Here is a 115,343-nt window from a genome sequence, read left to right on the forward strand (position 1 = left end):
CGTCCGCCGCTGACTTCAGAGGTGCAAGCACCTCGTCTGTCCGCTCGACTTGCATGTATTAGGCACGCCGCCAGCGTTCATCCTGAGCCAGGATCAAACTCTCCATAAAAGTGTTTGATAAAGCTCTCTGATTGGTTAAGCCAATCACTCTTTAACATTGTACAAACTCGGCTACGCGAGTTTGCAAATGCGACTAGCGATTAAAATCGCAGTCTTATTTGGAATTAACGTTGACATATTGTCATTCAGTTTTCAATGTTCATTTGGTGTTACAAGATTAAATTATAACAGCTTAGCTTGTGCTTTGCAAGACTTTTATTCAAGAAGTTTTACACTTCGTATCAGTCATTTAAAGTTAAGTTGCTGTCTCTTTCAAGCTTGCATTAAAAATTTTACTCGAATGAATTGCTAGTTTCAAGTATCTTTTTTACACTTTCGAAAATTCATTTTTCAATGTTTTTCTGAGGTGCCTGTCGTTTTCAGCGACTTTTATATCTTAGCAAGCTTCTGCCGGAGCGTCAATACTTTTCTTCATTTTTTTCAAAAATTCTTCTGACAGGTTATGAACGAGTTTTATGCTATACTTTCTTCAGTATTCAAATAAGGAGTGTTGCTATGAAATGGAACAAGAAGCCGACGAGTAAAATCAACCGCATCCGCTCCTGGGCGCTCGGTCTGATCTTCGCTGCAATGATTGTCATGTATTTAGGGGTTGTCCTTCTATATATGGCACACAGTAAAGTACTCTTTGCCATCTTCCTGCTGCTCGGGACACTTGCTTTCCTGCTCAGTTTTATTGTCTACTTCTGGATTGGCATGCTTTCGATGCGTGCCGTGACTGTGCTCTGTCCTAACTGCAATCATTATACGAAGATGCTGGGACGTGCTGATATCTGCGCGAACTGCAATGAGCCTCTTACTTTAGATCCGTCACTTGAAGGTAAGGCTTTTAGTGAGGACTATAACAATAAGCGCAAAAGTGCAGCAATGGAAAAAAAGGAAGAACGCTGAATCAGCGTTCTTCCTTTTTTGCGCATTCCGGACAGATACCGTATATCTCCATACGATGATGGGTGATCTGATGGCCTGATAGATGCTGGGCAATCTGTTCCACTTCATCCAGACGGGGATACTGGAAATCAGTGATCTTACCGCAGCTCGTGCAGATGACATGATAATGATTGGCTGTCTCAAAGTCATAGCGGCTAGCTGCATCACCATAAGTCAGTTCAGTGACCAGTCCACATTCCTTGAAGACTTTAAGGTTATTATAGATGGTAGCTACACTCATGCTGTCAAACTTAGGGCTGAGGGCCTTATAGATCTCATCCGCAGTAGGATGCGTATCCGCTTCTATCAGATAGGCGAGTACGGCTTGTCTTTGCGGTGTAATTCTGACACCCTGACCTCTTAACTGCTGCACCGCTTCCTGAAGCTTGATTTCAACTGAATGTTGTTCGACCGCCATACTCTCACCTTCTTCCCTGTTTTTATTTACTTATCATACAACTTAATCACTAAAACTTCAATATTGCTTACTCGGCGAATAAGACTTCCAGCTGATTTTTCACTTTCACATCGTCTATCCGTTTTTCTATCGTTAAATCAGGACCGATGAGTAAGGTTGTGCGCACGATGCCCATCGATTCTTTGCCGAATACTTTCTTCTGCCGGTAGATACCCAGTTCTTTTGCCAGCTGATAATCTTCATCCACCAGCAAGTCAAAACCGATATGATGCTTATTGATAAAGTTCTGGTGTTTCTTCATGGAATCGCCGTTGACACCTAGAACCTGTATGTTTTTTGCACGCAGTTCCGTCAGATGCCCGGTAAAATCAATGGCCTGTGTCGTGCATGTCGGCGTATTATCACGCGGATAGAAGTAGAGAATCGTTCTCTGACCTCTCAGATTTTGTTCGGTGATGGCCTCACCGTTCTGGTTGACCATATTGAATGCCGGTATTTTCAAATCAATTCCTCCTGCTCATCATTCTTTTATAATTATGATACGATAGGGACGAAAAAAATTTAAATAAAAGAGGTTATAGCTATGAATTTCTCAGAATCTGAACGTATACAACAAGAGGCGAACGAGTATATTTTAGGGGGCGTCAATTCCCCTTCACGCTCTTATAAGGCAGTAGGCGGCGGTGCACCTGTCGTGATGGAACGTGCAGAGGGCGCTTATTTCTATGATGTCGACGGCAACCGTTATATCGATTACCTGGCCGCGTACGGTCCGATCATCGCCGGTCACGCTCATCCTCATATTACGGCAGCCATCAAGCAGGCAGCTGAGACTGGTGTCCTCTACGGTACACCGACGAAGCACGAAGTGACGTTCGCCAAGATGCTGCGCGAGGCGATTCCTTCTTTAGAGAAGATCCGCTTCGTCAATTCTGGTACTGAAGCTGTGATGACCACTATCCGGGTCGCGCGTGCTTTTACGAAACGTGACAAAATCATCAAGTTTGCGGGCTGCTACCACGGCCATTCTGATTTAGTCCTTGTCGCTGCCGGCAGCGGTCCCAGCCAGTTAGGGACACCGGATTCTGCCGGCGTGCCGCAAAGTGTCGCGCAGGAAGTCATCACGGTGCCTTTCAACGATATTGATTCGTTCAAGGAGGCGATTCATCATTTCAGCGATCAGATTGCAGCGGTACTGGTTGAGCCTATCGTCGGCAACTTCGGCATCGTCGAACCCGCTGAAGGTTTCCTGCAGGCCGTCAATGATATCGCCCATGCAAATGGCACGCTGGTCATTTATGATGAAGTCATCACAGCATTCCGTTTCTGTTACGGCGGCGCACAGGATATGCTCGGTGTCAGACCGGATCTGACTGCATTCGGCAAAATTATCGGCGGCGGTCTGCCGATCGGGGCATACGGCGGCCGTCAGGATATCATGGAGCATGTCGCGCCGCTCGGTCCTACTTATCAGGCGGGAACAATGGCAGGTAATCCGCTGAGTATGCAGGCGGGTATCGCCCTATTAGAAGTCATCAAGGAGGAAGGCACCTACGACTATCTCGATGCGCTCGGCAAAAAGCTGGAAGACGGTGTACAGGCGCTGATTGAGAAGTATGAGATACCCGCAACCATCAATCGCCTGAAAGGTGCGATGACGCTCTACTTCACCAAGGAGAAAGTGGTGAACTATGAACAGGCAGAGAACACAGATGGCGAACTCTTCGCTCAGTTCTTCAAGCTCATGCTGAATCAAGGCATCAATCTCGCGCCTTCCAAGTACGAGGCATGGTTCATCACGGTGCGCCATACTGAAGCAGATATCGACGAGACACTCGTCGCTGTGGAGAACAGTTTCAAGGAAATGTCGCTTGTCAAATGATGATTCCTATTGTATAAGTGAGGTACTATGATTTAAAAAGAGGTAACTGAATGAAACTAGGTGCAAGAATCTTCAAGACAGGCATTGCGATTATGCTCGCGCTCTACGTCGCGCAGATGCTCGGGACACCGGGATATGTCGTCGCAGGCATCTCGGCACTCTTCGCCATGCAGCCCAGTGTCTATCAATCCTATAAATCGGTGCTTGAGAACTTGCAAGGTAATCTGATCGGAGCCTTACTCGCCATCATTGTCGTCCAGACATTCGGCAACCATCTCTTCATCATCGGCCTGACGACGATTATCCTGATCTCTCTTCTTGCCAAGCTGCATCTGCAGAACGTGACCGGCCTTGCCGTGGTGACCCAGCTCGTCATCATGGAGGCCACTGGCGACGATTTCCTGACTACTGCCTTCACACGTTTCGCCTTTATCATGATCGGTGTGTTAAGTGCAGCGATTGTCAATCTGCTGTTTCTGCCGCCGCAGTATGAGACGAAGCTCTACTATACGTGTCAGCAGATCGGCAACGATATATTCAAATGGCTGCGCCTCAGCATCAACGGCTCCAGTGAATATCATGTCGTCAAGCATGACATTGAGGATATCAGAGACCGTATCATCGCAGTTGAATCCAAGTTCAATCTCTATAAGAATGAACGGGCGCTGACCAAAAAACAGAACTACCGCAACATCAGAAAGAAGATATTATTCAAGGAACTGATCATGACGACACGACGTGCCTATGACCTGCTCCGGAGAATCAACCGCTATGAGAATGATATTCTGCATCTGCCTGAAACAATACGTATCCAGCTGAAGTTTGAGATGGACGAACTGATGACCCTTCATGAAGGCATCCTGATGCAGTTCAGCAATAAGCTGTCACCGACGCACCTTGCTGAGGAGAACTTCATGACCGGTGACTTCAAAAAAGACGTGCTGGAACTCATACTTGCTGAGATGCGGAAGGTTGAAGACCCGCCTTATAATAAGCAGCATATCATCCTGATCATCAGTGCCCTCTTTGAATACCGCGAGAAACTGGAGCATCTCGATAAACTGACGCACAGTTTCTATCATTACCATAAAGACGACAACAAGATAAAAGTGGCTGATGATATTCAGGACGTCTAAAAAAAGGCTGACTCTTTTGAGTCAGCCTTTTCTATTGCCAGCCGTTATCTACAGCCGGTCGTACTCTGTCCTTTGAGACATACGGATTCCCCGCAACTGTGAAGCGGTAAAGATAGTCGACCGCTTCTTCCTTGTTGTCTATACCGATCCGTTTCGATGCCTGAACAGCTACCGGCACCCTGCCAGCACTTATCGTCAGCGGTCCGTCGTTCAGCCTGGTCCCGTTAAACTGGTCCCGCCTGATGCCCATGCTCTGCGTCAGCTTGCCCGGCCCGTCTGTCAGATGATCCAGCCGTCCGCGCCGTATCTGCATCGTCTCAATTCCTTCTACAGGCTCCAGTCCGCGGATGAGCACCCCTTCAGGCGAATGTTCATCCTTCGTGATGAAGTTCATGCAGTGGTGCCCATGCATGGTGTAGACATAGACGGTGCCGTAGTCGCGATACATCATCTCATTCTTTTTCGTTCTTCTGCCCTGATACGCATGGGCCGCCTTATCCTCCAGACCGAGGTAAGCCTCCACTTCTGTGATATAGCCGGACGTGACAATGCCATCAGTCATCGTTGTGATCTTCTTACCGAGCAGCGCCTGTGCTGCTGTCAGTGTATCTTCTGCCAGAAAACTTAAATCCATTTAACATCCCTCTTTTATGCGTACTGTTAATAAAAAACCCCTCTGTTGTATGATACTTCTATCATACAACAGAGGGAATCTGTTAACTATCCAAATGTTGAATCGTATAAAGATTATAATAGTGAGACTGATTGGCCATCAGTTCATCATGCGTACCGATTTCCTTGATCTCACCATTCTGTACGACGACAATTTTATCCGCATGTGTGATAGTCGATAAGCGGTGTGCCACAATAACCGTCGTGCGGTCCTTGGATAATGTTTCAAGTGCTTCCTGAATCACCGCTTCACTCTCTAAGTCGAGCGCACTTGTCGCTTCATCCAGAATGAGGATAGGCGGGTTCTTCAGGAAGACGCGGGAGATAGCGACACGCTGCTTCTGACCGCCTGACAGCTTGACGCCCCGTTCACCGACCTCTGTATCATAACCTTCCGGCAGACTCATGATGAAGTCATGGGCATTGGCCAGTTTGGCAGCGTAGATCATCTCCTCCTCCGTCGCTTCCGGTTTACCGAGAAGAATGTTCTCGCGGATGGAATCAGAGAACAGGATGTTATCCTGCATGACCATCCCGATCTGATTGCGCAGACTCTCTATTGTGAAGTCATCGATCGGGTGACCATCGATACAGATCTCGCCGCTCGTCACATCATAGAATCGCGGAATCAGGCTGATCATCGTCGACTTACCGCCGCCACTCATACCGACAAAGGCCACCGTTTCACCGCTTCTGATATCGAGATTGATGTCATGCAGGACTTCATTATCGTCCTCATTGTATTTAAAGCCGACCTTCTTAAACTGAATGTCGCCATGCTGAACTTTCAGGTTCCGTGCCCCCTGTTTATCCACGACATCGTAAGGCTCATCGAACAGCTGGAACATACGGTCCATCGATGCCATACTTTGTGTGAGGGTCGTGGAGCTGGATACTAAACGACGCAGCGGTCCGTATAGACGATCCAGGTAAGCGATGAATGCAGCCAGACTGCCGACAGAGAGACCATCACTGATGACAAGATAGGCACCGAAGCCGACGACAATCAGCGGTCCGATATCTGTGACCGTATTGATGACGGCGAAACTTTTGGCATTCCATTTCGTATGGTCAAGCGCCTTCTCGAAAAAATTCATATTCCGTTTATTGAAGCGCTCGCTCTCATTCTCTTCGATAGCAAAGCTTTTGATGACGTTCATCCCCTGCACCCGTTCATGCAGGAATCCCTGCACTTCAGCCAGTGCCTGCGAGCGGCGACGGGTCAATTTACGCAGGTTGCCGAAGAAGTAATAGACGCTGAAAATATAGAACGGAAAGACGACGAGTGAGGCAATGGTCAGTTTGACGTCCATCGTAAACATGATGACGAGCGCAATGATAATCGTGACGAGATCCAGCCAGACATTCATGAGTCCTGTCACAATGAAGTCCTTCGTTGACTCTACATCATTGATGACCCGTGAAATGACTTCCCCGACCTTGTTGTTAGAGTAAAAGCGGACACTCAGAGCCTGCAGGTGACGATACAGCTTTTTGCGGATGTCATAAAGAATCTTGTTACTCGTCCACTGCGCAAGATATTGTCTGTAGTACTCAACAGGCGGACGGATGACGATAAATATAAATGAAAAAATCAGCAGTACATGCCAGAGTGCATCTTTCTTTTCCGCAACCGACATCGTCTGGTTACCGATGACATCGTCAATCACGTATTTGATAAGTAACGGAATCAATAGAGGAATACCGAACTTCAGTATCCCGATGATAATAGTCAGTACAATAAGCCATGAGTAGGGCTTAACGAACTGCAGGTAACGCCTCAACATGAAATCATCTCCTCAAAATTAAGAATCAACCTATACTCGATAGGTTGATTCATTCTTCCATCATACGCTTCTGTAAATGAAAACGCTCCTGCCAGACTTTAATGAAGTCCGGCGCGAATGGTCCTTTTTTTCTTTCAATCCATTGCTGCAAAGTATCAACGTTTCTTCTCAGGATCTGATCAATCTCAGCGGGATAGTTCATCTGCTTCATATGCTGTTGATACTCATCTTCATCCAGGAGATGATATTTACCATTCGGATAGACTTTGATGTCTAGATCATAGTCGATATATTTGATGGCTTCTGTATCATATACAAATGGTGAAGAGAGATTGCAGTAGTAATAGACACCATCTTCTCTGAACATACAGATGACATTGAACCAGTATTCAGCGTGAAAATAGACGATAGCGGGTTCGCGCGTCACCCACGTCCTGCCATCGCTCTCTGTTACAAGTGTCCTGTTATTCCCCCCGATAATGACATGATTGGTCCCTTTTAAAATCGTTGTTTCAGACCAGACGCGGTGAATCTTGCCGTTATGTTTATAACTTTGGATCTGCACATTCTGGCCTTCTTTTGGTATGGATTCTTTGACCATGTTCCACACCACCTAGTATTTAGTATTTGCATAAATATTATAGCACAGATTGTGTATCATGAAACCTATTTGCCTGCCTGGTAGTGGTCAAAGATTTTGGTCATCGACACGGGGAAGGTATACTTCTCTTTCTCTTCCAGCGCGATAAAACGATAGTCACCCGATGCTTCATCTGTTGTTCTGGCGATGTAGACGTCCAGCAGCCAGTCAAGATGCGTAAAGCCGTGCGTCACATGCACAAACTTCTCCTTGTCATCTGCGAGCTTCATGTCCAGTATTTCCTCGATGTCCCCCGTCGCCATATCCTCATCGAACATCGGGAACTGCCACATTCCGCCCAGCAGGCCCGACTTCGGTCGCTGCGTGATGAGAAGCTGCCCTGCGTCATTGACAATCAGCATGACCTTGTAGCGCAGTTCTTTACGTTTCAGTTTTTTGATTTTCACCGGTCGTTCAAGTACAGTACCCGCTTCAAAGGCCTCGCAGTGCTCATTCACCGGACAGAGCATGCAGATCGGGTTGCGCGGTGTACAGACCGTCGCCCCCAGTTCCATCAGGGCCTCGTTGAAATCACCGGCACGCTCAGGCATGACCTGCATCACTTTTTCCTCAAAGTGTTTACGTGCGGCCGGCTTCGCAGTATCTGTCGGATCGTCATCGAGGCGTGAGAACACCCGGAAGACGTTGCCATCAACTGCAGGGTAAGGCAGATTGAAGGCGATGCTCATGACAGCGCCTCTCGTATAAGGTCCGACGCCTTTCAGCGCAAGAAACTTCTCACCGTCAGCCGGGACACTGCCATAGGTCTCCTCCACTTCTCTGACCGCAGTCTGAAAATTGCGGACGCGTGAATAATAGCCGAGCCCCTCCCAATATTTCAGCACGTCATCTTCATCCGCGCCGGCCAGACTTTCAATGGTCGGGAAGCGTTCAATGAACCTCAGGTAGTAGTCTCTCACTGTATTGACCTGTGTCTGCTGGAGCATGACTTCAGAGAGCCAGATTTTATAGGGGTCTTTTGTTTCCCGCCACGGCATCTCGCGTTTATTGATATCAAACCAGTCCAGGAGATGTGCTGCAAATAATTCCGATTTTTTCATTTTTACACCTCTTAGTCGTCAAAGTTTATGTCATTCATTCTGTTTTCATTTATAATAAGGAAAAAGGAGGATCGTCTTATGGATACAGCTACACACTTTGCAATGGGCGCTGCACTTGCAGGCCTCGCGACTGTCGACCCTGCTGTGACTGCTCATTATCCGGCCATTGTGACTGCCTTAGTCGCCGGCTCGCAGATACCGGATATTGATACAGTACTGAAATTAAGAAACAATGCTGTCTATATCACGAATCATCGCGGCATCACGCATTCTATTCCTTTCACATTGATGTGGCCGGTCGTCATTGTGGCCCTTATCTTTCTTGTTATACCCGATATCAATGTGCTGCACTTCTGGCTCTGGACACAGCTTGCAGTCTTCCTGCATGTCTTTGTGGATATCTTTAATTCATATGGCACTCAGGCACTCAGACCTTTTAATTATAAATGGATACAGATCGGTATCATCAACACCTTCGACCCCATTATGTTCGCCCTGTTAGTCACAGGCTCCATACTCTGGGCGTTCGGCGTCAGTCCGGTGCCTGTCTTCCTGTCCATTACGGTGATACTGGTCATTTACTATATCATCAGACGTCTGCTTCAGCAATCCATCCGCAAGCATGCGCTGAGTATTCTGCCGCAGGATGAACGTATCATCAAAACCTTTGTCGCACCGACTATCCGTTTCTTTGAGTGGCGCGTCGCTGTCGAAACCGACCGCTACTATTATATCGGCCGCAGCTATAAACTGAATGTCCATTTCAGTGACCGTTTCAAGCGGACGCCGCTGCCACCGGAAGAGGTCATGCAGCATGCAAGAAAAGACCCGAACTTAAAAGCATTCCTCAGTTTCAGCTCTATCTACCGCTGGACACTTGTCGATAGACCTCACGGCTATGAGCTCAGGTTCATCGACCTCAGATACCTGAAGAACGGCCACTATTCTTTTGTCGCGATTCTTAACCTCGATCCTGCTTACCAGGTCACCCATAGTTATACAGGCTGGGTGGTCTCTGAAGACAAACTCATCAAAATCCTGCACAATCATCCCGTCAAACCATAACAATAGGCTGCTTATTCAGCAGCCTATTTTTCTCTATTGATTTCATCTTTCAGTTTCCTATAGCAATAAAAAGTCCAGATATACATCAGCGCGAGTTCACATATAAAGAGCAGATGCAGCGGTATATTATAAAACGCGACCTGTCCCAGCACGACAGATGACTGAAAGCCGTTGACCAGGAAATAGAACGGGTTCAAACTCAGCAGCTGAACGGCAAGTGCCGGCAGCTGAGTCGGTACCCACAAGATAGGCACTGATAGCATCAGTATAGCGAGGATAATGATGGTCATCCGCTTCATGTTGCGGCTGTAATATTCCAGCAGACTCAGGGTAAGGCCGACAGGCACTAGGAGCAGATAGGTCAGCACCAGGAAATAGAACACACCGAGGATACTTGCCGCCATATGGATATGGTTGGAAAGTGCGATGACCAGCAAGAACACAAAAGACATGAGGAACTGCAGCAGAAAATTAATGATCTGCACATTGATCAGCACATAGAGCGGCAGACTTGTGATATTCAGAATAAAGCCTCGTCGCGATAAGATAGAGCTCGAGAAGTAGAGCGCACCTGCTACCCAGAAGAAAAGAAGATAGCCGCTCAGCTGAAACAGCAGCCGTGACTTGTCTGTTTCTGTCGGAGCGGAGAGATTCATGAGAAAGACGCTCAGGAAAATAACACTTAAATTAAATGCCAGCCACCAGACATACTGTTTCAGGTTATAACGCAGTTCGATAATTGTATTTTTGATCATATAAGGGAAGTATGTGATTAATTCATTCATTGCATCCACCTATCTCCGGAAATAAAGCCACATGTCTGATTCAAAATCAGCCACAGCATAGCCATTATCCACTTTAACAATCCAGCTGTTATCTTTAATTCCAAATTTCTTTTTCAGTTTGTCTGCATTTCTCATCGGAAAGCGGAGGCCGCTCACCTGATTCTGATCATTGAACTGCAGATAGATATCATTTTTAGTCAACTTGATGACGTAGCGCTGACGTTTTTCCGGGTAGAGACCAGCCTCCACTTTTGCACGGCTCGCGCCGAGGAAGCCGTTGAAGAACTGATGGAAGTTGACGTAGTTGCTGTACATATACGGATTCAGTTCGTCAAAAGTACGCTCATCATATAAGGCGGCCGGATTGATATACAGCAGATTCTTCTTCACCATCTTCATCTCTTTATCTTCAAAAGCGATGCGGTAATCATCCGGGCCGACAGCTGTAATCTCAACGAGTGAACCTTCCGGCAGCTGCGCCTCGACCTGACCTTTGTAAGTGATAGGACTGCTTTTCCGGACGACAGCAAGCGCATACTTATCGGTATAGACGACCTGCTGCTGATTGATAGCCGTCGGTTTCTCCTCGACTGCAGGCGTATACTGTACGCCTTTCAGAACCAGGATAAAGAACAGCACGCTCAGACCTACCAGCACGAGGGAAGTCAACAGCCCTTTCTTCAGGTCACTGTCCATATATGTTTTCATATGTCTTGTGACACGTTGATAGTTGGCCGGCTCATCAGATTGTCTTTGCATTTTATGATCCAGGTCGAAGAGTTCTTCATTCTGCGTACCGCGTACCGCCTCGTACCGCTTATAGTAATCCACATAAGCAGCGAGCACTTCAGACCTCTCACCTGACTTTCTGAGCTGCCCATGGCTCAGCCAGCTGACGTAATGGGCTTTGTAAGGAATCAGTTCCGGTTTCTCTTCCATCAGGACAACCGCGCTCTCTGATTCAGTCAGCGCATCGATCACCATCGCGAACTTCTTCTTGAAGGCAACAGAGAGATGTCGCGTCAAGTCATTATAAATCACGACTTCAGGCTCAAGAAAATATGTCAGCGCAATAAGAAGCTGGGCTCTGTCAGCCGCCTCGAGGTCACTTACTTTAGTCTTGTCCTTATCAGTCAGTTCAGCAAATGTCAGAATATCTGTTTTCAGCTCCGCATATTCGATAAGCGGAATATTGTAGCTCAAGAGAACGGTCTCTATCAATTGACTGACTGAATGGGTTGTCGTGCGGTCACTTGCGAGAAAAGTACTGACATTGTTTCTGACTTTACCGCTGCTGGGCTCAACAACTTTGGCGATTAACTGGCCGAGGACAGTCTTACCGGAACCTTTAATGCCTGTGATCCCTAATGTTTCACCTTTATAAAGATGAATGGTCACTTGCTTGATACTTGTGAATTGATCTTGTCCTGTTCCTTGTATACGTTCTAATAGTGATTGCTCCGTCTGATCCTGCCGGAAATATTTAGTTACATCTACCAATCTTGCGAGAATATCACCAGACATGTTCAAACTCCTTTATTTATCTAATTGCAGCAAAGAGAGAGGAATCCCTTCCTCATGCGCGTCGCCGTTCAGTCTGAAGCCCCACGCAAACACACCTTTTATTCGTTCTACTTTGAAGTAAGCAGCTTCAGCCCCTATTAAACGATAGACTTTACCGAGCACAATGTCTGCCGGGTCAACCAGATAGCTCTCCGCTATCAGTGCTTTGCGCTGATAGACTTCGTACTCATTGATGACCCCGAGCATCTCAGCTTTACGGGCTTTCTCACGATAGCCGGCAATAGCCTCGCGTAATTCACCGCGCGACATCTCAACTAACTTTTTTTCTTCACTCATCTTCCATCCCACTTTCCTTTAAGGCAGAATTGATTTCGTCATATTTAAATCCTTTACGCATCAGTGCGGTGACGACTTTTGTCCGGAGTTCAAAGCCAGTTGCTTTCTTTGACCATCTATTGACTTGTTTCTCCAGTTCTTTCTGCAGTGCCTCGGTGTCCTGTATGGACATCTCCTCCATATAAGGCATGATGTTATTCAAATTATACCCTTTTTGTACCAGTGTTTGAATTGTTTTTTGACCGGCCAGATGACTGGACGTTCTACCCTGGTGTCTTTTCAGCTGCTTCTGAATGAGTTTCTGCATGCGCTCAGCTGTCATTTCTTCTGTGTAAAGGGCATAGTAATGATCAATAAGCGGTCGCTCGATGCCTTTTTCAAAGAGTTTCTGCCGGTAGATATCGGGCCCTTTATCTGTCGTGTTCACCATCGTATGCATCAGACTCTTGGCATAATCATCGTGATCGATATAGCGGTTGTCATAACAGTAATGAATGACCTCCTGGATCACCTCTTCTGCTATGTCATTCTTCTTCAGGTAATCGCGGATCTCTTTCTCCGTTCTTTTCTTGTAGGACAAGTAGACCACAGCTGAGTTAATCGCTCGTCTGTAATCATCATATTCTCTGATTGCCTGCAGCTGCTCTTCAGTCAGTCTATCATCCTTGCGCAGATTGAACTTGACGTAAGTTGCGCTGTCAATCCCCATATTGAATTCACCATCAATATAGAGATTGAAACGGTCTTTATTATTTTTCTGGACTTCAATCTTGGTGATCTTCATCTCGTCACTCCTCAAAAAAACTAACGCCTAGGCGTTAGTTGGTAGTGGGTATTCCTGCCATCGCTTCCTGATACTGCGCATCTGTAATCAGTTCCTGGGCATGCATCTTATCCAGTGTCGTGCGTGTCCGTTCCTGCAGCGCTGTATCGCTCTGAAACCGGTCCGGGTGATAAGTGCTCGGCGCATTGATGGTACTTGCAAGTATCGCACTCTGCAGGACGGTAATCTGCGGCATCCCTGTATAGCTCGCATCTGTTGTCGTGCCGAAATAAGTATTGGCCGCCTGCTCAATATTATAGAGATCGTTACCGAAATAGATGGTCGTTAAATAGGCGCTGATGATCTCTGATTTAGAATAATGATCTTCAATGCGCTTCGCAATCATCATTTCACTGATTTTGCGGTTCAGCGTCTTCTCACTGGATAAGTATAGGTTCTTGGCCAGCTGCTGCGTAATCGTGCTGCCACCTTGTGAAGCCGACTGATCTTTCAGTGCGATGCCTATCGAACGGCCTGTGCCCTTCCAGTCGATGCCATCATGCTGATAAAACCTCTTGTCTTCAACAGCAATAAATGCAGCTGGCACATATTCCGGCATGTCCTCAGCCGGCACATAATATCTGTTAGCCTGCAGCGCCTTGATGTCGTTCATGTCAGCACTGCTTATCCTGAAGTAGAAGAAGCCGACGACTACAAGCACGCACACCAGAATGACTGACAGCAGCCCACATCCTAATTTCTTCATATACTGCCTCCTTATCTTACTCAACAGTTTAGCAGATTAAGAAGGGTCATCCTATGATTATACGCCTTTTTGCCCATAAATCAGTCCTCGGACCGAGAAAAAAACACCGCCGAAGCGGTGTTGATTATTTAAGTGCATTCACGATAGCTTCATTAAAGTCTGGCAGATCGTCAGGTGTTCTTGATGTCACTAAGTTGTTGTCCACAACCACTGACTCATCCACTACAGTGGCACCTGCATTCTCAAGATCTTTGCGTACTGATAAATAACTTGTCAGCTTGCGTCCTTTTAATTCATCTGTATCGATCAATAGTTGCGGACCATGACAGATAGCAAAGACCGGCTTATCTGCAGTCACGAATTCTTTAGTGAACTTACCGAAACGGCCTTCTTCATCGCCGCGCAGCTGGTCAGGTGAGAAACCGCCAGGAATCAGTAATGCATCATAGTCCGCGGCATTCACGTCGCCGATTGCTTTATCGATAGTCACTTCTGTCTCTTCTTTTTTGCCTTTGACAGTTGAACCGGCTTCTTTACCAATTACTGTTACTTCGTGGCCTTCGTTTTTAATCGCCTCTACCGGGCTTGTATATTCCACATCTTCGAATAAATTGTCCAATACAACTGCTACTTTTTTAGTCATAATTTCTTATTCCTCCTTATAAGCAGTGATAGTTAAATTTACCCGCCTGAGCATACACTAAACATTTAAAGCGCCATGAATTCCTCCATACTGAGTACGGCTACTACTCTTGCTTTATCACTGCCGTCCGGCTTAAAGATGATGGTCGTGCCGGCTGGCGGATACTCTCTTCCGATATACGCTGCCCGTCATCCTTGACCTTGCCATTCAGCTCAGCCGGGACTTCAGAAGGCGGACCGCCTGAACCGGTATAGCGGAAGACGATCACATAACCGCCATCTTTCAGCTGTTCTGCTAAATCAGATGGTGCTTTGACATTTTCGAAATCAACTGCCGACGTCTGTTTGTCTGTGCTGTCTGCTCTTCAGGGGCCTGCTCAGCCTGACAGGCCGTCAGCATTAGAGTGCTTAAGCTCATAACTGTTAATAGGCGCTTCATATGCTCCACTTCGTTCAGATGTAATGGATAGTACCCTATCTATTATAGCGGCTCGCGGTGTCAGAAACGATTGATTTGCTTAATTTTCTTTTCCGTACTAACGTGATAACTGCTTCAACCTGAACGGTCTGCGGGAACATATCGACAGGCTGGATCGCTTCTACATCAAAGGCTTTCGTCAAATGCGCAAGATCTTTGGCAAGCGCTGATGGATTCCGGCTCACATAGACGAGGCGCTTCGGCTTGATTTCATTGAGGACACTGATTTCTTCAGCTGTCAGGCCGGAGCGGTCCGGATTGATCGTGATAACGTCCGGATAGAAGCCGTCATTGATCCACTCCTCAAGCTTATCAGCCGGTTCTCCTATCTCAAATAGACAGTTGTCAATGCGGTTGGCCGCTGCACTGTACGTGGCATTGATGATCTCCTGCTCCTTCAGATCCGTGCCTCGTACTTCGCGGGCATGAGGTGCAAGTTTCATGGCCAGCCCGCCCGCACCGCAGAAGAGGTCAGCTACATGTTCAGTTCCTCTCAGGTTAGCAGCCTTGACGATTTCATCGTAAAGCACATGGGTCTGACTGACGTTGATCGGGAATGCACTGACTGTAGTCACATCATAATGGGTCTCCCCGATTTTCTCGTGGAGGGTCTGTTCACCGTCCAGGATAATCGTCTCTTCTCCTGTCAGTAAATCACGCTCATGATTGATATTCAGTCCGAAACTGGTGACATGCGGCAGTCGCATGATGCGTTCTGTCAGTAAATCCAGTTTTTTCAGCTCGCTTGTTGTGGAGACGAGAATAACCTGGATGTCACCCGTCTCCTCTGCCACTCTGGTCATGATGTAACGGACGCCATCTTCCTTGTTGACATTCTTCGCGACATCGATGTTCAGTTCACTCATAATGGCCTTGACAGCCTGGGTGGTTGTCATGGTCCGTTTGTCCTGTACGATACATTCATCTAAGTCAATCAAGGTGTTTGATTGCTCTTTATAGAGACCAGCACGGATTTTACGGCCGGACTTCTCAACCGGGAACTGATTCTTACTGCGGTAACGGAAGGGCTTTGCCATGCCGATTGTCGGCTTTACTTTATCAGCCTGCACATGTCCGGCGTACTTCTCCAGCGAGTCGATAATAATCTGCTGCTTAAACTTCAGCTGAGCCGCGTAATCCATATGCTGTAGCTGACAGCCCCCACATAAGAAGAAGACCGGACACGGCGGCGTCACACGTTCCGGTGCACGCTCACGTATCTTCAGGACCTTCCCTTCCAGATAACGGGGATTAACTTTCGTCACCTGCGTCAGTACCACTTCTCCCGGCAGCGCGTCCGGTACGAATGTAATCTTGCGCTTGTAATAGCCGATGCCCTCACCATTGATGCCCAGTCTCTTGATAGTCAGAGGAAATTTCTGTCCTATTTTCACTTCTATATCTTTCATTCCAGTCCTCCTACTTGATCGACTTGACTTTTGCTTCTAACTGCTCCAAAATTTCAAGCCATTCATCGATATCTGCCATATCAGTGGTTTCTGGATTCACACTATCAATCGTTTCGATGAAAGCACTTAACTTTTCCTTGATTTCATTTAATGATTCGTTCGCCATTATTACCCTCCTCATCGCTTTATATCGCCCTTTATTATGAACGAGAAGTCCTGAACTTTCAATCTATAGTCGTTGACAATTATTGTCACAATGAGATAATGGTAAGGATTATTTGCGGAAAGAAGGACCCTTATGTTAGTAACGAAACAACGTATCACCCCTCAGTTCGACCCCTGGGAAGCTTATAATGAAGTGGAGAAATACGGCGAAAACAAGCTCTCAAATATCGAGTTCACGACGACGACCCTCTGCAACATGCGCTGTGCACACTGTGCTGTCGGCTATACCTTGCAGGTGAAGGATCCAGATGTCCTGGATATGGATCTCATTTTAAGAAGACTCGATGAAATCCCTCATCTCTCTACCATCAGTGTGACCGGTGGTGAACCGATGTTCTCCAGAAAATCCATTAGAGAAACGGTTAAACCGCTGCTGACATACGCGCAGAAACGAGGCATCTACACGCAGATGAACTCCAACCTCACCATGCCTTATGACCGTTACGAAGATGTCTTCGATCTGGTCGATGTCATGCATATCTCACACAACTGGGGCACAGTTGATGAATTCGCTGAAGTCGGCTTCCATGTCATGGAGAAGAAGCCACCTCTTGCCGCCCGCTACAGGCTCTACGAACAGATGATTGAGAATGCGCGCAGATTATCAGAAGCAGGGATGTTCGTGTCAGCAGAAACCATGCTCAATAAGAATACTCTGCCTTACCTTGAGAAAATCCACAATGAAGTGGTGCACGACATGAAATGCGCTCGGCACGAGATTCATCCGATGTATCCTTCAGATTTCGCTTCCGATATGAATGTCCTGACGCTCGATGAGATGAAACAGGCCATCCGTCATTTGTTGTCATTGCGCGATAAAGAGACCTGGATGCTGTTCGGCACACTGCCCTTCTTCCCGTGCTCAATGAATGAGGATGATCTGCAGCTGCAGGAAACATTGCACATGGACCCCACCATAACGGTCAGAAATGACCCTGACGGTCGTTCACGGCTGAACGTCAATGTCTTCACCGGTGATGTCATCGTCACGGATTTCGGTGATGAGACGGGTACGATCAATAATATCAAGACACATTCACTGCAGTCTATCTATGATCAATGGCAGCAGAGCGCGCTGAATAAGCAGCTGAACTGTCATTGTGCTCCCGTTAAATGTCTAGGGCCGAACTTACTCGTCAAGAATATGTATTATCCAGGCGTTGACTTCAAGGAACGTGAACAGGCGATGCATGAACAGCTGAATAAACGCCACTAAAAAAACGAAGTGAAATCTTTTCACTTCGTTTTTTGATGTATACGCTGCAGCCATAATGCAGTTGACAATAAGCCGATGAGCATGATCACCAGTCCCCATTTCAAATACGGCGGTGTATATCGGATGATGACCTGCTTATCATGCGGCTTGACGTCTACCCCGGTCATCAAGTAGTTGACCGCTTCGACCGGACGTTCCTTGCCATCCACATAGGCAGTCAATCCTGTCGTGTAAGGCATGGGCAGTACAAGTGTTCCCTTGTCACCTTGCAGGTCGACCGAGAATCCTTTCTTTTCTTTCTTGAAGGTCAACGGCTTCTTCTGATACTTTGCGTAAGCCTGACGTAGCTGCTGATAATCTTCCCCCTGGACGGACCTGAGTTCGACGTGATAGGTGCCTTTCGGGAAAGTGATGCGGATGGTTTCTGCTGCCTTTACATTCATCACCGCATCTTTGGCGCGACGTCTATATTTATACTTTTTCTTTGGTTTCATCACTTTCTTCTCATTGACCTGTACATAGAAATCCCGGTCTTCAGGCACGATGATATCGGCCTTCATGGTCAGATAGAGTTCGGTATACGGCTGAATCTTGCTGCGGTCAAACGCCAGCACAAGACCACCGCCATCTTCTTTGACATCAAGTGTCCGGCCCTTGTAGTCAGCATGGTCGGTCGACAGCTTGGCATAAGGGAGTAAATCCGGCACTTGGAAATGGCCAGCCGCTCCTTCTTCCTTAACCACTCCTGCCAGCATGGCGTGCTCACGTTCAAGCGCATTATGCAGGGAAGACGCGGCATATGTTTTGTCAGCCACTCTGACACTAGGTAATGGATAAGGATTTTTCAGCACAGCGTAGCGCTTTGCAGCCACGAAATCATCCATCTGCTTAAACAGAGGAGAGGCATCCGGTTCCGCTGTGATATAGTGGTCGACATTCAGGAGGCTGGCCAGATTTTCTCGTCCTGATAGACGCGCATAATAACTGTTCTTCTGCTTATCCTGCGCGATCTGTAAATCATCTTCGTAGAATTCAAGAATCTTCTTATCAAAAATACTGGAGTAGAGCATCGTGCCGTTGTAACCGTAATACATCGGTGTATTAACAGATGAATTATCATTCAGACTGATGCGTCTCATATCATCTGGCTGCGCATTCTTTAACTGATCAATTTCCTGCTGCATCTTCCTGTTATAGACATCGGCGTAAAAATAATCTGCCGTCTTAAAATACGGGTGCTGGACACCGTAATGATAATCCTGAATCAGGGTCAGCTGGCAGAGTGCAGTAGCCAGAATGATCAGCGACCGCCATCTACCGGTCGGGTTCTTCAAGTAAAACACCATCATCATGACAATAAGCGGTATATAAAGAATCCAGTAATCGAACTGTTGCAGCAGCAAGGCCGAGATCAGCACAACCAGGATGATCGGGCAGGCAGCGAGCAGCAGTTCACGCACCGTCAGTTCAGCAAGATGCTGGATGAACAATGCGGCCAGTATGGCCGTTGAGAATGCCAGAATATAGACCCATCTGCGCTGCGGCATGGAGAAGCCGTTGAACATACTGCCGACAAACGGTGTCAATGAACCGAGCATCAAGATCCACGTAGCGACAGCAAACAGCTTATAGTAGTAATAACGGTATAATTTAAAGGAAAAGAGCGCAATGACAGCTACGAAAATAACGACGAGATGGAAACCACCGTAGAAGATGTTATTATTTGATGACCATTCAATCAACAGCGGCACATTCAACTTCTCGAGCGTCCGGTCATTGTTGATAAAAGAAGTAACGCCGGCGATAAAACCGATATTCCCGACCATAAAACCGATCACCGCTGCCGCCACTGTCTGCAGCACAGCCTGCGGTCTCGTTAAGCGGTCATCATGATGACGTCGTATCACTCTGAGCAGAAAATAGATGCCTACTGCAATCATTTCGTAGTATGCCAGATAGAAATTGGAGAATACCGTCACGGCGATACTCATAATCAATATAAACGGCCTGCCTTTTCTAAGCAGCCGCTCGAGTCCTAATATAGAGAGCGACAGATAGATCATGACATCACTGAAAAATGACCATGTATAGGTGAAGTAATAAAAGATGGTCGACCAGCTGTAAAGAATGGCCGCCAGTAAAGCCGGCCTGTTTTTAAGCCCTATCTCCTTTGCAGCGTAATACATCGCGACAAATACCAAGCTACATTTCAGAATGGCTGTCACATATTGCATATGAATCATCTGGGTGATGACATCTGCATGATTGAACAGCTGATAGACAGCCAGCAGCAAGAAAGTGATATAAGAGACGAGCGATGTGGCATAGTAATAACTGAGGCTGGTAAAGTAATCGCCCCCCAGACCGAAAGAAACATCATAGAATGTCCTGGATTCCTTGAAATGTTCGTAGAGATAGACCTGAAACGGAATCATCTGCTTCATGCCATCACCTTTACCGATATAGAGCACACCATTTGCCACATAGCGATAAAGGTCCGGCAGATAAAAAATCAGACTCATTAAGAGTGCAATCGCTGAGATTGTCATAAAACGTTTTAACATCATTTGGCCCTCGGGTTCTGTCTATTTTTTCCTTTGTCATTATAACAAGAAATATCCTATAAACAAAACGACACCAGTAAACCATTGTTTACTGGTGTGTCATCAGGTATAAAGCTTGGTGGAAAAAAAGTTCAGCAGCTCCTTGCTGTAGACAGAACGTTCTTTTCGTTTGACGGCTCGTTCAGCGCCGGATTGATTCAGCCATCTCTGATCATCATCTTCCGCATAGACTTCCGGCACCTGAACCGGCTGATTATGCACATCAAGCGCCACAAATGTCAGAAAACTGACCGCAGCCAGTTCCTTTCGGCCCTCCAGAATATTCTCTGCGATGACTTTCGTGAACACTTCCATCGAAGAGTTACCTGTATAAGTCACCAGCGCCACGAGTGAAACGATATCACCCGGCCGGATGGGTTTGACGAAGTCCACTGAGTCAGTTGAAGCAGTCACAACCGAATGTCCGCAATGCCTCGTTGCCGCAATAGAAGCGACATCATCTATCATCGCCATCAGTTTGCCGCCGAACAAAGTATTGTGATGATTGGTATCAGACGGGAAAACCTGCTGTGTTTTCACCGTTCTGGATTCAGACATTGATTTTCTTTCTCTCATCAGTTTTCTCCTCATTTGCTCTACAATAAAGGAGATAGTTTCCTACCTCCCCAGTTGTTTGTTATTTAGTGTAAGTCATCTGCAAAGACTTTCTTCTCAAGTGCTTCTTCTGGTGTATCGATAATGTCGGCCTCTCTAGAATCGAAAGCGTGTCTTAAGAAGAACATTAGCATGCCACCGAAAGCGAAAATCGAGAAAAGAAAGGCAATCACAATAAACCACATCATAGCTACTGACATGTTCAGCCTCCTGCTCTTAACAATATAGAATTATCATATCATTATCTATTCAAAATTAAAACGCCCAATTACCATTTATAAAAATAGGTTCCTCGTGACCTTCTGCTGTAATCCCGCTGATATTCATCTCCGCATTACCGATCATGAAATCTTCATGTGTAATCGACTGATTGAGACCCGCCGCATCAAGCTCAGCGTCCGACATCTCTTTACCGCCTTCTAAACAGAACGGATAAGCAGAACCGAGGGCCAGGTGACAGGAGGCATTCTCATCAAACAATGTATTGTAGAAAAGCGTCTGACTGTTAGAGATAGGAGAGTCATGCGGGACAAGTGCCACTTCACCCAGCTGGACAGCATTCTCATCAGACTCAAGCAGACCCTTTAAAATGTCATGGCCGACTTCAGCATGATAATCGACGACTTTACCATCCTTGAAGGTCAAGCTGAAGTTGTCGATGATATTCCCGCCGTAGCTGAGCGGCAGAGAATTTCTGACCGTGCCGTTGACCTGATCCTGATGGGGTACGGTGAACACTTCTTCAGTCGGCATGTTCGCCATGAATTCAACACCGGCCGCACTGACCGAAGAAGCACCGCACCAGATGTGGCCCTCAGGCAGGCCAATCGTCAGGTCTGTGCCTGGTGCACTATACTTCAATGCTTTGTACGCCTTCTTATTTAAGTAATCTGCTTTCAGATGAAGCGTATGGTTATGGTCTTGCCATGCTTTAACTGGATCCTGCTCGTTGGCACGGACAGTGTAAAGCATTAAATCGAGGAGTTTGTCCACCGCTTCTTCCTCAGATAGGTCAGGAAAGACGAGTTTCGCCCAGGCTTTTGACGGATACGCAGCAACCGTCCATGCAAACTGGTCAGACTGCATCATGCGCATATATTCGCGGAAAGCATTACCGTTTGCACGCATCATAGCGCTCACTTTATCCGGATCAGCATCTTTCAGGTTCTCAGGGCTTGAAGAAATCAGTGCCAGTTGTGCAGCGCCGTCCTTGGCATAATCCATGCGCTCATCGACCACATACTGCGGCACCGACTCAAATGCTTCCTGCGGGCGGTACTGCAGGTTCAGCTGCGCCAGCCGGTCATCGCCGTAGCTGACTTTAACATCCTCAGAACCTGCTTTATAGGCTTCCTCTACAACTAAATGCACAAATTCAGCCGCCTCTACCATCGCACGAATATACACTCGCTGCTTCGGCTGTACATTCATCCCCACATGTACAAGAAGCTGTGCATATAATCTTAGTTTTTCCTCTTGGTTTGCAATCATGTTCTAATCCCCTTTTTTCAGTTATTTTCTCAGTTGGCCCAGCGCATCTGTGATCGCTGCGATTTCACTTGCTGATACATGGTCCCGTTTCATGACCATCTCATGAAGATCCTTTAAATCTTCCATTTTAGCATCATCAATATCTTCCGCATTGATGACTCCTTTGTTGATCAGTTTCAATTTTGACATAATGTCTTCTAACATCGCTTCTTTAGTCATAACTGCCCTCCGCTGTCATTAAGCATAATTTCTGAAAAATCTCATCTGCAACAAGTTTACCACATAATATATTAGGATATATAATAGTATTATCCACACACTAACTTAATGGAGGAATCATCATGAATAACAAATTAATTCCTGGTATGCTGATCGGGGCTGCTGTAGGCGCTGCGGTCGCAATGCTCGACAGAAACACTCGTTCTTCTGTCAAAACTCAAGTGAGCAATCTCAATGAACTACGTAAAAATCCATCTACTGCTAAAGATAAATTCGCAAGCATTAAAGATGAAATCATGTACTGGAAAGATCAGATCGAAGAAATTCGCCGCAACAATCCAGAACTTGAAAAAGCCATTCTTGAGACGAAAGATATGCTGACTAAAAAATAAGAAATATTTCTACTTATATTATGAGGAGTGATTCATATGGCTGAAAAGCAGAAGAGCTCTTCTAAATTTTTGACTCAGGCGGCTGATCCGTCTGAGTCAAAAAATTTAGATGAGAGTTATGTCAAAACACAGAAGTTCCAGTCTAAAGAAGCAAAGAAAGAAGATGAGGAGCTTCACGTATCAAAAATCAACAAACCTGTTAAATACAAAGAGGACGGCAACTTTTTCCAGCGTCTCCTTTACCGTGTCGGAAAAGACGATGCATCCGGCTTAGCGGCTCAGCTGGCTTACTATTTCCTGCTGGCTCTTTTCCCGCTGCTTATCTTCTTATTGACGCTTTTACCGTTGTTTAACTTAAAACCAGAGACAATCACCAACATTATCGCGAGTAACGCGCCTGGCGATACCGCGGACACCATCAATACCATCGTAAGTGATGTCATGGCCAACTCATCAGGCGGCTTACTGTCATTCGGTCTGATCGCTGCGTTATGGTCCGCTTCAAATGGTATGACTGCGTTAATGAATGCCTTCAATGTCTCTTATGAAGTAGAAGATGCTCGTAATCCGATTGTGGCTAAACTGCTTAGCGTCTTATTTACAATCATTATGATCTTAGTAGTAGCTATTACTTTAGCGCTGCCGGTATTCGGGGAACAGATCGGTAATCTGTTATTCGGTAAAATCGGTCTCGGTGAGCAATTTGTCTGGATTTTCAATATCGTCAAAGTCATCCTGCCTCTTCTTCTGACATTTATTGTCTTCACAACCTTATATGCGATTGCACCGAACATCAAACTGGCATGGAAATCAGTATTACCAGGTGCGTTATTCGCCACTGTTGCCTGGTTAGGTGCCAGCTATTTATTCGGACTTTACGTCAATAACTTTGCGAATTACTCTAAAACATATGGTAGTATTGGAGGTGTCATCGTTCTGATGACATGGTTATACCTGACTGGCTTCATCATCATTGTCGGGTCGCAGATCAATGCCCTGCTGCACCAGAAGAAGACAGGTCAGTTACCTACTAAACGATAGGAGACACTCATGACACTATTAGAAGAAATCCTGAACTACAATGCGAAATTCGTTGAAGATAAGACCTATGAGAACTACGAAACTTCTAAAGTACCTGCAATGAAAGCCGTTATGCTGACTTGTATGGATACTCGCCTTGTTGAACTGTCCACTAAAGCTCTTGGATTTAAGAACGGTGATGTTAAGCTTGTCAAAAATGCAGGTGCCACCATCACTCATCCATACGGTTCTACGATGAGAAGCTTACTGGTCGGCATTTATGCACTCGGTGCTGAAGAAATCATCATCATGGGACATAAAGACTGTGGTATGGGCGGTATCAATGTAGAAGAGGTCCTGAATACCATGAAAGACCGCGGCATCAAAGAAGAGACCATCTCAATTCTAAAGCATTCCGGTATAGATCTTGATCACTTCTTAGGCGGATTCTCAGATGTCAGAGAAAATGTACGCGCTAATATTGATCTCGTATATAACCATCCACTATTCGATCAGAGTGTACCTGTCCACGGGCTCGTTATCGATCCGCATACAGGTGAAGTGGAACTGATTCAGAATGGCTACGACAAAGTAGTGGAAAAATAATACACATTAAAACCCGGTGCCTCAGGCACCGGGTTTCTTACTGTTGATCAATCAGATGATGTTTAAAGGCGTAGATAACAGCCTGCGTTCTATCCTGCACTTCCAGTTTGCTGAGGATATTGCTGACATGTGTTTTAACAGTCTTGATGGTGATATGGCTTGCATCCGCGATTTCCTGATTGGACATACCGCTGGCAATCAGCAGCAGAATCTCCATTTCACGTTCTGTCAGCATATCATAGAGTTCTGCCTTCTGCTGCATTCGGTTACGCATCTTGGTCATCACTTCGGCCTCAAAGACCGCTTCACCGTTATAGGTCTTCCTGACGACGTCCGCGATGCGGTCAGCGCTTGACGTTTTAAGGATGTAACTGTCTACACCCGCATCCAGTGCCGCGTAAACTTCTTTGTCATTGATAAAGCTGGTCAACATGATCACTTTCGTCTCTGGCATTGAGCTCTTGATTACAGCAGTGGCCTCGATTCCATTCATCTTGTCCATCACCATATCCATCAGGACTACGTCAGGTTGCAATGCCTTGGCTTTATCGATGCCTTCCTGACCATCACTTGCTTCACCGACCACTTCGATGTCCGGCTGTGTCGACAGAAAACTGGATATGCCTATTCTGACCATCTCATGATCATCTACGAACAACACTTTCATATTATCCCTCCTCATTGATCGGAACTTTTATTTCTATGCGTGTACCGCTGTCCGGCGCAGAAATAATCTGGCATGTTCCGCCTATCTCAAGTGCACGCTCTTTCATCGTATTAATGCCGTATCGCGTCTCATCTCTTGTCTCCAGATCAAACCCTCGACCATCATCCGTGATTCGGAGCATCAGGCTTTCAGGAATAGGAAATAGTTCAATCGTCAGTTTGTGTGCTCTTGCATGACGGAGTGTATTCGATATCGCTTCCTGCGTAATACGGAACAGCTGATCTTCTATGCCTTTGGACAGCTTGACAGGCGTCATATCCAGCTGTATTTCAAGCGGTGTCTTCTGCTTCAGGTCCAGCGTCAAGTCTGTGATCCCATCTACCAGGGATTTATTCTGCAGGGCCAGCGGTCTTAAGTGCAGCAGAAGCGCACGCATCTCCTGCTGGGCCTCATGCAGCATGCGTTCAAGCAGATTCATCTGCCTGGTCATCTCTTCACTGAGTTGTTGTGCTTGCACTGCTGATAGCATCATACTTGCTGCAAAGAGCTGCTGACTGACCGAGTCGTGAAGTTCACGTGCCAGACGCTGCCTTTCTTCTTCCACAATTTTTTTGACGATCTGCTCGTTGACACCACTTGTCACCATCTGGTTCTGGTGCTTGATAGTCCGCATGGTCTCATTTAACTTGATGATGGCGCTGAAGACCTCTGCGGCCTCCGGATGTAATTCTATTTCATTCGATGAGCGGATCTTCTCACCATCATCCACTGCGCGAATCTGATTCTTTAACCAGGCATACTGCTCATTCTGCTTGTAAGCGACAAGTGATCCCATAATAATGCATGATAGGATCACAATGACATTCAGAAAGAGCCAGGCTGGTACACCCATGATATAAGAGGTCAGCATCCCCTGGAAGTAGATGATATTCGTGAATATCCTGTCCAGTATATAGAAGATGAATAACAAGCTATAAATGAGTATCAGCATGACACCTATATGTCGTGTGTAATTATTCATCGATGAATAACCTCCAGATCACCGATAATAGAAGAGACCATCACCTTGATCAGTACACCGTTCGGATATTCAGGTGTCAGATAAGTCAGCCGCTGATTTTTTGAGCGCTTGGTAAAGTCATCGATAGTCAGCTGGCCGTAGAGAGATGAATAATCAATTTTGACCTGATAATGATGCGGGACAATAAGGGTGGTCTTACCTAAAAGCTGATGGACGACCACGACATTCTGCTGACGCAGATTTGCTGCTGTTGTCAGGTCAATCAGGATGTCACCTATCGCATGCTGCAGATGTATATCATCAAATTTGTAGACTTCATCCGGCGTTTTCTTCGTATTGAACCAGTTCTGACTGGAGACTCGTAAGTCATTATTCTCTACGGTGATGATTGACGGCTGGCGTCTCGCTATCAGATATCTGAGCGACAGTATAATCAGGAAGCTGAAGAGCAGAATCAAGGTATAAGGATTTGACAGCATGCCAAAAGCGATCAGTGCTATCCCTATCCAGAGCAGCACTAATCCCCTCAGCTTTTTCTTATAGAACTGGCTGCTGTAGACGAGCAGAAGCCCGACCAGCAGGACCAGTATCATACCTGTTTTCATAAAAAATAAGTAATACAAGTTAGAAATAATGAGCAAAATTATAAATGTAATCAAGATTTCAGTTGAAACTAACTGTTTCACATACTCACTTCTCTTTCATTCATCTTCTGTAGCATCATTATCTCATACTGCACTTCTTCTTTCATACTTTCAATCATCGCAAGTGACACTTCAATTTCATGGAGCTCATGATCCAGCTGATTCAGTTTGCTGATATGCATCACGCGATTTGAGCGGAACTCACGTTGACTGCCGTCTTCTGAGTCTATAACCGTTAATTTGAAGTTATAATGGTCATACTGTTTCAGCAGTGCGGCCTGTTCATTTGCTTTCAGTGCTTTCTGGACATTCAGATCCGTTAACCTGTGCTGGAGTTCAGCTATCTTATTAAACAGACTATGATTAATGGCTTTCTTGACCGTGCGGGTCAATACAGATGTGATTCGGCTCATGCTATCATCTCCTCAATGTCCTCATTATAAAAAAAGTTCCTCAAGACGTAAAACGTCTGAGGAACGATTCATCTCTCATACTTTAGTCTGAGATACGTTCAGTCAACAGGAAAGGTCCTTCCTTGGTCACGACAATCGTATGCTCAATCTGAGCCACATAACTTTTATCTTTCGTTTCAAATGCCCAGTCATCCTTGCCGTCGCCGACGATTGTTGCTTTGGACGAAATAAACGGCTCAACAGCGAGAACCATCCCTTCTTTCAGCAGTACTTTATCATGTGGGTCGTAGTAGTTCAGTATATGCTGCGGCTCTTCGTGCAGACTTGTACCGATACCATGGCCTGTCAGGTTCTTGATCACCGTCACGTCATTCTTACGCGCGGTCGCATTAACTGCGCGGCCAATCTGACTGAGTTTCGTCCCTGGTTTCACTTTTTTCATCGCTTCTTCAAATGCCATCAGAGCGACATCGACGACTTTCTGCTTCAGTGGATCGGCACTTTTGCCGACCACAAAGGAAATACCTGTATCCGCATAATAGCCATCTTTACAGCCGGAGACATCTATATTGACGAGGTCGCCTTCTTCAATCACACGTTTGCCGGGTATGCCATGTGCAACTTCTTCATTGACACTGATACATGTATAACCTGGGAAATCATATTCAGTGATGGGTGCCGATTTCGCACCCAGCTTATCAAACATTTCACCGGCGATATTATCCAGTTCTTTTGTGGTGATACCTGCGACTGTATTTTCCTTCAGTGTATCTCTGATCTCCGCGACAATCTGTCCGATCGCTTTCAGTTTTTCAAGTTCCTCATTTGATTTAATAATCATTCTATCTCTTCTTTCATTTGAGTTGTCTCTATATTATAACAAACATTTAATGGTATACTAAATTTAAAAAATGGAATGAGAAGAATGAACTTAAAACATATACTCGGGCCACGGATCATCAAGACAGGTCTCGCGACATTTCTGACCGCCCTGATCTGTCAGCTCTTAACATTTCCGGCGATATTTGCGGTCATCACTTCTATTGTCTCAATCGAACCGACCGCTAAAGCATCGCTGAAAAAAGCTTATATTCGTTTTCCGGCCTCCATCATCGGTGCTTTTATCGCCGTGATGAGCACGTATTTTCTCGGTGATTCCCCGCTTGCCTACAGCCTCGCAGCCACCGTGACGATTCTTGTCTGTTATCAGCTGAAGCTATTTGACGGTATGCTTGTCGCCAGCCTGACAGCTGTAGCCATGGTGCCTAATATTCACGATGCCTTCGCCTATAACTTTTTCTCACGGCTCGCCACCACGACTATCGGCCTGACGACAGCCGGACTCGTCAACTACTTGGTATTGCCACCGAAATATCAGCAGCAGATTCAGACTATCATCGGCTCGATTGAACGAGACAGTGCTGCCCTCTTTATCAAGCGCAGCAAGGAAGTACTCATCGGAAATTTCGCATCTGAAGAGAGTATGCAGCTGCTGGAAGCCATCAACGCAAAAATCAGCAAAGTCCATCAGCTGATTAAATATGAGCATGAGGAATATCAGTATCATCGTGATATGAACCGAAAGCGCGCCATGACTACAATTGAAAAACGGCTGCAGGTTGACCAGCTGATTGTTCTCCATCTGTCAAATATGATCTATATGCCGGATCAGCAGTACTTTGACTTTTCCTTAGCTGAACGTGAGGCATACGTCCAGATACTTGATGCGATGTCACAAAGCAGACCAGTGCCGGCACCTGCCCTCTCAGTCTTCAAATCCAGCGTCAAACATCTGAATGAGTTCGACGACAATCAGCTCAAAAGCCATTATATCTATGAACTCTTAATGATCCAGAAACTGATGAAAGACCACCTGATATAGTCAGGTGGTCTTTCATGTCAAAATATCTGAATAGAACATCGAGGGATCGGCTTGAGGACGTCTTTTATTGATCCGCCAGTAAGCGGTCGATGATGACTTTCTTCGCACTCTCTTCAACTATGTTGTCATTCAGCGGACTGAACGCAATCTTCTTACGTTCACAGGCTGCTTTGAGGAGATAGTCTGTTATTTCATGGTTCTTCGGCAGAATCGGGCCATGCAGATAAGTGCCGAGGAGATTTTTATAATGAATACCCTCTTTTTTATCGGTATCATTATTGCCGAAACCTGAAACGACACGGCCGAGCGTATCATAGTCATGATAAGTACGACCCCCATGGTTCTCAAACCCGACAATCTGTCCGAATGTCTCTGATTCGATGACGATATTACCGGTCAGACGCTCAGTTTTGGATTCTGTATAGAAGTCCAGGATGTTCAGCCCTTTCAGTTCATGACCGTCCGGTGTCACATATTTCTCACCGAGGAACTGATAGCCGCCGCATATAGTGAGTGCAGGGACGCCGTCTTCTATCGCGGCCTTGAACTCATCCTTGATCTTGAAGAGCTCTGTTGTCGCAATGGCCTGTTCACGGTCGCTGCCGCCACCGATAAAGAGGATATCCGCCTCTGATAATTTCAGCCCGGCTGTCTCTTTGACATCCGTCACTTTGACATCAATGCCGCGCCATTTCGCTCGTTTGGATAAGGCGATGATATTCCCGATATCACCGTACAGATTCAGCTTGTCAGGCATGAAGTGATAAATATTAATCGCTGTCATTATTTATCCTCCTTGAAATAAGTCGTGAGTGTCGTATGCATCGGCTCAAGTGATGTGTAGTTCGGAATGCAGACCGTATAATCATCAAGTGCCATCGCCTGCAGGGTCGCCTGTTCAATCGAACGTTCGACCGTCACCTGCGCCGGAATCTCTGCATATTTAAGACGTACTGCCAGCTCTTCCGCCCGGTCGCCCGTACAGATGATGTGACCGATTGTCTGGCGTGACAGCTTTTCAAAGTCAGCATCCCAGATCCATGAGATATCGCGTCCATCTGCGCCGTTATCGTTCAGGCTGATCAGATAGGATTTAGTACCCTGGATTTTTTCGCCGACTGACAGACTGGCATTCAGACCCGCCGGATTCTTGGCGAGATTGATAATCGCTTCTTTTCTGCCGTTTGAGAAATACTGCATCCGGCCATTATCCGAGGCGTAGCTTTCGAAGCCGCTTCTGATAGAGTCATCATTTAACCCGAGTTCCCGCAGCACACTATAGGCAGCGATAATATTGAACACATTGAAGTCTCCGGCGAGCTTCATATTAAATGTGGCGCCGTTAATGACCGGTACCAGATACGGATTCTCAGAGAGAGCTTCCACTTCATATTTAGGCTCATTCCGTCTGAAACCACATTCACAGCTGTAATGGCCGATCTGGTTGTAATGAATCGCCTCGTAATGGAGCAGACGGCCGCAGTTCGGACAGTACTTACTTTCAATCATGGTGCTTTCTTCGAAGTGATGGATGCCTGCTTTCATACCGTAGTAAACCACATCATCACTTGCAATCTTCAGTCGTGAGACAAACGGGTCATCTGCATTTAATATCAGCTTGATGCCTTTATTCTTAATATGATCGGCGATACGGTCGACCAGAATATCGATCTCACCGAAACGGTCCATCTGATCGCGGAAGAAGTTCGTGAAGACCATCATCGTCGGCGTCATTTCATTCAAGACACGCGGAATCGATCCTTCGTCAATTTCGATGATAGCGAGCTTAGTATTTTTATCTGCCTGGACGATAAAGCTGGACGTGATACCAGCGGCCATATTCGCCCCTTCTGTATTATGAATGATCGGGATACCCATGTTCTTTAATGTATGGCCGATTAAATTAGAAGTCGTTGTCTTGCCGTTTGTACCCGAGATAAAGACGACATCATCTACAGTAGCTGCCATTTTCCTTAAAATCTGTGGATCTATTTTTCTAGCTAACTGTCCCGGTAAATCCGTGCCTCTTTTACCAGCAGCGATACTAGCCTGTCTCGACAGTTTTGCCATTAATTTAGCTGTAAAAGTTCTCATAATGACCTCCTTGATTAACAATTTATTATATCATTTGCTGCCTATAAATCACATGATAAAGAAAATGATTTTCATTGACTGCGTATTTAATGGACCTTGTTAAAACAGACTGACCATGATAATATTTAATTGAAAATGATTATCACAATCAAATAAGAAGGTGTCTAAATGCTACATGCAGCTAATGCCGAAATCGGCAGTACTTATTTTGTTAAATCTTTCAGCTTTGATAATCCGGTCTTACAGCACCGTTTAAATGCGCTTGGTTTGTCAGTCGGCAGCGTGCTGAAAGTCCAGCGTAAAAGTCTGTTTAAAGGACCATGCGTCTTTGATATAGAAGGCCAGCATATCTGCATCCGGAATTGCGATGCGTGCAAAATCATGCTGGAAGCCGCTCATGACTAATACGTTCTGTATTCTCGGCAATCCGAATGTCGGGAAAACGTCACTTTTCAATGCACTGACCGGTTCATACGAATATGTCGGTAACTGGAGCGGTGTGACCGTCGAGAAGAAAATCGGTCAACTCAAAAAGAACTATGGTAATCTCGTGGACTTGCCCGGCACTTATGACCTGCTTCCTATCTCAAAGGACGAGACAGTCGTCACACGCTTTCTGCTGCAGGAGTCTTTCCAAGGCATGATCAATATTGTGGATGCCTCGCAGCTGCGACGTAATCTGCTGCTCACCATTCAGCTGATGGAATACGGCGCACCTATGATGATGGGCCTCAATATGGTCGATGTCTCAGCCAAACGAGGTTACCGTATTGATATCGACTTATTGATGCGTCGCCTGAAGATTCCTGTCATTCCTGTCGTTGCACGTACAGGCAAAGGTACCCATGAAATACTGGAAGCCGTCAATGACCGTCATCTGGCGGCTGCACGCCTGTCTCTTCGCTATGACGACAGAATAGAAGCGCTGATCACCAAAATCTTGCCGACATTCAGCGGTCTTGCACTAAACAGACGACATCACCGTTTTCTCGCTGTCCAGTATTTGATGGACAATCCAGCTGTCATTGACTACATCGGTGACGATGCGGCAAGGGACACATTAAAAGCGCAGATTGACTTTCCCGTCAAGGAGCTGATTCTAAAAGCACGTCAGAATAAAATTTCCGAGATTCTTGACGGCGTAGTCACGCAGCCTGAGGTTTCAAAGACACCCTTGACAGAGACAATCGATCGCATCGTTACTCATAAATATCTGGGTATGCCGATTTTCCTGTTTTTAATGTGGCTGATTTTTCAGACGACCTTCACCTGGATCGGTACACCCCTGTCGGATCAGCTGGACGCCTTTTTCGGCGGACCGTTAACAGACTGGGCGCATCGCATCATGACGCAGCTCGGGGTGGTCGAGTTCCTGCAGAATCTGATCACTGATGGCATCATCGCCGGTGTCGGCGGTGTTCTGGTCTTCGTCCCTCAGATTCTGGTGCTGTTCTTCTTTATCTCACTTCTTGAGGACTCCGGTTACATGGCACGTATAGCGGTGATCATGGACCGTTTAATGGAGTTTTTCGGGCTGAACGGTAAATCATTTATTCCGATGATTATCGGCTTCGGCTGTAATGTGCCCGGTATCATGGCAGCGCGCAGTATCGAAGAGGAAAAGGAGCGTCTAACCACCATCTTGATCGCACCTTTTATGTCCTGTTCCGCCCGGCTGCCAGTCTATGCCCTCTTTGCAGGTGTATTCTTCAAGGAGAATCAGGCTCTGATTGTGCTGAGCCTGTATGTTATCGGGGTTGTCGTCGCATTGTTCATGAGTTTCATATTATCTAAAACGCTCCTGAAGAATGATACTTCAATCTTCGTCATAGAGCTGCCGCCCTATCGTCTGCCTTCCATTAAAACGCTATGGCGCAGTACCTGGGAAAAAGGAAAAGGATTCGTCAAAAAAGCAGGGACCTTCATTTTTGGCGGCTCCGTATTAATCTGGCTGCTCAACTACACGGGTCCTGGCGGTCTTAATGTAGGAATCGGTGACAGCTACCTCGCCATGATCGGCGGAGTGATTGCGCCGCTTCTGGCACCACTCGGCTTCGGCACATGGCAGGCAGGCGCAACACTGATTCCAGGTTTCCTGGCCAAGGAAGTCATCGTCAGTGCCATGGCTATCATCTATGCGGTCAGTGATGACGCCTTGATTCAAGTGATTCACAGCCAGTTCACGCCGCTGACCGCCTATGCGTTCATGCTGTTCATCCTGTTATATATCCCTTGTCTGTCGACAGTTGCAGCTATTCGTAAAGAAACAAGTTCATGGAAATGGACATTCCTTGCGATGCTCTATCCCGTAGCAGTGGCCTATATTTTAACATTTGCTGTCTATCAGCTCGGTCAACTGTTCATTTAAGGAGGCTCTTATGTCATTACTTATTAATATCCTGCTCGCCTTGCTCATCTTTGGATATGCGACGTTCACACTGGTCAGATTCTTCAGAAAATCAAAGGAAGGTAAATGCAACAGCTGCTCGGTCAATCAGGACTGCGGCTGTGAGTTGCCTAGAGACAAACCGTTATAGGTTCTGTCTCTTTTTTTGTATACTGGACAAAAGGGGGAAGTATGATGAATGAGTTTATTGCGCTCGATTTCGAGACAGCGAATGGTCAGCCGGCCAGCGTGTGCAGTGTCGGCATGGTGAAAGTGCAGGGCAATATGATGACGGAGACATTTTACACACTTGTCAATCCGGAGACCTACTTTTCAAAGGGCAATATCGCGGTTCATGGCATCAAGCCGGAAGATGTAGCAGATGCGCCGACATTTCCTGACGTCTTCCCTCATATGATGGATTTCATCGGCGAGCTGCCGGTCGTCGCGCATTTTGCACGCTTTGATATGAAGGTGCTCTACCAGTCCATTGAACGTTATGGCCTTGAAATGCCGGTCATGTCCTACTTCTGCTCCTGTAATATGGCACGGAAAACGGTTAAAAATCACAGCTACAGCCTGAAGAACATGATGAAGTTCTATGATCTTGATTTTCATGGGCATCATCATGCCCTGAATGACGCCAAGGCCAGTGCCATGATTACGCTCCGGCTTCTGAAACACTATGATTCGCTGGAAGACTATCTGAAGCGGCATCGCGCTTATTTGTCCGGCATGAAATACAAGAAGAGCCAGCAGATGAACCGCTATCAGGCAGAACTGAATGCGATCAGACCGACGACCCGGGATTTTGATCTGACGCATCCTTTTCACGCCAAGAAAATCGCCATCTCCGGGACTCTCCATCTGAAACGTAAAGATATCGTTCAGTATATCGTTGATCACGGCGGCCGGTATGCGTCCGATATCGAACAAGCGGACATCTATCTCTTCGGCAGACAGAAGGGCAATAAACCTTCTGCTAAGGACAACGCGGTCACCAATCGCCTGGCACGTGGTGAGGATGTGCAGGTGATCAGCGATGATAAATTAAAGCAGCTGATTGAATTCTATCAATAAAACCATGTCCAGTGGACATGGTTTTATTTACGTTTATATATATTCTGTTTGATACTATCACGTGACACAGGTCTCTCCAGTTTGTGATCCACCCAGAAAAGGAAGACGGCCAGGCCAATGATGCCCAGTAGTTTCCAGAAATCAAAGCCATTGTTCCAAGTATCCATCACAAAGAGAGCGAATAACAGAGCGACAATACCAATAATAGAAAACTTAAATTTCATCTTACTCACTCTTTCCGTTATATAAAATCATATATCGACATATTTTCGAAACGCTTCTCCTTTAAATTCCCCACTGTGACACCAATTAAACGTATCGGACGTTCCGTTGATTTCACTTCGGTATAAAGATGATAGGCGATATTATAGATTTCATCTGCATCAGTGATGGAATCCGGAAGTTTCTGCTGCTTGGTCACCGTAGTGAAATCATATTCCTTGATCTTGACCGTCACAATATCTCCGGCCAGGCTGTACTGATTCAGTCTGTCACTGACCTGTTTGGCAAGTTTCCGGATGACGGACAGAATTTCTTCGTCATCATTTTTATCCGCCTCGAATGTGGTCTCTTTGCCTATCGATTTACGTGTCCGCTCAGCTTTGACCGTATCATCACCGATGCCGCGTGCGTAATGATATAATTTCGGGCATCTTTTGCCGAACCAGTTGATGAGGTCTCGTTCTGTCTGGTTGAACAAGTCCTGTCCTGTCTCTATACCCAGTGCCTTCATCTTCTCCTCAGTCACTTTACCGACACCCGGAAAGTCTCCGATGGGCAGCGGCATGAGAATCTCATGGACATTGCCATGATGAATAATCGTCAGACCATCCGGTTTATTCATACCGGATGCCATTTTGGCGAGAAAACGATTATAGGAGACACCGGCTGAACATGTCAACTGTGTTGCTGCCAGTACATCGCGCTTAATATGACGGGCCACTTGTGAAGCGGGCATATCCCGTCTGACGAGATGGGTGATGTCCAGATAAGCTTCATCTAAGGAGACAGGCTGTACCAACGCTGTATAACTTCTGAAAATCTCCATGATGGTGGCTGAGACATCCCGGTAGACATTGAAATGGGGCGTCACATAATAACCGTCAGGACAGAGCTGATGGGCCCGGCTCATCGGCATCGCTGAATGAACGCCGAACTTTCTTGCTTCGTAACTCGCTGTTGAAACGACACCTCTTGAACTCGATTTCCCCCCGACTATAACGGGTTTGCCTCTAAGTTCCGGCTTATCCCGCTGCTCAATCTGCGCATAGAATGCATCCATATCGACATGAATGATTCTCTTCTCCATCTACCTAATCCTTCAAGGTCATCTTGCAGACTGCTTCAACATGGGTCGTCTGCGGGAACATATCGACTGGCGTGATCTCATCGATATGATATTTTGTCTCCAGCAGCTGAATGTCACGCATCAAGGTTGAAGGATTACAGGATACATAGACGATACGCTGAGGTGTCAGTTCAAGTAATGTCTCAATAAAGACGGCATCGCAGCCTTTACGCGGCGGATCGACCATTACGACATCCGGTCTGATGCCTTCCTCACGCCACTTCAGAATAATATCTTCTGCTTTACCGGCTTCAAAGTGTGTATTGGATAAGTGATTAAGCGCTGCATTCCGCTTGGCGTCCTCTATCGCTTTCTCCACTATTTCCACACCGTAGACCCGTTCAGCATGTGCTGCCATAAACAAGCCGATCGTACCGATGCCGCAGTAAGCATCGATGACGTTCTGACTGTCTGTCAGTTCTGCGTAATCCAGCGCCTGACGGTACAGTTTTTCTGTCTGCTCGTGATTGACCTGATAGAAACTCATATCTGAAATCTCAAATGTCAGCTGATCCAGCTGATCGTGTATATAATCATGGCCGCGGATCGTTCTGGACTGACTGCCGAGGATGACATTCGTCTTCTCACTATTGATATTCTGTCTGATACTTGTCACATACGGAAACTGAGCCATCAGTTCATCCGCAATCTGTTCAAGTTCAGGCAGATGCCGGCTTTTAGTGACAAAAACGACCATCGTTTCATTCACTGTCGTGCCGCTGCGGAGCATGATATGTCTCAGGTTGCCTCTATGGCGCCGTTCATCATAAATACTGACATTGTATTGCGTGAGCAGCTGACGAATCGTATTCATCAGTTCATCATGACTCTCCTTCTGAATCAGACATTCTTCTATCGGCACTATATCATGCGACCGGGGTCTGTAGAATCCCGTTACAATGCCCTCCCGGTACTGGACGGGCAGCTGACTCTTATTGCGATAACGCCAAGGATTCTCCATTCCTATAATCTCGCGCACCGGAATATCGAGCTTCGTCATTTTGCGGACTAAATTCTTCACCTGATTTTCCTTCATGGTGAGCTGCGCCTGATAATTCAGATGCTGTGTATTACAGCCGCCGCACTGCTGATAATAGATGCAGGGCGGCGTTACACGGTCCGGACTTTCTGTGTCAATTGACAGCACTTTGCCGATACCAAACCCTTTATTCTGCTTGATCAGCTTAAAAGTGACCGTTTCGTTCTTCACTGTCTGCGGGATAAAGATAGGATAACCTTCTATTTTGACAACACCGTTACCTTCGTGCGTATAATCGATGACTGTACCTGTTAATATATCGTTTTTCTTCATTCATTTCTCTCTTTCATTTTCAAGTGTTAACTTTAATCAGGCCTTCTTCCTTGATATATTCTATCACAGTTTCGCTGACATCTACATCGAGGACATCAGTTTGCGATTACATAGATTACTTGGAAATGATATGGGTATAGTCTATTAAACTAATCTAAAGGAGACTACACTCATGTATAACGACTTAAAGGATAAAGTGGCACTGATTACAGGCGGCGCATCTGGTATCGGTAAAGCGATTGCTCTGCGTTTTGCTGAAGAAGGCATGAAAGTTGTCATCAACTATCACTCAAGAGCAGACGAAGCAAATGAGCTTGTGGAGGCTATTCAGGCTAAAGGCGGCGAAGCCATTGCCATCAAAGCGGATACAACAGACGAAGAAGAGTTTCTCGGCCTATTCAGCCAAACACTGGCTACATACGGTGCTCTCCATGTCATGGTCAACAATGCGGGCATGCAAAAAGATATCGTCAGCCATGAAATGTCGACAGAGGAATTTGATAAAGTCATGAACGTCAACCTACGCGGTACTTTCATCGGTTCACGTGAAGCCATCAAGCATTATATGGACAAGAAATATAAAGGGGTCGTCATCAATATCTCCAGCGTCCATGAAATCATTCCTTGGCCACATTACGCCCAGTACTGTGCAAGTAAAGGAGGCGTCAAGCTTCTGACCCAGAGCTTAGCTCTTGAATATGCGCGTGTCCAGATCCGCGTCAATAACATCGCACCTGGTTCCATCAACACCCCGATCAATGCTGAGAACTTCTCAACTGAAGAGAAGAAAAAAGAAGCGGACGGCTTTGTGCCGATGGGTTATGTCGCTGAGCCGGAAGAAATCGCCAGCATCGCCGCTTTTCTTGCCAGTAAGGAATCAAAATATATCACAGGTCAGACAATCGTCGCAGATGGCGGCCTTTCTCTCTACCCTTCCCACCGCAACTGGGAGTATGATGAGCTGGCAGCATCATTTACCGACGAAATCAAATAATAGAAAACGCAAAATCCTGATGGATTTTGCGTTTTTTATTCGATATCTGTGAGGGTATACTGGTCATCAATTTTCTTCATCTTCTCAATATTATTTGAACGCGTGATATCGTCGAGCGGACTGAAAATCTCTAAATGACTCGCCAGATTGACGAAATGAGCGGGTAATACACCGCCGTATTCACCGTCCACATTCAAGTCCATCATTTCATACGAGGAGACCTTGATCTCCTTCGCCTTGATATAGTGGACCTTCGGATGGTTAAGGTGTTCGCCGCGCGAAGCAAGCGTCAGCAGATGGCCGAACTCTGCCAGATTCACTTTTTCCAGGAACAGCAGCGTGAAGTAGCCATCATTGATAGAGGCATCAGGCACCAGCTTTTCAAAGCCGCCGACAGAGTTGGTCAGTCCAATCAGGAAGAGCATGACTTCTCCTGAGAAGACCTCGCCATCGTATTCAATGCGGACATCAGTCGGTTTGATCTCCGGCAGCATCTCAAGCCCTTTAATATAGTAGGCTAACGGACCGATGACAGTCTTCAGTTTGCTTGGTGCCTCGTAAGATACCGAAGTGATTTTGCCGCCCCCCGCAATATTGATAAAGTAGCGGCTGTTCATGCGTCCGATATCGACCGGTACCGTTGTCCCTTCTATGATGACATCAACAGCTTCCATGATATCCTTTGGTATCATGAGCGCACGGCCGAAGTCATTGACCGTTCCCATGGGTATCACCCCTATTTGAGGCAGGTCCGGCAGATCGGCTATGCCGTTGACCACTTCATTGAGCGTGCCGTCACCACCAGCTGCGATGATAATATCGAATTGATCCTGGACTGCAGCACGGGCCGCGATAGTGGCGTCACCCGCCGCTGTTGTCGCATGGGCACTGGTTTCGTAGCCTGCCTGCTCCAGTTTGATCAGCACGTCAGGCAGCGTCTTTTTGAAGAGTTCTCGACCAGACGTCGGATTATAGATAATTCTTGCTCTTTTTCTCATAGCTGTTCACCCTTTCGGGAAATTCCCTTGTTTTTACTAGCGTCGGCGTCCACCGAATATATTACGCACAATTTCCCGACCTATCTGTCTGCCGACGGATGTAAGGACAGAAGTCGCCATCTTCTGAAGTTCAGATGGTTTTTCTTTCGTCACCTTCCTGTCAGGCTGCTCAGGTTCTTTGACATCGGTCAGTTTCTGCTGCAGAAGCTCATAAGCACTCTCGCGGTCCAGTTCTTCTTTGTAGGTTGCATAGAAGGGATTCGCTTCAAGTGGAATCGGCTGACTTAAGACACCGATTTTACTTTCAGGCGGTCTGATCCACGCACGTTCTACGATACCCGGCTGACCGTCACTGTTCAGGAAAGAGACCAGTGCCTCACCGGTCTTCAGTTCTCCGATGACGCTTTCTACATCCAGGTCCGGATTCTGTCTGAAGGTCTCTGCTGCACTCTTCACGGCTTTCTGGTCACGAGGCGTGAACGCCCGCAGCGCATGCTGAACACGGTTTCCGAGCTGACCGAGTACCTCGTCCGGCAAATCAATCGGGTTCTGTGTCACGAAATAAACACCGACCCCTTTAGAACGGATGAGACGGACAACTTGTTCAATCTGCGTGACGAAGGCTGGATTGGCGTCTTTGAATAAAAGGTGCGCTTCGTCAAAGAAGAAGACAAGCTTCGGTTGATCAGCGTCGCCTACTTCCGGCAGCATTTCAAACAGTTCAGTCAGCAGCCAGAGGAGGAATGTGGTATAGAGCAGCGGCTGCCTGTAAAGTTCTACTGCATGCAGAATATTGATGACCCCTTTACCCTTCTCCTGTTGCAGGAAATCTTCCAGTCTGAGAGCTGGCTCACTGAAGAAATGACTGGCACCTTGACTATCCAGCTCCAGCAGTTTACGCTGAATGGCACCGATAGACTGCTTCGTCAGATTGCCGTATTTCGTCGTATATTCAGCAGCATGGTCACCCATATGGTTAAGCAGAGCCTGCAGATCTTTCAGGTCAAGCAGCGTCAGTCCTTCGTCATCGCTGATTCTGAATGCCATAGTGAGGATACCTGTCTGCGTCTCATTCAGACCCATCAGACGGGACAGCAGGAGCGGGCCCATCTCCGTGACCGTTGCACGTATCGGCGTCCCCATCTTGTAAGAAGACGGGTATGCCTGCTTTTGAGAACTGTTCTGTCATCACCTTCAGTGTAATCGTCTTACCTGTACCCGTTGCGCCGGCAATCAGACCGTGGCGATTCGCCATTTTTTCTTCTATCCCGATATTCTTGGCAATTGCTAATGTCATCTTTCATCCCCACTTTATCAATAATATCGCTGTCTCTAATTTAGCTTATTCTACGAAATTACACAAAAAAAAGATTCTTGTCAGAATCTTTTCCGCCATGCTTCTGCTTCTTTTTTCAGCTGCAGCATGTATTCGATTCCGTTGACCTGAGATTCGATCTCATCTTCAGCCTGCTGCTTATTTTTCACCAGAAAATGAATATATTGTGCCTTCGCTGATTCGTTCTGCCTTAAATAATCCCGGAACAACAGCAGCGACTCGACCTGCTTGCTATCATGCTGCTCGACCCACCTGATCTGAATAGAGGGCCCCTCCGTCTTTTTCTCGTGCATGATGCAGTCCGGTGCCCATTCAATACATTTAAAGCCGAGCGCTTCGATGGCAGCCATCTGTTTTTCTACATGCTGATAGTGCTTGACGACCGGCATGATATTGATTTCTTCTATAAACGGCAATCCATCAACAGCCGAACTGCCATATTGATGTATTTCAGTAATCGCATTTCCCAGGATTTCAATCAGCTGCTTCGATTCTTCAATAAATAAAAGTCTGTACTCCAGAAAACTGCGGGGCGTATTTTTGATCATAGTATGTCCCTCACTTGTATCTCATGTCATTTGATCTTTCTGTTATAGATACATATTCAAAACATATTACCATTTTTATAAATTATAAACATTTTACTTCTATCTTACTAGCAATTTGATATTTATGTTAAAATAACAGTATTGATAACATGGAGGACTCAGATGAAAAATATACTCTTCTGGCTTTACGTTGTACTTTCAGTCTTATTAATTGGTTTCGGTTATATTTACTGGCAATCCACTGTTTCAGCCCGTCAGACCTCTCAGACAGACATGAAAACCATCACATTCAAAGATAAAGCCCTTCAAGATATTTACCGTCAAAATAAAGAGATGAACATCACTGTCTTATCCACACCTTATCAGGTCTCAGATGATGATCAGAGCTTGGTGCAGATGCTGCGTGATCAGTATCCGGCGCTTAGGATAAAGGAACAGATGATCAAGACAGCGAGTGATAAGATCGATGTCGATAAAATAAAGGATACAGAGCCTGATATCGTTCTACTCGATGCACTGACCCTTAATGATTTTACAGAAAAAATCCCTGCAGAGGCGCACAACAAACAGCTTGCTCAAATAATCGATGATCTAACATCAGACCATATTGAAGTCCGAACGATCGGCACTCGTCCTTCAACGGATCAAGCATTCAAGAGGTATCAGATAGAAGAAGAAGACTATTTTAAAGATTCCAAAACTTATTATGCCCAATCGAAAAAATGGCCAAAGGCTGAGCTGGCAGATAGCTATGACTCTCAGACAGAACTGCTGACTGCCCGTGGTCTCGATAGCTGGTATAGCCATATTACTGATTACCTTTTTAAGAAATAAATTTCTTATTCCGGTCGTAATCTGTTCAATCAAGATTTAAAAAGAAGCTGATATGCTCCAGGCATATCAGCTTTTCATATTATCTTTTTTCAAGTTCTTCCTTCAGAATCTGGTTAACCAGCTGCGGGTTCGCCTGCCCTTTTGAGATCTTCATGATCTGACCGACGAGGAAGCCCATCGCTTTTCCTTTACCGTTCTTGAAGTCCTCAATGGATTGAGGGTTGTTATCAAGTGCTTCAGTCACGAATGCGCGGAGCTGTTCCGGATCAGACACTTGTACAAGCCCTTGTTCCTCCATAATGACTTTCGGTGCTTTGCCTGACTCAACTGTATCAGCAAAGACTTTTTTAGCGATTTTACTCGAGATTGTGCCATCAGCGAGCAATTTCACCATTTCTGCCAGATTAGCAGGTGTTAAAGCGGTGTCGCCTAAGTCCTTCTGGTTTTTGTTCAAGTATTCGTTAACGCCGCCCATCAGCCAGTTAGAAGCTAACTTTGCGTCTGCTCCAAGCTTCAGCGTCTCTTCAAAGAAGTCAGACATCTCTTTTGTCAGCGTCAGAACATGCGCATCATAAGCAGGGAGGCCATATTCATTCACATATTTCTCTTTACGTGCATCCGGCAGCTCAGGAATCGATTCACGGACACGCGCTTTCCATCCTTCATCGATGAAGAGAGGCACTAAATCTGGTTCCGGGAAATAGCGGTAGTCATCCGAGCCTTCTTTGACACGCATGAGAATGGTTTTACCGGTTGCCTCATCAAAACGACGTGTCTCCTGCAGAATCTCTCCGCCCGCAAGCAATACTTCTGCCTGGCGTTTTTCCTCGTGCTCTAAACCACGACGGACGTAGTTGAATGAGTTCAGGTTTTTAAGTTCAGTCTTCGTACCGAATTCTTCACGGCCGACTGGACGTAATGAAATGTTGGCGTCACAGCGGAGTGAGCCTTCTTCCATCTTACAGTCAGATACCCCTGTATACTGAATGATCGCTTTCAGCTTCTCAAGGTAGGCATACGCTTCTTCCGGTGTACGGATATCAGGTTCCGAGACAATTTCAACAAGTGGTGTCCCTTGACGGTTTAAGTCGACCAGTGAGTGACCGTCTTTATGTGTCAGTTTACCGGCATCCTCCTCCATATGAAGACGTGTGATACCGATGCGTTTTGTTTCGCCGCCTACTTCGATATCGATATAGCCGTTTTCACCGATCGGCTCATCAAACTGTGAAATCTGATAAGCTTTCGGATTATCTGGATAGAAATAGTTTTTACGGTCAAATTTGGTTTCTGTTCTGATATCCATGTTCAGTGCCATTGCTGCGCGCATAGCCCAGTCGACTGCTGTCCGGTTGACGACTGGCAGCACCCCAGGATAACCCAGGTCGATGACACTGACATTGGTATTCGGTTCTGCACCGAAATGGGCAGGCGAACTTGAGAACATCTTGGATTCAGTTTTCAGTTCAACATGGACTTCAAGTCCGATTACTGTTTCGAAATGCATTTCATCGTCTCCTTATAATGTTTGATAACGGTCATGTAAGTTGAATTTCTGTTCATACTGATAAGCCACGTTGTAAATTTTCTGCTCATCAAATGGTTTACCGATGATCTGCAGGCCGATCGGGCGACCGTTATGTTCACCACATGGTACAGAGATCGATGGCAGACCTGCTAAGTTCACAGGGATCGTTAAGATATCGTTGGCATACATCGTCAGTGGATCATCAATCTGTTCACCGATATTGAACGCAGGTGTCGGCGCCACTGGTCCGACGATGACATCGTAATCAGCAAAGACTTTCTCGAAGTCCTGCTTGATCAATGTACGGACTTTCTGCGCTTTTTTGTAGTAGGCATCGTAATAACCAGAGCTGAGCGCATATGTACCAAGCATGATACGACGTTTGACTTCGTCACCGAAACCTTCCTGACGAGTCTTTTTGTAGAGCTCTTCTAAGTTCTGGGCCCCTTCTGCCTGATAACCATAACGAATACCATCGAAACGCGCTAAGTTCGCTGAAGCTTCTGATGATGAAATAATATAGTAAGTAGCAACGCCGTATTTTGCATTCGGCAGTGACACTTCCTCAATGGTTGCACCGAGGTCGCTTAATTGTTTAATTGCCGCTTCAATGGATGCTTTAACTTCCGGTGAGACCCCTTCACCTAAATATTCTTTAGGTACCGCAACACGAAGGCCCGTTAAATCTTTATCGATGTTTGAAGTGAAATCAACATTATTGACAGGCGCACTTGTTGAATCCATTTTGTCGTGACCCGCGATCACTTCAAGGACAGTCGCATTATCTTTGACGTTACGTGTTAATGGACCAATCTGGTCAAGTGAAGAAGCGAATGCAACAAGGCCGAAACGAGAGACACGTCCGTAAGTCGGTTTCATCCCGACGACACCACAATATGACGCAGGCTGACGGATAGAGCCACCCGTATCTGAACCTAAGGTGAATGGAACAAGGCTTGCTGCAACAGCTGCTGCACTACCCCCTGAAGAGCCACCCGGCACAGCTAGATGGTCGAACGGATTGACGGTCTTCTTATAGTGAGAGTTCTCTGTAGAGCCGCCCATCGCGAACTCGTCCATATTCAGCTTACCGACAAGAACAGCATTCTCGTGATTCAGTTTATTCATCACCGTCGCATCATAGACAGGATTGAAATTCGTCAATATCTTAGACGCACAAGTCGTCTCGACATTTTTAGTGACAATATTGTCTTTAATCCCCATCGGAATACCGAACAGTTTACCTGCAGGCGCCTGGTTATCCAGCGCTTCTGCTTTTTTCATCGCATTCTCTTTATCAAGCGCGAGGAATGAATTGATGATACCATCTTCTTTTTCGATATTAACGAATGTATCAGCAATCAGTTCTGATGGTTTGATTTCTTTATTGTGAATCATCTTGGATAATGATTCGATCGATTCATATCTTAATGACATTCTTATTCTCCTCCTAAGATTGAAGGCACACGGAACTGACCATCTTCTTTGACCGGTGCATTTTTCAGTACTTCTTCCTGGCTCAAACTTTGTTCGGCTGTATCCGGACGCAGCACATTCTGCAGGTCCAGCACGTGGAACGTCGGTTCAACGTTGTCAGTGTCCACTTCTTCCAGCTGGTTGGCAAAGTTCAGAATCGCTTCAAGCTGTCCGCTGAATTTCACCGCTTCTTCTTCAGTGATGGCAAGACGTGCTAAATGGGCAACGTGTTTAACCTGATCATTTGTAATCGTTGTCATGTTTATCCTCCTAAGCATGTATAGCATCTATAAATTTTATCAAATTTAATGCAAAAAATCTAAAAAAACTAAAAATAGTTGTATGAAAACGCTTTAACGCGATATATAATTAATCATGTAAAAGAATATTCATAAGTTTGGAGGAAAACACATGATTTTAGGACATACTTTTCAAAATGTCAAAATAGAAGCGACATGGATGACTTATGTCATGATTGCTGTCTATTTCTTAATTCTACTGGCAATCGGTTACTATGCCTATAAACAGTCAACTAGTACACTGGATGAATATATGCTCGGAGGGCGTAGTCTAGGACCGCTTGTCACTGCCCTTTCAGCCGGTGCGGCAGATATGAGTGGCTGGATGCTGATGGGATTACCTGGCTCTGTTTATTCAACAGGTCTATCAGCGACCTGGATTGCCATCGGTCTGACTATCGGTGCCTGGTTAAACTATATCTTGGTTGCACCACGTCTTCGCGTTTATACAGAGTTGGCTGACAATGCCATCACTATTCCGGATTTCTTCGAGAAGCGCGTGAGTGACCATACCCGGATCCTTAAGATTATTTCCGGTTTAGTAATCGTCATCTTCTTTACGCTTTATACGCAGGCCGGCATGGTTTCCGGCGGTGTCTTATTCGAAAGTGCATTCGGTCTCAATTATCACTGGGGCTTGATCTTAACAGCGGGAATCGTCATCATCTATACGCTTTTCGGGGGGTACCTCGCAGTCTCCTTGACTGACTTCTTCCAAGGGGTCATCATGCTCATCGCTTTAGTGATGGTGCCGATTGTCGCAATGCTGAAATTAAACGGTCTTGATACGTTAGGCGACGTTGCGACTCTTGAACCAACCAATCTTGACTGGTTCAAAGGGACTACGACCATCGGAATCATCTCACTTGTTGCATGGGGTCTTGGCTACTTCGGTCAGCCTCATATTATCGTTCGTTTTATGTCGATCAAAACACATAAAATGCTGCCGGCTGCCCGCCGTATCGGTATTTCATGGATGGCTGTGTCACTTATCGGTGCTTGTATGACAGGCTTAATCGGTATTTCATTCATCCACGAATCCGGGCAGAAGCTTGATAACCCAGAGACCATCTTTGTTGTGATGAGTCAGATCCTGTTCCATCCACTGATTGCCGGCTTCTTCTTAGCGGCGATCTTAGCAGCGATTATGAGTACAATCTCTTCACAGCTGCTTGTGACATCCAGCTCGTTAACACAGGATTTCTATATGTTGCTTCGCAAGACTAGCATTCAGGACACTTCACGTGAAAAAGAGTTTGTGCTTGTCGGCCGTCTGTCGGTATTACTCGTTGCGATTGTAGCAGGTGCCATTGCCTGGAATCCTAATGACACCATCTTAAACTTAGTCGGTAATGCCTGGGCAGGCTTCGGCGCTGCATTCGGCCCATTAGTCCTCCTTTCGCTTTACTGGAAAGGTCTGACAAAAGAAGGTGCGATCACAGGTATGATTCTCGGCTCACTGACTGTCATCTTCTGGATCATCATGAAAGCACCTGAACAGCATGCCGCTATCTTTGACCTATACGAAATCATTCCAGGCTTCCTGATCAGTCTGATCTCAACCGTCCTTGTCAGCATGATGACAAGAAAACCAGAACAGCGAATTCTTGATGAGTTCGATGAAATGGTCCGTATCGTTAAAAATTAATCATTAAAAAAGGCTCGTTTCCACACTGGAAACAAGCCTTTTTTATTGCTGATAAATATGAATGTACGGCTCACTGCCCTTTTCCTTCGTTATCAGAGCAAGCGGTTTATTATTATCGGTTACAGATATTTCGTAGCTGTCCAAGCCGTCAAAATACTTCTTAGACTGATCAGCAATGTGCTGGGTGACCCCGACCACTTCAGCCCTGCCGAAATAATCAAGCGGGATACTGACGGTCAGTGAGCTGATTTTCTGATCGACAACATGCGCAGAACCAATAGCTTGCGTGAAGTTCGGGAAGTAGCTGCTCAGTGACTCATTGAACTGTTTGAAGTTGTTGTTCAGTCCTTCATCAATCTTTTCGGCTTCAGCAGAAGGCAGGAGCACGTGTTCTTCGTCTATACTTGTCCACTTCTTGATATTATCACCCTTTTCACTTGTGCCGTATGCGACGAAATGGCCCGGTGTGATACTTTCAGCTGATGACTGAATGAATATGGCAAATGTAATCGGCAAATCTTTAAGCTCTGATTTGACACGCAGACGGGATAATATCTCATCTGCCATCTCTTTTCCTTTCGCTGCGCTGATCTTCGGATCCAGCTGCTGACTGTAGACTTCACCGTACTGTTCTTTCTGATAGTAATAGACGCTGTTCATCGCCAGACCGATTGTCATACCGGACAGTTTGTCTTTCTTCGCATCTTCTTCAGTATAGAAATCCTGTTCCAGGATATGGGATAAGTACGCAGGTGAATAACGGGCGATCTTGGCTGGATCGGTTTCACCTTTATGAGAAGGGTTCAAACCGAAGTTCGCATAAGCATTCCGCTCGATTCGTGTGTCTTCATCCATGGCATCTATTTCTTCTTTAGTGAACTGAGGCTCCAGATAGCTTTGTACCGCTTCCTTTGTCAGAAGCTGGCCGTCACGATAGAAATATTCTTCTGGTGAATAGACTTTCTGACTGATATTCAAGAGGCCATCTTCAAACGCTTCACCGTTATAAGCACTTGCCATATTGGTACTTGTCAGACCCCGTGCCTGGCTCTCCTTAAATGGCAGAAGCGTCCGGTAATAATCTTTTGAAATCTGAGCATCTGTTGCAATCTGTTTTTCATCGTTTGTCTGACTGGTCTTACTGTTATTGTCACTGTTACTACCACAACCTGCAAAGAGCAGGGCCGATAGCAACAGTAATGATGCTTTTTTCATACCTTCACCTTAACCTATTTCCTGTAGTTTGTTGATGAGTTGTTCCTCACTCCAGACTTCAATGCCGAGAGACTCTGCCTTCGCGAGCTTACTGCCCGCTTCCTCACCTGCAATAACCAGATCTGTCTTCTTTGTGACACTGCTCGTCACTTTGGCACCGAGCGCTGTCAGCTTGTCAGTGGCTTCTGTTCGGGTCATGATTTCAAGCTTGCCGGTCAGGACAATCGTCTTATTCATGAACGTAGTATTGCTGACCACTTCTACTTTTGTGCCGGTATAAGTCATGTTGACCCCTGCTTCTGTCAGCTTCAGCAGCAGCTCTTTTATATCATCATTGTGCAGATAGGTGACGACTGACTGAGCAATCTTATGACCGATTTCATGGATAGCTGTCAGCTCTTCTTCTGTCGCAGTAACCAGCCTATCCATTGAACCGTATTCCTCTGCCAGAATCCGGCTGGCCTTCGCGCCCAGATGTCTGATGCCAAGACCAAATAACAGACGCTCCAGTGAATTCGTTTTTGAGACTTCGATGGCCTGCAGCAATTTATCGACCTTCTTATCTGCCATACGATCAAGCGGCAGTAAATCCTCACGCTTCAGATAGTAAATATCGGCAACATCACGAATCAGTTCTGCCTCGAATAGCTGTTCAACGATCCGTTCACCGAGTCCATCGATATTCATCGCCTGACGGGACACAAAATGGATCACACCTTCAACGAGTTTCGCCTCGCAGGCTGGATTGATACAGCGCAGTGCCACTTCGCCTTCAATACGCACCAGTTCATGCCCGCAGGCCGGGCAGTGTGCCGGCATATGGTAGGGTAACGTGCCGGCTGGTCGACGGTCAAGCACAGGTCTGACAACCTCCGGAATAATATCACCTGCTTTACGGACCACGACTTCGTCACCGATACGAATGTCTTTGTCCCGGATGAGGTCTTCATTATGAAGGGAGGCACGACCTACTGTTGTCCCCGCTACTTTGACGGGTTCAAGGATGGCGGTCGGCGTCACGGCACCCGTCCGTCCTACTGAAATTTCGATATCTTTCAGCTTGGTGATGACTTCTTCTGCCGGGAACTTATAAGCGATGGCCCAGCGTGGTGATCTTGCAGTGAAACCGAGTTCTTCTTGCTTCGCGAGATCGTTCACTTTAATGACGATACCGTCTATATCGTAAGCCAGATGATTCCGTTCTTCTGTCCAGTAACGAATATAATCCAGTACCTCATCGATATCTTGACATAACCTGCGTTCATGGTTCGTCTTAAAGCCGAGATCATCCAGTCTATCAAGGGCTGCACTCTGTGACGGTACATCCAGTTCACGTAAATCATTCACACTATACAAGAAGATATCCAGCTTGCGTTTAGCAGCAAGCTTGGAGTCAAGCTGTCTGAGTGAACCCGCCGCTGCATTACGCGGATTCGCGGCAAGCGGTTCACCCTTCTTCTCTTTTTCCTTGTTGAGATGAATGAATGACTGGCGGGGCATATAGGCTTCTCCGCGCACTTCAAAGGTCAGTGGTTCATTGATAACGAGCGGTACTGCGTATATCGTCTTGATATTCTCAGTGATATTCTCTCCTGTCGTACCATCCCCTCGGGTCAGTCCTTGAACAAGACGGCCTTCCTGGTATTTCAGAGAAACTGCGAGTCCGTCTATCTTCAGCTCCACCATGTAATCCACTCGGCCGACACCCTCCACCACACGACGGTCAAATGCACGCAAGTCTTCTTCATTAAATGCATTGCCGAGACTGAGCATCGGTGTATCATGTCTGACTTTTTCAAACGATGACAGCGGTGTTCCGCCGACCCGGACAGTGGGTGAGTCCGCTGTCTTCAGATCGGGATATGCCTCTTCAATCGCGATGAGTTCATGGAGCAGTTTATCGTATTCACTATCAGGAACAGACGGCGTGTCCAGCACGTGATATTCATAATTATACTGGTGCAATAAACGGTGTAATTCATCTACTCTTTGCTGCATCATTTACCCCTTCTTTTGAATCGGTGCGAACTGACTTAACAGACGCTTCATACCGACAGATTTGAAAATAATGTCCAGTTCCTGTGAGCCATCTTTATCAGTCACATGACTGACCAGACCCTCACCCCATGTCTTATGGATGACTTTATCTCCGATCTTATATTCGCCCGGAGCAGGTCTGTTGTTCGTTGTCCGTCTTGAGAATCCTCTTTTTGGCATTACTACCTTCTTCCCTTCAAGCAGGTCTTCAGGTATCTCATCCAGGAAGCGGGAGCGGCGGTTAGCCTGACTGCGTCCGAAAAGTGTGCGTGAATCTGCATGGGTCACGTGAAGATGCTCTTCTGCCCGAGTAATGGCAACATACATCAAACGGCGCTCTTCTTCCATCTCTGCTTCTTCCGATAGACTTCTGGCATGCGGGAAGATGGACTCTTCCAGTCCTGCTATAAAGACGACCTTGAACTCCAGCCCTTTCGCAGAGTGAATGGTCATGAGCGTGATACCCGCTTCCAGATCGGCACTATCCACATCACTGACCAGCGACAGATCCGTCAGGAAGTTGACGAGTGACTGTTCTTCAATCGGTGTATCTTTCTCATAGTCTTGCGGCACGCTGAGAAACTCTTCCAGGTTCTCAAGGCGTGACTGCGACTCAAGTGTCCGATCTGCTTTCAGCATCTCCATGTAGCCCGTCTTCTCCATGATCTGCTCTGTCAGCTCGGTGATGGACAGGAATTCCTGCTGTTTCATGAAGCCATCCATCATCTCATAGAACTTGACGAGCGTTTCAGTCGTTTTTTTCGGCAGTCCGATGAAATCCACCTCTGCAAGTGCGTCAAAGTAACTGAGACCATTCATCTCAGCGTATGCTGTAATCTTATCCAGTGCGCCAGGCCCAACGCCGCGTTTCGGTGTATTGATGATACGGGCAAAACTGATATCTTCATTGCTGTTCGCCACAAGTCTCAGGTAACTGAGAATATCCTTGATTTCTTTGCGGTCATAGAACTTTGTCCCGCCGACCATCGTGTAGCTGATATTCGATTTAAGGAGCGTTTCTTCCAGCACACGGGACTGGGCATTCGTCCGGTAAAGAATGGCCATATCATCCAACCGGTAGCCTTCTCGCTGTTTGTTCTGTATTTCAGAGATGATATATTCCGCTTCATGACGTTCGCTCTGCGCTTTGAAGTACTTGATCTTACTGCCTTCCGCACTTTCAGTCCACAATGCTTTCGGCTTGCGCTCTGAATTATGCCGGATGACTTCATTCGCCGCATGCAGAATATTTTTCGTAGAACGGTAATTCCGCTCGAGGAAGATGGTGCGGGCATTCTGATAATCCTCCTCAAAGCTCAGAATATTGTAGATATCCGCACCACGCCAGCCATAGATTGACTGGTCTGAATCCCCGACAACACAGATGTTCTCAAACTTCTCGGCAAGCATCTTGACCAGCAGATACTGCGCTCTGTTCGTATCCTGGTACTCATCGACGTGAATATACTGGAACTTGTTCTGATAATAGCTCAGTGCTTCCGGTGCACGCTCAAAAAGTTCGATCGTCGTCATGATAAGGTCATCGAAGTCCAGCGCCTGATTTTTCAGAAGAATCGACTGATAACGTTTGTAGGCTCTCGCTACTATCTGCGCCATAAAATCCTGTGCTTCTCTTTCAGCATCTGCCGGCGTCTTCAGTTCATTTTTCAGGTTCGAAATCTGGGCGAGCAGCGAGCGTGGCTCATAACGTTTCGGGTCGATGTTCTCCTGTTTCAGCACTTCTTTCATGACTGAACGCTGGTCCGTCGGGTCAATGATGGTGAAGTTCCGCTCAATACCGATTCTGTCGCTATCACGCCGCAGTATGCGCACACACATCGAGTGGAACGTGGAGATCCACACCGCTTCCGCTTCTTCACCGATCAGCTGCTGAACACGTTCCTTCATTTCTTTCGCTGCTTTATTCGTGAAGGTAATCGCGAGTATATTGTAAGGATTGACGTCTTTTTCCTGTATGAGATAGGCGATGCGATGGGTCAGCACCCGGGTTTTACCTGAACCCGCGCCCGCCATAATCAGCAGGGGGCCTTCTGTTGCTTTAACAGCTGCACGCTGTTCTTCGTTCATTCTATTCAGTAATTCTTTCACAGGAATTATCCTTTCTTTCCTTTGATTTTAACGGTCTCAAGGGCCTTCTTCAGATCGCGGTAGATGATGTTGCCGACCACTATAGTATCAGCATGCTGAAACATCTCTTCAGCCTGTGCCAGTGATTCAATACCGCCTCCGTAAACCAGGCGCGTATGCTCAAGTGCAGATTTCAATTCCGCCACCTTCGCGACATCACCATAGGTACCACTATATTCAACGTAACAGACCGGCAGACGATAGAAATGCTCAATCATCTGACCATACGCATAGAGATCATCTCCTTCAAGTGTGGTATCTGCTGCTGTCAGCTTGGCTACCTTACTGTCAGGATTCAGAACGATGTATCCTTCCATCGTAAACTCGTCAAAATTCAGCATATGGCCGTAAGCTTTCAGCGCTTCAATGAGCAGGCCGTTATGAAACTGCACGTTCGGACTGTTCAGGACAGTGGGTACTAAATAACGGTCAAAACCTGGTATCACGCTCTCAAGATTAGAGATCTCAAGCGCACAGGGCACTGTATAACGCCGCACACGCGCCATTAAATCAAGGACGTTATCCATCGTCACATCATCCGTCCCTCCTACAACAATCGCATCTGTTCCTGATTCACAGAGCAGCTGCAAGGATTCATCATCAATGGTTTTTGCAGGATCAAGTTTGAAGACATGCTGCCAGTCATTTATCTCATACATATAGAAACTCCTTTTAAAGACATATTTATAATTATAGCATTTTCAAGAAACGATAACGAAAAAAAGCCAGTCCGAATGACTGACTTCCGCTCATCTGACCAAGCCGTAATACTCCTCTAATGTCAACCCGCTCCTGTAGACCTCCTGCGCCAAGTCTGTACCTAAATAGCGGATGTGCCACGGTTCATACTGATAGCCGGTGATATGCTCCTTGCCTTTTGGATAGCGGATGATAAAGCCATAATCCTGGGCATGCGTCTGCAGCCATTTGCCTTCAGGTGTATCCCCGAAGGAAATGGTGAAATCTTTGACAGACTCACGACTGCCGAGGTCAAACGTAAGGCCGGTCTGATGTTCAGAGTGACCAGGCTCTGCGCTGTAAGTATCTGCAGCTGCCTTACCGTCACGTGCGACGTAATCTTGATATAGCGCAGCCTGCTCATCATAACTTCTGAAGCCGCTTCTGACAGCGAAATTCAGTCCTTCCGCGGCTCCCGCTGCCATGAGCTTGTTCAATGCCGCGCGTGCTTCATCGTTCTCACCGGGTGCATAATCAGCCGGCAGACTGATTGATTTATTCACGATAATCGTATCGCCGTAATACGTCACACCCTTTACCACTGACTTCTCCTTTGAAGTCAGCCATTTGTCCAGAGGATGGATTTGTTTGATATTGTCGATCACTGGCAGGTGCTGTTCAGTCTGATTGCTGCAGCCTGTAAGTACAGCGGCTGCCAGACCTGCGATTAATAGTTTCTTCATGATAGCCCTCATTTCGACTTCATTATAAAATAAAAATGGTACTGAATCAATTCAGTACCATTTTTTTACTGTTCTTCACCTAGACGTTCCATCACCATCGTGTAAGCATCATTTCCCCACTGTAATGAGCGTTTGACACGTGAAATAGTCGCAGTAGACGCACCTGACTCTTTTTCAATTGTTGCGTAAGTATGGCCTTGCTTGATCATCTTAGCGACCTGCATACGTTGAGATAATGAATGTAACTCATTGACTGTGCATAAATCATCAAAAAACTGGTAACACTCTTCACGAGTCTCGAGTGCAAGAATTGCATCGAATAAATCATCAAGACGTTTACCTCTTAATTTTTCAATTTGCATTCCGTTCATCCCCTTGAATAATATAGTCTAAGTTTAACGCACTAGTGAACTGAAGTACAGTTTTAATCCAGTTCTGCCAGCTGTTCTTTTTCTTTAGGCGTCAGATAGGCTGTACTTGTGTCCATCATCGTATATGTATTTTCCACTTTCCTCAGAAGAATATCTTCTGCCAGTTTATTCTTTTTGATGTAGGATAAAGCATCACCCACTTCTTCACGTTCTAAATCCAGTTCACTCGTCTTGACCGGTTCATTATGGTCAATATGATTCAGAATCACTTCTACATTCTCCTGATTCACTGCTTTCACCTCATTCATTAATGATTGCATTTAATAAGTATCATACATCAAAATATCCAAAAAATATAGAAAGTCACGATAAAAAAGACCTCCGTCTTGATGACAGAGGTCAGACTATTATTCCAGTCCTGCTCGTTTGAACAGTGTATCCACTTGATTCAGATGATGGTTTTCATTGAAGCATTCATCCAGTTCTGCCGGTGAAAGAAGGGCAGTGATTTTATCTTCTTTTTCAATCAGTTCACGGAACGGCGTTTCGGTCTGCCAGGATTCCATGGCCTTTGGCTGCACCAGATCATAAGCTTCCTCACGTACCATGCCTTTGTCGATCAACGTCAGCATGACGCGCTGGGAATAGATTAAACCGAACGTCTTATTCATGTTACGCTTCATGTTTTCTTCATAAACTGTCAAGTTCTCGATGATATTGGCAAAACGGTTCAATGCGTAGTCCAGTGCAATCGTCACATCCGGCAGCATAATCCGTTCTGCTGAAGAGTGCGAGATATCACGTTCATGCCATAATGGCACGTTTTCGTAGGCTGTTGTCACGTAACCACGGATAACACGTGCAATACCTGTGATGTTCTCTGAGCCGATCGGATTACGTTTGTGCGGCATGGCAGAAGAACCTTTCTGCCCTTTCGCGAATGCTTCCTCTACTTCACGCGTTTCTGTCTTCTGAAGGTTGCGGACTTCAACAGCGAATTTCTCAAGGGATGTTGCTATTAATGCAAGTGTCGCCACGTAATAGGCATGGCGGTCACGCTGCAAGGTCTGTGTGGAAATTTCAGCGAAGCCGATGCCGAGTTCTTTGCAGACATATGCTTCAATTTCAGGGGGAATATTCGCAAAGGTGCCGACCGCGCCACTCATCTTACCGACTTCGATTTCTTTACGGACTTCTTTGAAACGTTTCATGTTACGCTGCATTTCCATATACCAGAGTGCCATTTTCAGACCGAATGTCGTCGGTTCCGCATGGACACCGTGTGTGCGTCCCATCATGAGTGTGTTCTTGTATTTGAGGGCTTTCACTCTTAACACTTCGATAAAGCGTTCAAGATCCTTCTCGATGATGTCATTCGCCTGCTTGATGACATAGCTGAGCGCTGTATCAACAACATCTGTACTCGTCAGACCGTAATGCACCCATTTGCGTTCTTCTCCCAATGTCTCACTGACCTGGCGTGTGAAAGCGACCACATCATGACGCGTTTCAAGTTCGATCTCTTTTGCACGTTCAACATCTACACGGGCGTTCTGACGAATCAGTTTGACGTCTTCTTCCGGAATCACCCCTAATGTGCTCCAAGCTTCACATGCTAAGATTTCCACTTCCAGCCATGCTTCAAAACGGTTCTGCTCGCTCCAAATATCCGCCATTTCTTTTCTTGAGTAACGTTCAATCATCCGTATTCTCCTATCTGATTAGTAGTCGCCTTCAGTATAACAAATTTTATTAGATACGTACATTAAATATTAATAACAAATGAATGTACGGAATTTAACACTAAAAAACCTATCCGCTAAGCAGATAGGTCTATTAATTTATCTTTTTTCCGACAAAGATAATCTGCTGACGCAGCACTTCAATGCCTTTTTCTGTCTCGTGGAAAATCGGCTTCTCCATTCGTTTGACAGGGGTAAAGCCTTCTTTTTTCATGCGGGCGAGGCACTCAGCAATCGTCTCATTTTCAGCGACCTCAAATTTCATCTGTATCATATGCACGCAGTTTTTTGCTGCGAACACCTTTCACCCAGAATCCACCGTGAATGTTCTTCGGTTCATAGGCAATGATGAACGCCTTCGGATCAAGCTGTCTGATCGTGTCAGTCAGCTTCACTTCATATTTACGCGGCGTTAAAATCTGCATGATCATACGATGACCATCCCGTCCGTGTGCAGCGTAATGTGTCACACCATAGCCCAAGTCACGGAGTTTATGTGGAATATCAAGTTCGTATTCAGCTGTCGTCACATTCACCACAATATAGCCGAGCGCAATTTTTTCTTCAAGTTTCATCCCAACAATGATACCTGCACCGAAACCGAAAGCATACGCCAGTACATTCCAGATATTATCCAGACTGTTCATCACCAGTCCAAGTCCTACCACGTAGACGAGCACTTCAATCACGGATACGCCGGCCGCAAAGTAGCGGTAGCCCTTTAATGTCAGGATCATCCGCATCGTTAAACACGACACATAAATAATATTGATAAAAAAGATAACAGCAACCATAATCCATGGATTATCCATCTATCAGCACCTCCCAATTCATAGGCATTCTATCAGAGATTGAGAGGTAGCACAAGGCTAGCGGATCAGATCCTCGACACTGAACCTTGTGATAGGCATCATGCGCTTATGCTGCGTTTTCAGGAAATGACCTTCAATGACCTCTTTATCTTGTTCACTGACTGTCTTTCCTTCCAGATAATCATCAATGGCTTCGTAAGTCACACCGAGTGCTACTTCATCCGGCAGCTGCGGCTTGTCTTCCTCTAGATCCGCTGTCGGTTTTTTATTATAGAGGTGCTCAGGACAGCCTAAATACTTCAGGATTTCTCTGCCTTGGCGCTTATTCAGTCCAGCGAGAGGCAGAATATCTGCACCGCCGTCACCATACTTTGTATAGAAGCCTGTGATACTTTCAGCGGCATGATCGGTCCCTAATACAATTCCATTGTTCGCTGCCGCAACAGAATACTGAACTTTCATACGTTCACGTGCTTTTTCATTCCCTTTCTGGAAATCTGTGACCACTATACCGGCATTCTGAAGTGCTTCAATGCTTGCTTCCACACTTGGTTTGATGTTGACCGTCAGTTCTTTGGACGCATTGATAAAGTCCAGTGCATCCTGACAGTCCTGCTCATCTTTTTGGACGCCGTACGGCAGGCGGATGGCAATGAACTGATAATCGCCGCCTTCAGCATTCAGTTCATCAACAGCCATCTGTGCAAGTTTTCCGGCAAGCGTTGAATCCTGCCCGCCTGAGATGCCAAGTGTCATCGATTTCATAAATGGATAGCTTTTCAGATAATCTTTCATGAAATCAAGAATGGCTCTTGTTTCTTCTTCAACATTGATAGAAGGTTTGACCTTCAGCTCTTCAATAATCTGTTCTTGTAATGTCATGATTCCCACTCCTTTATACGATCTGCTACTTCGTGAATTTTATGGTTTTTGTTTTCCCAGCATGCAGTACTTAGGTCCACCGGATACTCTTCAGGGTTCATGTAACGCTTCGTCTCTTCCCATATCAGCTCCAGATTGTCCTGGTGATACTGTCTGATTGCGTCAAGAGAAGGCTGCTCATAAACCAGTTCACCTTTTTCAAAGATAGGATGAAGCAGTTTTTTGGCGGTGAAGTCTTTCACCCATTTCTGTTTATAGGTGTAGATAGGATGAAACATCTTAAGAACTTCTTCTGACTGAGGATCTTCATGAGCAAGTGTCATGTAGTCTCCTTCTGATTTACCCGTTTTATTGTTAATAATGCGATATAAATCTTTTTTCCCAGGTGTGGTCACTTTCTCCGCATTATTCGAGATCTTGATACGGTCCTGCAGGATGCCGTTCTCATCAGCAATCGCCGTCAATTTATAGACCGCGCCTAAAGCAGGCTGGTCATAAGCAGTGATGAGTTTGGTACCGATTCCCCATGCCGTGACTTTACATCCTTGCTGTTTCAAGTTGATGATGGTCGCCTCATCCAGGTCGTTGGAAGCAAAGATTTTCGCATCAGGAAAGCCGGCAGCGTCGAGCATTTTCCGTGCCTCTTTGGACAAGTAGCTTAAGTCCCCTGAATCCAGACGGATACCGATAAAATTAATCTGGTCACCGAGTTCTTTGGCTACACGAATCGCATTCGGCACACCGCTTTTCAGTGTATGGAAGGTATCGACTAGGAAGACACAGTTTTTATGACGTTCAGCGTACTTCTTAAACGCTGTATATTCATCGTCGTATGCCTGCACCATTGCATGGGCATGCGTCCCGGAGATTGGTATACCAAATAATTTACCCGCCCGGACATTGCTCGTTGAATCAAAGCCTGAAATATAGGCGGCACGGGCACCCCAGATGGCAGCATCCATCTCCTGTGCACGACGAGTCCCAAACTCCATAAAGATCTCATCCGGCGCAATGTTCTTGATGCGGCTTGCCTTAGTCGCAATCAGCGTCTGAAAATTGACGATGTTCAAAATAGCCGTCTCCAGGAGCTGCGCCTGAATCAGTGGCGCCTCTATGCGGAGTAACGGTTCATTATTGAAACAGATTTCACCTTCTTGCATGGAGACGATATTGCCGGTGAAACGCAGTTCCTTTAAATAGCTCAGGTAATCTTCCTGATAACCTTGCTCACGTAAATAGTCAATGTCACTATCCGTAAACTTGAAACGTTTCACGTATTCAATGATTCTCTCAAGGCCGGCGAATACTGCGTAGCCGCCGTCGAACGGCATACTTCTGAAATAAACATCAAAGACCGCCATATTCTCATGTATGCCGTCAAACCAGTAAGTCTCTCCCATGTTAATCTGATATAAGTCTGTATGCAGCATCAAGCTGTCATCAGTTTTATTGAACATCTCAATCCCTCTTCTTCCCTTAATTAACGTCTGCTCTTTCATATTAACATACCTTTATGTGAAGCAATAATGCTACAATTTAATTAACTTACAAAAGAGGTCATGATATGAAAAACAAATCATTTGTCTTTATCCTGTCTGCCGTTGTCTCAATCTCCGGCTTTTCACAAGGCATGCTTCTGCCGCTTATTTCATTTATATTCGAACGCGACCATGTGCCGAGTATTGTCAATGGTTTCCATGCCACTTCACTCTATATCGGTGTCTTTCTGACTTCCCTGTTCCTTGAAGGGCTGCTCAGGAAATGGGGCTTTAAGCCGCTGATCATCACTGGCGGTGTGCTCGTCTGTCTGTCGTTTCTGCTTTTCCCTGTTCTTAAGGCGATGTCTATCTGGTTCCTGCTGCGGCTGATTGTCGGGGTAGGCGATAATATGCTGCATTTCGCGACCCAGTCCTGGCTCACACACGTGACGCCGCGTGATCAGCTCGGCCGTGCGCTCGCTTACTACGGGCTGAGTTTCTCACTCGGCTTCATGCTCGGCCCTATTCTCGTGCCGCTCGTCACCATTCATGAGTCACTGCCCTTTTTAATCAGTGCGGGGCTGACGTTCATCGCATTTACCCTCGTCTTCACATTGAAAAATAGTTTTCCTGAACAAACAGAAGAAAAAGTCTCTCTTTCTTCTACTTTTCTTAACTTCCGGAGAGTCATCCGCACTTCCTGGATTGCCTTTTTATTTCCGATGGTATTCGGTGTGATGGAAAGTTCTTTGAACAGTAACTTCCCGGTGTTCGCGCTGAAGCACAATCTGAGCTTAATAGATATCACCTGGATACTGCCGATGTTCAGTCTTGGCACGATTCTTTTCCAGGTGCCGATCGGCAGTCTGTCCGACCGGATGAACAGAAGTCATCTTATGCTGATACTGACCCTGACAGGTGCCGTCATTTTCCTGTTAGGCGACTTTGTCATCGCCCATCATTACGGCATGATGGCCATCTTCTTTGTAGCCGGGGTCTTCACAGGCTCCCTCTATTCTCTCGGCGTCACCTATATGACAGAGCTCACGCCCAGACATCTGCTCCCTGCAGGTAATCTGATGTGCGGCATTGTCTTCAGCATCGGCAGTATAGCCGGCCCTATTATCGGGGGTACGGTGATAGCTGTTTCAGATAATCAGTTTTTCTTCATCGCCCTCAGCGCTCTCATCCTGCTGACGAGTTGCGCGACCTATCTCTTTATTCTGAACAACCGCAAATTATCTGAGGAGTGATTAAATGTTTGACCAGGCCCAATCTTTTATCAGAAACATGCATGAGGAACTGAATATTCCGCATGCCGAGACAGAAGCACGGCTGCAATCTATAGCAGAAGAAATCTGCCAGACCCAGACGTACCGGCATACACCTGAAGAGCTTGAATACGGCGTCCGCGTAGCATGGCGTAACAGTAACCGCTGTATCGGCCGTCTCTTCTGGGACAAACTGACTTTAATAGACAGACGTCATGTTCAGACACCTGCGGAATTCGAGGCAGCGCTGCTTCACCATATCGACTATGCCACTAACAACGGCAAGATCAGGCCCAGCATCACAGTCTTTCCGCCCCGCACCGGCAACTGCACACCGTTTATCATTCTGAATGACCAGCTGATCCGCTATACAAGTGACACGCTGGCTGAGCCTGTTAAGTCCATCAAGCCGGACATCACTTCCAAGTTCCTGCCTATTGTTTATCAGCATAACGAACAGCTGCATACCTTGGCGCTGCCGGAAGAAAAAATACTGGAAGTGCCTCTCCATCATCCGAATCACCCGGCATTCGATGACCTTAACCTCGCCTGGTATGCTGTGCCGATCATCTCAGGCATGGAACTCCGCATAGGGGGCATTACCTATCCCTGTGCACCCTTTAACGGCTGGTACATGGAATCTGAGATTGCCTCCCGCAATCTTCTCGACTGCTATCGCTATAACTTGATTGAACAGATTGCGGACAGTTTCGGCTTTGACCGTACGACGACCGCTACTTACTGGCGTGACCGGACACTTGTCGAACTGAATTATGCCGTCTATCATTCCTATAAGTCTCATGGCGTGGCAGTCGTCGACCACTATACAGCGAGCAAGCAGTTCGAGAAATTTGAGGAACAGGAGCGCGCAGCCGGACGGCGCATCACCGGTGACTGGACCTGGCTCATCCCGCCTATTTCTCCATCGCTCGTTCATAACTTCCATAAAGGATACGACAACACTTACCGTGATCCCAACTTTTATTACCGCAAGAAAGGCTGTCCTTTCGCCGGTCAATCAATCAGAGATCACTGAAAAACCGGTCGACGTGCTTCCGGTGAATCGCATTTAAGTGCGTGTTGCAGCTACAGTAGACATCTGCCGCTTCAACCAGACGGACCGCACATGTGTCCTCTTGATTGAACGTATTATTGACGACATAGATGTCCTGGTTCTTGACACCGTTATACCCTTTAATTAATATGACATCTTCCTGACGGATGGACTTGAAATCATTGTTCTCGATAATAACGGTCTCACCTGCCTGCACACCCTGATCAATTCCGGCGAGAGACGTTGAGTACTTGCCTTTATTGACCGCGAGATAGCGAACAGCGCCCCCGCAGCTGATAAACTGATTGCCTGAGACTTTGACCGTCCTGGATTTGAGCAGGGTGACCGCGTAATCATTCATACCGTCAAACGTATTGTTCTCAATAAAAATATTCTCATAGAAAATATCATACTGGCTGGCATGAGAACCGATAGCCCGGTTCCATGCCGTCATCATCGGTTCACCGGAATTACCGAAACAGCAGCCTTCTATCAAGACATTGCGCGTCGGTGTCCCGTCATAATAGCCGAACTTCGGAAAAGAATCTCTCAGCTGAAGGTCAATCTGAATCGCTTCACTGAACTGCCTTTTACCGGAATCATCCCGGAAGCCGAGAAAGCGGCAGTTTTTCACGTGAAAACCATCCAGTCCGCAGGCGTCTATGGCATGACCACCAACGACATTCTTGAAAGTCACATCTTCAATTTTTATCTCTGCTGCATGACCGAGAGACATGATGGTATTGTTGAAATTCAGGACATGACCATACTGGTCAAAAGTACCGCCTTTAATGGTGATATGACCATTACCGTTGTAACCCTGATAGCCGGGTTTCCGGCCGTTTTTGAGGAGGGCACCATTGCTCATCCTTCTGACGACTGCATCTTTATGAAGAATAAGCGTTGTATGGTGGTAGATGACAAGCTCTTTTGCAATATAGTAAGTCCCTGCCGGTACATAGATTGTAACAGGGGTCTTTTTCGCTTGATTCAAGGCGCGCTGGAAACCGATAGTATCCCTGACAATATGCCGGCCACGTGCACCATAATCTCTGACATTGATTTTTCTCATTTTGTTCATCCTTATTATCATTTATAATTTGATTAACTATACCCTGTTAGGAGGCTCATTATGGATAAAGCATTACTGATTATCGACTATTCTTATGATTTCATTGCAGATGACGGAAAACTGACTTGCGGTAAGCCCGGTCAATCCATTGCACAGGCCATCGCCCGTAAATTTGAAGCTTATATCGCTGAAGGTCAGCCTGTCTTCATCACGATGGATCTGCATGACTTTAATGATATGTCACATCCTGAATCCAAGCTCTTTCCGCCTCATAATCTCCGCGGAACAGCTGGCCGTGAACTTTATGGTGCTGTCAAAGAAGTGTATGACAAATTTAGAAATCATCCGCTTGTCTTCTGGATTGACAAAAGACGCTACAGTTCATTTGCGGGCACACCACTCCATCAGTATTTAACAGAACGTCAGATCAAGATGATTGAACTGACAGGTGTCTGTACAGATATCTGTGTGCTTCATACAGCGGTGGATGGTTACAACCTCGGCTATACCATGATGGTCGATAAGGATGCTGTTCAGTCCTTCAGCGAGGCAGGACACCAGTTCGCGCTGTCTCACTTTGAACATTCGCTCGGCATGACGATTACGGGTCAGTCATGCTAAAATAAAAGATATTCATATTAAAAGGAGAAGAATTCATGACTATTTTAACTTTCGGACATCAAAATCCTGATACAGATACAATCACTTCAGCACTGGTGATGGCAGACCTGCAGACTGCTGCCGGCAAAGAAGTCGAAGCAGTGAGACTCGGCGAGGTAAGTGCAGAAACGCAGTACGCGCTTGACCACTTCAAAGTATCTGCACCACGTTTAATCGAAAAAGTGGACGGCGAGGAAGTCATTCTCGTCGACCATAATGAGTTCCAGCAGTCAGCTCCTGGCATCGAATCTGCACACATTCTGATGGTAGTGGACCACCACCGTATCTCAAATTTTGAGACAGCTGCACCTCTTTATTACAGAGCAGAACCTGTCGGCTGTACAGCAACGATTCTCAATAAAATGTATAAAGAAAATCAGATTGAAGTGAAGCCTGAGATTGCCGGTCTGATGTTATCTGCTATTATCTCTGATACATTACTCTTCAAGTCTCCTACTTGCACTGACGAAGATGTGAAAGCAGCGGAAGAACTTGCTGAAATCGCAGGTATCAACAAAGAAGAATATGGTCTTGAAATGCTGAAAGCAGGTGCTTCTACAGCAGATAAATCTGCAGAAGATTTACTTAATATCGACGCGAAATCATTCTCAATGGGTGAAAAGGAAGTCCGTGTGGCACAAGTCAATACAGTCGATATCGACGAAGTATTCGCACGTCAGGAAGAACTTGAGAATGCCATCAATGCTGAAACAGCACAAAATGGCTACGACTTATTTGTCCTTGTCGTGACAGATATCATCAATTCAGATTCGAAGATCCTTGCGTTGGGTAAAGAACAGGAAGCAGTCAATAAAGCATTCAACGTCGCTTTAGATAAAAATACTGCGCTACTTAAAGGTGTGGTATCACGTAAGAAACAGGTGGTACCTCAGTTAACTGACGTCTTATCATAAGGAGGTGTTCCCGATGGAAATCCAGCAGTCAGGTAACAGATTTCATATCGATGACATAGCTGAAATCACATTCTACACACAAGACGACACAATTGTCATCAATCATACCTTTGTAGATCCCTCTCTTCGCGGACAAGGGATTGCGAGGCAATTACTGGACCGTGTCATCGACTATGCACGGGAAAACAATCTGAAAATCGTGCCGCTCTGCTCTTATGCGGTAACTGCAATGCACAACGACCCATCTGTGCAGGACGTACTGAAATAAGCAAAAGGACGTTTTATCTTTTCTGATAAAACGTCCTTTTTTATACGAGTTTAAGACCGATGATGGCGATAATGATCAACGTGATCAGAACTACTTTTTTCAGGTTGAAGCTGTCTTTATAGAACAGAATACCGACGATGACACTGCCCATTGCACCTATCCCTGTCCAGACGCTGTAGGCGGTGCCGAGCGGCAGTGACTTGATTGCCACGGACAGCAAGAAGAGACTCAACATACTGAGTAAGAACCAGATCACTGTCCACGTTCTGTTCTTGAAGCTGTCGCTGTTTTTCAAGGCCACCACCATGAGGACTTCCATCAGACCTGCGCTGATCAATACTATCCAGCTCATGATTCCTCAGCTCCTTCCACAAATTTGAGGCCGACGATTGATGCAATCAAGAGCGTAAGGAAAAACAGCTTCAGGATGCTCATCGGTTCATCGAGAAAGAAGTAGCCGTAGAGTACTGTGCCGACTGCCCCTATGCCGGTATAGATGGCATAAGCCATGCCGACCTCCATATGTGTCAGGCAATAGGCGAAAAAGTAGAAGGAAAGCGCCATGACAGCGACCGTAAACAGCGTCCACGGAATATCTGTGAAGCCATGTGAATACTTGAGACCGACTGCCCAGACCACTTCAAGCAGGCCGCCGATAATGAGAAAAAGCCATGATTTATTCATGAATAGCTGCCTCTCTTTCGATGATTTCCAGCATGCGTAGTGTATCCATACTCATCTGCTCATTGTCCGGATTGATGGACATGGCCATACAGGCATCCATAAATGACTTGATTTCATAGGACATCGGCAGCGCATGGTGTTCAAATCGTTCAATTTCTTCGCCTTGCCGGTTGTGCTTGATGATGACTGCAGGAGCAGAAATCTTGTCTATAGTCAGAATCCCTTCCTCCCCGATGATTTCAGACGGCAGATGACTGTCGATGATTTTCGAGAAGCTGAGAACAGCTGTCATATCACTGTACTCAGCAATGACTGTTCCTTGTCCGTCCGCACCAGTCGATAGCCGGTGCAGTGCGGCACTGACAGTATCAGGCAGACCGAATAATCTGACAAGCGGTGCAATGGTATAGACCCCGAGATCCGTCAATGCGCCGTTACCGAGTTCCGGTCTGAACGCATTCTCTACAATCCCTGCTTTCAGTTTATCGTAACGTGATGAGTACTGATTATAGTGAAAATTGACGCGGCGTATCGTGCCGATGTCAGCGAGCCATCTCTTCAGCTGCTGAAAGGCCGCCGCTTCAGTCGACTTCATCGCTTCCATCAATATGACACCATTCTGCTTGGCACAGTCGAAAAGCTTTTGCCCTTCTGCTACAGTCAGTGTGAGGGGCTTTTCGCAGAGAACATGTTTCTTGGCATTCAGCGCATCCATCGCCTGCTCCGCATGCAGCAAGTTAGGCGTCGCAATATAGACCGCATCATAGCTGTCACTCGAGATAAAAGTCTGCCAGTCTGTAAAACGATGCGCTATGTTATGCGTATCAGCAAACTCAGCCGCCCGCTCAGCCGTGCGTGAATAGACGGCCGTCACTTCAAATCCTTCAATTGTTCTACCGGCGGCAATCATCCGGTCAGTGATCCAGTTCGTCCCTACTATCCCAAATCTCATTTCCTTCACCTCATTTAAGTTCAATTGATTTTATCATGCAATAATCTATTGTACACTAATTACATCATATATGCAGAGGTGACCGTTTTGTACAAAACTGATTTAGAAGAAATCAATGAGTTTTTTGATACAGACATGACCAAAGATTTAAAATTTCGTAAAAAACATCTCAAAGCCCTGAAGAAAGAAATCAGAGCGCGGGAAAAAGACATTCTGACTGCCCTGGCACAAGATTTAGGCAAAGGGAAAGTAGAAGGTTACGCATCTGAGATCGGCCTGATTTTAAAGTCTATTTCCATGTTCATAAAAGAAATGAAGAGTTACAGCAAAATAGAATCGATTTCAACGCCGATGATGCAGTTCCCCGGCAAAAGTTATATCATGCGTGAACCGCTTGGCACCGTCCTGATCATCGGGCCGTTCAATTATCCATTCCAGCTGGTCATGGAGCCTTTGATCGGTGCGCTTGCAGCCGGCAACTGTGCTGTCGTCAAACCTTCTGAACAGACGCCTTATACAAGTGCCATTATCGAGGAAATCATCTCTACAGTCTTCCCGGCCGATTATGTCAAGGTCATTCAAGGCGAGAAAGACGTCACCTCTGAATTACTGGAACAGAAATTTGATTTCATCTTCTTTACGGGCAGCACGAAAGTAGGCCAGATTGTCTACGAAGCAGCAAGTAAGAATCTGACACCTGTCGCACTCGAGCTAGGCGGCAAAAGTCCGACGATTATCGATGAGACAGCTAACATCAAGGTGGCTGCTGAGCGTATCGCGTTCGGTAAATTTATGAATGCCGGCCAGACATGTGTCGCACCGGACTATATACTGATCGACCGTAAAGTAAAAGAACCTTTCATTAAAGCGATGCGTTCTACACTGAAAGATTTTTACGGTAAAGACCCGCAGACATCTGCAGACTATGGTCGCATTGTCAACGACCGTCATTTCGACCGTCTTGACGCACTACGCCAAAGTGCAGAACAGGATATCGTCATCGGCGGCGAGACAGACCGTACTGAGCGCTATATCGCACCGACACTGATAGACCATGTCCAGCTTGACGACAAAATCATGGAAGAGGAAATATTCGGTCCATTGCTGCCGATCGTCACCTTTGACGACCGCGAGGAAATCTTCTCGATCATCAAGCGCTATGATAAACCGCTTGCCCTCTACATCTTCAGTGAAGATGAAGACTTCGTAAAAAAAGTCTTCAGACGCTTATCATTCGGCGGTGGCTGTATTAATGACACACTGATGCACGTCTCTAACCCATACCTGCCATTCGGTGGCGTCGGTGCATCAGGCATCGGCCACTATCACGGGAAGTATTCATTCGATTTATTCAGCCATCAGAAAGCCTATATGACAAAAGGCACAAAGCTCGAGACAGGATTGATGTTCCCTCCCTATAAAGGGAAGTTCAAATACATCAGACAAATATACAAATAACCGGTCAGACAGCTGAGCTGCTGAAATTCTCCAAATATCATAAATTTATAGCAGAAAAAGACGAAAAGTCTGTATTTCATCCGTTTCAGCAGATGAATACACTCTATTTTTCTTTTTCTGTTTTTTTGAATATTTCACGCTATCGCCTAGAATAAGAATGAGGTGATATATGTTCATCAAAATACATGAACCGTCAGAATTCCAGCAATTTCTGCTGGCTGCTGAGCAACGCTTAATCTTGAATGACCATGATGATATGAAACTCTCAAATTATTTACGTGGTATAGCAGGCGAGTCTCTCTTCTATGAACTGATCAAGAATACAGATTGTATAAAGCTATGGGATTTTCATTTGAAATATCGAGGCAGCAGCCAGTACGATTTTTTAATCTGGCATCAAGATACCTTGCTGCATTTTGATATCAAGAACTTTACCGGACACTACAAAATCATCAATCAGCAGTTTGTATCTGAACGTGACTATGTTCATACAGATGTGACCTCTCAGCTCAATAAGGCTCACTATAAACTGGAATCCTTTTTGAAGCATCAGCAGATGGCGTCTAAAGTGATCAGTAAGACCGTTTTTATTAACCCTGACTTCAGTTTGGCAGCAGAAAACATTCCTCAACACGTGATCCTTCCGCAGCAGAGTCAGAAGGTTGCAGAATTTATTTCAAGTATCGTACCACTGCCCATCCACTCGACTTATGCAGAGAGAATGAGGATGTTCCATTATTCCGGTGCCCATTATGACAGAATCCATTACTATCCTTTTGACAGCTATACTAAGGGGATGAGATGTGACAAATGTAGAAAATTAATGATGCAGCATCAGCCGAAGAAGCGCTATGTGAGGTGTCAACATTGTCAGCATCGCAGCGATAATAAGACTGCTATGATTCATTTACTGAACGAAATGTCTCTGCTGAAAAACGACTCACTGACGACAGCTGAGGTGAGTCAGTGGAGCGGTTTCTCCAAGGCAACCGTCCGTCGTCTGCTGCAGGAAATCTGTGCGAAAAACGGGGCGAATAAAAATAGGACATACCAATTGCCTGAGGTGTTATGAGCGATATTTCCTGTTTATCGCTCACAACTCAAGGGACGACGCACTTTCTCTGGTGTTATGAACGATATTTCCTATTTATCGCTCATAACTCAAGGGACGACGCGCTTTCTCCGGTATTATGAGCGATATTTCCTGTTTATCGCTCACAACTCAAGGGACGACGCACTTTATCTGGTGTTATGAGCGATATTTCCTGTTTATCGCTCATAACCTAATAACACTCTATTCAACACAAAAACCGTCTCTCCTATGAGGGACGGTTTTTGTGTCAATACAATTCCGGTCTGCGTGATTCAAACACAGGTATTGCCTGTCTTACTTCTGTCGAACGTTCTATATCTATCTCCGCGATGAGGGTTTCCTCCTGTTGCCCCGCTACTGCCAGCACCTGTCCAGTCGGCTCTATTATCATCGACTGACCGCCGAAGACTGTGCCGTTACATTCGCCTGCTGCATTACATGCTACAATATAGCACTGATTTTCAATCGCCCGCGCTTTAAGGAGGGGGGTGAAATGATCCATTCGTTCTTCCGGCCACTCTGCGACCACGTAAATGATTTCTGCTCCTTCTAAAGCAAGTCGGCGCATCAGCTCAGGGAACCTTAGATCATAACAGATGATGACCCCCATTTTCTCGCCCGCGAGTTCAAACGGCTCAAACTGTTCCCCTGCTGATAAGTAACGGGGTTCATCCAGCATCGGCACTAAGTGCACTTTGTCGTACTGATAGACCACCTCACCGCGCTGATCAATAATTACACTTCTATTAAAATGTTTGCTTTCTTCTGATACTGCAATCGAGCCACCGACAATATGAATCTTCTTTTCCATAGCAAGTGTCTTTAAGAAGTCCATTTCACGCTTACCTTTTTCATCAGCGAGTTCATCCAATCGCTCTAGTTCGTAAGATGTATTCCACATTTCAGGCAGGACTGCAATATCAATCCCTTCCAGTCCGCGTAGCCAGCTCGCTACCTTCTCCATTGCGCGGTCCGGCCGGCCCGGCACTACTGCCATCTGATAGAGCGCGATTCTCATGACAGGAACTGGACACAGACACCTTCAGCTGCCTGTTGCTCCTTCTCAAGAAGTGTCAGTCTACCTGTCTCAGTATCACGTTCAAATAACGCCACATTGCCGCTTACTTCATGGGCACAGACTAAGAACTGGTCATCATTGGAAATATTGAAGTCACGTGGCCAGTCACCCCCGCAGTCAACGATTTCTACCAGCGACAGTGCAGCGCCGTCTTCTTCCACTTTAAAGACCGCGATACTCTGGTGGCCACGATTAGAAGCATAGACAAACTGATTGTCATGACTCATGCGGATGGCTGCGCCTTGCGTGTTCTCTGTGAAAGCAGCTGGAATGGCTAAATATTGCTCTAACAGCTTAAACTCACCGCTGTCATATTTGAGGACAAAGACTTCATTGCTGAGCTCCGTCATGACGTAAGCGTATTTTCCGTTCTGGTTGAAGACTAGATGTCTCGGGCCTGTACCTGCTGGAACTTTCAATGCCTGCTCACGCTTCAGTCCTTCTTCACCGAATGTAAAGGTAATAATCTCATCAGCACCTAGATCAACAGCCACTGCTTTACCATCCGGTGTCTCTGTAATGAAATGCGTATGCGCCTTATCCTGACGATCTTCGTTAGGTCCGAGCCCTTCCTGGACGACTAAATTGACCAGTTTCTGTATGGCACCACTTTCTGTGTCCAGTTGATATAGACGGGCTTCCCCCGCCCCGTAAACTGCTTCAAAGAGATAGGCTCCGTCCTGACTCACGGAGATATGACAGCCTGACTCTGCTGATTCCAGACAGTCGTTGATCAGTTCAAGCCGGCCCTCTTCTTTAATTTTATAGGCAGCAACGCCTGCTCTGTCATTTTCTTTTTTAATGCCATAGAGGAAATCGCCGTGCTGTACAACATAGGTTGACGCGGGCACTTCATATCCTGTTTCGACTGTATCAATTGTTTTCTCCTGTGCATTCAGCACAAAACGATAGATGCCCTTACCTTCATTTTTTGTATATGAGCCAATGTATCCGATCATCTTATTGCCCCCTTTTTTTCTTTTATTTTAACAGACTATTCCCGCTGCAAAAAAACATATGCAAATTCAAATTTTTTTCTTGCCAACAGTTTAGTAATACATTACAATTTGTTTGGTAAAAATAAATTAGTAGTCATATAAAACCTCAAGTTAAGTCATACTATATTTTACAATTCTGTATCTCGGAGGTGTGAGATTGCTCAGACCCTATGAACTTAAGACTTTAATTCCTATCGATAAAACACTGCATAATCAGACGCCTCTGTTTGATGCACTGAAATTATATGAAGAACAGGATGTCATCAGTTTTGACGTGCCTGGCCATAAGCGGGGACTTGATAATGACACTGACCTTCATTACTATAGCCGCTCAACGTTGCGTCATGACGTCAACTCTATGCCGCAGCTGGATAACTATGATAACCCGAAAGGTGTCATCAAAGAAGCGCAGGCGTTAATGGCTGACTTCTATCTTGCTGACCAGGCCCACTTCCTTGTGAACGGTACAACTGAAGGCATTCAGGCCATGATTTTTTCTGTCTGTAAGCCGGGTGACAAGCTCATTCTGCCGCGCAATGTCCATAAATCTGTACTGAACGCGATGGCGCTGGCTGATGTCACACCAATCTATGTCCTGCCCGAATTTGATACAGAGTTCGGTATCGCTCATAACTTAAGTGTCAGAGCGGTGGAACAAACTATCGCAGCTCATCCTGATGCCCGGGCCGTCTTCATTATGAATCCGACTTACTTCGGTGCGGTCAGCGACTTGAAAGCCATCGTCGAGCTTGCTCACGCCCATGATATGCCGGTGCTCGTCGACGAAGCGCATGGTGCACATTTCAGATGCTCACCTGAACTGCCTATCTCCAGTATGGAGGCAGGTGCTGACCTCGCTGCCACGAGTCTACATAAGACAGGCGGCTCGTTCACTCAGTCGAGTGTACTGCTCGTCAAAGGCCACCGCGTGGATCAGCATAAGGTCAAGAGTGTCATCAATATGCTGACGTCTACTTCTGCTTCTTACTTGCTGATGTCATCGCTCGATATCGCTCGTAAGCATCTGGCACTGCACGGCAGGGAACGCATTCAGGCATTGATGCCCCATGTGCATCAATTCAAGGAAGCCGTCACTGCCATTCCAGGTTTCCATATGCTGGATGGACATGAGTTCAACAGACTTTATGATCAGGACCTGGACGAGACAAAACTGACAATCTATATCGATTCAACCATCAATCTGTCAGGTTTTGAGATCTATAAACTTCTGCGTAGTGATTACCATATTCAGATGGAACTCGCTGAACCCAATGTCGTCATGGGCATTGTGACAGCAGCAGATAATGCCTATGTCCTTGAACGCCTGCGCGATGCACTCATGGATATCAGCCGTAAGCACCACGACGCCACGCGTGAAGTCCACGCGCCGGTACTGAAACAGCTCTCCATTCCGGAGCAGGCGATGGGACTGCGTGAAGTCCTGTACGGCGAGAAACATCCCGTCTCCATTGAAGAAGCACTGGGTGAAATCTGTGCTGAATCTCTTATGATTTATCCACCGGGTATCCCTATCTTGATGGCCGGTGAACGCATTTCGCAGGAAGTCATTGATTACTGGCAGTTCATCAATAACCAGCCGATCATCAAGATTGGCACTGAAAATTCAAATCAAGTTTATATTATGAATAGAAAAGAGGACCATTAACCATGAAATTAACAACTTTAGGCAGACACGTTTTAATCGAATACTATAACTGTGATAAAGATATCTTAAAAGACCACGATAAAATTGAAGAGATCATGAACGAGGCGGCACGTGTATCAGGTGCCACTATCGTTGAAAGCTGCTTCCACACTTTCAATCCTTACGGTGTATCAGGTGCTGTTATCATCTCTGAATCTCATTTAACCATCCATACATGGCCGGAATATGGCTATGCATCTGTTGACGTCTTTACATGTGGTGATACAGTAGACCCATGGAGAGCTGAAGATTACCTGGAGAAAGCATTAAAAGCTGAACTGTCTGATTCATATGAAATCGGCCGCGGTATGGCTGATAAAATCCACAAATATTCTAAAGGTGAAATCGTAGTCGAATCATTCAAACCTGTCGAAGTCGACGTAAAATAAGGAGGACTTTCCATGTTAGATCTTTGGTATACAGAAAATCATACAGATAACGTTCGTTTCTCAATCAAGACAAATAAACACATCCACTCTGAGCAGTCTGATTTTCAGCAGATCGACTTCTTTGAATCTGAAGAATTCGGGACGTTCTTCACATTAGACGGCTTGATGATGGTCAACGAGAAAGACGAATTCGTCTATCACGATATGATTACACATGTAGCGATGGCAACAAATCCTAACATCAAGAAAGTATTGGTCATCGGTGGCGGTGACGGGGGTACAGTCCGTGAACTGACACGCTACAAGTCAATCGAACAGATCGACATGGTCGAAATTGACGAGCGCGTCGTCCGTCTGTCACAGGAATATCTGCCTATTACAGCAGGCAAATTGGAAGACCCTCGTGTGACGCTGTTATTCGAAGACGGCCTTGCTTATGTCAAAAATAAAGAAGAAGGTTATTATGACCTTATTCTAGTCGACTCTACAGATCCGATCGGTCCTGGTGAAGGGCTCTTCTCGCATGACTTCTACAACAACTGTTTCCGTGTCCTGACCGACGAAGGTATTCTGATCAACCAGCATGAGTCACCGTACTATCCAAGTTATGCCCATGAAATGAAACGGGCACACTCTAAGATCAAAGGTCTTTTCCCGATTACACGTGTCTACCAGTTCCATATGCCGACGTACCCGTCAGGCCACTGGCTCTTCGGTTTCGCGTCTAAGAAATTCGACCCATTAAAAGATGCCGATTTAGATGCATGGAACAAACTAGGCCTGAAAACAAAATACTACAATACAGATATCCATACAGGTGCGTTCGCCCTGCCGACATTCGTCAAGGAGATGCTGAATGATGCAGCCGAATAAGTATGTCTATATGGCCTGTGAGGCAACCTTTGAAGACGCATCCACTGTCATCTACGGTGCGCCTTTTGACGGAACAGTCTCGAACCGTCCCGGTACACGTTTTGCGGCAGATGCCATCCGCTCAGAGTCATACGGGCTTGAGACCTACAGTCCTTACCTTGATAAAGACCTGGAAGACGTCAGCATCATGGATTCGGGAGATGTGGATATTACAATCGGCAACAAAGTGAAGGTGCTGGATGAACTGGAAGATACAGCCCGCGAAATCTTAGCGGCCGGCAAGCTGCCTTTCATGATCGGCGGCGAGCATCTGGTGACGCTCGGTCCTTTCCGTGCCGTTCACGAAAAATATCCTGATGTTGTTCTTGTCCAGCTTGATGCTCATACAGATTTACGCGATGACTATATGGGCGAGCCTTTAAGTCACGCGACAGTCGTCCGTCGCATTCATGACATCACAGGTGACGGCCGTATCTTCCAATATGGTATCCGCTCAGGCACTAAAGAAGAATTCGACTGGAGTAATGAACATACGACACTTGAAAAATTCTCTATCGATACTTTGAAAGACCTGCCGGGCATCCTGAAAGATACGCCTGTCTATGTCACGATTGACCTTGATTGCCTCGATCCTTCTATCTTCCCTGGCACCGGCACACCGGAACCAGGCGGCCTGACTTACAAGGAACTGGAACCTGCTTTCAAAATATTTGAGCAGCTGAACGTTGTTGCAGCTGACATCGTGGAACTGTCACCACCTTACGATGCATCAGGTGTATCAAATGCAGTGGCAGCTAAAGTCGCGCGCGAACTTATGCTGGCCATCACAAAATAGATGAAAGTCCTCATACATATTGATGTATGAGGACCTTTTTTATTGCGGCACAGCGTTATGAGCGATATTTGTCGTTTATCGCTCATAACTCTAGAAGTTCCGCTCTTTTACTGGCGTTATGAGCGATATTTGTCGTTTATCGCTCATAACTCTAGAAGGTCCGCTCTTTTACTGGCGTTATGAGCGATATTTGCTGTTTATCGCTCATAACTCTTGCTATCACATCGCATTCTTCGAGTGAAAAATGTTAGAAAAATCCAACTATTTCATCTTCAATATAGGTATAATAGAGTTATTCTACAGAACTACGAGGATTCAGCTATGAAATTTTCACAATTCCCCTCCAACGTCAAACTCAGAATTATCTGTGGTTTCTTTGATCATGCAGCCAGTATGAGTGTCATGCCCTTTATGGTCCTCTATATTGCTGATGAACTGGGTAAAGTGACATCCGGTATCCTTTTGAGTGTCAACGTCGTATTCAGCCTCATCTGCAATTTGTGCGGCGGTTATTTCGCTGATCGTTTCAGTCGTAAAGGACAGCTCGTTGCCGGTCAGCTCCTATTTGCCATGATTATGATATTGATGACTCTCTTTATTCATCCCGCCATCAATATGCCCTGGATCGTGTCACTTCTCTTTATGTTCACTGCTATCAGCGGGGCTATGATATTCCCCGCCCTGGAAGCATTGATTATTGATTCTACAGCTGAAGAGATGAGAAAGTCTGTCTATGTGATGTCCTACTGGGCCAACAATCTGGCGACTGCTATCGGCACAGCTATCGGCGGTCTGTTCTACAAGGACCACCGGGTTCTGCTCTTTATGTTCATCGTGCTCATCATGCTGGTCAATACGGCTATCTTCCAGCGTTATCTTATCGATCCGACCGTCCATAAAGCACGTAAGGTCGTTGAAGCTCATTGGGTACGTGATTTACTGAGCAGTTATAAGGTCGCGCTGAAAGACACACGTTTTGTCGTCTTTACGTCAGCGATGATCTTTGTTTTTTCAGCTGAGTTCGCATTGACCAATTATATCGGGGTGCGACTCCATAATGTCTTTAAGCCCATTGACCTGTTCGGTATCCATGTTGACGGGGTACGTATGATGAGTATCCTGCTGATTGAGAATACACTGCTTGTCGTCACCATCACTTTCCTGATTGCCAAGCTGACAGAACATCGCAATCAGGTCTATGTCCTCTTGATGGGCACTTTTCTTTACACAGCAGGTTATGGTCTTGCTCATCATCTGACGACTTGGTATTTACTGATGCTTGTCATCTTCCTCGCAACAGTCGGTGAGCTGATGCAGACACCGATTATTTCAGTCTTCCAGGCGAAGCTGATGCCTGAGGATAAACGGGCAAGCTATATCGCATTCAGCTCTCTGGGTTACAGCGGGGCCGGCCTTGTTGCGAGTTCCGGGCTGATCATCGGCGTCGTGTTAAACAGCATAATGATGTCACTCTATGTCATCATTATGGGTCTTATCGGTATGCTGCTCTTCTATCTCGCTGTTCATACTCGCATCTTCAAACAACCGATACCCGAGTAAAGCAGTTTTTTATGCGGTATCATGAAAAATCATAAATATTGTTGCAATATCGAACATATGTTCGTATAATAAAGCTACATCAGTGAAAGAAGTGATGTTATGGAGCATCCAGTCTATGGTGAGCTGGATTATCGTCAAGTTGAGCCGAGCCAGCTGAATCCGCACATCCCAAAAGGGCGAGGCATGATTAAATGGGCGCCATTTGCGACGATGCCTGAGCAGTTCCAAATTGTCAGACAGCATATAGAGAATCAGAACAAGATCGACCGGCCTGAACTATCAGAAGACCGTCTCGAGGAACTGGACATTGCACTGCGAGAAGCGAAACGGCAGCAGTGCCCTGTTCTGATTCAGTTCTATCATGAGGGCTACATCAATGATCTCGTAATGACTATCGAGAGAATTGATAGGTGGGCTCTACATATCATCGGAATCAATCAAGCAGATCAGCAGATGTGCTTCATTTCATTCATGGATGTCATCAATATCACCCTTGAAACTATCTGAATTCTTCAGATAGTTTTTTTGTAAATTTAATTAAGCTTATTTTTTACATCAACCTATTAATCATGTCCTAAATGTAAATACATGGATTTCAACTTTTTAATAATGGACCTATTTCCACTGATTTGTAACAGCTATGTAGAGATTCTATAGAAACAGTAATACGGTAGATTCGATGCCAGTGACCTGTCACAATAAAAAGAAAACGAAGGAGATGACTCATGATACACTTCGGTATTCTATTCATGACCGCTCTGGCCACCAAGCCCACCCCTGACCCTCTTATTAACCCGGTCGACTCTGGCTCTCATTACTCACTCACTGTAATTGTCGATGATCAGATAGAAACAGGGTCTGACGGACAGCTGCTGCAAGAAGAGGAGGACGATAAACACTTCACTTTGCCAGAAGAGAAGACAGTCGAGTCTGACATACCTGATGAGTCACTTGAGCAGCCAGCTGAAACACTCATTCAAGTCATCAATCAGTATAATGAACCCTTGTCTTCACAATCTTTGCTGTTAGACGGCGAAGAAGTGATGACAGATGAAGAAGGCTGCCTGCTTCTTCACCTGACCCCTGGCGACCACAAACTCTCATTTGTCAAAGCCCAGGCAACATTTCAGCCTGATGAACAAAATGATGTCGTGATACAAGAAAGGTCAGAGGTTGACTCATCAACAGGCAGTTCTGAGGAAGCGTCTGTACAGCAGCGGGCCCCGGAAAGAATATCAGCTGCTCTTGTCATCCAGAAACCTACCGAGAAACCGAAGACACCAGAAACACCGAAGACACCAGAAACACCGAAGACACCGAAGAAACCTGCCCTTCATCGTCATTCAGACCTGTCATCTCATGACCCTGTGATCCAGCAACAGACATTGAAGCAGCCCGCTAAGAAAACTATCAATCAGAAGACTAACCCCCATCAACACATGCCGGTGCCACAAAAAGCAGTGAAAGTCCCCGCTAAAAAAGAAAAGACAGTCAAAGCAGCTCAGACACTCAAACTGCCACATCCGAAAACACCCTACGAAGCAACACATCAAGCAATCAGAAAAACGTCTAGCAGGAAGGTAAACGGGGCACCACAACTACCTGTCACAGCACCTCGAGTCGACCCTCGTCCGCAAGTAAGCACAGAGGAGATAATACCTCTAAAAGTCAGCCGGCCTCAGAAGAAAAAATCAGTCCAACTGCCTCAGACAGGAGAACATGACTTTACAAAATGGCTCAGTTCTATTCTTGCTGTCAGTGGTATCAGCCTGCTCCTGATCACGCGCCGCTCATCCAGAACATAAAAAAACTTGCCCGCAGGCAAGTTTTTATGGGTTTTGCGCTTCAATTTGTGCAACGATATCCTTTGTACGACGCTCGATATCTTCAAAATCTGCTTTAAAACGAGTGAATAAGAAAGCAGCTCCACCTGTTACAACAATCGCTAGTAAAAATACGATAAAGAATAAAGCTTTAAAAAATCCCTTCATGTGTTTCACCTCTATCATCATAATGATTTTATTTTACCATATTAATTTCCCGTTATAAAATATTTAAAACAACCTATGGTATAATACTCTAAAGTCTTGATAGAAAAGGAATGACTCATTTGTCACATGTACAACTCCTCGCTGCCTGGCAGCATCAGAATCTCGAAGAAATCAAAACCCTTATTGAACCTGACATAGCGGTAGAATTTGTCTACCCTGATGGGCATGTGATTTATGGCGATTATAACAATATGATCCAGGTGTTTGAAGAACGTTTTTCAATGGTACAGGATTGGAATTTTGAGGTTATCTATAAAGCGGACCGGCAGGAAGATACGCTTGTCATCATGAAGATCACACGAGAAGATGATGATTTCAATCGTCTTAGTGCGCCTTCATTATGCTTACTTACATTTCATGCAGTAGGCAATACCCATAAACTGAAACGTGCTCATTTTGAACTGGGAATCACCGGATCATAACATATGATCATCAGTGCGCTTATCTAAAGGATAAGCGCTTTTTTTATGTGCATTTGTCCGTTTTATATTTATATACATATTTTTTATATTTTTTATTAATATTTGTATTGTATTTTTATAATTTTCTGATTATAATCAATTTAAGATTCACAAATACTTCAATTAAGGGGACATCAAAATGAAAAAATTTATTGCACCTGCAGTTCTTTCATCCGTAATGCTCGCTTCACTAGTACCTGGCCATGTCGCAGAAGCAAAGTCAGATGCGTCAAAATCTCTTGCTCAGCTGGAAAAAGTGCACGATAAGCAAGATGCTAAAAAAGCACTGAAAAATCTTCCAGGCTCGAAAGAAGTGAAAAAGAACTATAAACAATATGAAGTGGTCAGTGCCGAAACAGATAACCTCGGTTTCACGCATTACACATTGAAGCCAAAAGTGAATGGCAAAGCTGCACTTCATTCAGAAGTCAAAGTTCACGTCAATCAAGAGGGACAGATTGTCTTTGTCAATGGTGATCTGGACCAGAAAGCACTTGCGCCGACGAACTCGCAGAAGATTTCAAGTGAAACTGCCGTTGATAAGGCATTCGAAGCGGCTGGCGTGAAGGAATCAGAAGTCAAGAATATGGACCGTAAAGTGGTGAAAAAAGCGGAACTTGCGATTAACGCAGAATCCAATAAATACGTCTACGATGTCCAGCTTATCTATATTACGCCAGAACCTGCGAACTGGCATGTGCAGATCGATGCTGAGACAGGAGCTGTCATCCAAAAGAAAAACTTGCTTGAAGAGGTCGCAACAACCGGCTATGGTTATGGCAACAGAGGAGATTACAAGTCACTTAACCTCGTGTCAGACAGCGGCAAATATTACCTCGTTGACCAGACGCACACAGGCAATATCGAGACATACGATGCTCGTAATACTGAAACTAACTTCACATTGATGTCTGACTACGATAACGCCTTCACAAGCACGTCACAGCGTCCAGGGGTTGACGCGCATTATTACGCAGATCAAGTCTATGACTATTATCTGAATACGCATAATCGTAATTCCTACGACGGCAAAGGCGCACCGCTCTATTCAGTCGTCCACTTCGGCTACAATTACAACAATGCATTCTGGAATGGTGAAGCGATGTTTTATGGTGATGGCGATGGCCGCACCTTCTCTCCGCTATCAGGCGCAAATGACGTCATTGCACATGAACTGACACACGCTGTGACAGAACATACAGCTGGACTTGTCTATCAATATCAACCAGGCGCATTAAATGAATCATTCTCTGATGTATTCGGCTATTTCGTAGACCCTGACTTCCTGATGGGTGAAGATGTGTACACACCAGGCGTAGCGGGCGATGCCCTGCGCAGCATGTCTAATCCTGAACAGTATAACCAGCCTGCTCATATGAATCAATATCGCAATCTGCCGAATACAAAAGACGGTGATTACGGCGGCGTTCATATCAATAGTGGTATCCCGAACAAAGCGTTCTATAATACGGTAACCGTCATCGGTAAAGCAAAAGCTGAGAAAATCTATTACCGTGCCCTCACTTATTATCTGACACCTAACGCTTCATTCTCCGATGCACGTGCTGCACTCATCCGTTCCGCTCAGGATTTATATGGCTCCACTGAAGCGAACACTATCGCAAATGCATGGTCAAGTGTCGGCGTTTATTAACATAAAAAAGAAGGACTTCTTACATCAGGAAGCCCTTCTTTTTTATGTGTATTATGATACAAAAATTTGATTTTAATCCTTCAGAAAACCTATTGTATTTTAACTATTTTGCTGTATAGTTATGCTATATTAAAGCGTTAAATGGAGGATAAACACTTGAAAAAACTGACACCTGCCCTGCTTTCTGCCGGCATTATGGCAACACTTATCGCGCCTCATGCTTCTGCACAATCTATCAAACCACACACACAGGTTTCTCAAGATATAAAGAAAGTGCTTAGAGACCTGCCGGGCTACAAAGCAGTGAAAAAAAGCTATAAGCAATACGTTATTGTATCAGCTGATAAAGACTCACTTGGCTTTACACACTATACGTTAAAACCTAAAGCAAAAGGAAAATTTGCTATTCATTCAGAAGTCAAAGTTCACGTAGATGCTAATGGCAACGTCGTAATGGTCAACGGTGACTTAGACCAGTCTACACTCGCGCCCACTAATACACCACAACTGACTCAAGTTCAGGCCATTCAGAAAGCTTATGCAGCAGCTGGCGTCTCACCTGAAGCAGTGAGCAACATGGGCCGTAAAGTTGTCAATAAAGTGGAGACTGTCATCAACCCAGACAAGAATAAAATCGTCTACAATATCCAGCTGATCTATCTTACACCGGAAGCTGCCAACTGGCTGATCCAGATTGATGCAGAGACCGGCGCCGTCATCAGCAAGCAGAACTTAATTAAAGACGTGGCTACAACAGGGACTGGAACTGGCGTCAGCGGGACCAGTAAAACTATCAATCTGAACTTTAACAGAGGCATCTATTCACTGACGGATTTCACGCATTCAGGTCTGATTGAAACATATGATGCAAAGAATACCACTTCCACTTATAGTCTGATGACAGACCGTGACAAATACTTCACTGCTCAGACACAGCGAGCAGGTGTGGATGCGCATTACAACGCTGATGTCGTTTACGATTATTATAAAGCACGTTTCAACCGCAACTCTTATGACAATGCCGGTTCACCGATTTATTCTATCGTTCATTTCGGTGTGAACTATAATAATGCATTCTGGAACGGACAAGTCATGGTCTATGGTGACGGCGATGGCTCTACTTTCAAAGCTTTATCAGGCGCAAATGATGTAGTGGCGCATGAACTGACACATGCCGTGACTGATAGCACTGTTGGTTTTGCTTACGAGAATCAGTCAGGTGCGTTGAGCGAATCATTCTCTGATATCTTCGCCTATTTCGTTGACTCAGGTGATTTCCTGATCGGTGAAGATGTCTATACACCAAATGTGGCAGGAGACGGTTTAAGAAGTCTCTCTAACCCTACTCTTTATAACCAACCAGCCCATATGAATAACTACCGTTACCTGCCTAACACAGAAGCAGGTGACTACGGCGGCGTCCATTATAACAGTGGTATCCCGAATAAAGCATTCTACAATACAGTCACACAGCTTGGCAAAGTGAAATCAGAACAGATTTATTACCGTGCACTGACGCAGTATTTAACATCAAATGCAACATTCAGCGATGCACGGGCAGCACTCATTCAGTCTGCAACAGACTTATATGGTACAGCAGATGCTCAAGTCGTAGGTAGTGCCTGGGATCAGGTCGGCGTTTATTAATACAGAAAAAGGTGAGAGAACATAATCTCTCACCTTTTTATTATGCGACGACTTTGTCATCAATGCCTAAGTTCACTAATTGATCCAGTTTGGACGGGTCACAGAAGAACATTACTTTGCAGTCATCCCAGTCCGCCATCACTTTGTCTATACGCGCGATATGCCACGGATTGAAGAAAGTCTGACCGGATTTATTGAAGCAGTACTCATCATCAATGACATAGCAGGCATGGACGACCACACCGTCCTTCTCAAAGACCAGAACACTGTCTTTCGTTGCACGGTCAAAACGCTGGAAATGATTTCTTTCAAGCATATCAAGGAATGTCTGACTATGCACCCACTCTGTCAATAAGGCCGGATCATCTACCACCCCGTACAGCGCTGTCGCGAAACAGTTACCGCCGTGCTCCTCCGGAAAAACATGATGCAGCTGCTGGAAACGTTCAGGCAGACCACTGATATCCACCTCTTCAATCTTCTCATCATAAAAATGAATCAGTCTCTGCTGTGTGGCTGGTGCCAGGCTACGCCAGAACTGCTGAGTAATCAGCAGATGGCCCAGGACGAGCCGGGAACCCGTCCGGCGCTGCTCCTCATAAATCAGCTGCTGCAGCTCACTTGAAAGTGATTCATACCAGCCAGGACGCGCCACAATGACATAGTCATAATCGGCAATCTGCCAGGTGCGGTGGCAATTGCTGACATGAAAGTTTTTATAAAGAATATGCCCTTTAAACTCATCCTTAGGACATACCACGGTCGTTTTTAAGTGTTCTGTTAAAAGTTCGTACGTTGAACTATCGATGAAAAAAAGATCCTTCTCCTGTTCAAACGTTCTCATTTTATCACTCCTCGGTACCCACCTTAGGGTATATATATGCAAAAGTCAAGGGAAGACGGTTATTACACTTTTAATCTCTTTGGATTAATAAATCTTAAAATGAGAAGGGAGTCGACCTGCATGGGGATGACGCTTCCTCTATGTTAAAATAAATCTAATTCCAGTAAGGACGTGATTGAATGCAACAAGTGAAGAGTGTGATAACTGAATTCAGAGGGAGTCATTATGATTTCGGGCTCACGCAGGCTGAATGGCTGAAGTCGACACTGATGATGGAGAACCGTGAACGCGAGTGGCGTCTGCGCCGTCCTCGCTTTGATATCGATCCTGTTGAAACGGAGAAGGTCTATCAGCAGTTTGCACCGAAAATCTGGGAGGAACTGCTGGGACTTCAGGATGGCCTTCAGCTCAGTCTTGAACAGGTGCTGTTAAATTTCGGTCACTACCGGGTCTATGCTAAGGAAAGCGGCTGTTCTGTTTTTACGTCAGATTCCTATCTGGTCCGTAACTATGATTATCACCCTGCGACTTATGATGGCCGTCTCACTTTCTTTCAGCCGAATGACGGCGGTCTGGCGACGATGGCTCCGGTCTCCCGTATCACCGGCCGCATGGATGGTATCAACGAGCTCGGCCTCACGATGGGTTATAATTTCATGCATCGTAAGAAGCCAGGTGACGGTTTTGTCTGCTATATGGTCGGCCGGCTGATTCTAGAGACTTGTGCGACTGTGCAGGATGTCATCGATCTCCTGCATGAGCTCCCTCACCGTTCAAGCTTCTCCTATATCGTTCTCGACCCTTCCGGTACAACAAAAATCATCGAGATTACACCGCGGGATGTCGTTGTTCGTAACCATCACTACTGTACCAATCATTTTGAAGTCCTGACGCATGAGAATAGACGGGTCTTGACTGATTCCAAGATGCGCATGCAGGCGATGACGGAACAGGTGACAGATGCCCTGACTGCGGATCAGGCATTTCGAATCATGAATAACACGGAGGCAGGGATTTTCAGCGACAAATATGCCAGCTGGAGTGGCACGATTCATACCAGCTGCTATTTCCCCAAGGAGTTGAAGGCTCTGTTTGCACTTGGTGGCAACCAGTCACCGGTCGAACTGGACTTCGGGAAATGGCTAGCTGGTCATGCGCTGGATATCCAGACGATTCACGGTCAAATCGACACCACTATCACGTTTGCCAGCGAATAAATATAAAAGGCGCTCAATGATGAGCGCCTTTTAAGCGTTGCGTCAGATGATAAGGTCTGACTTCATACATATCTAATGGCAGATAGTTCAGCTTGCTGCATTCAAGGATGCGCTCCTTGAAATGCGGATACGTCACATGGACATTCAGCTTCGTATCCGTCAGATCATAGAAGCCGACATCCTGTGTCTCACCCTCGCAATCTGCAAGCTCGCCCCCTATGACTTCACCATGGAAGCTGAAATTGATGACACCACTTGATAAGTTCTGCGTGATGCAGAGGAGCCCCTTGATCTCGACATCCAGTCCTGTCTCTTCCTTCACTTCTCTCACTGCACAATCGACAAGACTCTCTTCCTTATCCAGCGCACCGCCCGGCATCTCGAGTGTGTCACTGCGATGCAGACTGCGGACGAGGAGCGTCTCACCCGCTTCATTCTGTACATAGACACTGGCGGATACACTATGCCGCGGCTGAAAGTAATTACCCGTCGGCATCATATGTGTTTCCTTCTTAGAGATGATCCACTTGTCATTAGCAATCTTCTGCAAGCGGCTGTTCTTATAGTGCGACGTTTTTTTTCTCAGATTAAAGAACTGCTGATAATGTTCACGGTCCTGAAAATCCCATATCTCCGTAATCTGAGTGTAATCTTCATCTACCCAGCGGCCGACGAGTCGCGCCCCGAGTTCAACGTAGCTGCGAAATACATGGTCGTGAAAAAAATCATTAACAGCGTTAAAGCCGTCTGGAATGATTTTGATCTCTGTCTTTACCTGATACATATTCTCACACCTTTACTGCCCTTTCTTTCATTATAGGTAAAAAAACAGAATTTTGCTAATATTTGCAGACGGATGGCTACATCAATAATTCAATGATGAGAACGGGTCCTAACAGCACAATCACAAAAAGTACCGCCAGCAGTTTCGCTTCTGTCCGGGCCATATTCAATGTCATACCAAACTGCGAGACTTTCGGTACCCAGACGTTCGGATCCTGTTTGTTGTAATAGAATAGGCCTAATACATAGTTCGAATCATCATGATAAGGTGCTTTATCATTTTCCGCTGCTGCATGTCGGTAGTCTTTATCCGCCTGCCACTGGAGGTACATGCCCGCAATCACCGGCAAGAAAGTGCCGATCAGGACGACCGGCATAAAAGCAGCTGGCAGGTTCTCATTCGGCATCACGACCTGCTGGATGGTGATAAAACTGAACAGCAGCGCCATGATCATACTGATCATAAAAATCACATAGCTGTTATTTCTGCGCGTCCTCACCTCATAATCAGCAGATGCTTTTCTAGCTGCCGGATTCAGCTTGAGTGGCATCATGTCTGTTGCATTGGAAACAGCTGCCATAATAAACAAAGTAAAAAATCCCATTCCAGCCGGCAGAAAGACCGTCATCAGACTTTTTTGTTCAAAACGGTCAGGTTGATTATCTAGACCCCAGTGTACGGCTACTCGTTCCGGTATCTCCGGATAATGGAATAACGTATAAAGTGTGACCAGTAAGAGTATGCCGGCTGGTATCAGATAGATAACAGACGGCAGCACATGCAGATCCTTTCTGACGGTTGTATCAGTGGCGCGGACAACCTGCTTGCCTGCCATCCAGTCCTCCTCTTCTTTCAGCTGCTTTAGAGACCGGTAGCTTCGGCTATAGATCAGCAGCTCAGCTATGATCAATGTATGGATGATAATGATAAAAGCTGCCATTCCCCATCCTGCAGATAATAGAGCCAGCAGCAGAGCCGTTAACAGGGCCGCAGCAACAGAAACGATGATGATGCTATTTCTGTAGCTCTGTTGCATCGCCTTTACTTCAGCCCGACGTTGCTGCTCATCCGGTACATAAATACTGAAGAGCAGGTTTCGTCTGATCCATCGCCCGGAAAACAACATCATCAATCCTGTCATTAAAACTATCAGACTCAGTACTAGAGTTTCCATCAGATTTTCTCTCCTTTTATCAGTTGATAAATTTCGTCATCCGTTAATTGAAGGCACTTTGCTTCATCAATAATAGGCTGAAGCCGGTTGCTGATATCTTCTTTTTCTTCCTGCGTCGCTTGACGGCGTGCAGCCGGATGAATGATGGCACCGGACTTCGGCAGCACTTGAATAAATTGTTTATCCTCAAGATAATGGTAAGCCTTATTCACGGTATGCATGTTGATACCGAGATCACCGGCTAATGCACGTCCGGAAGGCAATGGCTCATATGGCATCGCCTCACCCGTCGCAATCGCTCTGATAATCTGATTGGCCAGCTGCAAATAGAGCGGAATTTCGGACTGTTCATCAATCTCAATATAGATGGTCCTCACCTCTGTTCTATATAATATATAACAATAATTCACCTAAAAAAATATTTGTTCTATCATTAGTATATCAATACTGAGATTATTTGTAAATAAATGCTTATGATTACCTTCACGATTTACTTCCCTTTATAATAGCCTTGAGGAGATGACAATCATGAAAACTATTCTAAATACACCTTATTCATTGAAGAATCTTGAGCTGAAAAACCGGATTGTGATGCCCCCGATGTGTCAGTATTCCGTTACAGAAGAAGACGGTACACCGACTGACTGGCACTATGTTCACTACGCATCCCGTGCTGTGGGAGGGACAGGTCTTATTATTGTCGAGATGACGAATGTCGAACCGGACGGTCGTATCACTGCCAACTGTCTCGGCTTATGGGATGACGCGCAGATTCCGGCCTACAGACGATTAGTTGATATCATTCACGCGAATGGCAGTAAGGCTGCCATCCAGATCGCCCATGCCGGCCGTAAAGCGACGCATATCGAGACCCCGGTCAGTTCCTCCGAGACACCGCTTGAGGAACCGACAAAGTTCGGTCCGGTCCGTCATCCACGCGCCCTTTCAACAGAAGAAGCAGAACAGATGGTTACTAAGTATCAGGAAGCAGCACGACGTGCAGTCGAAGCCGGGTTTGATACAATTGAAATCCACGGCGCACATGGTTACTTAATCCATCAGTTCCATTCACCAGGCATCAATCACAGAGAAGATAAATACGGCCAGGATTCAGCCTTATTCGGTGTAGAAGTCATCAAAGCGGTTAAAGCGGTCATGCCGGATGATATGCCGCTGCTCTTCCGCATTTCAGCACGTGAATATATGGACGGCGGCTACGATATTGACCATGCACTTGAGATGGGTCGCCGTTATCAAGAAGCAGGTGTAGATATATTTGATATCTCATCAGGTGGTGAGGCACCTCCAGGGCAAGACAAACCCGGCAACTATCCAGGGTATCAGGTCAGCTTTGCACGTCGTTTCAAGGAAGAATTAGAGACACCTGTAATCGCGGTCGGTATACTGGACGAACCGGCTGTCGCTGAGATGACACTGCAGGATAACAGTGCGGACTTAGTGGCTGTCGGCCGCGGCATGCTGAACGACCCCTACTGGGCGATTCATGCGGTCAAAGCACTCAGAGATGATATCGAAGTGCCGAAACAATATGAACGAGGGATACGTTAACTGCCTATGTCCGTTGAGATGCATAAGTTTAATCACTTCCAGTTTAGGGTAAATAGGTCATAACAATTGAACTGGAGGATGTTAAGGATGAAATTTAAAGCACTCAGTCTTATTCTGTCAGCGGGTCTTGCACTTGCTGCCTGTGATGCGGATAACAGTAACGATAAACAGACAAATCCAGATGATAATGCGAAATCAGAAGTGAATTCTGGTGAAACTAACAAATCAGCAGATGTTAAAAGTAATGAAGATGCGAATGTAGCGAAAGATTCCGATGATAATGACATGGATGATTCGAATGACGCAGAAAAAGATGATGAAGGTCAGTCTTCTTCAAATAGTAATACCAGCAGTGAGCAAGCTCTAGCTCTCAATGATATCAAGTCCACACCAGACGACATCATTAAAGTGCTTGAATCGCAGAAGAACAAAGGCGAAATCACAGATATCAAGTTTGAAAAAGAGAACAATGAATGGGTTTATAAAATCAGCCAGAATGAAGGCAACCAAAATGTAGAATATACTTACGGCATGGATAGCCGCAAGTTAATGAGTACTGAAGAAGATAATGAAAAGAAAACAGCCATCAACTTAGATAAAGCGATGAATTATGATGACATCATCAAGAAAGCTCAAGATAAAGTCGGCCCTAATGCCAAAGTGAAGGAATGGACATTAGAAACAGATGACAATGTCCCTGTATTTAAAGCGACATTACTGGACGGGACGACTGAACATGAGTATAATGTTGATCCGTTCAGCGGAGCAGTGACAGAAGATAAATAAAAAAAGCGCCTCGGCGCTTTTTTTATTTTCTTATTAAATGACCCAGTTCCCGTCCTTAAAGATGAACTCTTTTGTGCCATCCTTGTGGACGCCTTCAATAGAGAGATCTGGACCGCCTATCATGAAGTCGACATGAATCAGTGACTGGTTAAGGCCCTGTGCTTCCAGCTCTTCTTTAGTGAGGTCCTTACCACCTGCAAGCGCACCTGGGAATGAGCGGCCCAGCGCGACGTGACAAGATGCATTCTCATCAAACAGTGTGTTGTAGTAGAGGATGCCTGAATTTGAGATAGGCGAATCATCCGGTACCAATGCAATTTCCCCGAGTCTTCTGGCACCCTCATCTGTTTCAAGCATATTCTTCAGTACATCGTAACCTGTCGCGGCTTCGAAGTCAGTGACAGAGCCCTCTTTGAAGGTCAGTGTGAAATCATCGATGATCGCGCTGTTGTAACTTAAAGGTCGTGTATTGCCGATGACCCCGTTGACGCGTCTGAAGTCTGGTGAGGTGAAGACCTCTTCAGTCGGCATATTGACCTGTATCTCAATACCATCCGCATTGACTGCACTGGCCCCCATCCAGATATGATGCTGATTAAGTCCGATTTCAACATCTGTTCGTTCTGATTTGTAATGCAGGCGGTCATAGCCTTTCTCTGTCAATAATCGTGCGCGTGCGTTTAAGTTACGATTGTGTTCCTCCCAGGCGAGTACAGGATCCGGCTGATCCGCTCTCACTGCTGCGATCATCGCGTCCAGAAGCTTCGTGCGTGCTTCTTCTCCAGTTAAATCCGGGAAGACCAGTTCTGCCCAGGCCACGTTCGGAAAGGCGACAATACACCACGAGAAGTCAAAACGACCGACTGCACGTGCGAAATCTTTATTCAGTTCGCCGAGCGCTGTCGCGTTAGCTGCAATTTTTTCAGGATCGGCATCCTTCAGAAGTTCGGGCGTCTGTGAATAGATGCGCAGATGTGCGACACGTTCTGCCAGATGGGTATCAATCCGTTGCTTCTGATAGTCATAAGTCTTTTTGAATGTTTCTATCGGGGCATAGTCATACTTCAGCTGTGTAGAAGGTCCATCGGTCAGATCCTGGATGACTTCTACGGCTCCCGCTTCATAAGCAGCTTTCGTCACCGCTCTGACAAAATCAATCGCATCAATGTCTGAACTGATGGCTACTTTCTGGCCTTTCTGGACATTGAGTCCCACTTTCACGACTAGTTCAGCATATTTTTTGAGTTTCTCATTGTAATCCATATACATCCTCCTTTGTCTCAGTACATTAATCATATCGGAAACCGAAGTATTTAGATAGTCTTCAGCTGAAGGAAATAGCTTATTTTTGATATAATAACCAAAAAGGAGGATGAATCAAGATGTCATTAAAAGAATATTTTGAAAATGCCTTATCAGTAGACGCTTATAAAGCACAGATGAAAGTCAACCAGACAGAGATGCAGCAGGTTTACGAGCAATTTGAAGCGCCGGAGGATGCACGTGTGGCTGAACTGAAAGACAGACATTTAAGAGTGCTGGCGATCAGTGAAGATTGGTGCGGCGATGCCATGATGAACAACGCCGTATTACTCAGACTGGCTGAGCAGGCTCAGATGGAGGTCAGATTTGCGCTGCGCGACAGCAACTTAGATTTAATCGACCAGTACTTAACGAACGGCACTTCACGTTCTATTCCGATCTACATCTTTATGGATGAGAATTTCGAAGAGGTTGCGGTCTGGGGTCCACGAGCAGAAGGCGTACAGGCCTTCATTACAGATTCAAGGCAAGACCTGCCGCCTAAAGATGATCCGACTTTCGAAGAAAAAAGCAAAGCTAAACATCAACTGGCGCATGAGGCATTCCTTTCAACACCTGCATTCTGGAACGATGTCTATACCTCAATCCTGAATAAAGTCGCACAATAAAAACCTGACTATGTCAGGTTTTTATTGTGTCCAGTAATACATGACCTCATCCTGGTGAATCTGTCTGAAGCCCAGCTTCTCAAGCACTCTTATTGAGGCTTTATTCTCCTTGAGACATTCCGCTTTAATGGTCAGTTCAGGATTAATGGAACGTACGTAGGAGATGAGTGCACCCACACTTTCAGTTGCATAGCCTTGCCCGCGATATGCCTCTTCAAATCCATATCCTACTTCAATCTCCTGATACTGATTCGGCTTCCCTTTAAAGCCGATGTCGCCGATATAAGTGCCGTTCTTCAGCTGCACAATCCAGGCATCCCAACCTTTGAGCGTCGGATCGATTGCCAGTTTCTGCAGGTGCTGGAAGAAACGTTGATGCTGATTGTATTCTGTACCCATTTCATCGATTAAGTTCTGGTCTAACGGTCTGATTATCAGCCGTTCTGTCTGCAGCTTATCACATAGCATAGCGCCACCTCATGATGATTATAGCATCCGCGCGCGATGATCACTGTATCAAAAAACACAGCATTATTCGAATAGTTTGACGTCAACCTGCTCACCTTCCATTTTAAGGAACGTATAGAGCTGACTGCGGTGATGACTGAGATGCGTCAGTATCACCAGAAGCCATTCTTTCTGGTTATATGTTGTGCCCCAGTAACTGGCCGTCTTCACCATCAGGTCTTCCGGTTCCAGCTCCTTATAGGCATCTTTCAGAATGCTGAAGCTCAGATCAAGACGTGCTTCCAGCATCTCTGTTGACGTCAGTTCTTTCTGCCAGTAGTGTGCGAACTGGTCTATCTCTTCCTTCGAGACACCTTGGCTGAGCCGGTAGTCCGCTTCAGGTAACAGTACAATATGGTTCAGCAGTTCCTGACACGTGCGGCCGCCCGGATAGATCTCCTGTTCCATAGAGAAAAAGCTGACACGGCGGAACAACTGCTTCAGACTTTCGATCTGCCAGCTGATCTGATTCATGATTTCATTCATTGCTCTGCCTCCACTAAATAAAGATGTCTCGTTGCACGTGATGCTACTGTATATAAAAGATAACGGTCCTTGTCAGCATCGTAAAGATCGTAATCAAGGATGAAGACGTGTGTGAACTCAAAGCCTTTTGACATATAGTTCGGCATCAGGATCTTCCCTTTTGTAAAAGTATATTGGTCGTGACTCAGTAAGGTGACGTCTGGCAGCTCCTCTGCGACTTCTGCTGCATGGGCTGCGTCCCGCGCTATAATAGCGACACTGTCTGAATCCAGTTGTCTGAGTTTCTCCTTGAACTCACTATAAGACAGCTGCACAACCGGATCACCATGTACACCAATAGACTGGGTAATCGTATTGCCGATCAGCGACTTCGTGAAATCCGTGATTTCAACTGTTGAGCGATATGACTTAGTGAGCTCAATGGCTTCTCCCTTCAACTGACTGCTGATGACTGGATGCACCAGCTGATGACGGTCACCGAGCATGGTCTTTCTTGCATTCGGAAATACCGCGGAGATTGCAGCGAGCTGCACCGGGCTATAGTCCTGCACTTCATCAATAATCAGATGCTGGATCTTCGGTTCCCGCTGAAGCCCTTTGACTTTGATCGTCAGCAGTAAAAGCGGCGCGATATCTTCATAGTTCAGTTTTCTTTCGCGCAGTGACTCAAGCGTTGTCTGCCGTACTGCTTTGTCCAGCTTCTGCAGAATATCGAGATAGATCTTTTCGACGTTGACGAATTCCAGACGCTGAATATAATTTCTGACGATACGGAACTGCTTCGTCTTCTCATTTTTCGCCTGTCTTTCAAGTTCTTCGTCTGTCCCGATATAACTAGGCACTCTCTTCAGTGCCTTTGCGCGTTCTTTGATGGCCTTATGCAGCACTGCTTCGTAGCGCGGCCAGAGCTCCACCTGCATCTTCTTCAGACGGGTGTCAATCGGCGAGTCTTTGAACTTCCCATAGAACAGTTCCGTCAGTTCCTCTGAAGTGGCAAAATACTCATCTTTAATTTTGATGGTCCGGAATTTGATCCCCCTCTCCGCCAGATGACTGACATGCCTGTTGATTGCATCGAGGAGACGCGGCGAAGACTTCAGTTGATATGCGGACGTGTCGCTGGCTGTACGCATGCGTTCAATATGCTGGAACAAGGTCTCAAATTCGTAGCCCCGTCTTAACTTATCATGCAGACGATAAAAAGGCAGCGCATTAATCGAAGCTTCGCCGAGCTCCGGTAATACTTCTGCAATATAATCGCCGAACATTTCATTCGGTGTGATGAACAGCATATGCTCTGCATTCATTTTATGGCGATGCAGGTACAGGAGGTAAGCAATACGCTGCATGGCAATCGACGTCTTACCGCTTCCTGGTGGGCCGAGCACAAGAACATCCTGCGCCGAATTCTGACGGATAATGCGGTTCTGATCTGCCTGGATGGTGGTGACGATAGATTTCATCTTGTCTTTCGCTGTATCGACCAGGAGATGCTGCAGGGCATCATCACCGATATAAAGCTCCGAATCAAAGACATCCAGCAGTCTGCCGTCTTCAATAACCAGCTGAATACGTTCCTTGACGTCCACCGACTGCATGCCTACGGTCGGTACTTCGTAGTCCACATTTCCCAGGTGATTCGCATAATAAGCAGATGCAATGGGCGTCCGCCAGTCATAGATGATAAGATCGCGCGTCGACGGATCTTTCAGGCTGTTGAGACCGATGTAGAGTTTCTCTGTTCCATCGTCGTCATCAGCAATGGTCACAGCACCGAAGTAGGGTCTGTCCTTCATCTTGCCCAGACTATGCTTCACGTCCTGTCTGCTGACCTGCAGTTCCTCCTGAAACTTCAGCGACGGCAGCACCTGTGAGTACTCAATCTGTGCATCATCGGAAATTTCTGTACCGAGTTCCTCGAGGGCAAAACGACGTTCTTCAATGAGTTCTCCTGTCGTTTTCTCAAGTTCGCCGGAAAGTTCATTGTGTATAATATCAATCAGGCTTTTGACACCTTCTAAATGTCGTGCTTCTTGTTTTTTAGAGACCATAACGTCCTCCTTTTTCGCGTATGATAAGTTTAGCGAATCTATACGAAATGTAAACCTATTTGTTTCTTAAGGCGCGGCGGAGGTGAGACGCTGTCAGCTTACGGTTTGTCACGAGCTGTCTGAATTCCCTCGGGGTCAAATAAGACAGGCGAATGTGGAAGTAATTGATGTATTCGAGCCACATAAAAATATAAGTCAGTGCAATCAACAGCCACATATCCTGTGAATGAGGCAAAGTCATGACGATGGCTATAGTAGCCGAAATGAGTATCAGGATGATGATGCTCTGCAGGTATCTGAACCTTTGAATTTGAAGGTCGGTAAGAGCAAGTGCTTTCCTGTTATCCACATGTCGTTTCATGATGCCCCAGAAATAACTCCCTGTCAGTAGTATGAGGCTGATATTGATAACGGATAGAAATGTCGCAGGACTGAGAAGGAAAACGCGCGTCTCAGGCTTAAAGAAAGCCGTGCCGAACCACAGCAGCATGAAACCTGCTGCTGACAGACCTTCCCCGAAATAAAGCTGATTGACTTCCTTCTGCAATTTGTTCGGCATAACAATCGATGACTCCTTTGTTATAGCGTAGACCTGGTGCAATTAGATGTTTTTGCACCAGCTTCCTTCGAGACCTGGTGCAATTAGACGTTTTTGCACCAACTTCTATTTCTTTTCTCCTAGACTATATGTTGCTCCTTTGGTATGTCCCACTTTAGTAAAATGCTGATTAAGCAGACGTTGGAGCGTAGATCTCGAAGGATGACCGCACCACTCCAGCGCTTCCCTGTAAGTGAAAGGTTCCCCTTTTAAATAAAATAGCTCATTCAAGCTCGCCCGCAGCATTTCTGTTATCTTGATGACTTTATGACACTGCACGCATTCATGGTTAATCTTCTCTTTGTAGATGATCTGTCCAAGTTTTCTGCACTCCGGGCATCTGACTCCGGGCTGAACTTCTGCAAAAGGGACTCTGAGCGGTTGATTAAGATGATCAAACGGATAATGATAGTCTATCAATAATCTTCCGACTTCCAGCTGCGTGTCCTGTATGACGCTTTTTCTGTATCTTTTAAGATGGTCGTGCAGCTGCCCCCGCATCAACCCACTGGAATCCACTGCACCACTCACATGAAAATGCTCATTGATAAATACTAAATAACTTTCTACTTTATCATGATACCCTGACTGCTGCATCAGGGCTTCCAGAATGGCATGTGCACGTTCCAACTGATGCTGCGGATTATGATAGTGTCGGTTATAGCTTGATACTAGCCGCCCCTCTGCAAACTTGAACTGTCCTTTAAAATTTTTGATGTCATAATGGATGAGCTTGCCGGCTGTGATCAGCAAAACATCATACTGTGCGCTGCCTAAAAAGGGTGCCGACAAAGTCACGTCCCATAAAACGACGCCATAGTCTTTGACCATCTCCACAAAAGTCTTCTCACCACTATACCCAAGTGCCGTCCGTACAAAATCAGAGTGCTGACTTTCATCCAACATACAACGTTCTTTCAGAGATCAGTAATAGTTCAATTTATCAAGGGCAGCTGTCTGGAAAATCATTATCTATCCAGCCTGAAAATCTGCTGCATCTGTGTCCGTCTGCCTTGTACCATGTCCAGCAGCATCTTGCTGCCGAATGCTGAATAGACTGTGCCATTTCCACCGTAGCCGAGCAGCATATAGCAGTTCTTCTTGCCCGGCACTTCACCGATGAACGGCAGACCGTCTTTTGTTTCACCGAATCGCGCCCCATAACGTGCATCGATCTCGATTTCAATATGCGGGAACATCCGCGCAAATTCACGCTTCAGCTTTTGAGTCTTCCGGCCGATACGCCACTTACCCGGCACCCGTTTCTGATTATCATCCAGCCCACCGATGACGATGCGATTTTCCTGTGCATGCCGCATATAGAGGTAAGGTCGCGCTGTCTCCCAGAGCATCGCGTTTCTCGGCCATAATTCCGTCACCGGCTGCGTGACAATCGCGTAGGATCTGACGAGTTTTCGTTTCTTGATTTTCTTGACAAAATGATTGTCCGCATAACCGCCTGCATAGATCGTATGGTTCGCTGTTATCTCAGCACCCCCTGTTGTCCGGCAGACCACTCGTCCTTTCTTCGTCCGCCAGCTGGCCAGTTCAGTGTCTGCATAAATCTGTAGATCATAGTCGCTGACCGCTTTCTCCAGCAGCCGCTGGATAAAGATATAAGGATTGATCTCTGCATCTTCATAAGTGATGAGCGCGCCTGCCGCCTCAATGTCATAGCGTTTCTTCAGTTCGTTTTTATCCAGCAGCTGACAGGGGAAACCATATTTTCTGAGGGCGACATATTCTTTTTTCAGAAAGCGGGCATCTTTCTTCTTGGATGCATACAGCACACTTTCCCGTTTGATGAACCGCACATCATCCGGCAGCTCATGGCATAGTGCTTCAATACGTGACAGTCCTTCATATGACTGACGGTAGAAATGATAGGCTGCCTCGGCACCGAAATCCTCAATACATTCATGCAGTGCCTTGTCGCTCATGTACTGCAAGAGCCCAGTGTTGGCAGCTGAACTTTCCGCAGCAATCTTGCCCTTATCAATCAGCACGGTCTGATAACCCGCCTGGGCAAATGTATAGGCACTGAGCGCACCGCTCATACCGCCGCCGACAATCAGCACCTCGCACTGAATGGATGTATCGAGTTGTGGATAATCGTGTCCTTCAAAAGTATGGGGCCAGAATAATTTTCCGTTATGCAGCATAATAGACCTTCTTCCTGATAATATGTGTAAAAAGATGTGAGACGGGTAAAGATTACTAAATTCAATGGATAAAGGAGCTTTTTTCTCATGTCTGAAAGCAATCAATATTTAAAGATTGAAGTACTGATGGAAGATCATGTGGTTATCCATCATTTTGAGCGTGTGACAACAAATGAAACGATTACATTCAATAATTTCATCGCTAAACTAGGCCGCGACGCGAACGGCTTCCTGACGATAAAAGAACAAGATGATTTCTCTTCTATCAATGTCAATAAAATCATCAAGCTTTCGCCACAAGGTATTGAAGAACTGTAAAAAATCAGCTGCGGCTGATTTTTTTTTATCATTTTCAAAAGGAGACTTAAATGGAAGAACAATTATTCGAAGATTTAACAGACAGACATGAACAGGACAAAAAAGCAGTCGATCTGTCAGAACTTTTCTATGACCTGGTCTTTGTCTATGCCATCTCACAGATTTCCCATACCATTCTGTATACAGAGAATGGGGATATTCCTCTGCTAAATTTTATCAAATATTTTATCATGACGCTCGTTTTCTATACAGTCTGGTCCTATCAGACGACTTATACCAACCGTTTCGGACTGATACGGGCCAAGGATCTCTTTTTCCTGCTCTTCAACATGTTCATCGCTATCTTCTTAGCGATCAGCTTAAAAGGTGATATTCGTTCAGTGTTTGATTCCATCAATGTCTGTATCGCCATTCTGTTCATCAGTACCAGCCTGCAGTTCTTTCTATCTCTCAAGGATAAAATCTTAGCGCATGACCGCTTCGCCGCCAAACTATTCGGCACCATCATGCTCATCAGTGCCTGTCTTGCCACCGCCGCTATCTTTGCGACAGGGCCATTTATGTACGGGCTATTCATCACAGCTATTCTGTCGGCCACCCTGCTGCCGATGCCTTTCAGAAAGAGGATCCAGCTGTCAGGTGTCAACATCCCCCATATGGCAGAACGCTATTCGCTGCTCACCATTATCATGTTCGGTGAAGCGATTATCGGTCTGACAGAAATCTTTGATATCAAGCACTTGCATTTCACTTATCCTATTCTGTTCATTACGCTGATTTCACTGTTCGGTACCTACTGGCTGAAATCCAACCGATTGATTCAAAAAGAGAACTACTCGTCAGGACTGACCATGACCGTCGCTCACTTTCTTATCATTCTAGGTCTGGGTATGGTCAATGCCTCTTTAGTCTTAAATGCGGAGGAACCTGTTGAAGATTCATTTAAGATTCAGTTGATGCATGCAGCCTTTGCCTTCTTTTATGCCGGCATGCTCTTAACACTTCAGTATTCACATGAGAAATTCACGAGTGACCGCACGCTCCGGATAGTGATACCGATTATTTTGATCATCAGTTTCATCATCGCTTATTTCACTAGACATATGCCCTATACGCTGACCCTTACAGGCGCCGTGACCACTACAGTGATATTCTTTGTTTACTTCTATATTTACAAAAAGAAACATCCAGACATAGAGAAAGAGGACTAGTGATAGTCCTCTTTTTTCACGTTCTCTGTATAGAGTTTCTTGATTTCACCGGATTCACTGATCAGTACAGCTGTCATATTATCGAAGTTGCCCGCACCGCTATCAATATTGAGCGCGTGATATTTCTTGCTGTATTCTGCATGTTTCGACTCAGTCGGCGTATGGCCGAACACCTGCAGTTTCTTCATATTCTTCAGACGTCCCCGATATCTGAGGACACTCCAGCTCGAATTCTCATTGAATTTACGCAGACCGAGCCAGTTGACACCTGCATGGGTGACGTAGATGACTTCATCTTCATAATGGAGCGGCAGACGCTTCATCCATTTCAGGTCATCCCGGTATTGATCTCGCAGATCATACTTCGCCAGCGTATTGCGAAAATTTTCTTTAATCTCCTGCAGCGGTACATCCTTCTCGATATACTGGACCATTTCATATTCATGATTCCCTTTGATACATACTGTACCGGGATACTTAGCTTGCAGCGTCCTGATGAGTTCTACGACCTTGTGAGAATGTTTCCCTTTATTGATATAGTCGCCGACAAAAATCAACTTCTGATGATCGCTGTCCCAGTGCTGAAGCAATTTCTTCAGTGTATAGAAACAGCCATGCACATCACCCACAATAAAATAATCCATTGTTTTATCACCCTTTAAAGTAGTTCTTTTATTTTACCACTTCAAGAATTAAAGAAACTAAGAATCAGTGATTATAAGCTTTTAACTTTTTTAAGAGTTGCTTCTTGTCAGCCTTATCCATAAAGAAGGTATAGCCTTCTTTGTCGTCAGGCGTCAGCGTGTAGGCATTTAAACCGGTGTAAGACCAGAGCTGCTGCTTAGTTAATCCTGTCTTCTCAATCTCTTTATTCAGCGCCTCATTCAGCTCCGCTTCATCGACAGTCCAGCTGAAATAGAAATACGTGAACACGAGTGCCAGAGCTACATGAACGACTATCTTCAGCCAGGCATGCTGCGACTGGTAAGCAGGCAGACCAAAAAAGATATACGGAATGACCCACGCACTGACAAACAACCATGGGTGACGCTCTATTTTTTTAATCATCTATTCTCCTCCTCAGTCGAAACAATAATTCGAAGCAGCCATCATTCCAAAGCCAACACCGCCGACTGTAGCCCCGACAGGCATCAAGGTCGGAAATGCATATGCACCTATCAAAGCACCCGTTCCAGCACTGCCGATTATACCTACACCGCACTGCATGGGTGTATGCGGTCCTTTATCAGCCTGACTGAAAAGAAAAGCCATCATCAGAAACAATACTATCGCACCTATCGCTGTACGTTTACGCTGTTGTTCATCTAGTTTCATTTTATCACTCCTCATATTCATCATAGACAAAAGATTTTAAACATAGTTTAACCTTATAAATTTAATTTTAAGATTAAACGCTCATATAATTGTCAAAAATTTGGTAATCATCGTTCATTCAAGCCACTATAATGGTAATGAATGTTTATACAGAAAGTAGGTCTATTTATGATAAATAAGAGCATGTGGAAATTCCTTCTACCTATCATTATCGGCATCATCTTCTGGCTCTTGACTCCTATGCGGCCGGAAGCTGTGTCTGTCACCGGCTGGCATATGCTGACTATCTTCATCGCGACGATTATCGGCTGTATTCTTCAGCCTTTCCCGATCGGCGCCATCAGCATACTTGGTTTGACAACCGCAGTCATTACAGGCACGCTCGGGATTGAGACAACCATCGCTGGTTTCGGTAATCCAAGCATCTGGCTGATTGCCATCGCCTTCTTCATCTCACGGGGCTTTATCAAGACAGGTCTCGGACGCCGCATCGCACTGATTTTCGTCCGACTTTTCGGCAAAAAGACATTGGGACTTGCCTATTCCCTGCTTGGCGTCGATCTGCTATTAGCACCTGCCACGCCTAGTAACACAGCTCGGGCAGGCGGCATTATGTTCCCGATTATCAACGCACTCTCACGTTCATTCGGCTCAAAGCCGGAGGACCATACCGAACGAAAAGTCGGCAGTTATCTGACCTTCACTGAATTTCACGCCAATATCATCACATCAGCAATGTTTCTGACCGCCATGGCCGGCAATCCGCTTGCCCAGTCACTTGCTCAGTCGCAGAACGTCCATATCACATGGATGAACTGGTTCACAGCAGCGATTGTGCCGGGCATCATCTGTCTTATTGCTGTCCCTTATATCATCTATAAAATATATCCACCTGAAATCAAGGAAACACCGAATGCACGTCACTGGGCAGAAGAAGAACTGAATACGATGGGGCCGTTAACCCGCCCTGAAATCTATATGGCTGTCGCTTTCATCACCGCCCTTGCACTCTGGATGTTCGGTTCTGCCCTCAATATTCATGCGACGACAGCGGCTTTTATCACACTCGCCATTCTGCTGATAACGAAAGTCCTTGAGTGGAATGATGTCCTGCAGGAAAAAGGGGCATGGGATACCTTGATCTGGTTCTCCGTACTCGTCATGATGGCCGATCAGCTTAATAAGCTCGGCTTCATCCCCTGGCTCAGTAAAACCATCTCAAGCAGTCTCGGTCATTTCAGCTGGCCGGTGGTCTTAATTCTGCTTATTTTGTTCTATTTCTATTCACATTACCTGTTCGCAAGTTCAACTGCACATGTCAGCGCCATGTATGCCGCCTTACTCGCCGTCGCGATTTCAGCAGGTGCGCCGCCCCTACTCAGTGCCCTTCTCCTCGGCTTCTTCGGCAACTTGATGGCATCAACGACTCACTACAGCAGTGGCCCAGCCCCTATACTCTTCTCATCTGGTTACATCGAACAGAGTGACTGGTGGAAGATGAATGCACTTCTCGCCCTGTTCTACATCATCGTCTGGGCCGGAGTCGGTTCATTATGGATGAAGATGATAGGTATCTACTAACTACGGCCTTCCTAGGAGGGCTGTTCTTTTATGTTATCGTTCTGTTACCACAGGCATCTGATGTTCCGCTATTCCCTGAATAATTGCATAGGCTAGAAACGGTGAAATCATGACTATCAGCAAGATAGAACGAACGATATGATGGTCTATTTATAACTCTCCTTTTCATATTAGATTAATATTCATTTTACTCTAATGATGAAAAGAAATTACCTTAAAGTTTCCTTAAAAATTACCAGTAACAGCCATTTTTCACTGAATGTAAGCTATAGTAACTCTAAACGAATCTAATCTTGAGGGAGGATTCATATGTATCAATTTCTGATCAATTTAGTTTTCGCCATCATTCTCGGTTTAATTGTCGGTGTCTTGTATCAGCATCTCATGTTCGGTTTATTCATATTCTTTATCACTGCTATACTTCTCGATTTCTACAGCAGGTGTCAGACTAAAAAGTGAGCAATTCAATACCAATGCGTTAAAAACCTCTTACAATGGCTATGTAAGAGGTTTTCAGATTTCTGCTTTCGGGTCAGGTCCATACTTGTTAGTCCCTCTGTTCCCTTTAATAAAATTGATGATCAGTAAAAATAAGCCGCTTAGCGCTGAGATAATAGCCAGCGCTATAAGGAGAGGACTTGCTTCTATCGTCAGCTGGAAACGAGTCACAATGAAGTCAATCAACACACTGACCATTGTAACGACAACAGCAATTCTGCCGTTCAGATTGATATCCTGCAGACGGCGACTCGCTTGAGCCATGGCGGGTATTAATAGAATTGACGGGAAGATTTTATTCACGAAAAATTGACAATGCTCAACAAAGTTAAATTGCCAGTTTGTCGCTACATCAATCACCAGCGCCACTATGCCGAGAAGTAAACCGATCAGTAGGTTCGCCAGTATATTCAGCCAGACTTCGCTTCTTCTAGCCCGCCCTGAAAAATCAAAACCTTTTGTCCAGAATGCAATGACTGCTTCTTTCATTGTCATACTAGTAGCCACCCCCTACTTCAACCGCGATATCCATATCATCCACTTGAAGGTGGTGCGGGTACTTCCGGAGTTTTTCTGCATTCTGCTGAAAATGAAGTTTGTAGATAATACCCCCTACTTTCTCTTCCACATCACTGTTGACCCCACTGTCATCTTCAAAGGTGAACTTTTCAAATGGACCCGCGATAAATTCTTGTCCCTTAATCCGCACTGGCAGCACCGTATACTCGTTGAAGATATTTACCTGCCTGCTGAAAATATAGAAATGCATATCCGGCGTCTTCAACACCCCGGACAGTTTACCGAAATCTTCTTTCTTGACCGCTTTGACTGCTGCACGCTCTGATTGATAAGATTTCATTTCCTCATTCATACCTATCTTATTATTGCTACGGTCCAGCCAGATTCCTTGCTCATTCATCCATATCATACCTTTCTTCAGTGTGGTGGATAGCTGAAGACCTGCTGTATCTTCATCGTTCGTTATTAATCTATCCTCAAGTCGATCGCTGTTACTGAATATCCCGCTGCTCAGATGATGCGTTCCTGCCTTACTCTCAATATCCCACGATTTCTGCTGAAACTGGTCACCTACTCCGATGAGATGGAAATCCTTATCAGGAAATGTCAGCTTGACCATAGAATCATCCTGCTCTTCAATGAATCCGGTCAGAAGATAATGAGAGCGTCTGTAATCCCCACCATGCATCTCCAACCTCAAATAATGCTGATCAGGCAACTTATAAAGAGGACTCGCATACTGTTCCGAGGACCCAAGCTTATCCTGCAGTAAAGATTTTATTTCATTGCTCGCATCTGTAAAATCAGTATACTCACCTTCCGCAAAAGACGAGTCAACACTTGCCAAATGATTGCCAAGCACATAATCTCTTATATCCATGATGATCATTATACCTACAAAAATAATTAAGCATCCCAGTAAGATTCGCTTCATAGTTCAACCCTCTTTTCACAATTACTACCATTAATTTCATATTAATTCCAGAAAGTACTAAATGTCAATCATCAATAAAAATAAACCGCCCCAAAAGGGACGGCTGATATTCTCCAAAATGGCATTATTCATCCTGAAATGTTTTCATTCTAAAAGAGAACGTCTATCTTTTTCCCAGTCATTGCCCGTATAATACTGTTAAATCATTATTTTAGGAAAAAGAGGTTTTAATCATGTTGCAAGCTGTTGTTCACGGCTTTTTGCTGGCACTTGGCTTAATTCTCCCGCTCGGTGCACAGAATATTTTTGTTTTTAATCAAGGTGCAAACCATAAAAGTTTTATAAGGACTCTGCCTGTCGTTATCACAGCAGGACTTTGCGATACATTACTCGTGCTGCTTGCCGTATTAGGTGTCTCTCTAATCCTCACGCAATATCCCGCCCTGCAGCTGGCCATTTATTTAATCGGCCTCGCGTTCCTGCTCTATATGGCGTGGTCGTTATGGCATGAGCAACCATCGAATACATCTGATGCACCGCCGATGTCTGCAGCGAAACAGATCAGCTTCGCAATGTCTGTCTCTCTCCTCAATCCTCATGCTATCATGGATACAATTGGCGTCATCGGTACGAGTGCCACGTTATATAGCGGCGGAGAAAAAGCAGCTTTTACGCTGGCTACTATCACTGTTTCATGGCTATGGTTTTCAGCACTTGCACTCGCTGGTAAAAAACTCGGACAAGTCGATTCATCCGGCAGATTTATCATGATTTTAAACAAGGTATCGAGTATCATCATCTTAATTGTCGCATGCATTATCATCAAGAATATCATGACCTTTTTGTAAGCAGGTCATTCAAATGCCGAGGAATACTTAACAGTGCCTTTCATATTCGCAAGCCGATTTTCATCTAAAGGCAGCACCATAAAATATTCCTCCGGCACATCAAACGGTGGGTAAATCCCGTAATCACTCGCTTTTCTAAAGCCGAACTTCGGATAATAAGTATGATGCCCCAGCACTATAATGGATGAATAGTCTGCCCTTCCAGCCATGTCAACAGCCTGACGGATAAGCTGACTGCCAATCCCTTGATGCTGATAGGCAGGCAGAACAGATAAAGGTGCTAGTGCAAGCGCATGATGATGCGCCTGTCCATCCATAACCTGTATCTTAGACATCATTATATGCCCGACAATTTTCGTATGATCTACAGCAACGAGAGACAATGCCGGGATGTAAGCATCCGACTCTTTAATCTTCATAATCAGCTCTTGCTCCGTATGATCACTCATCTCTTCATCTTTAAATGCCGCTTCTACCACCTTTTGAATTTCAATCAATTACAAGTTACTACTAGATATCTTTATACTAGCCTAACTATTATGTTTGATAAAGATTGAAGGAGGGGTGCTTGTTTACTCAATTGACGTATTCATCCGCACCCATTACTAAAAATTCTAACAGACTGTTTGAACCAATCTTTCACTTCATTCTAAAAGATCATAGTTCTAAAACTAACGTTGCACCGATTAATCAGTATAATTTGTTTCACTTCATTCTAAAAGATCATAGTTCTAAAACACATGCGGGGAATGTGCAAAGTACCGTAACGTTTCACTTCATTCTAAAAGATCATAGTTCTAAAACCGTAATCCGGATTTCATAGCTGAGAGAGTGGTTTCACTTCATTCTAAAAGATCATAGTTCTAAAACTACGGCCCTCATTGTTTTCATAGCTTCGTGGTTTCACTTCATTCTAAAAGATCATAGTTCTAAAACTGTGCGTCTTGTTCCTATCGGTAGAAAATGTTTCACTTCATTCTAAAAGATCATAGTTCTAAAACACAGAGGAAAGCTACAAGCCTTTGAATGTGTTTCACTTCATTCTAAAAGATCATAGTTCTAAAACTCGTCTAACCACCTTTTCTGCTTGCGATAGGTTTCACTTCATTCTAAAAGATCATAGTTCTAAAACAGCAGAACAACGACGCGCAGGGAATCCGCCGTTTCACTTCATTCTAAAAGATCATAGTTCTAAAACAAAGGCGCCGTTGACCTCATTTGTCGACAGTTTCACTTCATTCTAAAAGATCATAGTTCTAAAACATTTGACATAGTAATCCGCAATGTGTCACTGTTTCACTTCATTCTAAAAGATCATAGTTCTAAAACATATATTCCAGTTCTACCTGTACGCCTTTGTTTCACTTCATTCTAAAAGATCATAGTTCTAAAACAACTGGATATAGAGGGTATCAACTTCAATTGTTTCACTTCATTCTAAAAGATCATAGTTCTAAAACGGTGCAACTGGAATGGTTGAGGTCATCAACGTTTCACTTCATTCTAAAAGATCATAGTTCTAAAACGTTGGTCACTTCATCAAATTCACCATTATGTTTCACTTCATTCTAAAAGATCATAGTTCTAAAACGTTGAAGTGATTGTATTCTCTGCTGTTTGCGTTTCACTTCATTCTAAAAGATCATAGTTCTAAAACGCAAAAATCAGATGGGATGACTGCACAGGTGTTTCACTTCATTCTAAAAGATCATAGTTCTAAAACTCACATAGTCTGTTGTCATCTGATATTGCGGTTTCACTTCATTCTAAAAGATCATAGTTCTAAAACGGGCGAGCGAGAAGCTGACTTCCTAAATTGTTTCACTTCATTCTAAAAGATCATAGTTCTAAAACTATTTAGATGCCAGAATCCGTAACATAGAAGTTTCACTTCATTCTAAAAGATCATAGTTCTAAAACACTTGTCACAGTTAGTTGGTAAAGAAGCGGGTTTCACTTCATTCTAAAAGATCATAGTTCTAAAACTTGATCCATAAACCTAAAATCTTTTATTTGTTTCACTTCATTCTAAAAGATCATAGTTCTAAAACTTGATCCATAAACCTAAAATCTTTTATTTGTTTCACTTCATTCTAAAAGATCATAGTTCTAAAACGGAAAAACGAAATAAAAAACTTGTAGAGAGTTTCACTTCATTCTAAAAGATCATAGTTCTAAAACTACGTGCCAGGGATATTCGTGACCAGGATAGTTTCACTTCATTCTAAAAGATCATAGTTCTAAAACACAAGACTGATGGTCAAGCATGTCACTGCAGTTTCACTTCATTCTAAAAGATCATAGTTCTAAAACGTGATGCATAGCAGGTAGATGAAGAAGTAGGTTTCACTTCATTCTAAAAGATCATAGTTCTAAAACATCTAAATGCACCCATTCGTTCGAGCCTTTGTTTCACTTCATTCTAAAAGATCATAGTTCTAAAACGGTGTGTCTATATAGCACGATAGGATAATCGTTTCACTTCATTCTAAAAGATCATAGTTCTAAAACTTCCTGCTGTTCCTTGATGGTGTTCTCACAGTTTCACTTCATTCTAAAAGATCATAGTTCTAAAACGAAATACGCTGCAAGGCTTGGACGCAAGGAGTTTCACTTCATTCTAAAAGATCATAGTTCTAAAACGATGCCTTCCAAGTCTTCCTGCGTGCAACAGTTTCACTTCATTCTAAAAGATCATAGTTCTAAAACTATCAATGTTGACGATTTGGCAAAGGCGGTGTTTCACTTCATTCTAAAAGATCATAGTTCTAAAACGCGTCTTTTGCAGTTTCCTCAACTTTTTTGTTTCACTTCATTCTAAAAGATCATAGTTCTAAAACGGAAGTAATTAAACATACCAAGAGCCATCAGTTTCACTTCATTCTAAAAGATCATAGTTCTAAAACGCAAGTCGTGCATCCTCCGGTAGAGATTCGTTTCACTTCATTCTAAAAGATCATAGTTCTAAAACAAATCAACACACCTGACACATGTCTTCTTCGTTTCACTTCATTCTAAAAGATCATAGTTCTAAAACACACTGCTCATCACTCGGTCGCTGGGACAGTTTCACTTCATTCTAAAAGATCATAGTTCTAAAACATCAGCAGAGTCCACCTTACCGCAGTCGACGTTTCACTTCATTCTAAAAGATCATAGTTCTAAAACTCTTGCAATATCTGATGAAATTAATAATGGTTTCACTTCATTCTAAAAGATCATAGTTCTAAAACAGTACCGTTCTGCTGCTTGTTTGGCTAATTGTTTCACTTCATTCTAAAAGATCATAGTTCTAAAACGAAGTACAAACCATCGCAGCACACATTGAGTTTCACTTCATTCTAAAAGATCATAGTTCTAAAACGTTGCGACGCTTGACCAGTTAGATCCCCAGTTTCACTTCATTCTAAAAGATCATAGTTCTAAAACATGAACAAACTTTTAATCAATCATATGATAGTTTCACTTCATTCTAAAAGATCATAGTTCTAAAACGTCTAAGTCGACGCTTGCTGAACTTACAACGTTTCACTTCATTCTAAAAGATCATAGTTCTAAAACTCATGCGAATATATGTTCTTTTTATGGAACGTTTCACTTCATTCTAAAAGATCATAGTTCTAAAACGCTGCTCTGATATCACCATCTCCAAACTCAGTTTCACTTCATTCTAAAAGATCATAGTTCTAAAACGTATTCCCAGGACAAGCTAAAGAACTTAAGGTTTCACTTCATTCTAAAAGATCATAGTTCTAAAACGGCGACACCGTCGGGATATCCGGTAATTCGTTTCACTTCATTCTAAAAGATCATAGTTCTAAAACGAGCTCCTGCATCAACAATCCGTTCTTCTGGTTTCACTTCATTCTAAAAGATCATAGTTCTAAAACTCACAGGCGCAGGAATTGTGGCGGATGTCGTTTCACTTCATTCTAAAAGATCATAGTTCTAAAACCTGTACTTGTGCCATAGTCCAGATAAAAGCGTTTCACTTCATTCTAAAAGATCATAGTTCTAAAACGTCCCTTATGAAATTGAAGTTGATATCCTCGTTTCACTTCATTCTAAAAGATCATAGTTCTAAAACGCGTATGCTGCTCTTTAAGTTCATCTGCTTGTTTCACTTCATTCTAAAAGATCATAGTTCTAAAACACTTTCTGAGAAACATTTAACAGATGAAAGTTTCACTTCATTCTAAAAGATCATAGTTCTAAAACAAGTGATGATTGATTTCTGTGATCAATGGAGTTTCACTTCATTCTAAAAGATCATAGTTCTAAAACGCCGGCCGTCATAGCCAATCAGTTGAAAGGTTTCACTTCATTCTAAAAGATCATAGTTCTAAAACACCTCACGCTTCTTCAGTTCAGCCCACGTGTTTCACTTCATTCTAAAAGATCATAGTTCTAAAACCCTTCACGAACTGAAAATCTGTCCGATGGGTTTCACTTCATTCTAAAAGATCATAGTTCTAAAACCCCTGATTCTTGATACTGGTCAGGTATTCAGTTTCACTTCATTCTAAAAGATCATAGTTCTAAAACCTGCGCCCTGTGAGGAAGCCTACATAACCTGTTTCACTTCATTCTAAAAGATCATAGTTCTAAAACTGATAGGAAGTGATAGTTTGAGATGAAACGTTTCACTTCATTCTAAAAGATCATAGTTCTAAAACATATATCCGTACTCGGCAGCGTCTAGCTTCGTTTCACTTCATTCTAAAAGATCATAGTTCTAAAACGCATCATCGCTCTGATGTTTTCTTCTGTCGTTTCACTTCATTCTAAAAGATCATAGTTCTAAAACGGCGACCGAGTTCATAATGGTATGGCCACTGTTTCACTTCATTCTAAAAGATCATAGTTCTAAAACATCGGCGCAGCAGTCTTGCAGGTTGTTACGTTTCACTTCATTCTAAAAGATCATAGTTCTAAAACACGTCAGTGCCGTTCTGAATAGCTGCCGCGTTTCACTTCATTCTAAAAGATCATAGTTCTAAAACACATTGCTGCCTGACTCTCCCATAAATTCGTTTCACTTCATTCTAAAAGATCATAGTTCTAAAACGGCGGACAAGTTGATGTAAGTGTGAAAGTGTTTCACTTCATTCTAAAAGATCATAGTTCTAAAACACTTCTTTCAGGTCTGCTGACTCTTCGGCGGTTTCACTTCATTCTAAAAGATCATAGTTCTAAAACGAACCGTGCTTATAAGAACGAGCAAGGCAGTTTCACTTCATTCTAAAAGATCATAGTTCTAAAACAGTTTGCTGTCCTCGACTTGTGCTAAAACAGTTTCACTTCATTCTAAAAGATCATAGTTCTAAAACGAAGATCTAACAAGTAAGCTGGAGTGGTAGTTTCACTTCATTCTAAAAGATCATAGTTCTAAAACGCTCCATGTGGTGCAGATTGATTCCATTCAGTTTCACTTCATTCTAAAAGATCATAGTTCTAAAACTGTGCTGGTGCGTTCTGATTCTCGAATGAGTTTCACTTCATTCTAAAAGATCATAGTTCTAAAACCTGACTTGTTTTAATCTCAGTAGTTCATCTGTTTCACTTCATTCTAAAAGATCATAGTTCTAAAACTCACGCTACTACTTCAGGCAATATACTTAGTTTCACTTCATTCTAAAAGATCATAGTTCTAAAACACGCCGTATGTCATCAACAACGGCTTATCAGTTTCACTTCATTCTAAAAGATCATAGTTCTAAAACAAGTCGGTTTCTCGTAATAGTATTGACCTTGTTTCACTTCATTCTAAAAGATCATAGTTCTAAAACGCTCTTTCATCAGCTAGTTCTCCACAATTGTTTCACTTCATTCTAAAAGATCATAGTTCTAAAACCCGCGAAGCGTTCGAAGCGTGGGACAGCATGTTTCACTTCATTCTAAAAGATCATAGTTCTAAAACGCAGGAAACGATATCACAACAACGAACAAGTTTCACTTCATTCTAAAAGATCATAGTTCTAAAACTCTGTTTTGCGTAAGGTATAAGTAAAGGTGGTTTCACTTCATTCTAAAAGATCATAGTTCTAAAACGTTGGTCGTGTCGAGCGATACAATGTCAGGTTTCACTTCATTCTAAAAGATCATAGTTCTAAAACGTTCTGGTGGTAGCACCTGTTGAACTGTGAGTTTCACTTCATTCTAAAAGATCATAGTTCTAAAACAGCAGCAGCGCTCACTCTCTTTGCGATTTCGTTTCACTTCATTCTAAAAGATCATAGTTCTAAAACATACCCGTTGCAATCATTCCGCCCCGTTGTGTTTCACTTCATTCTAAAAGATCATAGTTCTAAAACGGTAAAGGAATGTCGTACAGCTCACGAGAGTTTCACTTCATTCTAAAAGATCATAGTTCTAAAACCTCAAATAACGATTCTATCGGTTATATTCTACTCTTTATAATGATAGCAAAACTTTTTTATAGTTAATTTAATTATACACAATTAATATTCATTAATAAATTTGATATAACGTTCATCTTTAATGAAGTAGTTCTTACTAAATTCATTTATAGCAATTTGTCGAATGATACATTCGTCTGGTTCATCAGCTGGAAACATTAATTTAAATTCTTCTCTTACCTGATTTAAATCATATAATGTCATATTACGTTTACTCAGTGCTAAGTTATCCGTTTCTATCATAAAATAAGGATGATTCGTTACGACTATTGTTGTCATATCATAACGTCTTATTAAATCAATAAATGCTTTGAAATCACTGCTACCTAAATTTGCCTCCGGAAACAATAAGAATAAGATATTTTCTTTTTTCTCATCTTTCAACAAATCGATACAAGCTTTTCGAGCTTGTATCGCATTTAAATTACTAAAATCGTTATGTATATCAATACAAAACAACTTCAGAAACTGTTTAAATTTCAATTGCGTTTCATCTAATTCGATTTGATAGTGTTCATCTTTAATTTTTAACTTCGAAGCAAGTGAACTAATTTCTTTTTCAATCTTTTGATATATCATTCCAATATCTTCATTGCCTAAACAATCTTTTTCGAATTGTCTCAAAATCGCATCTTTCATTTGTTTCTCAGATATTAAATCTAAAGTTCCACAGTTAATGACAATGCTATGAAACGATTTGACATTAACTGTGGTGATATCTTCATCAATCAATTCACTAAACAAGTCATCCCCGTCTTCTTTGGAATTAAGATAATTTAAGAGGTTACGTATAAATTCATTGCATTGAAATGTATCTTCAAATGCAATAGTATTTATCTTCTTTTCATGTATATCAATAACAGCAGACAAATTACTCGCAATCTTCATAGTTCAATCACACGATCTGTTCGTAAGCCTATCATGCCTTGAGGAGGTTCACCTACAAGATAAGTCATTTCACTGAATTGTTTTTCAGTCACTACTAATGTCTGAACCGTTCCGTTCAATGGTACTTCTCTTTGTAATTTATTCATCTGATGAATAAGGGTCCCTCTATTAAAAATCAATTTACTGAAAATAGAATATTGTACTCTGACATAACCTTCATTCGTCAAATATTTTACAAACTGACGATATGCTCTTTTTTCCCTTGATGTTTCAACTGGTAAATCGAACATTACAAACAGCCTCAAATATTTCGCCCCCATAGATGTCCCCTTTAATATTTCCAGCTCGGAAATTTAATATATTTCTCATTTCCAGTGGATAAATATTTAAACACACTTTCAACATAAATTTCTATAGCGTGTACTAGATAATATAATTTGTTATTAATAACTACCTTACAATTTAATACATCTACTATTTTACGCTTCTCATCTTTTTCGAATTCGTTGACTACATTTTTTAGCACTATGTAGTCAACCAATGGCCTCATGACTTCCATTAAATCAGATGCTAAATTATATAAATTAAATTCATTCCGATGCTTGATTCCGATTTCAGTTAGATAACCTTTACTTACAATTGTTCTAGCAAATATAGCAAGTAGAATTTGATAACCATAATCTAGCCCGGCATTTTTAACGTGTTCAGTTTCACGTGTTATTTCATTGCCAAAAATGATATTGAAGTATACTTTTGCAGCGTGGCCCTCTCTATTAGTAGAATCTCCTGAAGTAGTTTCTTCTGCATATCGGTCAAACATCGTTAAATCTAATTGTCTAAAGTAATGGTTCAATACTTGTTTTTGATACATAATCTTTTTTTGTATTATAAGTTGCCATAATCGCTCTTTATGAGATTTCTGCCAGTTCATCTGTTGCTCAATCAATCTAGATTGACGATGATGACCATACACAGAATGGAGGAAGGTTTGTGGTAAGTGTTTCTTGTCACAAATTATTGTCATTATTTTATTTTCTGTTAGAACATTCATCAAATGTCCTGTCATCGTAATATTCGGATTCTCAATTATTAAACAACATATTTCACTTATCGGAACTTGTACTAATGTATCTGATTTTATAACCAAATGATTCATCCGCAGTGACAACTTTGATTCTTTCGTAATAATGACCGTTCTAAAACTCATTTTTTTGACTCCGCTAACTTAAACAGTGATTTTGGCTTGGTAGACTTTAAACCCGTTATGGATTGATATTGAATTTTAGCACTTAATTCTTTACCAAAGAATGTTTTATCCGACATTCCACTTAACCTGCCACCTAAATATTCAGATCGTCCTGCGTTTGCACCGGTAACTTTAAATATTTCTTTAATACATTTATTAAAATCTTCTAAAGTCATATCTGTTGTTTCAAAGTATCCGATAATTTTTTCAATTTTATTCTCTTTATCTTTCTTAGGTAATATTATTGAATATTCCGCAACTAGCTTTTTAGCTAGTGACTGATAAATTTCATTCAACTCATCAGGTGTTTTATTAATTCTTCCTTCCATCGTATTTTTTAAATTGAGCTGTTCATCAATACTCATTTCAAATTGGCGTCCATTAATGACTTCACCACTTGAAACGAAATAAGTGGGATGGCCATTAATGTGTATAATATCGCCTTTATGAATTTCGAATAGGTGCTTAGCTTCTACTACGTCTAATTTATTTTCTCTCTTTGCTAGATATAAAGCGAGTTCATCTTTCGTTAAATCTCGGTTCTGATAGCTCTCGATAACGAGTTCATCAAAGATACTATATTTTTCTTTAGTTTTACCATTCTTCCCCTTTTCAATATAGTAAACTGCATGAGACTTCAGTACTTTCATTTCTTTGTAGATCACAAAGTCATTTTTCCCGGATTGATATTTCGCTTGATTCAATTTAGGTGAATATGCTGTTTGTTTATAGAATGCACTTTCCTGTCCGCCGGTTTTTCTTGTGTAATTAATCTTGAAGTTGTCTATATCCATTTTAATTTTTGATATTAACATCTCTCCTTGAGATAAATCCATGTTTGCCATCTTTTTGAAGAAGAAGAAATCATCTCTTCTTCTATTCTGATTTAAATCTTCACCCATTGCCTTCCACTTCTGACGTACTTTTTCTCTCTTAAAGTTGAATTCAAAGAAATCAACGTCTGGATAAATTGCTCGGCCTGCTTGGTAAACGATGCCGTTCAAGTACGCATCAACAGCATGATGACTATCATTTAATTCACGTATCTTGGGTATTTTAAATTTCTTTCTCAATTCACTTACAAATCTTGATTTCATAGGGATTACTTTCGCATTTGGATATTCTTCATTTAAAAAGTCTCTTACGTGCACGGCTATCTGTCTTGTTTCAACGAGTTGTCTTTGAATAAACCCTTCTTTATCTAATTCCGAAAGAGTCGGTTTCATTAATTTTGCCAGCTTGCTACTACTGATGAGTCCGTTGTCGTTCAGACGTTTCCAGAAACTGATCATGATTCTGCGCTTGTCTTCAGTCATTTTTTCGAGCGGCATTGCATCACCTGACTTATTCTGATTTGCTGATTTAACTACTAGAACCTTATTGTTGATACTGTCATCTTTAATTAATCTTTGAGGATAGATGTGATCTATTTCGTACAGGCTGTTGGCTTGATCTTTTAGCAGTTTGTCTAAATCTATTCTTTCATGTGTGTACATGCATTTACCGTTTTGTGATAGATAAAGCCATAGTTTATCATTTCGAAAATCAAAATCTTCTTCTTGAGATTCTTCAATAACTTCTTTATATTCATTTATTGATTTTAGTTTTTTGTCTTTGATTAAACTATCCCACTGTTGTTGTCTGGACTTCTGACGTCTGCCTTTTTCACCATCTTCTGTCGCAAACTCCATCACTATATTCTCGGGCTCACCAAATATTGATGTAATCTCACGCACGATCTCAAGGGTATTCCATATACCTTTTTTAAGTGCGGGTGACGTAGCCAGTGCAGCAATATCCTTGTAACGGACTTGTTGATGCTCGATTTGATTCTCTTCAGCAATAAATTCTTTGAAGTTATAATCTTTACTCGTAATAATTTCCATAAAATTCTGATCGGTTCTTCTCATTAAATTAATCACAGAATAACCTTTGTAATTTTCAGTAAGTAGCTTATTACTTATTTTTCCCCACCCAGAGTAATTGAGTTTTTTCAATTCATCCATTTGCTTTCCAGTGAGTTCAGGGTATTTCTCTTTAATTTTATCCTCTAGAATACGCTTATCTTCAAAGATGGTAATCCAAAGAATGAGTTCTTCAATCATTTCATAGTTCTCATCAACATTTTCAAATATTCTTTTCATATCATAATAAGTTGATAATTTTGAAACAAATTTCTTTTCATCTTGTGTGCCGAATACTTTTAGTTTTTCTCCAGGTATAGAAAATTCAGCTTTATATTCTGATTTATTCAGTTTTTCTAGCAATACTTTATTCGTCACTGATTTATTTTTTTTGAATATTTCATTGTAGACATAAGTTTTCACTTCTGGCATTAATCTATATTTCTTATGTTTCGGAGCATTTTCAGGACGGATTTGAATACTATTTAGTTCATTCAATACTTCCATTTCCTGATAGAGCAAGCTATGTTTCGGTAAAACATCTTCATTCATTAAATATGTACATTTATTTGTCATACGCCGGATAAACTTCTCTGCACTGCTTGAACGATTGACTACTTCATTAAAGTTCCAAGGTGTAATGCGCTCGTTACTTTCACGCGACATCCAGCCATATTTCTGATTATCAGAACCTTTAACTAACGGCCCAACATAATATGGAATTCTAAATTGAATAATACTTAGAACTTGATCAATCATTTCAGCTGTTATTTCTTTATGGAATGTTTGCTGGTTTCTAAGTATATTCTCTGCTTCAAATAAATTATTCTGCATTGGAATACTTGAATTATCAACAGTGTTCATAACTCTTAGTAATTTACCTTCTTCCAGCAGTTGAGAATAAGGATGTTCTTTGTCGATATGTTTGCTTAACTCTTTCTTTAATTCGTCGTATTTATCTTTAGGATGCTTTAAATAGCGATCAAACAAACATAACTTTTTATAATTTTCTTCACTCGGTAATTTATTATAGTCTCTGATCGACTCTTTAGACGAAACAAATATATCTGTAAATAGTTTTTTGGAATCATCTTTTTTATAAATAATATCTTTAACCGTTTTAATTCTTCTTTAAATGTTTCATAGTCATTCACTTTAGAATCTGACACACAGCTGGCATCTCTTAAAATAGAATCTAGTACTAATGACATATAAACTTTATTCCCTAGTTCAATAAAATCACGTTGCTCTTGCGTTAATTGTTCACTCATGGACGCTTCGTAATCATCCGCTAAAGAATAAGATTGTTTCTGCTCCTTAAGTTCTTCATAGTTATCCATGCCAGGGAATAGTTCAAATTCTTTAAATTTCATACCCAGCAGCATCTTAAACATACCTGCTAAAGGTTTTTGAATTTTACTTAGTTGTTTAGACCGGTCAT

The 115,343-nt window shown here is 44.5% G+C and carries 118 protein-coding genes, 1 rRNA gene, 2 pseudogenes and 1 CRISPR repeat array (1 of these 122 running past the window's edge); of the genes and pseudogenes, 42 read left to right on the plus strand and 79 right to left on the minus strand.

Annotated elements, in window-relative coordinates; all coding sequences use genetic code 11:
* Positions 1-109 (minus strand): 16S ribosomal RNA (locus ERX55_RS06585); the annotation flags it as partial.
* A gap of 506 nt (positions 110-615) precedes the next feature.
* On the opposite strand from ERX55_RS06585, the gene ERX55_RS06590 reads away from it, so the two are divergent.
* Positions 616-1,011, plus strand: a complete 396-nt coding sequence (locus ERX55_RS06590) for a DUF2614 family zinc ribbon-containing protein (protein ID WP_133451779.1) — start codon at positions 616-618, stop codon at positions 1,009-1,011.
* A gap of 1 nt (position 1,012) precedes the next feature.
* Here ERX55_RS06590 and ERX55_RS06595 read toward each other — a convergent pair whose 3' ends face one another.
* A complete protein-coding gene (locus ERX55_RS06595; protein ID WP_133451780.1) occupies positions 1,013-1,468 on the minus strand; it encodes a Fur family transcriptional regulator in 456 nt (151 codons plus the stop codon).
* Between the two features lie 67 nt (positions 1,469-1,535).
* Positions 1,536-1,970: a peroxiredoxin gene (locus ERX55_RS06600; RefSeq protein ID WP_279512556.1), complete on the minus strand. Its 435-nt coding sequence runs from the start codon at positions 1,968-1,970 to the stop codon at positions 1,536-1,538.
* Between the two features lie 81 nt (positions 1,971-2,051).
* On the opposite strand from ERX55_RS06600, the gene ERX55_RS06605 reads away from it, so the two are divergent.
* Together ERX55_RS06605 and ERX55_RS06610 are read left to right on the plus strand one after the other, a co-directional pair.
* Positions 2,052-3,350: a glutamate-1-semialdehyde 2,1-aminomutase gene (locus ERX55_RS06605; RefSeq protein ID WP_133451781.1), complete on the plus strand. Its 1,299-nt coding sequence runs from the start codon at positions 2,052-2,054 to the stop codon at positions 3,348-3,350.
* A 50-nt stretch (positions 3,351-3,400) separates the two neighbouring features.
* Positions 3,401-4,486 carry an FUSC family protein gene (locus tag ERX55_RS06610; protein WP_133451782.1) on the plus strand — a complete coding sequence of 362 codons (1,086 nt, stop codon included), beginning with the start codon at positions 3,401-3,403 and terminating at the stop codon, positions 4,484-4,486.
* A 31-nt stretch (positions 4,487-4,517) separates the two neighbouring features.
* On the opposite strand, the gene ERX55_RS06615 is transcribed toward ERX55_RS06610, so the two are convergent.
* The 4 genes from ERX55_RS06615 to mutY all read right to left on the minus strand — a co-directional run bounded on the left by ERX55_RS06615 (position 4,518) and on the right by mutY (position 8,646).
* Complete coding sequence (locus tag ERX55_RS06615) at positions 4,518-5,120, minus strand: DNA-3-methyladenine glycosylase (protein ID WP_133451783.1); 603 nt, start codon at positions 5,118-5,120, stop codon at positions 4,518-4,520.
* 82 nt (positions 5,121-5,202) lie between these two features.
* A complete protein-coding gene (locus tag ERX55_RS06620; protein ID WP_133451784.1) occupies positions 5,203-6,945 on the minus strand; it encodes an ABC transporter ATP-binding protein in 1,743 nt (580 codons plus the stop codon).
* 49 nt (positions 6,946-6,994) lie between these two features.
* Entirely contained in the window at positions 6,995-7,546 is a 552-nt protein-coding gene (gene ntdP, locus ERX55_RS06625; RefSeq protein ID WP_133431582.1) for a nucleoside tri-diphosphate phosphatase, read from the minus strand.
* A 65-nt stretch (positions 7,547-7,611) separates the two neighbouring features.
* Positions 7,612-8,646: an A/G-specific adenine glycosylase gene (gene mutY, locus ERX55_RS06630; protein ID WP_133451785.1), complete on the minus strand. Its 1,035-nt coding sequence runs from the start codon at positions 8,644-8,646 to the stop codon at positions 7,612-7,614.
* A 78-nt stretch (positions 8,647-8,724) separates the two neighbouring features.
* Here mutY and ERX55_RS06635 point away from each other — a divergent pair, with 78 nt between their 5' ends.
* A complete protein-coding gene (locus ERX55_RS06635; protein WP_133451786.1) occupies positions 8,725-9,711 on the plus strand; it encodes a metal-dependent hydrolase in 987 nt (328 codons plus the stop codon).
* 23 nt (positions 9,712-9,734) lie between these two features.
* Here the strand turns inward: ERX55_RS06635 and ERX55_RS06640 are convergent, their stop codons facing one another.
* The 10 genes from ERX55_RS06640 to ERX55_RS11420 all read right to left on the minus strand — a co-directional run bounded on the left by ERX55_RS06640 (position 9,735) and on the right by ERX55_RS11420 (position 16,580).
* Positions 9,735-10,496 (minus strand): ABC transporter permease, encoded by a 762-nt coding sequence (locus tag ERX55_RS06640; RefSeq protein WP_133451787.1) that lies wholly within the window; start codon positions 10,494-10,496, stop codon positions 9,735-9,737.
* A 9-nt stretch (positions 10,497-10,505) separates the two neighbouring features.
* Positions 10,506-12,020: an ATP-binding cassette domain-containing protein gene (locus ERX55_RS06645; RefSeq protein WP_133451788.1), complete on the minus strand. Its 1,515-nt coding sequence runs from the start codon at positions 12,018-12,020 to the stop codon at positions 10,506-10,508.
* Between the two features lie 12 nt (positions 12,021-12,032).
* Positions 12,033-12,356, minus strand: coding sequence for a YfhH family protein (locus ERX55_RS06650; RefSeq protein ID WP_133451789.1), 324 nt, complete (start codon positions 12,354-12,356; stop codon positions 12,033-12,035).
* Entirely contained in the window at positions 12,349-13,140 is a 792-nt protein-coding gene (recX, locus tag ERX55_RS06655; RefSeq protein ID WP_133451790.1) for a recombination regulator RecX, read from the minus strand. Before recX ends, ERX55_RS06650 begins: the two co-directional genes overlap by 8 nt.
* 34 nt (positions 13,141-13,174) lie before the next feature.
* A complete protein-coding gene (locus ERX55_RS06660; protein WP_133451791.1) occupies positions 13,175-13,885 on the minus strand; it encodes a glycosyltransferase in 711 nt (236 codons plus the stop codon).
* A 124-nt stretch (positions 13,886-14,009) separates the two neighbouring features.
* A complete protein-coding gene (locus tag ERX55_RS06665; protein ID WP_133451792.1) occupies positions 14,010-14,528 on the minus strand; it encodes a type 1 glutamine amidotransferase domain-containing protein in 519 nt (172 codons plus the stop codon).
* A 103-nt stretch (positions 14,529-14,631) separates the two neighbouring features.
* On the minus strand, positions 14,632-14,796 hold the full coding sequence (locus tag ERX55_RS11410) for a hypothetical protein (protein WP_165983731.1): 165 nt from the start codon (positions 14,794-14,796) through the stop codon (positions 14,632-14,634).
* 26 nt (positions 14,797-14,822) lie between these two features.
* Positions 14,823-14,966 carry a hypothetical protein gene (locus tag ERX55_RS11415; RefSeq protein WP_165983732.1) on the minus strand — a complete coding sequence of 48 codons (144 nt, stop codon included), beginning with the start codon at positions 14,964-14,966 and terminating at the stop codon, positions 14,823-14,825.
* 35 nt (positions 14,967-15,001) lie between these two features.
* Positions 15,002-16,414 carry a 23S rRNA (uracil(1939)-C(5))-methyltransferase RlmD gene (gene rlmD, locus ERX55_RS06670; protein ID WP_133451793.1) on the minus strand — a complete coding sequence of 471 codons (1,413 nt, stop codon included), beginning with the start codon at positions 16,412-16,414 and terminating at the stop codon, positions 15,002-15,004.
* Between the two features lie 10 nt (positions 16,415-16,424).
* Positions 16,425-16,580, minus strand: a complete 156-nt coding sequence (locus ERX55_RS11420; RefSeq protein ID WP_165983730.1) for an SE1561 family protein — start codon at positions 16,578-16,580, stop codon at positions 16,425-16,427.
* Between the two features lie 132 nt (positions 16,581-16,712).
* Here ERX55_RS11420 and yfkAB point away from each other — a divergent pair, with 132 nt between their 5' ends.
* A complete protein-coding gene (yfkAB, locus tag ERX55_RS06675) occupies positions 16,713-17,855 on the plus strand; it encodes a radical SAM/CxCxxxxC motif protein YfkAB (protein WP_133451794.1) in 1,143 nt (380 codons plus the stop codon).
* A 20-nt stretch (positions 17,856-17,875) separates the two neighbouring features.
* Here the strand turns inward: yfkAB and ERX55_RS06680 are convergent, their stop codons facing one another.
* The 5 genes from ERX55_RS06680 to ERX55_RS06695 form a co-directional block, all read right to left on the minus strand.
* Positions 17,876-20,419 carry a YfhO family protein gene (locus ERX55_RS06680; RefSeq protein WP_165983733.1) on the minus strand — a complete coding sequence of 848 codons (2,544 nt, stop codon included), beginning with the start codon at positions 20,417-20,419 and terminating at the stop codon, positions 17,876-17,878.
* 102 nt (positions 20,420-20,521) lie between these two features.
* Positions 20,522-21,034, minus strand: coding sequence for an acyl-CoA thioesterase (locus ERX55_RS06685; protein ID WP_133451796.1), 513 nt, complete (start codon positions 21,032-21,034; stop codon positions 20,522-20,524).
* 65 nt (positions 21,035-21,099) lie between these two features.
* Positions 21,100-21,273 carry a hypothetical protein gene (locus ERX55_RS11425; protein WP_165983734.1) on the minus strand — a complete coding sequence of 58 codons (174 nt, stop codon included), beginning with the start codon at positions 21,271-21,273 and terminating at the stop codon, positions 21,100-21,102.
* A gap of 55 nt (positions 21,274-21,328) precedes the next feature.
* Positions 21,329-22,564: an aminopeptidase gene (locus ERX55_RS06690; RefSeq protein WP_133451797.1), complete on the minus strand. Its 1,236-nt coding sequence runs from the start codon at positions 22,562-22,564 to the stop codon at positions 21,329-21,331.
* A 21-nt stretch (positions 22,565-22,585) separates the two neighbouring features.
* Positions 22,586-22,783 (minus strand): DUF1128 family protein, encoded by a 198-nt coding sequence (locus ERX55_RS06695; protein WP_243721470.1) that lies wholly within the window; start codon positions 22,781-22,783, stop codon positions 22,586-22,588.
* Between the two features lie 122 nt (positions 22,784-22,905).
* Between ERX55_RS06695 and ERX55_RS06700 the strand changes: the two genes are divergently transcribed.
* Genes ERX55_RS06700 through ERX55_RS06710 form a run of 3 tightly spaced genes read left to right on the plus strand, consistent with a single transcriptional unit; the run spans position 22,906 to position 24,801 of the window.
* Positions 22,906-23,175, plus strand: a complete 270-nt coding sequence (locus ERX55_RS06700) for a YtxH domain-containing protein (protein ID WP_133451798.1) — start codon at positions 22,906-22,908, stop codon at positions 23,173-23,175.
* Positions 23,176-23,211: 36 nt separating this feature from the next.
* The gene (locus ERX55_RS06705; RefSeq protein WP_133451799.1) at positions 23,212-24,216 is read left to right on the plus strand and encodes a YihY/virulence factor BrkB family protein; all 1,005 of its coding nucleotides are present in this window, start codon (positions 23,212-23,214) and stop codon (positions 24,214-24,216) included.
* A gap of 9 nt (positions 24,217-24,225) precedes the next feature.
* Entirely contained in the window at positions 24,226-24,801 is a 576-nt protein-coding gene (locus ERX55_RS06710; RefSeq protein ID WP_133451800.1) for a beta-class carbonic anhydrase, read from the plus strand.
* A 37-nt stretch (positions 24,802-24,838) separates the two neighbouring features.
* Here the strand turns inward: ERX55_RS06710 and ERX55_RS06715 are convergent, their stop codons facing one another.
* The 5 genes from ERX55_RS06715 to map form a co-directional block, all read right to left on the minus strand.
* Positions 24,839-25,468, minus strand: coding sequence for a response regulator transcription factor (locus ERX55_RS06715; protein ID WP_133451801.1), 630 nt, complete (start codon positions 25,466-25,468; stop codon positions 24,839-24,841).
* A 1-nt stretch (position 25,469) separates the two neighbouring features.
* Positions 25,470-26,489, minus strand: a complete 1,020-nt coding sequence (locus tag ERX55_RS06720; protein ID WP_133451802.1) for a sensor histidine kinase — start codon at positions 26,487-26,489, stop codon at positions 25,470-25,472.
* A complete protein-coding gene (gene liaF / locus ERX55_RS06725) occupies positions 26,486-27,175 on the minus strand; it encodes a cell wall-active antibiotics response protein LiaF (protein WP_165983735.1) in 690 nt (229 codons plus the stop codon). The genes ERX55_RS06720 and liaF overlap by 4 nt, the downstream gene beginning before the upstream one ends.
* The gene (locus ERX55_RS06730; RefSeq protein WP_133451804.1) at positions 27,172-27,546 is read right to left on the minus strand and encodes a hypothetical protein; all 375 of its coding nucleotides are present in this window, start codon (positions 27,544-27,546) and stop codon (positions 27,172-27,174) included. Before ERX55_RS06730 ends, liaF begins: the two co-directional genes overlap by 4 nt.
* 82 nt (positions 27,547-27,628) lie before the next feature.
* The gene (map, locus tag ERX55_RS06735; RefSeq protein ID WP_133451805.1) at positions 27,629-28,387 is read right to left on the minus strand and encodes a type I methionyl aminopeptidase; all 759 of its coding nucleotides are present in this window, start codon (positions 28,385-28,387) and stop codon (positions 27,629-27,631) included.
* 84 nt (positions 28,388-28,471) lie between these two features.
* Between map and ERX55_RS06740 the strand changes: the two genes are divergently transcribed.
* Positions 28,472-29,428, plus strand: a complete 957-nt coding sequence (locus ERX55_RS06740) for an FUSC family protein (RefSeq protein WP_243721471.1) — start codon at positions 28,472-28,474, stop codon at positions 29,426-29,428.
* Positions 29,429-29,492: 64 nt separating this feature from the next.
* Here ERX55_RS06740 and gatD read toward each other — a convergent pair whose 3' ends face one another.
* Positions 29,493-30,212, minus strand: a complete 720-nt coding sequence (gatD, locus tag ERX55_RS06745; RefSeq protein WP_133451807.1) for a lipid II isoglutaminyl synthase subunit GatD — start codon at positions 30,210-30,212, stop codon at positions 29,493-29,495.
* Entirely contained in the window at positions 30,212-31,522 is a 1,311-nt protein-coding gene (gene murT, locus ERX55_RS06750) for a lipid II isoglutaminyl synthase subunit MurT (RefSeq protein ID WP_133451808.1), read from the minus strand. Before murT ends, gatD begins: the two co-directional genes overlap by 1 nt.
* Positions 31,523-31,690: 168 nt before the next feature.
* Between murT and ERX55_RS06755 the strand changes: the two genes are divergently transcribed.
* The 4 genes and pseudogenes from ERX55_RS06755 to ERX55_RS11540 form a co-directional block, all read left to right on the plus strand.
* Positions 31,691-31,927, plus strand: coding sequence for a FeoA family protein (locus ERX55_RS06755; protein ID WP_133451809.1), 237 nt, complete (start codon positions 31,691-31,693; stop codon positions 31,925-31,927).
* Positions 31,920-33,890 (plus strand): ferrous iron transport protein B, encoded by a 1,971-nt coding sequence (feoB, locus tag ERX55_RS06760; protein WP_133451810.1) that lies wholly within the window; start codon positions 31,920-31,922, stop codon positions 33,888-33,890. Before ERX55_RS06755 ends, feoB begins: the two co-directional genes overlap by 8 nt.
* 10 nt (positions 33,891-33,900) lie before the next feature.
* The gene (locus tag ERX55_RS06765) at positions 33,901-34,059 is read left to right on the plus strand and encodes a FeoB-associated Cys-rich membrane protein (RefSeq protein ID WP_133451811.1); all 159 of its coding nucleotides are present in this window, start codon (positions 33,901-33,903) and stop codon (positions 34,057-34,059) included.
* 41 nt (positions 34,060-34,100) lie between these two features.
* Positions 34,101-34,616, plus strand: a pseudogene (locus tag ERX55_RS11540) (3'-5' exonuclease); the annotation flags it as partial.
* 395 nt (positions 34,617-35,011) lie between these two features.
* Here ERX55_RS11540 and ERX55_RS06775 read toward each other — a convergent pair.
* Genes ERX55_RS06775 through rlmD (ERX55_RS06785) form a run of 3 tightly spaced genes read right to left on the minus strand, consistent with a single transcriptional unit; the run spans position 35,012 to position 37,648 of the window.
* Positions 35,012-35,212, minus strand: a complete 201-nt coding sequence (locus ERX55_RS06775) for a hypothetical protein (RefSeq protein WP_133451813.1) — start codon at positions 35,210-35,212, stop codon at positions 35,012-35,014.
* Positions 35,213-35,229: 17 nt separating this feature from the next.
* A complete protein-coding gene (gene dinB, locus ERX55_RS06780; RefSeq protein WP_133451814.1) occupies positions 35,230-36,297 on the minus strand; it encodes a DNA polymerase IV in 1,068 nt (355 codons plus the stop codon).
* Positions 36,298-36,301: 4 nt separating this feature from the next.
* Complete coding sequence (gene rlmD / locus ERX55_RS06785) at positions 36,302-37,648, minus strand: 23S rRNA (uracil(1939)-C(5))-methyltransferase RlmD (RefSeq protein ID WP_133451815.1); 1,347 nt, start codon at positions 37,646-37,648, stop codon at positions 36,302-36,304.
* Positions 37,649-37,820: 172 nt separating this feature from the next.
* Here rlmD (ERX55_RS06785) and ERX55_RS06790 point away from each other — a divergent pair, with 172 nt between their 5' ends.
* Complete coding sequence (locus ERX55_RS06790; RefSeq protein WP_133451816.1) at positions 37,821-38,642, plus strand: glucose 1-dehydrogenase; 822 nt, start codon at positions 37,821-37,823, stop codon at positions 38,640-38,642.
* A gap of 35 nt (positions 38,643-38,677) precedes the next feature.
* Here ERX55_RS06790 and ERX55_RS06795 read toward each other — a convergent pair whose 3' ends face one another.
* The 3 genes and pseudogenes from ERX55_RS06795 to ERX55_RS06805 all read right to left on the minus strand — a co-directional run bounded on the left by ERX55_RS06795 (position 38,678) and on the right by ERX55_RS06805 (position 41,524).
* Entirely contained in the window at positions 38,678-39,640 is a 963-nt protein-coding gene (locus ERX55_RS06795; protein WP_133451817.1) for a diacylglycerol kinase, read from the minus strand.
* Positions 39,641-39,676: 36 nt separating this feature from the next.
* A pseudogene (locus tag ERX55_RS06800) lies at positions 39,677-40,937 on the minus strand (helicase HerA-like domain-containing protein).
* Positions 40,938-41,017: 80 nt separating this feature from the next.
* Positions 41,018-41,524: a GrpB family protein gene (locus tag ERX55_RS06805; protein WP_133451818.1), complete on the minus strand. Its 507-nt coding sequence runs from the start codon at positions 41,522-41,524 to the stop codon at positions 41,018-41,020.
* 162 nt (positions 41,525-41,686) lie between these two features.
* On the opposite strand from ERX55_RS06805, the gene ERX55_RS06810 reads away from it, so the two are divergent.
* Complete coding sequence (locus ERX55_RS06810) at positions 41,687-42,358, plus strand: hypothetical protein (RefSeq protein WP_133451819.1); 672 nt, start codon at positions 41,687-41,689, stop codon at positions 42,356-42,358.
* Positions 42,359-42,437: 79 nt separating this feature from the next.
* Here the strand turns inward: ERX55_RS06810 and gatB are convergent, their stop codons facing one another.
* Genes gatB through gatC form a run of 3 tightly spaced genes read right to left on the minus strand, consistent with a single transcriptional unit; the run spans position 42,438 to position 45,622 of the window.
* On the minus strand, positions 42,438-43,865 hold the full coding sequence (gatB, locus tag ERX55_RS06815; protein ID WP_133451820.1) for an Asp-tRNA(Asn)/Glu-tRNA(Gln) amidotransferase subunit GatB: 1,428 nt from the start codon (positions 43,863-43,865) through the stop codon (positions 42,438-42,440).
* A gap of 12 nt (positions 43,866-43,877) precedes the next feature.
* Positions 43,878-45,323 carry an Asp-tRNA(Asn)/Glu-tRNA(Gln) amidotransferase subunit GatA gene (gene gatA, locus ERX55_RS06820; protein ID WP_133451821.1) on the minus strand — a complete coding sequence of 482 codons (1,446 nt, stop codon included), beginning with the start codon at positions 45,321-45,323 and terminating at the stop codon, positions 43,878-43,880.
* A gap of 2 nt (positions 45,324-45,325) precedes the next feature.
* A complete protein-coding gene (gatC, locus tag ERX55_RS06825; protein WP_133451822.1) occupies positions 45,326-45,622 on the minus strand; it encodes an Asp-tRNA(Asn)/Glu-tRNA(Gln) amidotransferase subunit GatC in 297 nt (98 codons plus the stop codon).
* A 151-nt stretch (positions 45,623-45,773) separates the two neighbouring features.
* Between gatC and putP the strand changes: the two genes are divergently transcribed.
* Positions 45,774-47,309, plus strand: coding sequence for a sodium/proline symporter PutP (gene putP / locus ERX55_RS06830; protein ID WP_133451823.1), 1,536 nt, complete (start codon positions 45,774-45,776; stop codon positions 47,307-47,309).
* Between the two features lie 42 nt (positions 47,310-47,351).
* Here the strand turns inward: putP and ERX55_RS06835 are convergent, their stop codons facing one another.
* The 12 genes from ERX55_RS06835 to ERX55_RS06890 form a co-directional block, all read right to left on the minus strand.
* Entirely contained in the window at positions 47,352-48,524 is a 1,173-nt protein-coding gene (locus tag ERX55_RS06835) for a CamS family sex pheromone protein (protein ID WP_133451824.1), read from the minus strand.
* Between the two features lie 9 nt (positions 48,525-48,533).
* Entirely contained in the window at positions 48,534-50,522 is a 1,989-nt protein-coding gene (gene ligA, locus ERX55_RS06840; protein WP_424960683.1) for an NAD-dependent DNA ligase LigA, read from the minus strand.
* 3 nt (positions 50,523-50,525) lie between these two features.
* Positions 50,526-52,670, minus strand: a complete 2,145-nt coding sequence (gene pcrA, locus ERX55_RS06845) for a DNA helicase PcrA (protein ID WP_133451826.1) — start codon at positions 52,668-52,670, stop codon at positions 50,526-50,528.
* Positions 52,671-52,675: 5 nt separating this feature from the next.
* Positions 52,676-53,368 carry a heptaprenylglyceryl phosphate synthase gene (gene pcrB / locus ERX55_RS06850; RefSeq protein WP_133451827.1) on the minus strand — a complete coding sequence of 231 codons (693 nt, stop codon included), beginning with the start codon at positions 53,366-53,368 and terminating at the stop codon, positions 52,676-52,678.
* Between the two features lie 90 nt (positions 53,369-53,458).
* Positions 53,459-54,130 (minus strand): M15 family metallopeptidase, encoded by a 672-nt coding sequence (locus tag ERX55_RS06855; RefSeq protein WP_133451828.1) that lies wholly within the window; start codon positions 54,128-54,130, stop codon positions 53,459-53,461.
* A gap of 65 nt (positions 54,131-54,195) precedes the next feature.
* On the minus strand, positions 54,196-54,492 hold the full coding sequence (locus ERX55_RS06860; RefSeq protein ID WP_133451829.1) for a YerC/YecD family TrpR-related protein: 297 nt from the start codon (positions 54,490-54,492) through the stop codon (positions 54,196-54,198).
* A 62-nt stretch (positions 54,493-54,554) separates the two neighbouring features.
* Positions 54,555-54,821: a hypothetical protein gene (locus ERX55_RS06865; RefSeq protein WP_133451830.1), complete on the minus strand. Its 267-nt coding sequence runs from the start codon at positions 54,819-54,821 to the stop codon at positions 54,555-54,557.
* An 87-nt stretch (positions 54,822-54,908) separates the two neighbouring features.
* A complete protein-coding gene (gene purB / locus ERX55_RS06870) occupies positions 54,909-56,204 on the minus strand; it encodes an adenylosuccinate lyase (protein ID WP_133451831.1) in 1,296 nt (431 codons plus the stop codon).
* Positions 56,205-56,337: 133 nt separating this feature from the next.
* Entirely contained in the window at positions 56,338-56,508 is a 171-nt protein-coding gene (locus ERX55_RS06875; RefSeq protein ID WP_133451901.1) for an NETI motif-containing protein, read from the minus strand.
* The gene (locus ERX55_RS06880) at positions 56,498-57,055 is read right to left on the minus strand and encodes a DUF2179 domain-containing protein (protein ID WP_133451832.1); all 558 of its coding nucleotides are present in this window, start codon (positions 57,053-57,055) and stop codon (positions 56,498-56,500) included. The genes ERX55_RS06875 and ERX55_RS06880 overlap by 11 nt, the downstream gene beginning before the upstream one ends.
* Positions 57,056-57,112: 57 nt before the next feature.
* On the minus strand, positions 57,113-57,937 hold the full coding sequence (gene nadE, locus ERX55_RS06885) for an ammonia-dependent NAD(+) synthetase (protein ID WP_133451833.1): 825 nt from the start codon (positions 57,935-57,937) through the stop codon (positions 57,113-57,115).
* Entirely contained in the window at positions 57,934-59,394 is a 1,461-nt protein-coding gene (locus tag ERX55_RS06890; RefSeq protein ID WP_133451834.1) for a nicotinate phosphoribosyltransferase, read from the minus strand. The genes nadE and ERX55_RS06890 overlap by 4 nt, the downstream gene beginning before the upstream one ends.
* Before the next feature lie 107 nt (positions 59,395-59,501).
* On the opposite strand from ERX55_RS06890, the gene ERX55_RS06895 reads away from it, so the two are divergent.
* Both ERX55_RS06895 and ERX55_RS06900 read left to right on the plus strand, forming a co-directional pair.
* Complete coding sequence (locus ERX55_RS06895) at positions 59,502-60,668, plus strand: MFS transporter (protein WP_133451835.1); 1,167 nt, start codon at positions 59,502-59,504, stop codon at positions 60,666-60,668.
* Between the two features lie 4 nt (positions 60,669-60,672).
* Positions 60,673-61,722, plus strand: coding sequence for a nitric oxide synthase oxygenase (locus ERX55_RS06900; RefSeq protein WP_133451836.1), 1,050 nt, complete (start codon positions 60,673-60,675; stop codon positions 61,720-61,722).
* On the opposite strand, the gene ERX55_RS06905 is transcribed toward ERX55_RS06900, so the two are convergent.
* On the minus strand, positions 61,709-62,812 hold the full coding sequence (locus tag ERX55_RS06905; protein ID WP_133451837.1) for a glycosyl hydrolase family 28-related protein: 1,104 nt from the start codon (positions 62,810-62,812) through the stop codon (positions 61,709-61,711). The genes ERX55_RS06900 and ERX55_RS06905 overlap by 14 nt on opposite strands.
* Positions 62,813-62,869: 57 nt before the next feature.
* Between ERX55_RS06905 and ERX55_RS06910 the strand changes: the two genes are divergently transcribed.
* Genes ERX55_RS06910 through ERX55_RS06920 form a run of 3 tightly spaced genes read left to right on the plus strand, consistent with a single transcriptional unit; the run spans position 62,870 to position 64,654 of the window.
* Positions 62,870-63,433, plus strand: a complete 564-nt coding sequence (locus ERX55_RS06910) for a cysteine hydrolase family protein (protein ID WP_133451838.1) — start codon at positions 62,870-62,872, stop codon at positions 63,431-63,433.
* Positions 63,434-63,468: 35 nt separating this feature from the next.
* Positions 63,469-64,386, plus strand: a complete 918-nt coding sequence (locus tag ERX55_RS06915) for a manganese-dependent inorganic pyrophosphatase (RefSeq protein WP_133451839.1) — start codon at positions 63,469-63,471, stop codon at positions 64,384-64,386.
* A gap of 13 nt (positions 64,387-64,399) precedes the next feature.
* Entirely contained in the window at positions 64,400-64,654 is a 255-nt protein-coding gene (locus tag ERX55_RS06920; protein WP_133451840.1) for a GNAT family N-acetyltransferase, read from the plus strand.
* Between the two features lie 40 nt (positions 64,655-64,694).
* Here ERX55_RS06920 and ERX55_RS06925 read toward each other — a convergent pair whose 3' ends face one another.
* From ERX55_RS06925 to ERX55_RS06935, 3 genes are read right to left on the minus strand one after another with little or no spacing between them, the layout of a single operon-like run.
* Positions 64,695-65,006: a DMT family transporter gene (locus ERX55_RS06925; RefSeq protein WP_133451841.1), complete on the minus strand. Its 312-nt coding sequence runs from the start codon at positions 65,004-65,006 to the stop codon at positions 64,695-64,697.
* Positions 65,003-65,338 (minus strand): DMT family transporter, encoded by a 336-nt coding sequence (locus ERX55_RS06930; protein ID WP_133451842.1) that lies wholly within the window; start codon positions 65,336-65,338, stop codon positions 65,003-65,005. Before ERX55_RS06930 ends, ERX55_RS06925 begins: the two co-directional genes overlap by 4 nt.
* Positions 65,331-66,290 carry a Gfo/Idh/MocA family protein gene (locus ERX55_RS06935; RefSeq protein WP_133451843.1) on the minus strand — a complete coding sequence of 320 codons (960 nt, stop codon included), beginning with the start codon at positions 66,288-66,290 and terminating at the stop codon, positions 65,331-65,333. The genes ERX55_RS06930 and ERX55_RS06935 overlap by 8 nt, the downstream gene beginning before the upstream one ends.
* A 135-nt stretch (positions 66,291-66,425) precedes the next feature.
* Between ERX55_RS06935 and ERX55_RS06940 the strand changes: the two genes are divergently transcribed.
* Together ERX55_RS06940 and ERX55_RS06945 are read left to right on the plus strand one after the other, a co-directional pair.
* Entirely contained in the window at positions 66,426-67,748 is a 1,323-nt protein-coding gene (locus tag ERX55_RS06940) for an aldehyde dehydrogenase (protein ID WP_133451902.1), read from the plus strand.
* 169 nt (positions 67,749-67,917) lie between these two features.
* Entirely contained in the window at positions 67,918-68,820 is a 903-nt protein-coding gene (locus ERX55_RS06945) for a nuclease-related domain-containing protein (RefSeq protein ID WP_133451844.1), read from the plus strand.
* 268 nt (positions 68,821-69,088) lie between these two features.
* On the opposite strand, the gene ERX55_RS06950 is transcribed toward ERX55_RS06945, so the two are convergent.
* Positions 69,089-69,859: a carbon-nitrogen family hydrolase gene (locus ERX55_RS06950; protein ID WP_133451845.1), complete on the minus strand. Its 771-nt coding sequence runs from the start codon at positions 69,857-69,859 to the stop codon at positions 69,089-69,091.
* The gene (gene pglS / locus ERX55_RS06955; RefSeq protein ID WP_133451846.1) at positions 69,856-70,878 is read right to left on the minus strand and encodes a 6-phosphogluconolactonase; all 1,023 of its coding nucleotides are present in this window, start codon (positions 70,876-70,878) and stop codon (positions 69,856-69,858) included. The genes ERX55_RS06950 and pglS overlap by 4 nt, the downstream gene beginning before the upstream one ends.
* A gap of 196 nt (positions 70,879-71,074) precedes the next feature.
* Here pglS and ERX55_RS06960 point away from each other — a divergent pair, with 196 nt between their 5' ends.
* The 7 genes from ERX55_RS06960 (at position 71,075) to ERX55_RS06990 (ending at position 78,084) form a co-directional block, all read left to right on the plus strand.
* Positions 71,075-72,583: an aminotransferase class I/II-fold pyridoxal phosphate-dependent enzyme gene (locus tag ERX55_RS06960; protein WP_133451847.1), complete on the plus strand. Its 1,509-nt coding sequence runs from the start codon at positions 71,075-71,077 to the stop codon at positions 72,581-72,583.
* 2 nt (positions 72,584-72,585) lie between these two features.
* The gene (gene speD, locus ERX55_RS06965; protein ID WP_133451848.1) at positions 72,586-73,011 is read left to right on the plus strand and encodes an adenosylmethionine decarboxylase; all 426 of its coding nucleotides are present in this window, start codon (positions 72,586-72,588) and stop codon (positions 73,009-73,011) included.
* A gap of 12 nt (positions 73,012-73,023) precedes the next feature.
* The gene (gene speE / locus ERX55_RS06970; RefSeq protein WP_133451849.1) at positions 73,024-73,884 is read left to right on the plus strand and encodes a polyamine aminopropyltransferase; all 861 of its coding nucleotides are present in this window, start codon (positions 73,024-73,026) and stop codon (positions 73,882-73,884) included.
* Positions 73,868-74,719 carry an agmatinase gene (gene speB / locus ERX55_RS06975; RefSeq protein ID WP_133451850.1) on the plus strand — a complete coding sequence of 284 codons (852 nt, stop codon included), beginning with the start codon at positions 73,868-73,870 and terminating at the stop codon, positions 74,717-74,719. The genes speE and speB overlap by 17 nt, the downstream gene beginning before the upstream one ends.
* Before the next feature lie 321 nt (positions 74,720-75,040).
* Complete coding sequence (locus ERX55_RS06980) at positions 75,041-76,279, plus strand: MDR family MFS transporter (RefSeq protein ID WP_133451851.1); 1,239 nt, start codon at positions 75,041-75,043, stop codon at positions 76,277-76,279.
* Between the two features lie 99 nt (positions 76,280-76,378).
* Positions 76,379-76,786: a YolD-like family protein gene (locus tag ERX55_RS06985; RefSeq protein WP_133451852.1), complete on the plus strand. Its 408-nt coding sequence runs from the start codon at positions 76,379-76,381 to the stop codon at positions 76,784-76,786.
* Positions 76,787-77,004: 218 nt separating this feature from the next.
* Complete coding sequence (locus ERX55_RS06990; protein ID WP_133451853.1) at positions 77,005-78,084, plus strand: LPXTG cell wall anchor domain-containing protein; 1,080 nt, start codon at positions 77,005-77,007, stop codon at positions 78,082-78,084.
* 24 nt (positions 78,085-78,108) lie between these two features.
* Here the strand turns inward: ERX55_RS06990 and ERX55_RS11430 are convergent, their stop codons facing one another.
* Positions 78,109-78,270, minus strand: coding sequence for a hypothetical protein (locus tag ERX55_RS11430; protein WP_165983738.1), 162 nt, complete (start codon positions 78,268-78,270; stop codon positions 78,109-78,111).
* Positions 78,271-78,389: 119 nt separating this feature from the next.
* Here ERX55_RS11430 and ERX55_RS06995 point away from each other — a divergent pair, with 119 nt between their 5' ends.
* The 3 genes from ERX55_RS06995 to ERX55_RS07005 all read left to right on the plus strand — a co-directional run bounded on the left by ERX55_RS06995 (position 78,390) and on the right by ERX55_RS07005 (position 82,092).
* Positions 78,390-78,752: a hypothetical protein gene (locus tag ERX55_RS06995; RefSeq protein WP_133451854.1), complete on the plus strand. Its 363-nt coding sequence runs from the start codon at positions 78,390-78,392 to the stop codon at positions 78,750-78,752.
* 178 nt (positions 78,753-78,930) lie between these two features.
* Positions 78,931-80,445: a M4 family metallopeptidase gene (locus tag ERX55_RS07000; RefSeq protein WP_133451855.1), complete on the plus strand. Its 1,515-nt coding sequence runs from the start codon at positions 78,931-78,933 to the stop codon at positions 80,443-80,445.
* A gap of 156 nt (positions 80,446-80,601) precedes the next feature.
* A complete protein-coding gene (locus ERX55_RS07005) occupies positions 80,602-82,092 on the plus strand; it encodes a M4 family metallopeptidase (RefSeq protein WP_243721472.1) in 1,491 nt (496 codons plus the stop codon).
* A 40-nt stretch (positions 82,093-82,132) separates the two neighbouring features.
* On the opposite strand, the gene ERX55_RS07010 is transcribed toward ERX55_RS07005, so the two are convergent.
* Positions 82,133-82,936 carry a hypothetical protein gene (locus ERX55_RS07010; RefSeq protein ID WP_133451857.1) on the minus strand — a complete coding sequence of 268 codons (804 nt, stop codon included), beginning with the start codon at positions 82,934-82,936 and terminating at the stop codon, positions 82,133-82,135.
* A 179-nt stretch (positions 82,937-83,115) separates the two neighbouring features.
* Between ERX55_RS07010 and ERX55_RS07015 the strand changes: the two genes are divergently transcribed.
* Positions 83,116-84,153: a C45 family autoproteolytic acyltransferase/hydrolase gene (locus tag ERX55_RS07015; RefSeq protein WP_133451858.1), complete on the plus strand. Its 1,038-nt coding sequence runs from the start codon at positions 83,116-83,118 to the stop codon at positions 84,151-84,153.
* 13 nt (positions 84,154-84,166) lie between these two features.
* Here the strand turns inward: ERX55_RS07015 and ERX55_RS07020 are convergent, their stop codons facing one another.
* The 3 genes from ERX55_RS07020 to ERX55_RS07030 all read right to left on the minus strand — a co-directional run bounded on the left by ERX55_RS07020 (position 84,167) and on the right by ERX55_RS07030 (position 86,488).
* The gene (locus tag ERX55_RS07020) at positions 84,167-84,937 is read right to left on the minus strand and encodes an NUDIX hydrolase (protein ID WP_133451859.1); all 771 of its coding nucleotides are present in this window, start codon (positions 84,935-84,937) and stop codon (positions 84,167-84,169) included.
* 76 nt (positions 84,938-85,013) lie between these two features.
* Complete coding sequence (locus ERX55_RS07025; RefSeq protein WP_133451860.1) at positions 85,014-86,111, minus strand: DUF1648 domain-containing protein; 1,098 nt, start codon at positions 86,109-86,111, stop codon at positions 85,014-85,016.
* Entirely contained in the window at positions 86,111-86,488 is a 378-nt protein-coding gene (locus tag ERX55_RS07030; RefSeq protein ID WP_243721473.1) for a GntR family transcriptional regulator, read from the minus strand. The genes ERX55_RS07025 and ERX55_RS07030 overlap by 1 nt, the downstream gene beginning before the upstream one ends.
* Positions 86,489-86,639: 151 nt before the next feature.
* Here ERX55_RS07030 and ERX55_RS07035 point away from each other — a divergent pair, with 151 nt between their 5' ends.
* Positions 86,640-87,680 carry an NADH:flavin oxidoreductase/NADH oxidase gene (locus tag ERX55_RS07035; RefSeq protein WP_133451861.1) on the plus strand — a complete coding sequence of 347 codons (1,041 nt, stop codon included), beginning with the start codon at positions 86,640-86,642 and terminating at the stop codon, positions 87,678-87,680.
* Positions 87,681-87,767: 87 nt separating this feature from the next.
* Positions 87,768-88,466, plus strand: a complete 699-nt coding sequence (locus tag ERX55_RS07040; protein WP_165983739.1) for a PepSY domain-containing protein — start codon at positions 87,768-87,770, stop codon at positions 88,464-88,466.
* A 33-nt stretch (positions 88,467-88,499) separates the two neighbouring features.
* On the opposite strand, the gene ERX55_RS07045 is transcribed toward ERX55_RS07040, so the two are convergent.
* On the minus strand, positions 88,500-89,729 hold the full coding sequence (locus ERX55_RS07045; protein WP_133451863.1) for an aminopeptidase: 1,230 nt from the start codon (positions 89,727-89,729) through the stop codon (positions 88,500-88,502).
* A 119-nt stretch (positions 89,730-89,848) separates the two neighbouring features.
* Between ERX55_RS07045 and ERX55_RS07050 the strand changes: the two genes are divergently transcribed.
* Positions 89,849-90,397: a thioredoxin family protein gene (locus ERX55_RS07050; RefSeq protein ID WP_133451864.1), complete on the plus strand. Its 549-nt coding sequence runs from the start codon at positions 89,849-89,851 to the stop codon at positions 90,395-90,397.
* A 21-nt stretch (positions 90,398-90,418) separates the two neighbouring features.
* Here the strand turns inward: ERX55_RS07050 and ERX55_RS07055 are convergent, their stop codons facing one another.
* The 6 genes from ERX55_RS07055 to ERX55_RS07080 form a co-directional block, all read right to left on the minus strand.
* The gene (locus ERX55_RS07055) at positions 90,419-90,865 is read right to left on the minus strand and encodes a GNAT family N-acetyltransferase (protein ID WP_133451865.1); all 447 of its coding nucleotides are present in this window, start codon (positions 90,863-90,865) and stop codon (positions 90,419-90,421) included.
* A gap of 63 nt (positions 90,866-90,928) precedes the next feature.
* Positions 90,929-91,390, minus strand: a complete 462-nt coding sequence (locus ERX55_RS07060) for a DinB family protein (RefSeq protein WP_133451866.1) — start codon at positions 91,388-91,390, stop codon at positions 90,929-90,931.
* On the minus strand, positions 91,387-93,441 hold the full coding sequence (locus ERX55_RS07065) for a HelD family protein (protein ID WP_133451867.1): 2,055 nt from the start codon (positions 93,439-93,441) through the stop codon (positions 91,387-91,389). Before ERX55_RS07065 ends, ERX55_RS07060 begins: the two co-directional genes overlap by 4 nt.
* A 55-nt stretch (positions 93,442-93,496) precedes the next feature.
* Complete coding sequence (locus ERX55_RS07070; protein WP_133451868.1) at positions 93,497-94,000, minus strand: hypothetical protein; 504 nt, start codon at positions 93,998-94,000, stop codon at positions 93,497-93,499.
* Between the two features lie 105 nt (positions 94,001-94,105).
* Positions 94,106-94,945 (minus strand): nuclease-related domain-containing protein, encoded by an 840-nt coding sequence (locus ERX55_RS07075; protein ID WP_133451869.1) that lies wholly within the window; start codon positions 94,943-94,945, stop codon positions 94,106-94,108.
* Positions 94,946-95,007: 62 nt separating this feature from the next.
* Positions 95,008-96,201 (minus strand): NAD(P)/FAD-dependent oxidoreductase, encoded by a 1,194-nt coding sequence (locus ERX55_RS07080; protein WP_133451870.1) that lies wholly within the window; start codon positions 96,199-96,201, stop codon positions 95,008-95,010.
* An 87-nt stretch (positions 96,202-96,288) separates the two neighbouring features.
* Between ERX55_RS07080 and ERX55_RS07085 the strand changes: the two genes are divergently transcribed.
* Together ERX55_RS07085 and ERX55_RS07090 are read left to right on the plus strand one after the other, a co-directional pair.
* Positions 96,289-96,519, plus strand: a complete 231-nt coding sequence (locus ERX55_RS07085; protein WP_133451871.1) for a hypothetical protein — start codon at positions 96,289-96,291, stop codon at positions 96,517-96,519.
* 50 nt (positions 96,520-96,569) lie between these two features.
* Positions 96,570-97,730 carry a low temperature requirement protein A gene (locus ERX55_RS07090; protein ID WP_133451872.1) on the plus strand — a complete coding sequence of 387 codons (1,161 nt, stop codon included), beginning with the start codon at positions 96,570-96,572 and terminating at the stop codon, positions 97,728-97,730.
* Here the strand turns inward: ERX55_RS07090 and ERX55_RS07095 are convergent.
* The 3 genes from ERX55_RS07095 to ERX55_RS07105 all read right to left on the minus strand — a co-directional run bounded on the left by ERX55_RS07095 (position 97,727) and on the right by ERX55_RS07105 (position 99,065).
* The gene (locus ERX55_RS07095) at positions 97,727-98,374 is read right to left on the minus strand and encodes a metallophosphoesterase family protein (protein ID WP_133451873.1); all 648 of its coding nucleotides are present in this window, start codon (positions 98,372-98,374) and stop codon (positions 97,727-97,729) included. The two genes, ERX55_RS07090 and ERX55_RS07095, sit on opposite strands and share 4 nt — an antisense overlap.
* Before the next feature lie 64 nt (positions 98,375-98,438).
* Positions 98,439-98,798, minus strand: a complete 360-nt coding sequence (locus ERX55_RS07100) for a hypothetical protein (RefSeq protein ID WP_133451874.1) — start codon at positions 98,796-98,798, stop codon at positions 98,439-98,441.
* A 12-nt stretch (positions 98,799-98,810) separates the two neighbouring features.
* On the minus strand, positions 98,811-99,065 hold the full coding sequence (locus ERX55_RS07105) for a hypothetical protein (protein WP_133451875.1): 255 nt from the start codon (positions 99,063-99,065) through the stop codon (positions 98,811-98,813).
* 168 nt (positions 99,066-99,233) lie between these two features.
* Here ERX55_RS07105 and ERX55_RS07110 point away from each other — a divergent pair, with 168 nt between their 5' ends.
* Positions 99,234-100,646: an anion permease gene (locus tag ERX55_RS07110; RefSeq protein ID WP_133451876.1), complete on the plus strand. Its 1,413-nt coding sequence runs from the start codon at positions 99,234-99,236 to the stop codon at positions 100,644-100,646.
* A 309-nt stretch (positions 100,647-100,955) separates the two neighbouring features.
* Complete coding sequence (locus ERX55_RS11435) at positions 100,956-101,105, plus strand: hypothetical protein (RefSeq protein ID WP_165983740.1); 150 nt, start codon at positions 100,956-100,958, stop codon at positions 101,103-101,105.
* A 54-nt stretch (positions 101,106-101,159) separates the two neighbouring features.
* Here ERX55_RS11435 and ERX55_RS07115 read toward each other — a convergent pair whose 3' ends face one another.
* Together ERX55_RS07115 and ERX55_RS07120 are read right to left on the minus strand one after the other, a co-directional pair.
* Positions 101,160-101,639: a DUF805 domain-containing protein gene (locus tag ERX55_RS07115; RefSeq protein WP_133451877.1), complete on the minus strand. Its 480-nt coding sequence runs from the start codon at positions 101,637-101,639 to the stop codon at positions 101,160-101,162.
* A 1-nt stretch (position 101,640) separates the two neighbouring features.
* Positions 101,641-102,597 (minus strand): hypothetical protein, encoded by a 957-nt coding sequence (locus tag ERX55_RS07120; protein ID WP_133451878.1) that lies wholly within the window; start codon positions 102,595-102,597, stop codon positions 101,641-101,643.
* A gap of 233 nt (positions 102,598-102,830) precedes the next feature.
* On the opposite strand from ERX55_RS07120, the gene ERX55_RS07125 reads away from it, so the two are divergent.
* Complete coding sequence (locus tag ERX55_RS07125; protein WP_133451879.1) at positions 102,831-103,445, plus strand: LysE/ArgO family amino acid transporter; 615 nt, start codon at positions 102,831-102,833, stop codon at positions 103,443-103,445.
* Positions 103,446-103,450: 5 nt separating this feature from the next.
* Here the strand turns inward: ERX55_RS07125 and ERX55_RS07130 are convergent, their stop codons facing one another.
* The 6 genes from ERX55_RS07130 to cas9 (ERX55_RS11545) form a co-directional block, all read right to left on the minus strand.
* Positions 103,451-103,942: a GNAT family N-acetyltransferase gene (locus ERX55_RS07130; RefSeq protein ID WP_243721474.1), complete on the minus strand. Its 492-nt coding sequence runs from the start codon at positions 103,940-103,942 to the stop codon at positions 103,451-103,453.
* 139 nt (positions 103,943-104,081) lie between these two features.
* Positions 104,082-109,824: a CRISPR direct-repeat array (repeat unit 36 nt; unit sequence GTTTCACTTCATTCTAAAAGATCATAGTTCTAAAAC).
* 82 nt (positions 109,825-109,906) lie between these two features.
* Complete coding sequence (locus ERX55_RS07135; RefSeq protein WP_133451880.1) at positions 109,907-110,752, minus strand: hypothetical protein; 846 nt, start codon at positions 110,750-110,752, stop codon at positions 109,907-109,909.
* Positions 110,749-111,072, minus strand: a complete 324-nt coding sequence (gene cas2, locus ERX55_RS07140) for a CRISPR-associated endonuclease Cas2 (RefSeq protein WP_243721475.1) — start codon at positions 111,070-111,072, stop codon at positions 110,749-110,751. The genes ERX55_RS07135 and cas2 overlap by 4 nt, the downstream gene beginning before the upstream one ends.
* Positions 111,073-111,083: 11 nt before the next feature.
* Complete coding sequence (gene cas1, locus ERX55_RS07145) at positions 111,084-111,959, minus strand: type II CRISPR-associated endonuclease Cas1 (protein WP_133451881.1); 876 nt, start codon at positions 111,957-111,959, stop codon at positions 111,084-111,086.
* Positions 111,956-114,892 (minus strand): type II CRISPR RNA-guided endonuclease Cas9, encoded by a 2,937-nt coding sequence (gene cas9, locus ERX55_RS07150; RefSeq protein ID WP_243721476.1) that lies wholly within the window; start codon positions 114,890-114,892, stop codon positions 111,956-111,958. Before cas9 (ERX55_RS07150) ends, cas1 begins: the two co-directional genes overlap by 4 nt.
* Positions 114,874-115,343, minus strand: partial view of a type II CRISPR RNA-guided endonuclease Cas9 gene (gene cas9 / locus ERX55_RS11545; protein WP_243721477.1) — the final stretch only. 637 nt of this gene lie beyond the right edge of the window; only the last 470 of its 1,107 coding nucleotides appear in the window; its start codon lies off the right edge, out of view — the gene reads right to left on this strand; it ends in the stop codon at positions 114,874-114,876. Before cas9 (ERX55_RS11545) ends, cas9 (ERX55_RS07150) begins: the two co-directional genes overlap by 19 nt.

The sequence above is a fragment of the Macrococcus bovicus genome, assembly GCF_004359575.1.
GTDB classification, from domain to species: domain Bacteria; phylum Bacillota; class Bacilli; order Staphylococcales; family Staphylococcaceae; genus Macrococcus; species Macrococcus bovicus.

Bases quoted from the DNA above. Each gene is read 5' to 3' on its own strand.
- ERX55_RS06775 (WP_133451813.1), bottom strand. From the start codon at position 35,212: ATGAAATTTAAGTTTTCTATTATTGGTATTGTCGCTCTGTTATTCGCT.
- ERX55_RS06620 (WP_133451784.1), bottom strand. From the start codon at position 6,945: ATGTTGAGGCGTTACCTGCAGTTCGTTAAGCCCTACTCATGGCTTATT.
- ERX55_RS06605 (WP_133451781.1), top strand. From the start codon at position 2,052: ATGAATTTCTCAGAATCTGAACGTATACAACAAGAGGCGAACGAGTAT.
- ERX55_RS07080 (WP_133451870.1), bottom strand. From the start codon at position 96,201: ATGCTGCATAACGGAAAATTATTCTGGCCCCATACTTTTGAAGGACAC.
- ERX55_RS06755 (WP_133451809.1), top strand. From the start codon at position 31,691: ATGCTACATGCAGCTAATGCCGAAATCGGCAGTACTTATTTTGTTAAA.
- ERX55_RS07100 (WP_133451874.1), bottom strand. From the start codon at position 98,798: ATGATTAAAAAAATAGAGCGTCACCCATGGTTGTTTGTCAGTGCGTGG.
- nadE (WP_133451833.1), bottom strand. From the start codon at position 57,937: ATGACATTACAAGAACAGATTATTGAAGAGCTGAAGGTCAAACCTTCT.
- ERX55_RS06860 (WP_133451829.1), bottom strand. From the start codon at position 54,492: ATGCAAATTGAAAAATTAAGAGGTAAACGTCTTGATGATTTATTCGAT.
- ERX55_RS06945 (WP_133451844.1), top strand. From the start codon at position 67,918: ATGTTCATCAAAATACATGAACCGTCAGAATTCCAGCAATTTCTGCTG.
- ERX55_RS06650 (WP_133451789.1), bottom strand. From the start codon at position 12,356: ATGAGTGAAGAAAAAAAGTTAGTTGAGATGTCGCGCGGTGAATTACGC.
- ERX55_RS06880 (WP_133451832.1), bottom strand. From the start codon at position 57,055: ATGGATAATCCATGGATTATGGTTGCTGTTATCTTTTTTATCAATATT.
- yfkAB (WP_133451794.1), top strand. From the start codon at position 16,713: ATGTTAGTAACGAAACAACGTATCACCCCTCAGTTCGACCCCTGGGAA.
- ERX55_RS06985 (WP_133451852.1), top strand. From the start codon at position 76,379: ATGGAGCATCCAGTCTATGGTGAGCTGGATTATCGTCAAGTTGAGCCG.
- ERX55_RS06930 (WP_133451842.1), bottom strand. From the start codon at position 65,338: ATGAATAAATCATGGCTTTTTCTCATTATCGGCGGCCTGCTTGAAGTG.
- murT (WP_133451808.1), bottom strand. From the start codon at position 31,522: ATGAGAACTTTTACAGCTAAATTAATGGCAAAACTGTCGAGACAGGCT.
- ERX55_RS07050 (WP_133451864.1), top strand. From the start codon at position 89,849: ATGTCATTAAAAGAATATTTTGAAAATGCCTTATCAGTAGACGCTTAT.
- ERX55_RS06915 (WP_133451839.1), top strand. From the start codon at position 63,469: ATGACTATTTTAACTTTCGGACATCAAAATCCTGATACAGATACAATC.
- ERX55_RS06765 (WP_133451811.1), top strand. From the start codon at position 33,901: ATGTCATTACTTATTAATATCCTGCTCGCCTTGCTCATCTTTGGATAT.
- ERX55_RS06665 (WP_133451792.1), bottom strand. From the start codon at position 14,528: ATGACTAAAAAAGTAGCAGTTGTATTGGACAATTTATTCGAAGATGTG.
- ERX55_RS06980 (WP_133451851.1), top strand. From the start codon at position 75,041: ATGAAATTTTCACAATTCCCCTCCAACGTCAAACTCAGAATTATCTGT.
- ERX55_RS06935 (WP_133451843.1), bottom strand. From the start codon at position 66,290: ATGAGATTTGGGATAGTAGGGACGAACTGGATCACTGACCGGATGATT.
- cas2 (WP_243721475.1), bottom strand. From the start codon at position 111,072: ATGGGGGCGAAATATTTGAGGCTGTTTGTAATGTTCGATTTACCAGTT.
- mutY (WP_133451785.1), bottom strand. From the start codon at position 8,646: ATGAAAAAATCGGAATTATTTGCAGCACATCTCCTGGACTGGTTTGAT.
- ERX55_RS06865 (WP_133451830.1), bottom strand. From the start codon at position 54,821: ATGCAATCATTAATGAATGAGGTGAAAGCAGTGAATCAGGAGAATGTA.
- ERX55_RS06790 (WP_133451816.1), top strand. From the start codon at position 37,821: ATGTATAACGACTTAAAGGATAAAGTGGCACTGATTACAGGCGGCGCA.
- ntdP (WP_133431582.1), bottom strand. From the start codon at position 7,546: ATGGTCAAAGAATCCATACCAAAAGAAGGCCAGAATGTGCAGATCCAA.
- ERX55_RS07085 (WP_133451871.1), top strand. From the start codon at position 96,289: ATGTCTGAAAGCAATCAATATTTAAAGATTGAAGTACTGATGGAAGAT.
- ERX55_RS06640 (WP_133451787.1), bottom strand. From the start codon at position 10,496: ATGAATGAATTAATCACATACTTCCCTTATATGATCAAAAATACAATT.
- ERX55_RS06895 (WP_133451835.1), top strand. From the start codon at position 59,502: ATGAAAAACAAATCATTTGTCTTTATCCTGTCTGCCGTTGTCTCAATC.
- ligA (WP_424960683.1), bottom strand. From the start codon at position 50,522: ATGCAGCAAAGAGTAGATGAATTACACCGTTTATTGCACCAGTATAAT.
- ERX55_RS07095 (WP_133451873.1), bottom strand. From the start codon at position 98,374: ATGGATTATTTTATTGTGGGTGATGTGCATGGCTGTTTCTATACACTG.
- ERX55_RS06990 (WP_133451853.1), top strand. From the start codon at position 77,005: ATGATACACTTCGGTATTCTATTCATGACCGCTCTGGCCACCAAGCCC.
- gatD (WP_133451807.1), bottom strand. From the start codon at position 30,212: ATGACAGCGATTAATATTTATCACTTCATGCCTGACAAGCTGAATCTG.
- ERX55_RS06905 (WP_133451837.1), bottom strand. From the start codon at position 62,812: ATGAGAAAAATCAATGTCAGAGATTATGGTGCACGTGGCCGGCATATT.
- ERX55_RS07035 (WP_133451861.1), top strand. From the start codon at position 86,640: ATGAAAACTATTCTAAATACACCTTATTCATTGAAGAATCTTGAGCTG.
- pglS (WP_133451846.1), bottom strand. From the start codon at position 70,878: ATGATCGGATACATTGGCTCATATACAAAAAATGAAGGTAAGGGCATC.
- ERX55_RS06645 (WP_133451788.1), bottom strand. From the start codon at position 12,020: ATGTCTGGTGATATTCTCGCAAGATTGGTAGATGTAACTAAATATTTC.
- ERX55_RS07055 (WP_133451865.1), bottom strand. From the start codon at position 90,865: ATGCTATGTGATAAGCTGCAGACAGAACGGCTGATAATCAGACCGTTA.
- ERX55_RS06950 (WP_133451845.1), bottom strand. From the start codon at position 69,859: ATGAGAATCGCGCTCTATCAGATGGCAGTAGTGCCGGGCCGGCCGGAC.
- ERX55_RS07120 (WP_133451878.1), bottom strand. From the start codon at position 102,597: ATGAAGCGAATCTTACTGGGATGCTTAATTATTTTTGTAGGTATAATG.
- putP (WP_133451823.1), top strand. From the start codon at position 45,774: ATGATTTTAGGACATACTTTTCAAAATGTCAAAATAGAAGCGACATGG.
- ERX55_RS06925 (WP_133451841.1), bottom strand. From the start codon at position 65,006: ATGAGCTGGATAGTATTGATCAGCGCAGGTCTGATGGAAGTCCTCATG.
- ERX55_RS11435 (WP_165983740.1), top strand. From the start codon at position 100,956: ATGTATCAATTTCTGATCAATTTAGTTTTCGCCATCATTCTCGGTTTA.
- ERX55_RS06610 (WP_133451782.1), top strand. From the start codon at position 3,401: ATGAAACTAGGTGCAAGAATCTTCAAGACAGGCATTGCGATTATGCTC.
- ERX55_RS07040 (WP_165983739.1), top strand. From the start codon at position 87,768: ATGAAATTTAAAGCACTCAGTCTTATTCTGTCAGCGGGTCTTGCACTT.
- speE (WP_133451849.1), top strand. From the start codon at position 73,024: ATGTTAGATCTTTGGTATACAGAAAATCATACAGATAACGTTCGTTTC.
- ERX55_RS06730 (WP_133451804.1), bottom strand. From the start codon at position 27,546: ATGAGCCGAATCACATCTGTATTGACCCGCACGGTCAAGAAAGCCATT.
- ERX55_RS07110 (WP_133451876.1), top strand. From the start codon at position 99,234: ATGATAAATAAGAGCATGTGGAAATTCCTTCTACCTATCATTATCGGC.
- ERX55_RS06890 (WP_133451834.1), bottom strand. From the start codon at position 59,394: ATGTTCAATAAAACTGATGACAGCTTGATGCTGCATACAGACTTATAT.
- ERX55_RS06805 (WP_133451818.1), bottom strand. From the start codon at position 41,524: ATGATCAAAAATACGCCCCGCAGTTTTCTGGAGTACAGACTTTTATTT.
- map (WP_133451805.1), bottom strand. From the start codon at position 28,387: ATGATTATTAAATCAAATGAGGAACTTGAAAAACTGAAAGCGATCGGA.
- ERX55_RS07065 (WP_133451867.1), bottom strand. From the start codon at position 93,441: ATGGTCTCTAAAAAACAAGAAGCACGACATTTAGAAGGTGTCAAAAGC.
- ERX55_RS11415 (WP_165983732.1), bottom strand. From the start codon at position 14,966: ATGAAGCGCCTATTAACAGTTATGAGCTTAAGCACTCTAATGCTGACG.
- ERX55_RS07105 (WP_133451875.1), bottom strand. From the start codon at position 99,065: ATGAAACTAGATGAACAACAGCGTAAACGTACAGCGATAGGTGCGATA.
- ERX55_RS07060 (WP_133451866.1), bottom strand. From the start codon at position 91,390: ATGAATGAAATCATGAATCAGATCAGCTGGCAGATCGAAAGTCTGAAG.
- gatA (WP_133451821.1), bottom strand. From the start codon at position 45,323: ATGTCATTAAGATATGAATCGATCGAATCATTATCCAAGATGATTCAC.
- ERX55_RS07075 (WP_133451869.1), bottom strand. From the start codon at position 94,945: ATGTTGGATGAAAGTCAGCACTCTGATTTTGTACGGACGGCACTTGGG.
- ERX55_RS06795 (WP_133451817.1), bottom strand. From the start codon at position 39,640: ATGAGAAAAAGAGCAAGAATTATCTATAATCCGACGTCTGGTCGAGAA.
- ERX55_RS07045 (WP_133451863.1), bottom strand. From the start codon at position 89,729: ATGGATTACAATGAGAAACTCAAAAAATATGCTGAACTAGTCGTGAAA.
- ERX55_RS06740 (WP_243721471.1), top strand. From the start codon at position 28,472: ATGAACTTAAAACATATACTCGGGCCACGGATCATCAAGACAGGTCTC.
- ERX55_RS06855 (WP_133451828.1), bottom strand. From the start codon at position 54,130: ATGAAGAAACTATTAATCGCAGGTCTGGCAGCCGCTGTACTTACAGGC.
- ERX55_RS06635 (WP_133451786.1), top strand. From the start codon at position 8,725: ATGGATACAGCTACACACTTTGCAATGGGCGCTGCACTTGCAGGCCTC.
- ERX55_RS06710 (WP_133451800.1), top strand. From the start codon at position 24,226: ATGACACTATTAGAAGAAATCCTGAACTACAATGCGAAATTCGTTGAA.
- ERX55_RS06720 (WP_133451802.1), bottom strand. From the start codon at position 26,489: ATGAATAATTACACACGACATATAGGTGTCATGCTGATACTCATTTAT.
- dinB (WP_133451814.1), bottom strand. From the start codon at position 36,297: ATGGAGAAGAGAATCATTCATGTCGATATGGATGCATTCTATGCGCAG.
- ERX55_RS07015 (WP_133451858.1), top strand. From the start codon at position 83,116: ATGCAACAAGTGAAGAGTGTGATAACTGAATTCAGAGGGAGTCATTAT.
- ERX55_RS06940 (WP_133451902.1), top strand. From the start codon at position 66,426: ATGACCAAAGATTTAAAATTTCGTAAAAAACATCTCAAAGCCCTGAAG.
- ERX55_RS11425 (WP_165983734.1), bottom strand. From the start codon at position 21,273: ATGTCAGTAGCTATGATGTGGTTTATTGTGATTGCCTTTCTTTTCTCG.
- ERX55_RS06680 (WP_165983733.1), bottom strand. From the start codon at position 20,419: ATGTTAAAACGTTTTATGACAATCTCAGCGATTGCACTCTTAATGAGT.
- ERX55_RS06695 (WP_243721470.1), bottom strand. From the start codon at position 22,783: ATGACTAAAGAAGCGATGTTAGAAGACATTATGTCAAAATTGAAACTG.
- ERX55_RS07125 (WP_133451879.1), top strand. From the start codon at position 102,831: ATGTTGCAAGCTGTTGTTCACGGCTTTTTGCTGGCACTTGGCTTAATT.
- ERX55_RS06835 (WP_133451824.1), bottom strand. From the start codon at position 48,524: ATGAAAAAAGCATCATTACTGTTGCTATCGGCCCTGCTCTTTGCAGGT.
- ERX55_RS06700 (WP_133451798.1), top strand. From the start codon at position 22,906: ATGAATAACAAATTAATTCCTGGTATGCTGATCGGGGCTGCTGTAGGC.
- ERX55_RS06920 (WP_133451840.1), top strand. From the start codon at position 64,400: ATGGAAATCCAGCAGTCAGGTAACAGATTTCATATCGATGACATAGCT.
- ERX55_RS07115 (WP_133451877.1), bottom strand. From the start codon at position 101,639: ATGACAATGAAAGAAGCAGTCATTGCATTCTGGACAAAAGGTTTTGAT.
- pcrB (WP_133451827.1), bottom strand. From the start codon at position 53,368: ATGTATGAGATAAATGACTGGCAGCATGTCTTCAAACTTGATCCTGCA.
- recX (WP_133451790.1), bottom strand. From the start codon at position 13,140: ATGAAGATCACCAAGATTGAAGTCCAGAAAAATAATAAAGACCGTTTC.
- ERX55_RS07025 (WP_133451860.1), bottom strand. From the start codon at position 86,111: ATGGAAACTCTAGTACTGAGTCTGATAGTTTTAATGACAGGATTGATG.
- ERX55_RS06810 (WP_133451819.1), top strand. From the start codon at position 41,687: ATGAAAAATATACTCTTCTGGCTTTACGTTGTACTTTCAGTCTTATTA.
- feoB (WP_133451810.1), top strand. From the start codon at position 31,920: ATGACTAATACGTTCTGTATTCTCGGCAATCCGAATGTCGGGAAAACG.
- ERX55_RS06715 (WP_133451801.1), bottom strand. From the start codon at position 25,468: ATGAAAGTGTTGTTCGTAGATGATCATGAGATGGTCAGAATAGGCATA.
- ERX55_RS11420 (WP_165983730.1), bottom strand. From the start codon at position 16,580: ATGGCGAACGAATCATTAAATGAAATCAAGGAAAAGTTAAGTGCTTTC.
- ERX55_RS06595 (WP_133451780.1), bottom strand. From the start codon at position 1,468: ATGGCGGTCGAACAACATTCAGTTGAAATCAAGCTTCAGGAAGCGGTG.
- speB (WP_133451850.1), top strand. From the start codon at position 73,868: ATGATGCAGCCGAATAAGTATGTCTATATGGCCTGTGAGGCAACCTTT.
- ERX55_RS07000 (WP_133451855.1), top strand. From the start codon at position 78,931: ATGAAAAAATTTATTGCACCTGCAGTTCTTTCATCCGTAATGCTCGCT.
- ERX55_RS06590 (WP_133451779.1), top strand. From the start codon at position 616: ATGAAATGGAACAAGAAGCCGACGAGTAAAATCAACCGCATCCGCTCC.
- ERX55_RS06685 (WP_133451796.1), bottom strand. From the start codon at position 21,034: ATGAGAGAAAGAAAATCAATGTCTGAATCCAGAACGGTGAAAACACAG.
- ERX55_RS07020 (WP_133451859.1), bottom strand. From the start codon at position 84,937: ATGTATCAGGTAAAGACAGAGATCAAAATCATTCCAGACGGCTTTAAC.
- gatB (WP_133451820.1), bottom strand. From the start codon at position 43,865: ATGCATTTCGAAACAGTAATCGGACTTGAAGTCCATGTTGAACTGAAA.
- gatC (WP_133451822.1), bottom strand. From the start codon at position 45,622: ATGACAACGATTACAAATGATCAGGTTAAACACGTTGCCCATTTAGCA.
- ERX55_RS07070 (WP_133451868.1), bottom strand. From the start codon at position 94,000: ATGCCGAACAAATTGCAGAAGGAAGTCAATCAGCTTTATTTCGGGGAA.
- ERX55_RS07135 (WP_133451880.1), bottom strand. From the start codon at position 110,752: ATGAAGATTGCGAGTAATTTGTCTGCTGTTATTGATATACATGAAAAG.
- ERX55_RS06615 (WP_133451783.1), bottom strand. From the start codon at position 5,120: ATGGATTTAAGTTTTCTGGCAGAAGATACACTGACAGCAGCACAGGCG.
- speD (WP_133451848.1), top strand. From the start codon at position 72,586: ATGAAATTAACAACTTTAGGCAGACACGTTTTAATCGAATACTATAAC.
- cas1 (WP_133451881.1), bottom strand. From the start codon at position 111,959: ATGAGTTTTAGAACGGTCATTATTACGAAAGAATCAAAGTTGTCACTG.
- ERX55_RS07090 (WP_133451872.1), top strand. From the start codon at position 96,570: ATGGAAGAACAATTATTCGAAGATTTAACAGACAGACATGAACAGGAC.
- ERX55_RS06900 (WP_133451836.1), top strand. From the start codon at position 60,673: ATGTTTGACCAGGCCCAATCTTTTATCAGAAACATGCATGAGGAACTG.
- ERX55_RS06705 (WP_133451799.1), top strand. From the start codon at position 23,212: ATGGCTGAAAAGCAGAAGAGCTCTTCTAAATTTTTGACTCAGGCGGCT.
- ERX55_RS06660 (WP_133451791.1), bottom strand. From the start codon at position 13,885: ATGAAGAAATTAGGATGTGGGCTGCTGTCAGTCATTCTGGTGTGCGTG.
- ERX55_RS06690 (WP_133451797.1), bottom strand. From the start codon at position 22,564: ATGATTGCAAACCAAGAGGAAAAACTAAGATTATATGCACAGCTTCTT.
- ERX55_RS06875 (WP_133451901.1), bottom strand. From the start codon at position 56,508: ATGAAATTTGAGGTCGCTGAAAATGAGACGATTGCTGAGTGCCTCGCC.
- ERX55_RS07010 (WP_133451857.1), bottom strand. From the start codon at position 82,936: ATGAGAACGTTTGAACAGGAGAAGGATCTTTTTTTCATCGATAGTTCA.
- rlmD (WP_133451815.1), bottom strand. From the start codon at position 37,648: ATGAAGAAAAACGATATATTAACAGGTACAGTCATCGATTATACGCAC.
- purB (WP_133451831.1), bottom strand. From the start codon at position 56,204: ATGATTGAACGTTACTCAAGAAAAGAAATGGCGGATATTTGGAGCGAG.
- rlmD (WP_133451793.1), bottom strand. From the start codon at position 16,414: ATGAAAGATATAGAAGTGAAAATAGGACAGAAATTTCCTCTGACTATC.
- ERX55_RS11430 (WP_165983738.1), bottom strand. From the start codon at position 78,270: ATGAAGGGATTTTTTAAAGCTTTATTCTTTATCGTATTTTTACTAGCG.